Origin of the sequence: Scatolibacter rhodanostii (genome assembly GCF_900197595.1) — a bacterium.
In the GTDB taxonomy this organism is placed as follows: Bacteria; Bacillota; Clostridia; order Oscillospirales; family Acutalibacteraceae; genus Scatolibacter; species Scatolibacter rhodanostii.
In genome coordinates, this window is the sequence record NZ_FZLO01000003.1 from 1 (window position 1) to 115,343 (window position 115,343).

Genomic DNA, 115,343 nt, shown 5'->3' on the forward strand with positions numbered 1-115,343 from the left:
CTAATTCACTTTTTCCGTTTTTCTTTGGAACTTCTATGTAAGCTCTGCGAAATTGTCGGCACTGTGTATCTTTTCTGACAATGCCGAATAGGTCGCGGATAATGCGCTCCTGCCAATCCAGAAGCTGAAAAGGCATGCCACGCCATTTTCCCGTGCCATGCTTTAGGTGTTCGACAAACAGTACCGCTGAATCAGCAAAACTTTTCTTATATATCGAGCCGGGAGCCTTGAAGAGACTTGGCTTGTAGTTTTTTAATCTGCGAAATTCCTCCACATAGTCACCTCCGAACGAAAATATACCCATTCATAAATATATGCGTGATTATATGGTTATAGACATTGTCCGAAATAATAATCTGTATTTCAGTATTAGACTTGACTTACCATAATATTTATGGTAAGATAACTTTAAATTGAAAGGTAGGTGAGTGTTATTATGAAAATTTATTCGTTAATGAAAAATCGAAGTGATATTGCTCACAATGTAAACATTCAATAATTGTACTTATGTTTATTTTTTCAGCGATAAATTTTTTGCACTTCTGTTTTTCAGAAGTGCATTTTTATTTCTGAAAGGAAACATATGCTTAAATTAAGAAATCTAACCGAAAACTTCACGCTAGTAAAGGAAGTTCTACAAAAGTACTGGGATTATGATGAAGAAGGACTTGACGAAATGTTGGGTTATTATCGCATATCCTCCAACGGAATTTACCCCTATTATTATGAGAAAAACGTTCGTTTTCTACGCATTGCACCTGTTGATGAAAAGCTGGAGAAAAACCTTTATGGTGAAATTGCTTTTATCAAGAACTTAAATCAAAACAATTATCCTGCCTTAAAGCCAATCACGAGCAAGACTGGAGAAAGCGCAGTGCTCACTAATACGCCATGGGGAAAATATTACGTTACGTCATTTGAAGCTGTCAGCGGCATACAAATTTCTAAAACGAATATGTCGGCAGAAGTGATGTACGCTTATGGCAAAGCATTGGGCAAGCTCCATACTTTGTCGAGCGAATATACTCCAACGATTAAGAAGTGGGATTATAACGAGGTTTTGGATTGGATTGATACAGTACTTATCGAGTACAAAGCACCACAATTTGTTCACACCGAATTGGCATCAATTAAAGACTTACTTGCAAAATTACCAGCTAACACGTTAAGCTATGGCTTGGTTCATTATGACTTTGAGTTTGATAATGTGTTTTATGATGAGGGTACGCATTCTTGCTCAGTGATAGATTTTGACGACGGCATGTATCACTGGTACGCCCTTGACATTGTTCAAGTACTGGATTGTATTGAGGAAGAACTGGACAGTGGGAAATGGGAAATGGCAAAAGATGAGTTTATAAACGGATACCGCTCGGAGCATTTGCTTTCCAAAGAAATGGTGGACAGCTACCCACTAATGAGACGTTTTACCAATCTATACGGTTATGCACGGCTAATACGCTGTGTTGCTGAGACATTTGATGCTGAGCCTGACTGGATGTCTGAGCTCAGGATTGAGTTAAATACTGTGATTCGTGACAAAGAAAGTAAGATGAAATAATGATAACAGCAGGAACTTGAACATTCGAGTTCCTGCTGTTTACTTATTCAACTATCCTAAACCCATCAATCCCAACAATCAAGTTCAAACCTTCCCCGTTATCCCACCGACACAGTATATGCTCCTTGTCGTCAACGCCAATAACAGTCGCCTTGTCACCGACTTTTAGCTTTGTATAGGGGTCATCCATCGGTGCGGTTAGCTCAACACGAGTGCCAGCTGGGTAGTCCTTGCTAATACGCTCGACTTTTGCTTTTGTAGGAAAATTATTCATCACCCTGCACCTCATTTTCTGTGGTGTCAGGGTGTTCTTTTTGTGGTTTTCCATAGCGAAAAGCAGAATTTCCGCTCAAATTCTCACCCATGATTTTCCTCAGATATTTATACTCAACCCCTGTACACCCGAGAGAAATAAGCCAAACCCTCATGGTAAATTTCTCGTTGTCAACGCCATCCTGTTGTTTAGCATTCACACGCTTTTTCTCTTTTGCTGTGTTGCAAAGTGCGGTGACGAGTTGTGCGTATGCGTGAACACGCTCACTGTCCTCTGTAAACATGCACCATGGGAATTGAACTCTATCCTCCAAAAGCAGAATCGGTAATTCCTCAACTCCAAGTGCTGTCATGAGCAGATTTTCCTTTGATTTTACCATTTTGCGTAGATTTTCAAGGCTGTTTTCTGTGAAACCGTCAAGTGGTATTTCAATGGTAATGCTGTCTGGAATTGGCACACTTTCTGGGATAAAACCTTGTTTTTCAAGTTGTTCTAAAAGCTTGGCGGTTACTTCACCTGTTAGCGTTCCTTGCTTGTCAATGTGAATTTGACCCACTTCATATGCCGCCGAGGGCATACCCAAGTACTTGATTGGCTGATTCAATATTTCCGAAATAGCACCAACCAGTCTTTTTCGCTCTGCGCCCATCACGTTGAATTTGTATTCTTGCATTTTTGTACCTCCAAGAGTGTTTTTTACGTTTCCGTACACACATTAACGCTCTAAAAGCAAGTGAAGTCAAGGAACAAAACATAGATATTAGATGGTTTCACTTGTATAAAGTTCGAAATGGAGATGTTGACTTTATTATATACAAGTGTTATTATTAATTCTAAAAAGCCAATTATATTTTTGAAAGGGGCTGATCGTTATGAATTTCAATCAGAGAATTGCATGTAACAAAATATGGAGGGTGACAATATTTTAACCCTCCTACAAAATGGAGGAAATTATGTTTGAAAAATCAAGAGACTATTTGGCGAAACCAGAGCTATATATTCCAAGCACTGATCCCTTTTGGGATGATGAACATATATCAAAAGGAATGCTTGAAGCACATCTTAATCCACACTGGGATGCAGCAACTCGTAAAAGTGACTTCTTAGACATGTCGGTTAGTTGGATAGCCTCAATAGCTCCGCCAAAGCAATTTCATCAATTACTGGATTTGGGGTGCGGTCCTGGACTATATGCCGAACGGTTTAATAGTGTCGGATATTCGGTGATAGGGATTGACTTTTCCAGTCGCTCAATTGAATATGCGAAAGAACAAACACAGCATAATAAAAGTAATATCGAATACCATTATCAAAATTATTTAACAATTGATCATGTTGAGAAATTTGATGTAATAACGTTGATATACTGTGATTACGCCGCATTATCAATTACTGATCGGCTCATTCTATTAGAGAAAATTCATCGAGCGTTAAGACCAAATGGTAAATTTATCTTCGATGTATTCACTCCTAAAATGAGAAAAAAAGAAAGTCGAACTTGGTGTTATGAAGAGAAAGGCGGCTTCTTTTGCAAAGAACCATATATCTGTTTAGAATCCATTTATCAATACGACGACTATGATGAAACGGAATTAAGACAAAGTATTGTGCTTAACGAAACAGAGGTACATTGCTATAACATTTGGGATCATTTCTTCACTAAAGAAAAACTGTTATCAGAAGCTCAACCTATAGGATTTGGCGCGTATGATTTTTATGGTGATGTTTCAGGTAAAAAATACTCAGATGCGGAAGAGACAATTTGTTGTGTGTTTACTAAGTAGACACTATTAATATTATGAGTCTAATACGAAACTGAGAAACTCAACTTATTAATAAAAGGGCAACCAAGTAGCGATAACTTGGTTACCCTTTGTATTTTATGACAGTTCGTGATATGTCGTTTTCTCCCCATTCCTAAGCAAAAATATCCCCTCATCACTCTCTTTGAACGCAATAAATCGCTTCACAATCACATCGCAGTATTTTGGATCAAGCTCCATTAAGCGAGCAACACGGTCGCATTGCTCAGCCGCCAGAAGTGTCGTCCCCGAGCCACCGAATAAATCCAGCACTATATCGCCGTCACGAGAAGAGTTGTTGATGGTTTTCGCCACCAGTGCCACTGGCTTCATGGTGGGGTGTTCCTCTGACTTTTTCGGTCTGGGAATCTCCCAGACGTCCGATTGCCCACGGTCTTTCAGCTCCACCAGCCGTGCTTTACCCTCAAGCCAACCATACCAAATCGGCTCATATTGCGTATGTTAATCCTTGCGTGACAGCACGAGAGAATCCTTGTACCAGATAATCGTCGATGACCAGTGAAAGCCACTTTCTTGGAGTGCTTGCATACAAGAACCCCACTCCTGCGCACTCATAGCCAAATACAGGATAGCTCCCGGTTCGCAAGCTGTAGCTAAAGCTTTGCATGAATCTAGCAAAAAATCATAGAAATCAACAGCGGACATCTTGTCGTTCATGATTGTGCGTTTCTTCCACGAGGGGTGGGCAGAACCGCCGTAATCTACATTCCACGGTGGATCACAAAAGCTCATTTGCGCCTTTTTGCCGTCCATGAGTGTTGCGACTTGCTCTAAATCCGCGGAATTCCCACACATCAAGCGGTGTTTGCCAATCAGCCAAATATCACCAAGCTGGGTAATAGGTTCGGTTATCTTTTCAGCCTCTGTATCAGCATCAAAATCGTCTTCTTTGTACTCGCCAGACTCACGGCGAACCTCCTGATACAGCTTATCAAGCTCCTGCGTTTCAAAACCAAGCAGCGGAATTTCCATGCCAGCAGACTCAATATCCGTAATCACAGTGTACAATTTAGGTCTATCCCAATCGCCTTGAATGCGATTCAGTGCCACATTCAGCATTTTCTCACGCACTTCGTCCATGTCTACCACAACGCAGTCGATTTCCGTGTAGCCAAGATGCTGCAGAACCTTAAACCGCTGATGTCCACCCACAATATTGCCTGTGCGAGAATTCCAGATGACAGGCTCTACATACCCGAACTCCTCCACCGAACGAAGGAGTTTTTCATAGTCTTTATCGCCCGGTTGCAAATCAACACGAGGGTTGTATGTCGCCGGATTCAGCTTATCAGCAGAAACTTTTTGAATTTGCATATCACCCATAACTTTACTCCTGTTTCGATTTTTTACGCGTTCTGCCGCCAAACATCACTTTCATCAGGTCTTGCTCCGGGTTATCGACTGTGCGCTCACTGTTGCGAGAAATAATGTCCCAAATGGTCGCCCAAATTGCCAGCACAATTTTTTCCTGTTTCATGGCAAGCTCTGGATATTTTGAAATCTCCACATCACCGTTGTCAGTCTTGCCCACAATGGGGTAAAAACGTGACTCATACTGGGTTTGCAGCAGATTGTATTTCGCCAGAGCATACTCCGTGATGAGTTCACGTGGAATGAGGTATAAACAGCCGGAAGGCTCCATGTAACGAATTGCTTCCCGATAAATCTCAGATGGTTTTTGTGTGGGGCGGTCTTTGATTCTAATCATGTCATCGAGGTAACCAGGTGGCTCTGATGGGTCATAAGTATCGTCAAAAAACGCCACTTTCGTGAGCGGACGGTGACCAGGATTGCCAGCCGCAATCTTCTCTGCAAGGGGTTTAGGCTTGCGTCCTGCGCCTTTTCTTGCGCCGCCTCTGGGCATGGCTATCCCTCCTGTTTGAATCTCTCTTGTTTTATGATATGCTATCACTTTTCAAAACTTGCTTGTACGGGATTTATTTGTCAGAACCTGTCCTTTTGTGCCGAACCCTTGTCCGTGCCGAATTTTTCTTGTCCTGCCGCCGTTTTGCGTCTGCTCTGCGTTTTTCCCACCCCAAAATCCGTACATTTTTAGACTTTTGCGATACAAAATGATTGATTTATTCTGACTTTCTGAAAAACAAGGGAAATATCAGAGTTTTAGACATGACAAAGTCCCACAAACACTGGGTTTGTGGGACTTCTGAAATCTTTGAAATCGCGTAAGTTTAGCGCGAAACCCTGCGCCGATTGCGCAGCAAAGGGTGGTAGAGATAGATACCCCCTACCCCCGACGGTGGATTTTGTTGTGACAAGAATGGCATAGCGACATGAGATTGGAATCTTCATGTGTTCCACCGTTTTCGGTGGGAACAATGTGATGCACAAGGTTGGCAGGGGTGAGCTTATCAGACTTCAAACATTCTTCGCATAGAGGGTGCTTGGAAAAATAAAGGTCACGTAGGACACGCCAGCGGTGATCATAAGTGCTGGAATAATCAGCTCTACGAGCGGTAGCATTGTAGTCACGGTTCACAATGGTTTTATGTTTCGGACAGTATCGTCCCTCACGAATTACCTCGGGGCAGCCGGGGTAAGCACAGGGTTTAAATGGCTTTTGTGGCATAAGCAAGCTCCTTTCAAAAGGACTGGCATGAACGGCAAACAGGGAGAGAACACCAGCTCTACTATATCTTTTATATCTTTTTAGCGTTTTATTTTACGCTTCGCGTTATGCAATAACTTTGGAAAAAGCCTTTGTGCCGTTCCAAACCGCATGAACACGAGATAAATACCCTTCCGAATAGTGTTCCATACCATGTGAAAGCGTTCCCAAAAGGGCAAAAAAATAAAGGTTATTTGTCGGGGAGTTCTGCTTTTCAACGCAGTTTTAAGCCTTTGAAAATTGCTCTGCGAGTAATGGGTTCATCATGCAGTGTGACAACTCCACGCTGAGAATTTGTTACTTCTTTCAGAAAATTTGGAAAAGACACCTTGCCGCGATTGTTTGCGTTACAATACTCCACGAATGCACCGTAGACTTCTTTACGGTAACTGACAGCATCTGGTTCGAGCAAACACTGCTCCTGAATAAAAGCGAGAACCGTGTTATTTTCAATCTTATAGGCTTGCAGCTCTGCTTTGGTGCGCTTGGTTTCGGTAAACTGATAGTGGCTAGCAATTAGCCTTTTCAAGCCGTCTATTGCCTAGAGTAAAATGCCGTCACGTTCCAGAGACAGTTTATCCCCAAGCTGGAGGTCGTGCTTGTCGGGAGGCACAGGCTTACTGAATCGAATGATGATTAGACGGCGGTAAAAGGCTTCGCTTTTGTCACCATAGTTGCGTGGAATGTCGTTGCAAGAATACAAGAATCGGGCAAATGGTTTAAAACTGAATGGGTCTTTGTGTTTGCGCTCGCCTGTAATGTAATCTTCACCAGTGACAGCTTTGAACATACCCGCATCGTCAATCTTCTTTGAGGGTAGGTCGGCAAATATATTTGCCAGTTTTCCGAAGAGCTCTGCTGGCTGGAAACGGTCGGACAGGGATTGAAGCGGTATATTACTGACATTTTCAGCACCCAGCAGAAACTCTTGTAAACAGGTAAGAATCGTGGATTTACCCACATTCGGTAAACCGCAGAGTAAAAAGCTTTTCTGTGCCTTTGTGATGGGTACAAGAAAATATCCGAAAATCTCTTGTATTAAGTTGATTTCAGGCGGCTCAAGGGCACTGTTCAGAAATTCCATAAAGCGTGGACATTTTGCCTCAGGGTTATAGTTTGCTTTCATCTGAACGGTTGAATAATACGCTGGTTCGTGGTCACGAAAAGAATCATCAAGCACATTGTATAAGCCATTTTTGCAGTTGATAATAAAAGGGTTTGCATTGACTTCCCGAATAGCCTTTCGGATTGTCAGCTGCCATTGACCCTCAACATCGTTGATTTGGTTCATGGTGACATCACGCGGATTGAGGTAAGTGCGAACAGTGGCTTTTGCATCTTTTTCTGTTCGTGGCTGATAAACGCCAGTTTCATAGAAATAATATTGCTCCGTGCAGTAGAAAGCATGAAATGTTCCCATCAGATGATTGGCAAGGATACCAGGCATTAAGCGTGGAACACCATTTCTATTAACCTCGTACCACTCGTCTAAGCCTGACTTCCTCTTTTTCACTTCATTATGACTGACAAATTTGCTATAAATCTCACGATACAAGGCTATCAATCCACGCACATCACTGGATTTATATTCAAAATGCTTCTTCATGTCATATCGAATGAACGGCTCGGCAAGAGAAGGCTCTTGGTTGTAGAGATAATCAGCAATATAGCGATTAGCAAGCTGTAAATCGGCAACCGTATCACCTGACTTTTTGATGGAATCCAGCCATTTCTTGAGTTCCACCAGTGTTGCAGGAAAAAAGGCTAACCCGGCTGGAGATTTTGCTTTGCATTTATGTTCATGAGGGCATTTAAAGTCGCCCTCAAAGATTTTCTTGCAAGTAATCGGCTTTGTTCCAGAAGCGTGAAAATGCTCAATTTTGCTTTGGGTCTGACGAAACGAATACTTGGGGTACGGCTTTGAGAGCTTGTGAATGGCTTCTTCACCGCCCTCGAACACAGCCATGTTGGAAATCATAGCGTACCAATCCGGTTCTGGAAGCGTTTTAGCTTTTCTTTTACAATAGGTGAAAAAAGGGCATTTTCTTCCCATGAGAGATAGCCCTTTTTGCTGTCCACGCTCTTTTATAGCAGATGATTCAGTTCTATTCGAGAAGCTTTCTTCCTCTGGAATTTCAGGCAGTTCTGCCGAAATCTCTGCTTGTGTATAACGCAGTTCTGGGTTGAATTTGATGCACTGCACCAAAACAGGCTCGCCCTTGCAGTGATAGAAGCCTGGAATCCGCATAACTCGGCTCTCGTTGATACATTTGGGATCACCAGAAAATTGCTTCACCAATAGCCCTTGAATAGGTCGGAATTTCTCTACTTTGGCACTGCTTTTCATCAGCCAATAACAGTGGAGGGATTTCTGTGTTTTGACAATAATAGAGGGTTCGATTTTAAACACTTTGATTTTTTCAAGCTGTTCTTCAAAAGAGCAATTGTCCATTTCGACAAACTGCGCATTAACCCGGTTAATGGTTTCATCCTCGTGACCGCCGGAATTCACAACAAAGAAAACGCCTCTGTCAGCCTTGTTATGTCGTTCCAATGTTTCGGTTATATCGGAAAAAGCTTCAAGTAGGCATTCGAGCTTTTGCCCGGCAAAGCTGCCATCGCCCTTATCTTCAAAAACACGCAAACAAACGCGATCTTCCGGTTCAAAGAAAGCGTGCAGGAAATCTTCTGACGGCACATTGATTGGAGTTAGCGAATAGGCACTCATGTTACACCTCCCATTCGTGGAGTTCACCGAAACGTTTCCCTGCAGCAGCCTCAGCGATAATTGGCACAGAAAATGCTTCAAATGGCTGTTGTTCCATGCAATTTTTGATGAAATTCACGGTATTTTCAAGCTGTTTTTCAGGAATTTCAAAGACCAATTCATCATGTATTTGTAGAATCGGCATCAACCATGGGCGATCAGGCAAGCCTTTTAGAATCCTTGCCATAGAAAGTTTCAGAATATCTGCAGCTGTGCCTTGGATTGGAGTGTTCATCGCTACACGTTCGGCAAAGGATTTTTTCGCCCAATTTGAGGAGGCGATATCGGGTAGATTGCGCCGTCTGCCAAGCCAAGTTTCAGTGTATCGACGAAACCCAGCACGCTTCTTGACTTCTTCCTGCCAACGCTCAAGTCTAGGATAGCCGATTTTCAAGTTGCGAATAATGGTTTCACATTCTTCAAGGGAAACGGTCAGCCCTGCCTTGAATTTCAAAGTTTTCTGTAATCCCTTTGGGAACAAGCCGAAGAACGTACCGAAATTGCAGTTTTTAGCTATGGTACGGCGTTCCTTGTACTGTGGGTGATTTTTATCACTGGCTTCTTCAATGGGAATACGATAAATGACGGCGGTTGTGAGTGCGTGAATATCACCGCCGTTTTGGTAAGTTTCGAGCATCCGCTCATCTTTGCAGTAAAAAGTACCCACACGCAATTCTATTTGAGAAAAGTCTAGTGATAACAGCAACTTACCCTCGGAAGCAACCATGAAATTACGGACGCCGACATCATCAGCGCCACTTCTCGGCATATTCTGACAGTTAGGCGAGCGTGAAGCGAATCGTCCTGTTTCAGTTGCAAGAGGCAGTAGATCGGGATGAATCCGACCTGTGGCTGTGTTAATGTATTTCAAATAGCCGTCTATGTAGGTACTTTTGATTTTCGCCCAATGTCGGTATTCTTGTACATAATCGAATAAGGGTACGAGATTTGGTTTGTTTTCTGCACACCATTCTTTCAACAGAATAATCGCTTCGTCATCAAGTGCGTTGTTTTCTTTGGCGGTGAGCTTCATTCTGGGAAGTTTCAATGTGTCAAAAAGATACTTCTTGAAAGCAGCTGTACTGGCATTTGAGCCAATGTTAATATCACCGATAATGAACTGGATTTCATACTTGAGTTGCCCAAGTTTTAAATCACATTCCTTTCGCTTTGCAAGCATGAGATTCTTATCAAAGGGTAGTCCGTTGTATCGCATAATGCCAACATAGACGGCGGTTGGTGATTCGATTTTCTCCACAATATATCTGTGCTTAGGCAGGAAACGGTCAAACCAGTTGTTCAGCAGATGATACAACCGCAGAGCATAGTCTGCATCGGCACAGGCATAACAGACTGTTTTTTCATCTTGTGGGTTGAGTTCATCAAAGTGTTTGCTGCCAACGGTATCCTCATATGAGGGTAGTTGTTCGTTAAAAAACTCTTTTGCTAGAGTTTTTAGTCCACAGTCACCAAGGGTACGAAATTCTTTCTCATTCTTGTAAATGAGCTGCGCGGCTGCAATGGTATCATAGCACGGTTCTTGTACTACAATGCTGCCACCGGGGCTCCCGGCACGAGCGTAGAGAAACTGGCTCTCGAAAGCAAGGTTGTGGGAGATTTTGGTGATGCTAAAATCAGCGAAGAAGTCTGTAAGCCAAACCCATATCTCCGCTTGATTTTCTGCATTTTCACCTGTTTTATGAACTAGTGGCAGATATACGGCACTGTTTTCAGCAACGGAAAAGCTAATGCCAACGATATGCGACTTATGAGCATCGAGTGCTGATTTCTCTTCAACCCTGTATTTTTCATCTGGCGCGGTTTCAAAATCGAAGGCGACAATGGTTGCGCCAGAGAGGGAGTTCTGTAGGTCTAATAGAGATAGAATAGGTTTGTACATTGCATGAGTCCTCCTTGTCATTATGCTAACTATATCTATATGACAAAAAAGGATCAGTTAAATATTGTCCAGATAAAAAGATATGGAATACAGAAATATTTATGATACATTTGTAAACAATCAGCTTAATTCTTTTAAGATTTTATGCTATAATAACAAAAAAGACGACAAAAAGGTGGATGCAATCGTAGTAGTTTGCTATAAGAAATGATGGAAACAAGTGTATTTGTACGGATAATCTAGATGTGCTGAAAATGATAGCAAGTTGTATAAAGCTTGTCAAAGGAGTTTGTACAGCACACTATCCGTTAGCGATTAAGCAGCCATATTCCACTCAGAGTAGACTAAATCCAACAGGCTGTGGGTTGTACTCATTTATCAAAACAACTATAATAAAGATATAACAGACTGCAACTTGGAGGGTATATGGATACAGTTAAAATTGGTGCATACATAGCACTATGTAGAAAAACACACGGCATGACTCAACAACAATTAGCCGATGAACTTGGTATTACCAATAAAGCGGTATCAAAATGGGAAACCGGACAAGGGATGCCTGATGTCACAATACTGCCAGTATTGGCTAGTATATTGAGCACAAGCGTAGATGATTTGCTGTCCGGTGAAAAAACGATTAATGAAAAAACAATAGATAGCGAAATCATCAAAAATGTCAAGAACAATATTATCGACGGTGAAAATAGGCGATTTTATGTCGCAAAAACAATTGCAAAACTCAGTCTATTTTTTGCGATTCTGGGACTAGTGTTGCCCTATTTTATATGGCTTGAAACCGAAAATTATATGGGTATACTCTTTGGTAGTTGGTTAGAGATATGTAGTTGCGTTGTATTTTTTGCAGGATATGGTTATGCTAAAAATGGCATAAAACAAAATCAGTTAGTTGATGAATTAAAGCAATTCAAGATAAAGTGGTTACGCATTTCATTTGTGGGTTGGTTACCATTGCCATCATATTTAGTGATATCACTCATCTGCGATGTATTCAGTGCGCAATTTGCGTTAAAACTCACTTTATCGTTTGTGCTTACACTCAGCTTATACTTTGGGCTCATATACTGGAAAAGAGCGTCTAAATGACGATGATACAAGATTTTATTTCGGCTATTTTTTATGGTGTACTACAACTTCTCCTATTTGCCTTGATTCCATTGACATGGTGGTTGTTCACGGCGAGAAAAAACCACAGTTTTTTTGTCTGGATAGGGTTACATAAAACATCTGTGAAAAGCAAAGCCCGATTATTTATTGCCATCAGCATTTTTGTTATTATTATGAGCACTATGTTCTCGGTCATTATCCCGCTTTTATTGGGAAATGTGGAAAATGCAACGACTCAAAAAGTTGGAAAGGGTATAACGGCAATACCAAGCATAATAGTATACAGCTATATACAAACTGGGTTATCAGAGGAAGTGTTTTTCCGTGGCTTTATCGGTAAGCGTTTGATGAGTAAACTTGGCTTTATTTGGGGTAACACTTCACAAGCATTTATTTTTGGTGCAATCCATAGCTTATTTTACATAACACAGATAGCGCTTTGGCGGTGCTTAGGATTTGGTTTGCTGGTATTTATAATGGCATGGGTTCAAGGATATCTCAATGAAAAAGTTGGAAAAGGCTCTATTGTACCAAGCATACTTTGTCATGGAACAATGAATGCTTTAAGCGGCATCGTTGCAACTATAAACGCATAGATCTAACCTGTTCTGAGAAGAAAGCACGGAACAGCAGCAGTATCTATCCCCCTGTTATGTACCCTTATCGTCTTCTTGCACATTACGTCCTATGTGAGTATAACACTATTTGGTATGACTTGCATTTTTCGAATAGAATTGAGGGTAAAAAAACGAAAAGTTAGTAAAACCAAAACGGTTTATGAGACCATAATAGATGGCTATTACGGTCTTAATTGAATCAATATAGAAAATAACAAGTATCGGCGTTTTAAATAAATTATCAAAAAAACCATTGAATTCATTGACAAAAGTGTCCGAGTTTTGATATAATGAATATATATTCATTGAATAGAGGTTCAACAAATGGGAATAAGAAATGAACAAAGAGAAGCAAGGTACTGGGAGATTCTTTCTGTTGCGCTCGATTTATTTATAACAAAAGGATATTCGGGGACAAAAGTTGCGGACATTGCCACAGCGGTTGGCATGAGTACAGGACTTTTATTTCATTACTTTAGATCGAAAGAATCACTTTATGAGGAACTTATCAAGCTTGGAATTTCCAGTTCGACGAATACTTTTCCTAAAGAAAATGACGACCCCTTGCGTTATTTAGAAGAAACTGCCAAGCAAATATTTACTAGTTTGGAGGAACAACCTTTTGCAGCTAAAATGTTTGTGTTGATGGGGCAAGCGTACTATTCAGGGGTTTCCTCCTATGCCGATGAATTAAAATTAATGGAAGTGGATATGTACACTTCCACTGTTGCCCTAATGAAAAAGGGACAAGAACGAGGTGTCATTCGTGAGGGCGACCCATATGCCCTAAGCATTGCGTATTGGAGTTCGATTCAAGGCATTTGCGAACAAATGGCGGTATTGCCAGATGCCCCTTGCCCTAAAGGTAAATGGATTGCTGATATGTTTCACAAGTCGTAATCAAAATCGAATTTTACTGACTACTTTTAAGGATAAATAGCTATGTATAATAACATTTTTAAGCACTTGGAACGTCCAACGCTCTATAAGCAAAATGATGAGATCTTTTGGAATGATGAACATATTTCAAAACACATGCTTGCAGCCCACCTTAACCCTGATTTTGACGGTGCAAGCCGAAAATTATGCTTTATTGACCAGTCTGTAAAATGGATATCAGAAATTATACCGTTTTATGACTATCCCCGATTATTGGACATAGGTTGTGGTCCGGGGTTATACGCTGAGCGGTTTTGTAAAACCGGTTATAAAGTAACGGGAATTGATTTTTCAAAACGCTCAATTGAATATGCTAAGAATTCTGCGAATAAGCAAGGTTTAGATATTACTTATGTTTATCAAGACTATCTGAAAATGGATTACAGCAATGTTTTTGATTTAGCCACCTTTATTTATTGCGATTACGGTGCTCTGTCAACCGAAAACAGAGCAATTATTCTACGGAAAATATACCATAGTCTAAAAGTTGGCGGAAAACTCGTATTGGATGTATTTTCTATGGTGAAATACGACGATTTTGAAGAAATGAAAACTTGGAACATTCATGAGAATGGCGGATTTTGGAGCGCAAAAAGATATCTGTCATTAAAAGCACACTACAAGTATTCTGACAATGTGACACTGGAACAAACAGCTGTTATCACCGACAGTGAAATCAAAGAATACTGCATATGGAATTCTTGCTTTACGTTAAAAACCCTAATGAGAGAGGCAAATGAAGCAGGATTTCACAAATTTGCAGCATTCAGTGATGTAACCGGAAAAGCTTATACGGAAAACAGCCACACGATTGCAGTTGTTTTAGAGAAATAGTAATTAGGGATTTTCCATTGAGTCTAAAAAATAGAGTTGATGTGATGAATATTTATTCCAACATAAAGATTGCGTACTATTCCGGAACAGGCGGCACAGAATTAGCGGCGAAAACACTGCAAAATACAATTATAAAAGCAGGTTGCGTTTGTACATTAGAGCGTATTGCTTTTGATATGAAAACGAGCGACAGAAAGTTTGATTTACTCATTTTGCTTTTTCCAGTCCATGCATTTAATGCACCGCACGCTGTTTATCAGTGGCTTGACGGCTTGGAAACAATACGAAATGTCAATGCAGCCGTCATTTCTGTTTCAGGCGCAGGTGAAGTTTGCCCCAACACAGCTTGCCGTGTTGGAAGCATGAAACGACTTTGCAAAAAAGGCTATCATGTTGTATATGAACGTATGCTTGTCATGCCATCAAATTGGGTATCACTCCCGCCAAATCCCCTGCCATATTTACTGATTAAGGCACTGCCAATTGCTATTGAACAGATTTCACACGACATATTATCAGGCATTATAAAAAAATCCTCACCGCTATGGATAGATCGACTTTTTTCAAAGCTCGGAAAGCTTGAAACAGCAGGTGGGCATTATTTTGGGAAACGCATAAAGGTACTAGAAAACTGCACTAAATGTGGTTGGTGTGTCAAAAATTGTCCGTCTGGTAATATTGTTCTGCAAAACGGAATGCCGACTTTTAGCGATAAGTGCCATTTCTGCCTAAAATGCATCTACGGCTGCACAAGTAAAGCTTTACAGCCGGGAACCTGTAAATTTGTTGTCATTCCAGAGGGGTATTGTTTACAACACATCGCACAACGACCTCCGCAAAACTCTCAGTTACCTATGAAAGATTTAAAGGTTGGGTTCTTCTGGTCTGGGGTTAAGAAATATCTATTGTCACTGAACACTCATCAACATGATGGTTCAAAGTAACCTGTGTAGGAGAATTCAAAATGAAACCCTTTGAAATTGCGTAATTAATATGCGCTTTTATTAAATTATTGGAGGTATAGCTATGAATTTCCGAGTTATCTCACTGCCATCCTTTAAGGCTGTTTCGTCTGGATTGGACAAAAATTTTGACTTTTCAGAAAATGGTGTTTTAGGAAAGTTCAATGCATATTTCTCAAAAATTAAACCACAGCCAGCGGATAACTTTTCGCCAAGAGATTATCTATACTTTGACGAACAGCAAGGCGGTATGGTCTGGATTTATGCGCTGACGGATTATGTCGACACAGAGGATTTTGAAACCTTTGATTTTGACGGTGGCTTGTACATTACATATCACTACAAGGACGGCGATCACGAGGGAAATGACTGTTTATACAAAGAAGTGCTTAAATGGGTTGGAAAATCCGAACTATTTGAGCTAGACAAGCGAGAAAATCACTATTCTATGGGGCATATTATTACGCCGCAAGAAGTAATTAAGGCACAAGGTTTTGCACAAATGGAGGCATTTGTACCTGTGAGGCTAAAAACCGAATAATGAAACTATCAAAAGCTTGCAATTATTTAGGCACTACTCTTAAATCATAACACAGAAAATATATAGTTGGGGAGTATTACCATGAAACTAGGTGCTACATTATATATAGAAAATACAGTTGAAGCTGTCGAATTTTATAGGCAAGCTTTTGGATTAACTTTAGGATATCATGAGAAAAATTCAAACGGCACGTATATGCATGCAGAACTCCTAAAAAATGGAAACGAGATGTTTGCCGTAAGCGAATCATCAAATGTCAAATTTGTTTCAATGATGCTTGGCTCGTCGCTAAAACAATCACGTCCAACCATGAGTTATAGCCTCAATTTCGATACGGAAATTGAGGTTATGAATGCGTATGAATTATTATCAAAACAAGGCACGATAGTATTGGCGATAGGCAAATTGCCATGGAGTGACTGTTGTGCTGAAGTAGTGGATAAGTACGGTGTTTATTGGTATATCACGACTTGAAAAAAGGATCATTGTGCTTGAAAAAGTACCAACTAACGCAGATACTTGTTTAATGATATGGAAAAACTGTTAGCTATTAAGCGAAAACCGAATAAATAAAGGATATATTTATGAAGAAAAAGTGTTGTATGGTTGCAAATCTATTGCTGCTTGCGTGGTTCTTTCTAGACATGGCGGGTATATATTTTGAGGATACCTATTTAGTTACCCGTTCGTGGAAAGAGGACGGAATATTTATGGTTATCTTTGTTGTTGCACTGCTCTTTTTTATGTTAAGAGAAAAGATAGGTAAATATATCTTAATCGGTTGGCAATTGATGTGGCTCATTACGCAGTTTATCTCCCATGAGTATTACACCATTTTTGGTGGTGGAGAAGCTAAAATGCGCTATTTCACTGATTCTATAAAGTTGTTTTCTTCCGAAAATCGCTATATTCCTGACTTATATCATATTGTGCTTCATGTTTTTATTGTAATAGCATTGATAAGCACAATTTTGTATGTTAGTGGCAATAAAAAGAAACGCATTTCATGAAATACAAAGGATGATTCTATGAAAACAAAAGAACAGATATTAGAATTTATACATAAGCAAAAAGTGGCTTTCATTGCCTCAGTGGATGACGAGGGTTTTCCGAATATGAAAGCGATGCTCATGCCACGAAAAATAGAAGGTAATTTTTTCTATTTCACGACAAACACCTCATCACTAAGGGTAAAACAATACCAAGACAACGAAAAAGCAAGCATTTATTTCTTCAACAAAGGGCGCTTTCGCTATAAGGGCGTCATGCTTATTGGCACGATGGAAATTTTACAAGATACGGATATAAAGCAGGAAATTTGGCGAACTGGCGACACAATGTTTTATAAAAAAGGTATCACCGACCCTGATTATTGCGTGTTAAAGTTTACTGCAATAAAAGGACGGCATTATTGTGATTTGAAAACCGAGAATATTGATATACTAAGTTTGCACAATGAGGATGGTAGCGGTTGATGGGAAAAGCAAACACTAAGATTACGCTAACGGCTTTGAGTGTAATTTTTATAGGCTTTGTTGTGGCGATGGTGGCGAATATATATATTAATGAGTGGGCATTTATTCCATTAGCACTTGTATATTGGACGTCTATTTTCGTTATCGTTAAGCCTACAAAAAAGAAGTTGACGTTAATCTTATCTCAGAATACAAGATTAAAATATATTCTGATTTCCCTTATTCCTGTGCTGTTCGGCATCGCTTCGTTTGCATGGGGAATTCAATACATAAACGGGTTTGCTTTAATTTTGCTGTGGATCATATTTGCTGTATTCAACCCTATCGCAGAGGAACTTTTTTGGCGTAGTTATCTACTAGACAATTTATCTTGGAAACCGGTAGCAAAAATTCTTTTTTCGACAGGACTTTTTCTTTTAAGTCACATGATGTGGGGTGTGTTTTCTATCACAATCAGAAGCCACATAATGATTTTACCCTTAATTGTCATGGGTTTAATTTGGGGATATGTCTATCACAAGACAAAATCCTTAAAGTGGTGTATCATTGCACATTGTTTAGTAGACATTTTAAACTTATCGGTCTGGGTTTTCTTGAATATTTACATACCGCCCGTTATTCAATAGCAACGTATACAAACACTAGAAAAACAGGTTAATTTATTTTGAAAGGTAATTTTATGGTACATTTAGTTTATTGCGACAACGCAGGCAAAAAAGGTGAACATGTTTTAGACAAAATTATAACTGGTGAAAAAACCATGGTGGTGCGTGGGGCGGCTGGAAGGAAAATTCCTCATAGTCGTGTTTTCGAGGGCGAAATACTGTATTTTATGGAAAAAGGCACAGCTGACATTTCGGCAAAAGCTATTGTGAAATCCGTGCAAAATTACGTCAAGCTGACAGAAGATGAAATTAATCAAACCTTTGCTGACAATCAAGAAAAGTTGGCTTTAACAGACAAGCAGCGTACTCGTTGGCACAAAAAATGCTTGTGTTTGGTGGAATTTGCACAAGTGGAAAAAATTGAGCCCGCTCTTGCGTTTGACCACCAAGGCAATATGGACGATTGGCTAATTATTGAGAAAATTGAGGACATAGTTGTGGGAACAAGTATCCCATACAACTATGAAAAATCGAGGTTTTCGTAAATTGGAGAGTTTCAATTATGAAAATAATGCTAAACATGATGAAAAAGAAAAAAAGTGGTGTATCACCTGATATATTACCCTTGTTCGAGGATATCATTATTCAACACAGCGGTACAGATTGTGACAATTATTTTATGCAAGCAATGGGTGAATATTTGCCACAAAATCAACGCTATACGTTGTGGGAGATGCACGGCGGCTGCCAAGGAACTGGACAGGATAAAATCAGAAAAGCCTTTGCATTACAGCACGTGGGAAAGCCGCTGCGTACCAGATTTGAACGCTACATAACTGCCTTTATCGGTGATTTTACTGGGAAAACTTGTGATATCACACTTAATGAGGACGACAATACCATCACAGTGACATTCGCTTGCGAGGATTGTTATAAGCATACAGTCAGCGGTAAATACACAGCGCCCTTGTCATTGTATTATGAATCCTGTGCCGGCGGTCGTATGTACGGCTTGGAAAAGGCGTTGGGTATTAAGCTGAAAATTAAGTCAATGAAAATACCAGAATCTGATATAAGCAAAGAAAATCCATGTGTTTATATTTATGATATTGTTAGTGATGCTAAACTTTAGTGTATTGTATATTCACAATTATAAAAAATTAGGAGAAATTAAGCATGAGCAAATTTGAAGAAGGATTAAAAGCAATCGACAAACTATGCGGAAATAACAAAGATAATGTGATTTCGTTATCCACTATTTCTACAGATTTAAGTGCGAACGGACTGCCACAGCCTTGTACACGGGATGTTGATGCCTATTACGAAGACGGTGTATTTTACGTCGTAACGTGGGGCGAATCAAACAAAATACGGCAGATTGCTATGAACAATGCAGTGGCTTTTTCTGTGAACTTCGGCGGTATTTACGGTGTGGGTGTTGGGGAAAATTTAGGTTGGGTGCTTGACCCTAAAAACGCGGAATTAAGGGAAAAATTACGCACCGTTTTTGCCGCATGGTATGATATCGCCAATAACGAGGATAACGAAAACTGTGTCATTCTGGCTATTCGTATGACAAAAACAACGGTAAATATTGACCACGGTGCCGTTTATTACGCCTTGGATTTTGTGAACAAAAGCGAGGGGTAATTTTATATATGCCATTATTGACAAAAAACGTGCAATCGCAAAACACGCTGGAAAGCATGGTGAAACAAGCATTTCCTAATAAAAAGCTAACGCATATCCAAGAACTAACCGAGGGATTTTTCAACATTGCTTATGCTGTTGTTTTTGATGATGGTACAGAAAGTGTGTTAAAAATTGCTCCGCACCCAGACACAACTGTCATAGCTTATGAAAAAAACATCATGGCGACCGAGGTTGCGTGTATGAAAATTGTCGCTGAAAAGAGTGCTGTGCCTTTACCAAAAGTGCAGTTCAGCGATTTTTCATGCGCACTCTGCAATGCGCCGTACTTTTTCATGGAAAAGATTGAGGGAAAGAGCTTTTCCACGCAAAAAGATAGTTTTAGTGCAGAAGAAATCAGCTATATTTACCATGAAACTGGCAAGTTAAACAAGCAAATCAACGCGATAACAAACAACTTTTTCGGCTATCCAAGTCAAACTGAATTTCAGGGTGAACATTGGTATGATATTTTCGCAAAAATGATAAAAGCGATGGTGCAAAACGCTGAAAAAGCACAAATAAAGTTGCCTATTTCACTTGATGAACTGCTCTGTTTATTAGAAAAACACAAGCTGATTTTTGAGGAAGTGAAAATACCACAGCTTGTGCATTGGGACATTTGGGACGGAAACGTATTCGTGAAAGACGGCAAAATTACTGGTATCATCGACTGGGAACGTTGTTTGTGGGGTGATGTTTTAATGGAAGTCGGTTTTCGGTCGTACGCTCAAACAACCGAATTTCTAAGTGGTTATGGTATTGAAAAGTTTACAGTTTCAGAGCAAAAACGCATCCTTTGGTATGATATTTATCTGCTTTTGGTTGCTGTTCAAGAACATGTTTATCGGGGATATGATGCGGATAATGGCTGGGCAATTTCGCTGATGAATGAAAAATTTGATGAAATAAAAAGTTATTATTAAAGGAAATGATATGTTAATAATTACACCTAATCTTCATTTTAATGGACAGTGTAAAAAAGCCATCGAGATTTATAAGCAAGCTTTCGGTGCAAATGTAATGCAATTGATATACGACGATGAGGATTTGGTTTTTCATGCCGAACTCAACATTGATGGATGTCGCATTATACTGAGCGATTCCGAGGGAGAGTCATCATCTTTTGGAAATTCAATGTCACTCATTATTACTTTCGATACGGCTGATGAAGTGAAAAGGACATTTTCGTTATTTGAAGAAAGCTGTAAAATCATCCACCCTATACAAAAAACGGATTACAGCAGTTGCTTTGTGTCGTTCATTGATAAATTCGGAATTCGTTGGGAATTGATGACTGAACAGACTTTAAAATAGAAAGGAGAATGGTTATGCTGAATGAACTTATATATGTAAACGAAAAATTCACAAAAATCATGCAAGAACAGCAAGGCGTGTTTGGTGCATGGTACTTCGGCTCGTTTGCCCGTGGCATGACGGACGAGTTTTCTGATATTGATATTGTGTTTTTGATTAAAGAAAGCGATTTTGATAAGATTGATGAAAATTTGAATGTGTTGCTTTCAGGTGCGTGTGATGAGATTACATTGCGCTGGGCTGAGGGGTTTAACAGCCATGCAATAAAGAATTATGGCTATTTAATTCGCTATGGCGGAAAGCTTTTTCAGTATGATGTTTTCCTTTTAAATCAAGGGCAAATTGATGATTTTATGTGTCAAATCCACTATACAGAATTGAAAAAACCGGACGTCATTTTTGATAAGAATAACAACGTTCAAGCGTTGATTGATAAAGGGATTAAGGGCAGTTCATGGCGAGCAGATATTCGCTATTTAATCACAACATACTGGTTTCATGTGCAGATGTCGGCAAAGTATTTATTACGAAAGGATTACTTCAAATTAGAGGGAGTCTTGCGGATTCTGATGGATACACATATGTCGCTTTTGCTTACCGTCTACGACAAAACGACGTGGGGAGGCAGTGCTAATAAGCTGCATTTTATCCCTGAAGAAAAGCAAGAGCATCTGATGTGCTATGGCTGTAGCAAGGATTTTTCGATTGTCAGAACGAATCTGTTACAGGTGATGAAATGGTTTTGCGATGATGTTAGTTCATCTAAAGATATTGAGATTATTCAGTATAACGAACAGCTTAATACAAAAGTTTTAGATGATTGGGAAGATAAAACAAAGATACTGTAAATACGAGAATGCCCTCTTCCAGATATCTAGGAGAAGGCATTCATTGCTTATGTATTCACGCAAAGTATCGTTATCTGAAATTGAAAAAAACGATTTCAATTTGAATATATCAAGATATGTTAGCACGGCAGAAAAAGATGCTATCTTGGATCTTGCTGATGTTAAGAAAAATTTGCATAGTATCCGAAATGTTGATATAAATTAAGCTAAGACAAAACACAATCAATTTTTAAGTGAATTCGGATTGCCGAAGTTATTGTAAATCTTCGATTTAAATCCAATGAATACTCAGTAGGAGGCTAGGAGGTCTGTATAATGGCAAAAGAATTAGATGCAGACCGAATAGAAAAAGCAAGAAAAAAGGCAGAGACGGTAAATCGCAAAGAGCAAGAACGTCAGATATTACGAAATACAATTGAGCAAAACCGCAAAGGCGAGCGTAAAGTTACCTTAATCATGCCAGTTAAACAAAGCGATTCGGATGTAGACATAAAAAAGCTGCGTGTTGCCGCATATTGCAGAGTCAGCACTTTGGAAGAAGAGCAAATGGGCAGTTTTGAAATGCAGGTACAGCATTTTACTGAGGTGATTGAAAATAATCCAAGATATGATTTTGTGAAAATCTATAAAGATGAGGGTGTTTCCGGCACATCGGTGGCAAAGCGTAAAGAATTCCAAAATATGATTCGAGATGCACAGCATGGTAAAATTGATTTGATTTTAACAAAAAGCATCAGTCGGTTTGGTAGAAATATCGTAGATATATTGACATCTTTGCAATTATTGAGCGATTTAACCCCTCCTGTCGCAGTGAATTTTGAGGTTGAGGGTATTGATACATCTGACGGCAGAAATAAGTTGCTTATTTCTATTCTGTCAGCACTTGCCGAATTGGAATCACAGCAAAAAAGTGAAGCGGTGAAAGCTGGGATTCGTTATCGAATGCATGAAGGCGTATATAAATTTTCCGTTCAGAATACCCTTGGCTATTACCGAGATTATACTGGCACTTTAAAAATCGAGCCTGCTGAAGCTGAAATAGTCCGTTACATTTACGATAGCTTTTTAGAGGGAGCTTCGCCGCAAAACATTGCTGATGCTTTAACCAGACAAGGAATTGCGTCACCCAAAGGTATGATACATTGGAGAGGAGGTACAATTAAAGGTATATTGTCAAACGAAAAATATTGCGGTGATGTATTATATCAAAAAACATATACAAAAGACTTTTTGACACATAAGTCCGTGAAAAATGATAATGTTTTAATTCAATATCATTGGGAAAACTGCCATTCAGCTATCATTTCACGTACAAAATGGGATAAAGCTCAAGAATTTCTTCTGAAAAAGAAATGGGGTTCTCAGAAATCTCAGATTGACAATATACCGAAAAAGTTTGTTGTTGCGCGAGTAAAGTCGGGCAGTTTAAAGGGATTTTACTTGATAAATCCACTGTGGACAAAAGAAGAACGAGAACAATTTAAACGTATTTTAAAATCACTTAACGATTTATAGCTGAAATGAAAGGATTGTAATGATGAAAGACTTTAAAAATATTAGCTTTGATATTATTGACTTAACAGTCAATGCATCACCAGATATCTATATTAACAAGGGTGGTATTAGTTTTACAAAGAAAGTATTAGAAGATTTAGGTTATCCTGCAAATGTTCAATATTGCATTAGTGCCGAGAATAAGGTTTTTGCTATTCGTGTTTGCAGAAGTAACGATGCAAAAAGCACACCATTTTCAAAGCCAAGAGCAGAACAGACTACCACATTAAGTACGAATAATAAAAATTTTGTTGAGTCTGTTAAAGCGTTACTAAAAGATTCACAAGACCCAAATATACGTTATAAGGTTACAGGACATTTTGATTCGGAAAGTAAAACGATGTTTTTTGACATGGAAGAAGCTGTTGAGGAAGCTTTTCGCTAGTCAATGATATATTCACACGATACCTTTTGGGTGCAAAATCCCTTATGCCGAAAAACAAAAAATGTGATTATATGTTAATTGACGTGATTTGCCAATAAAGTTAAGGCGGATTGGATGTAAAAACATCTGTTCGCCTTAACTTTTTGTTTTTACTTTAATAATTTTTTACTATTTAGGAGGGCTATTGATGCAAAATAAAATTTCCAAATACCCTCTTAAACCATTACTGGTTTTTCTTTTGTTGGATATCTTACTTATCGCTTTGAGATGGTTTACATCACTGAATTTTGAAATTACTTCGCCTAATTTAATTATGCGCGTACTCGGCTTGTTAATGACTATCGCTTTACTTCCCATAAATTTTGTCGTGCTTCTAGCAATCGCCGGCATACTAATTGAGTGGTTACCCAAAACAGCATTTGAAAAGCCGATTAGTGATGGAACCCGTATTAAACTTGAAGGAATCGGTAATTTCTTTTATAGTAATTGCTGGATAAGTGGTTATTGCAAAGGCAAAACCTTTTCTCTGCTTGGGGAAAAATATAGGCTATATATCATCATGCTAGCCAGTTCAAAGTCCGCTTTCGTTACACAGGAACAAATACAGGCATACTATGAATTTACTGAAAATTATTCAGAGAATCTAGCTGAGCTTGAAAGTGTTCTTCTTGCAGAGAAATACGACAAAATTTTTGCACCGGCTGAACTTATCATAGACCGCAGTGGCAACTATGAGTTAAAGGCAATTGATACCGCTTCTGGTGTTGACTATCTTGAATTTATAGTAACCTTCAACCCCATAAACGTTGTACACCGACAAATGAGTTATAACGAGCGGCATAGCCGCTATCATTAAAATACCCCCTTCCAAATAGGGGGTATTTATTTTATAGTATGAATTTTTTGAAAATCTATCTTTTAAACTCTGTAGTGCGCTCATTTACGCCAAAACTTGATTTGGCAAAATAGATTACCACTGCTTATCTATTGCAATTGCAGGCTGAATCTTATTATCAATGATAAATTGCTAAATATAACTAAACTCTATTGGTGTTAATTAAAACCAAGTTGCAAGCGCTGTCTTATTTATGATAAAATGAGTACTGATAATTCTGTGCATAGATTGCATGGTAAAAAGCAAAAATCTCCTCTATGATAAAAACAGGAAGGAGAGATGAGATGGATTGGCTTGACAGTATGAATAATGCTCTTAGCTTTATGGAAGAAAATTTAGGCGAGGAAATCAATTTTGATGATGTGGCAAGCAAAGCTTGTTGCTCAACTTATCATTTTCAGCGTATGTTTTCATACATTACTGGGGTGTCGCTTTCAGAGTATATCAGAAGAAGACGGTTAACACTTGCCGCATTTGAGCTGCAAAATACTGATATAAAAATCATAGATATTGCTTTGCAGTATGGCTACGACTCACCAGAAGCCCTTGCCAGAGCCTTTAAAAAACTACATGGCGTAACGCCCACATTGGCGCGCGATAAAGGTATTACGCTAAAAGCATATCCTCAAATCTCTTTTCAAATTTCTATTAAAGGAGATATTGAAATGCAGTATCGTATTGAAACCAAAGAAGCTTTTAACTTATTCGGTGTTATCGGCAACATTCAATCTGATTCTATGGAGGGTGCATTTGTAGAAGTACCAAAATTTTGCGTAAAGTGTGATGAAGATGGCACGGTCACAAAAATGAACGAAATTCTTTTACGCTCACCAAATTCTATGTTGCATGCTGCGCTCTATGACCACACCGATACAGGGTTTAAGTACATGATTTGCTATCCTATACCGTGTGAAGTACCAATACCAAAAGAATTTGATACTCTGTCTGTTCCTGCTCTAACATGGGCAATTTTCCCCGCAGAAGGCTTACAAGTTCCTGATGTTTGGCGCAGAATTTATTCAGAGTGGTTTCCGACTTCAGATTTCGAGCAAGTGTTAGGCCCAAGTTTCGAAATGTACTATGGTGAATCAGATAAAAAGCCATATGGTGAAGTCTGGATTCCCGTGAAAAAGAAATAAGAACATATTCATGACAAAAGAGCTCTGCTGTGTTAGCAGAGCTCTTTTCTTTTATTTTCTTAAAGAATTGAACCTCACCTGTTTCCCTTGTTTGCTATATAATATTAATTTACACAAATCATTAAAGCTTCTTCTCCTTGACATTGACGTAAGGTCACATGATATAATACACAAAAGAGAGACAGGAGGGTTTATGGATTTAATCAAAATCACCCAAGTGACAGATGAATATGAGATTTCTTCACGCACACTGCGTTACTATGAACAAGTGGGCTTGATTGAAAGCACTCGTCCCGCATTTGAAAAATATCGCTATTACGACAGAAAAAATTTGAATCGGCTGCAACAAATTTTAGTTCTTCGTAAAATGCAGATGTCGATTAAAGACATCTTGCGCATTTATGAGAATGAAGATATGCAGACTCTTGTTAGAAGTTTTGTTTGCAAAATAACAGAACTTGATGAGGAAATACATACACTCTCTGAATTAAAAACATATATCAATGACTTTTTAAATGCCATGACAAATCATGGGGTTGTGCATATTTCTGCTTTGCCATTGCTCTATGAAAAGATGGAATTTGAGCTATCAGCGACACAAAATAAAAATCTGTCTTTAACAAAGCTTAACGAACTTTCGGACAAGCTAGCAAAGCCTTTGAACATGGATATCATTACTTTGCCACCGGTAATAATGCTAACTTCTCTCTGCAAAGACAGCCAAATCTCTGATATAGAGGGCTTCTGGAACTATTTATCAGAAAATCAAATTCCTTTTGGTAAGCCAGGCAGTCGAACACTATTTGAATGCCAAAAAGATAGAAACATTCTGCTTTTACAAGTCCTTTCACCAGAGCAAGTTGATGATTTAGCTAACTGCAACTTTGTATGTCAGCCATTTTCAGGTGGTCTTTTTGCAGTAGAATCGGCGTTTGTTGACGAAGACTTAGCAGCTTTACAAGAGCGTATGCTTCTTGGATTTGACGGCAACGCAAAGTATGAGGTAGATTTTTTACACAATGGTAATTTGCGTCACGAGACCTTAATCGAATCTATTTTTTCTCCGGAGAGTGATCGAGAACGCATACAGATTTACATACCCATCAGAAAACGCAAACCAAGTTTTCTTAATTATCCAGATTTTAATATAACTGAAGTCATGAAATTGAAAGAGATTGAACATATGAATCCAATATTGCGTTCATATGTTGTTGATTTCCATAAAATCAGTCCCCTATACAATCCACACTTTGAAATTTTAAAAAATGGCGATGCGGAATTCAATGCCTGGATTAGCCAACGTATGCTAGATACCAATGTCGCTGTAAGACTGCCCTTTCGAATTGATATCGAATTTCTTGCAGAAGAAAAGAGCGAAGAATATTTGTGGGGAACAAATGAAGGAAGCTTGTGGTTTTCCCACGGAAACTGCACCTACACCATAAATAGCGAAAATTATGCGGATACTGGGCAGAAAAAACATGGCATTTCTTTTGATCAGCCAATCTTAGAAAACCATATCAGTTATTCAAACATTGGCTATATTCCACACGACACATGGAACAGATTAACGTGGATTATCGGCACAAAACACTTTGCGGTAATTTTAAACGATAACGTTCGTTTTTGTGCCGAAAATCTCGCTTATATGCAGATGGATTTGCATTTATTAACACCACAGACTGTTCTCATTGGCAGTAACGGTCAAGGGAAAAAAGTATTTCGCTCAATTCGAATTTCACAGCTTAAAACTTATCCAAAAATAACTACTACACAAGGAGCGTTGTCAATGACTATCAAACAGAGCAACAACATGCTGCCAAATGTGAGGCAAATTGTGCACCCCGAATACGGAGAAAATTATTGGTTTAATGGCTGTGCAAGTTATGTGATGGAGTGCTTAGGTGAAAAAGACTATGACTATTGGTTTTTTGCAGGGCTTACAGGCGATAATTTCACACAGATTTATAGCAAAAATTCTTATCACGGAGATAGTTCAGTGGATTATCGCTTAAGTGAAGATGGCAACCATCAAATCATTGAAGATATCTTTGCAAAAATAGGTTATGCCAGCACATTTGTGCCGTTAAAACAAATTACTTCTAACCGTAAACTATATACTGAAATGCTTATTTCTAGTATTAATCTAGGCATACCTGTGATACTGAATGACTATGGCAATAACCCACACAACCGCTTGGGCTGGGGTGTTTTGGTAGGCTATGCTGATTATGGAAAAACTCTGCTCTACATGGGTGGTGACGCTACCCAACCCGACAGCATTTCTATAGATGACCTACTGCCAAAGCCAAGCAATAACGATACCCATACACATTCTATTGGCTGGATTTTTGTAGGTGAAAAGCAAACAGACAAACCTTTAGCCGAAATTTATCGTGAGCGAATTTTATCTTTGCCAGAGCTTTGGAAACAGGAAAATGAAAATTACTGCTTTGGTGCAAAAGCCTTTATAACATGGGCAGAAGATATTGAAAATGGCTATTTCGAAAAAATTCTGCCCGAGGCATTTGAGCATTGGCTAATGCACGGTGTATATGTCTGCTGTCTAGCAACAAATAGCGGAGGTTGTCAATCTTTTTTAGAAAAAACACTGAAGTTAAACCCGGACATGTCTTTTATCAAAAATATAATGGCTCAATATACGCAGACCGGCCAGTACTGGAATAATGACAACGGAAAAGATTTAGAAGCCATTGGCGGTGGATTTAATGCTACCCTAGACGTGTTACAGGACAAAGACAAACGTAACCAAGTGGCGAATAAGCTGAGGGATTTTTCCGCTTGTATGGATACGGTTACCCATTCTATCTTAACAAATAAACAATTATAGGAGGTATTGAGATGGATTTTCGACTTATTTCTATTCCGCCATTCAAAGCGGTATCATCAGGTGCAGACAAGGATTTTGATTTTTCAGAAAACGGAATTCTCGGCAAATTTAACACCTACTTTTCAAAGCTAACACCAGACCCAGCTGACAATTTCACACCGAGAGATTACCTTTACTTTGATGAACAAAAGGGAGGTATGGTGTGGATTTATGCACTGACTGACTATATTGAATCTGAGGATTTCGAAACATTTGACTTTGCAGGGGGATTATACCTCACCTATCATTACAAAGACGGCAATCATGCTACCAATGAGCGCCTATATCAAGAGGCCTTGTCTTGGATTTCAAAATCAGAACTATTTGAACTTGATAAGCGTGAAAACCATTACCCCATGGGGCATATTATTACACCACAAAATGTAATTAAAGTGCTGGGCTGGGCACAGATGGAAGCTTTTGTGCCCATAAAGTTGAAATAGAAAGGAACGGTAAATATGCTGCTCTCTCCACCCACAATAGAAGAGATGTGTGACCTAATAGGACAACATTTGTACGAAACATGGACAAACCTCACTGAACTTATTGAAGCAAACTATGATATGGACCACCTATGGAATAGTGGTGGAAAACGTTGGACATATGAATATAAGTATCGCCGCGGCGGTAAAACTCTTTGCGCTTTATATGCAAAGGAAAACATGTTTGGACTAATGATTATTTTTGGTAAGGCAGAGCGAGAGAAGGTCGAGGCAATTCGCGGCGAATTATTACCCCAAACACAACAAATTTATGATGAAGCCACCACTTTTCACGATGGAAAATGGGTGATGTTTGAGTTGACCGATGCTTCCCTATTTTCTGATCTAAAAAAATTGCTTTCTATAAAAAGAAAGCCTAATCGAAAGTATTTTGGTAATTCAAAAAAAGCCTTTCCCGCTGAAATGTGAATTGACTATCCAGAAAAAAGAGATAAAACCGACAAGTTTTTTAAATCAGAAATCTTGTTGATTTTATCTCTTTCATGCTTCCGTTGAAACCTGTTGCTTTTATAGTCAAAACAATTGATAAAAAAAGTCGGATTTCTTATACCATTTTCTGCTATAATGGTGGCAAAGCTTGGCTTGCCAAAACTACTTAAAGGAGAAATAAATGTTTTTTCATGGATTAGAATTCACAGAAATGCTTGTAGAAGACATCCCTACTTTATCCCCTATTATGAAACGTGCTTTTGATGATGATGCTCAGCTATTTTTCAATCAAGATGCCGGAGGCCCACCCGGATATGATGATGGCAGCTTTTTAAAACAGTGGGGTATCGAATCTGACGCGTTGTCTTACAAAATAAGCTTGAATGAAAAGGTGATTGGTGCCATTATGGTCTTTATTGACGGCGACAATCAACGAGGTTTTCTTGGTAATTTATTTATTGATAGTGACTTAATTGGGCATGGATATGGTTATACGGCCTGGTGCTTTATCGAAAATACATATCCTCAAATAAAAATATGGCAAACGGAAACACCTGCTGTTTCCTATCGCAATCATCGTTTTTATATCAATAAATGTGGTTTTCATGTCTTTGCTGTAGAAGGCGATGATAATCGCTTTGAAGCTATGTTCAAGCTAGAGAAAATAATACACTGAAAGAAAGGCACTCTGAAAATGAATTATTATGAATGTATTCAGACCTCTGTAGATTATATAGAAAATCATATTTATGAGGAAATCGACCTCAATCAAGCTGCGGATTCAGCCTATATGTCATTATCTAACTACTATAGATTGTTTTTTGCAATTGTTGGGTGCAGTGTGAAAGAATACATCCGTCTTAGGCGCATTCATCTGGCCGCACAAGACTTGAACTGCGATAAAGATACGATTCTCACCCTTGCAGTAAAATACGGTTTCAACAGTGCTGATTCTTTTTCTCGTGCCTTTAAAAAAGCAACAGGATTTCTTCCCAGTACCTTTAAAAAACAAAATAGACGTTATCTATTTGAAAAGGTGGAAATTATGGATAAATATTTTGAAACTGATGATTTAGCTTTGTTACAACAATATCCTGACATTAAGGTATTGAGAGAAAACGAGCCATTCTTTGCAGCCGCTTTTCGGGCAGAGAGCAAATCGCCAGAGCATGATGCTTTTATAGGTCTGAAAAAGTGGTTTGATCAAAATCACGTTGCAGAAATCATGCCCAACTATCGTGTGTATGGTTATGACATTCCCACTACAGTTAAAGAGGATGGAACATACGGTTATGAAGTCGTAGTCACAATTCCAGATGATTATGATGTGGTTGGTGAGGGCATCACAAAAAAGCATTTTGAGGGTGGGCTGTATGCCGTAACGCCTACTACAGTAGGAGGCATTGTTGGTGCGTGGAAAAGATTTATGTCTTGGTTGGACTTGAGCCGATATGAAATGGGCTCACACCAATGCCTAGAGGAGCATGATGTTGACAGCGGTTTTATCAATCGTGACATGAATCATCCAGAAAACATCAAGATTAATCTCTATATGCCAGTCACAAAAAGACGTGAAACACAGTACCATGAAAGGCAAGTCACACCAACACGTGTGGCATATTATCGAGCGTCGGGGAAAGATTCTGAGCAAATTGCTCACAAAGTCTGGTCTACTATGCTGTCTTGGGCACAGAAAAATAATCTCGACAGCGATCAGTGCAAAATCTATATGTTTAATCATGGATTTCAGCGTGTGGAAGAGTTTTGGCATGAGATTATGATTACACTTCCTAAAAATTTTGCATTTGAAGATAAGTTGGTTCAGGAGAAAATATTTGACGGCGGAAAGTATCTAACTTATTCTACAAAGCTCAACAGCCTTGTCGCTAACTGGCAAAAAATCAGCCAATATATTTCTGCCAATAAAATTGCTAGCGGAAACCATCATTGGGTTGAGGAATGGATATTAGAAAACTGGCAGTTCCCTGAAAAAGAAATTGTAATTCATTATCCCCTTAAATAATTTTTATAAAATTTGAGTTGTCGTTTGCTTGCACTAAATTTACTTCTAAAAGCGTTATAATTATAAGACCTAGCAGACTGCCTCAAATAGGTTTACGAGTACTATCTTCATTTTCTAATCTGATTTTGACTTTTAAAATAAAATATATTATTATGACTATAAATAATATATAGAGGAGTGATTGTGATGAAAAGCATTCTTTTTACAACTAAATTAACCAAAGACTTTATAAGGAGAAAAATTTATGCACACAATTACTTATTCAAAACTAACAAGAGAAAATTTCAACCTATATTCGTTAGATAATTTTATCCGCTATCAAATCACAAAAGAATCTTGGAGAAAAGTAGATTCTCAACTTGTCTTAGTGCCTAATGACTATATTGAAGATTGGGATTTAAACAAGCGAAGATATGTAGCTAAAAAAATTCTTGATGTCATAGACCAAAACGGCATTGCTTATGGTGCATTTAATCAAGGAGATATCATCGGTGATATTTGTCTCGGCAGCACTCGTTTTGGCAGCCATAACCAATATATTGAGTTGGCTATGTTTCACGTGTCTGAACCTTTTAGGAAACAAGGAGTGGGAAGAACTCTCTTCAAACTTGCTTGTGACGATATCAAAAATCTTGGTGTTGCAAAACTCTACCTATCAGCAAATTCAGCTAAGGAAAGTATCTTAGCTTATCGAAAATTAGGTTGTGTAGAAGCACTTGAAATCAATCATGAAATTGCTCAAAATGAACCTTTTGATATCCAAATGGAATACAAATTGTATTAGTATTTAATACCTTACTTCATATAAGTTGAGAACACCTGCCTGTATATTCGTATCCACGATAATATATAGGCAGGTGCTTTATTTTGTGTTTACTCTCCCTACTCCCACATTCCAATCCTTTTTTAGTCATACAACTTTAAAATTGTTCCTTCATGGTGAAAACAACCGATATACTTTTAAATTTGATTGGCTATAACAAATGTTTGTCTAAATTTTGCAGTGGTAAGCTCTATTTTTCACTCACAAAAAGAAAGGGCAAACCATACTATAAAAGTGACTCTGTATTTTATTTAAGCAATGCTGGAGGGTTGGATATGCCCATTAATTTTGGAATCATTGGCGGCGATGCGAGGCAACTTTATTTAGCAAAGTCGCTTGAAGAAGACGGTCATTCTGTCTATTTGAGTTGTTTGGAAAACGCAAAAGGTGCGGAAGTTTTTCCAAAAGTCCCATTGAAAAAGATTAGTACGCTTTGTGAAACAGTTATTCTGCCGCTTCCCGTTATAAAAGGCGAGGGGCTATTAAATGCTCCTTTTTCTGCCCACGCCATAAAAGCGGATGATGAGTTCGCCAAAATGCTAGAAGGTTGCACAGTCTTGGCTGGAATGACCTCAAAACTACCCCAAACAGAGGTTTGGCAAAAAACATCGCCAATCGACTACTATAGCCGAGAAGAACTCATATCCGGAAACGCAGTGCTAACCGCTGAAGCTGCTATTGCAATGGCTATTCAAGAATATCCCGGCGCTTTAAACGGTGCTTCTTGTCTGGTCACTGGTTTCGGTAGAATCGGCAAATCTCTTTGCGATATGCTGCATTCTCTTTATGCTAAAGTAGATTGCGCTGCACGTAAGAAGCTTGATTTCATGATGATTCAAAACATGGGATGTCAGCCGGTTCAGTATCAAGCTATATCACGGCGATATGACATCATATTTAATACAGTTCCTTCAGAGGTCTTGGGCGAAAAGCAATTGGCATCACAAGATAAAGATACCATTATTATTGAATTGGCATCTTTACCGGGAGGCGTTTGCCTTGAAACTGCCCAAAAAGCTGGAATTCGTGTGATAGATGGTCAATCATTGCCGGGCAGAGTTTCGCCGAAAACATCGGGCGAATATATTAAGCAAACGGTGTATAACATTCTGGAGGAGTAGTATGAAGAAAATTGGATTTGCCATGTGCGGTTCTTTCTGCACACATTCTATAGCTGTTGATATGATGAAAAAGCTGAGCGAAAAATATTCGATTGTGCCGGTCATGTCATCCATGACATACACAACCGACACACGATTCGGTCAGGCAAAAGATCTCATTCAACAGGTAGAAGAAATTAGCGGGAAAGAAATTCTGCATACCATTGTAGATACAGAACCAATTGGCCCAAAACAAATGGTTGATTTAATGGTAGTTTGCCCCTGTACCGGAAATACATTATCAAAACTTGCCAATGGCATCACAGACACCTCGGTTACAATGGCAGTGAAATCAGCCCTAAGAGGAGGAACGCCAGTTGTATTATGCCTTGCAACCAATGATGCTTTAGGTGGTTCAGGGCAAAACTTATTAAGACTAATGAACGCTAAAAATGTATACTTCGTACCATTATCACAAGACGATGCTCAAAAGAAACCTCTTTCGTTAGTGGCCGATTTCTCTTTGTTGCCAGAAACAATAGAAGCTGCTTTTGAACATAAACAGCTTCAGCCCATCTTAAAAGTATAATTATCCTCTTCAACCTCTCAAAATAAAAGACCCGTTTTCAGTCTATTAGCTGAAAACGGGTCTTTTATTAAGAACGCTTCTGAATGCGAGAAAGTACTTTCGTAATTGCCGTGCTAAGAATGGAACAGACAATAATTTCAACAACTGCGTTAATGCCCACAAAAGAGACAAAGAAAGCAAATACATTTTGAGAGGCTCTAAGGTCAACCATGAGAGGAATATTCCAAAAGAAAAGGAATAGCGAACCAACAAAAAGAACGGTATTCGCTATGGGTGCAATCAACGAAGGAAGAATAAAAGAGGACAGTTTGTTTTGATTCAATTTAGACGCTACAAAGCCAGTAATGAGCCCCACTAAAACACGAGGCACAAAGCAAACAATGAAAGTCATTGGCACACTGGCCGCTAACAGCGCTGCTCCTAGTACCCCACTAAATGCTTGGAAAAAGCTTGTCAGTCCAAATACAGCACCTAAAATGCCCCCTCCTAGCGGCCCAAGAGCAATTGCTCCGACGGCAACCGGAATAACCAAAAAAGTGATTTCTAATGCAAATATTCTTAGATACCCCAAAGGCGTAAAGCTCATTAGTAAAAGTATGGCAACAAGAATCGAGAGTTGTGCTAAAAACAGAGTCTTTTTATTTTTCATAATTTTACCTCTTATTATTTTATAGTTTTATTATACTAGACTTTACGAATCAAAATCAACCCCTACTTCAAGAGGTTTGCAGAAGTAAAGGTTATATGTTAAAATAGTTTCAAACAAGTTGAAACATTGCAAAATGAATTGTCGGCTTGAAAAGCCGTCCTATCGTGTACGACGCTATCTATGTTAAACAATATCTGGAACTTTAATATACTACAGATGAAAAAAGAATCGAGGGTGTCAAGTTGAAATTATTTGCATTTGATTTAGATGGAACGACCTTAAAAGAACATATACATATATCAGAAAAAAATCAGGCTGCACTGCAACTTCTCCATGAAAAAAATATCGTTTTAGTCCCATCAACGGGCAGAATTCTTAACTTTATTCCTGAGAGTATATTATCTCTCCCTGGCGTTCGATATTTGATTACGTCAAACGGGGCTGCTGTGTATGATTGTAAGGAGAAAAAACAGATTTATGACAATGCTATGCCCTCTCATAAAGCAGTGGAAATACAAAAAATATTAGACAAATACGACGTCTATATGGAATACTATCACGAAGGCAAAGTCAAGCTTGAGAAAAGATTTCAAATGCTTGATTATCAAGCTCTTGGTATTCCCAGCGACCGTATCATCTTCTTTCAAAAGCAATATGAGATGATTGATAGTTATTTAGAGGAGCTTACCGTTCATGGTATGAAACCTGAAAAAATAAATTTGCCTTTTATAAAAAGCGATATCTATGAAGCACTATGGCAAGACTTGCAAACTGTAGAAGGAATTCATTTAACCTCATCGGTGAAAGGCAATATTGAAATTAATGATATCTCTTGCCACAAGGGCAACGCTTTGAAATTTTTATCAGATTATCTGCACATGATACCCAAAGATGTTATGGCTATTGGTGATAACGGAAACGACATTGAAATGCTAGCCTTTGCAGGAATTTCAGTTGCAATGGGTAATGCTACCCCAGAAGCAAAACAAATCGCAAAGTATGAAACGGATAATTGTTCAGAGGATGGACTTGCGACAGCAATCACACGTTTTTCTGGCCTGTTTTAAAGCTTTCTATCTGTAAATCATTCTATAGACTGTTAGGTGTATCCTTATCCCTAACAGTCTATCTTTATGCTCTTTAAAGTTTAGCCCTGTACATTAAATATACGAAAAACTCATAGCACCTGTAAATTCATAAATGTCTTTATTTTTTATGAAAATAATGTTATAATATAGGCAATTCTTTCATATAAATTAATTTGAGATAAAACAAAGAGCGCCCCTTTAAATATAATTTTTTATTTCCTACAAAATTATCATAGAATTTATACTTTTGGTCATGATATAAATCAATGACCATACTTATTTTCTGAATAAAAACACGATTACACTTTCACCGTGTTGCAAATATTTGCTGATACAAATATTGCCCCACAACGATTGAATCTATGATACAGTGCAACTTTATATTATATTGAGAACGCCTAAAGGAGTCATTATGAAACATAGTATTTTAGATACTGCAAAAAAAGTACATTTTATTGGAATTGGCGGTTCGGGGATGTGCCCTATGGCCGAAATGTTATATAAAAGAGGCTACATCATCACAGGTTCAGACTTATATGAATCCGAAACGCTAGATCGTGTGCGAGCTCTTGGTATTCCAGTGACTGTTGGACACGCTGCTGAAAATGTTGGAGATGCTGAAATTGTAGTGTATACTGCTGCAGCTAGAAAAGATAACCCAGAGATTTTAGAGGGTAACCGTCGTGGATTAGCTGTTATGGAGCGTTCTGTTATGCTAGGTCTCATCACTGACCAATTTGCAAAATCAGTCGCAATATCCGGCACTCACGGCAAAACGACAACCACTGCTCTAATCACTCAAATTTTAGTCGAATCTGGTCTTGATCCCAATGCTATTATTGGTGGCAAACTGCCGCTTATCGGTGGTAATTGCCGTGTTGCTGACACTGATTACATGGTATGTGAAGCTTGCGAATATGTCGATACTTTCTTACAGCTCCATCCTCATATTTCTGTAATCACCAATATTGATGCGGATCATCTTGACTACTTTAAAACTTTAGATAATATCATCAAATCTTTTCACCAGTTTGCTTCTCAAACCTCAAATATTGTTGTTGTCAATGGCGATAATTTAAATTCTATGAAAAGCATTGAAAAAATAGAAAATGCTAAGATTGTCACTTTTGGTTTTAAGGATACAAATGACTACTATCCTTTAGACATGAACGAAGAACCAACTGCTTGCGAAGACTTCACCCTTATGCACCACGGCGAAAAATTAGGGCGTGTTGAGCTAAAAGTCCCTGGTGAACACAACTTGTTTAATGCTCTTGCAGCTGCAGCTGTTGGCGATATTCTTGGTGTTTCCGGTGAACAAATCTGCCGTTCTTTGGGTAATTTCACAGGTGTTCACCGTCGTTTTGAGATTCTAGGCGAATTTAACGGTGTCACCATTGCTGATGACTTTGCTCACCACCCCACAGAGTTAACGGCTGTATTGTCTTCTGCCATGAAAATGGGCTATCAAAAAGTTTGGGCAGTCTTTCAACCCCACACCTATTCTCGTACGTATGACCATTTAGATGAATTTGCAGAAGCACTGTCTATATCTGACCGTGTTGTAATGAGTGAAATCCTAGCTGTGCGTGAAGAAAATGTTTACGGCATTAAAACCGCTGATTTAGCTGAAAAAATATCTAACAGCGTGTGGTTTGATGGTTTTGATGAAATCTCGGATTATGTCATTGAACAAGCACAGCCAGGTGATTTAATTTTAACACTAGGCGGCGGCGATATTTACAAATGTGCAAATATGATTGTAGATAAATACAAGAAAAAATGAGGCTATCAATTTCTTCTAAGACAGCTTATATAAGAACTCTTAAAGTCAACCATCGTTTAATGGTTGACTTTTTTATATAGAAAAACCCACTTGTTTAATCACAAGTGGGTTTTCTATATAAAAAGACAGAATCAAAATTTGATTCTGTCTTTTAAAAACAAACTTATTTAACTTCGACTTCAGCGCCAACTTCTTTAAGTTTTGCAGCAAGAGCTTCTGCATCATCTTTAGAAATGCCTTCTTTAACAGCTTTAGGAGCAGAATCGACCAACTCTTTAGCTTCTTTCAAACCAAGGCCAACTACATCTTTAACAACTTTGATGACTTTGATTTTCTCGCCACCAGCAGCTTTAAGAATAACATCAAATTCTGTTTTCTCAGCAGCAGCTTCAGCAGCAGGAGCAGCGGCAACAGCAACAGCAGCAGGAGCTGAAGCAGATACGCCAAACTCTTCTTCAAGAGCTTTAACAAGTTCAGAAAGCTCCAAAACGGTGAGAGCCTTTACTTCTTCAATAAGGTTAGTTACTTTTTCTGACATAATGATTACCTCCAAATTTACGTTTTAAGCAGATTCTTTTTGTTCAGCAATAGCATTAAGAGCAATTGCAAGACCACGAATTGTGCCGTTAAGCACATTGGCAAAGCCTTGGATAGGGGCATTCAAGCCGTACAAAGCCTGTGCCACCAAAACTTCTTTTGACGGAAGCTTGGCTAGAGCAACAATACTTGCTTCATCTACGACAGAGCCATCGATGAAACCAGCTTTAACAGAAAATGTTTCTAAATCCTTAGCACATTCAGTTAGAATCTTAGGAGCTGAAACATAGTCGTCTTTCGCAATAGCGATAGCAGTTGTACCTTTAAAAGAGTCATCTAAACCATCAATCCCTACTTCTTTAAAAGCACGAGATAAGACAGAATTCTTTACTACCTTATAAGTACAGCCTGCCTCACGCAGTTGTTTTCTCAGTTTAGTATCTCTCTCAACAGTGATACCACTATAACTGACCAAAACACCCACATTAGCTTCTTTAAGCTGTGCAGAAAGTTCCGCTACTTGAACCTTCTTTTTTTCAAGAACTTTTTCGCTTGGCATTAGTTCACCTCCGAATAACGAATTACAATACAAAACGCCTTCCCTCTACACAAGGAAAGGCGCAAAAAGCTAAGCAATTTGCTTGTTTCTTTCCTCGGCAGGCACGGTTAGACCGTTTATGCAATTGCACCTGCTGTCTTTGGTAAAACAGCTTGTTTATTATATCATGCAAAAGAAAACTTGTCAATCTAAAATTATATTTTAGATATATTTACTTGTTGCAATTCGAACACCAGGACCCATCGTTGCGCTAACAACGCAAGATTTTACATACTGGCCTTTAGCAGCAGCCGGTTTTGCTTTCACAATGGCTTCCATTAAAGTTGAAAAGTTTTCTGCAAGCTTGTCGCCGCCAAAAGAAACTTTACCAATTGGGCAGTGAATGATGTTGGTTTTATCCAAACGATATTCAATCTTACCTGCTTTGGCTTCTTTAACAGCTCTAGCAATGTCAGGAGCAACTGTACCAGCCTTGGGGTTTGGCATCAAACCACGCGGGCCGAGAAGTTTACCCAAACGACCAACAAGACCCATCATATCAGGGGTTGTGATCAGCACATCAAAATCCAACCAGTTTTCAGATTGAATCTTCTGTACCATTTCTTCGCCGCCAACAAAGTCAGCGCCTGCTTCTTTTGCAGCATCAATGTTTGCATCTTTACAGATAGCTAAAACTTTGATATCTTTACCGGTTCCGTTTGGCAAAATGATAGCACCACGAACCTGTTGGTCAGCGTGACGTCCGTCAACACCAAGTTTAACATGCAGTTCAATAGTTTCATCAAATTTTGCAGTACCGGTTTTTACGCACAATTCAAGTGCTTCTTTTGCCTCATATAACTTGGCGCGGTCAAATAATTTGGCTGCGTCAACATATTTTTTTCCATGTTTCATAACGTTTCCTCCAGTGGTAAATATCGGATTTAGGATTCCTCCCACCCGGGAATTAATCCGCGACTTCGATGCCCATGCTTCTTGCTGTACCAGCGATCATGCTCATAGCAGTCTCGATAGTGGCAGCATTCAAGTCCGGCATTTTCTGTTCTGCAATCTTCTGCACTTGTTCGCGGGTTATTTTAGCTACCTTTTTCTTGTTAGGCTCACCAGATGCTTTATCCAGTCCGCAAGCTTTTTTGATTAAAATCGCAGCGGGTGGAGTCTTGGTGATAAAAGTGAAAGAACGATCGGCATAAACCGTGATGACTACCGGAATAATAAGTCCGATATCATTTTTAGTTCTTTCATTAAATTCCTTTGTAAATGCCATAATATTGACACCATGCTGACCCAGTGCAGGACCAACAGGCGGCGCCGGCGTTGCTTTTCCGGCAGGTATTTGAAGCTTAATAAAGCCCGTAACCTTTTGAGCCATTTTTTGCACCTCCAAAATTCGTGGTTAATGGCGATACGACAGTGTAAAAATTCAGCCGTATCTCCCACAGGGAAATTCCCCACATAAAAAGCGAATTCTCGCTAATTACCAATGCATGATTTAATATGAAATTGGTTCTGCTTGGTTCAGTTCAAGATCAGTCGGTGTTTCACGACCAAACATAGAGACCAGCACACGCAAACGATTATTTTCAAGATCGATTTCTTGCACAAGTCCTACATAACCGGCAAGAGGACCGTCAATAATATTGACAGAATCTCCTACTTCGTAGGAAACCTCTACCTGTTTCTTGTTGATGCCAAGGCTCTCCACTTCCGCATCTGTCAGCGGAATTGGTTTGGAAGAAGGTCCCACAAACCCGGTACAACCGCGAATATTTCGCACAGCATACCAAGATTCATCCGTCATAATCATTTTCACAATGACATAACTCGGAAAAACCTTACGTTCCACTTCTTTTCTTTTGCTGTCGCTTCCGACCTCAATGACTGTTTCAGTTGGAACTCGCACTTCATAAATTAAATCTTGAAGCTGGCGGTTTTCAACTGTTTTTTCAAGGTTAGATTTCACCTTATTCTCATATCCAGAATAAGTGTGAACAACATACCATTTTGCTTCTTCTGCCACTTGGGTTACCTCCGCTTCATTCAAACGAACAACAAGCTTATCCTGAAACTTTCATCACAAGACTAAGAAGATTCATAAACAGCAGGTCCATCCCGGAAACGAAAAGTCCCAGCAAAACAATTGCGACCAAAACCACACCTGTGCTTTTGAGCACAGCTTTCGGTACGGGCCAAACAATCTTCTTCACTTCAGCTTTTGTGTCACGGAAGAATTTTTTTACTTTGTTAATAAAAGAAAAAAATTTATTTGGTTTCTTGGATTTGCTCTTTTCGCTGGTAGATTGTTTCTTTTCTTTCTCAGCCATTTCAAATCCTCCGCTCTTATTTCGTTTCTTTATGCATGGTGTGTTTCTTGCAGAACTTGCAATATTTGTTCATTTCAAGTCTGTCTGGATCATTTTTCTTGTTCTTTTTGGTAACATAGTTTCTCTGTTTGCATTCAGAACAAGCCATTGTAACTCTAACTCTCATTTCGGCACCTCCCGGTTTACGGAAAAAATTTGGGGAACTTTACCCCGGCCTCCCTCAAAAGTGGCATAAAAAAATAACCTCTTTGAGGTATTAATAGTATATCATAGGTTGTCTTGCGCTGTCAACCAAAATTTTAGCGTTTATATCGCAAATTAATTTAAAAACTGCTGCAAACTTTTTTTCCTTTGCAGCAGTTTTTTGTCTTACAGACGGTCAGCAAATGAACTTTTTTTTATAAATTTTCTTGTTATTTTTGATATTATACCGCCAAATATTTCTTTTTCATACGAATTCATAATAAAGAACCACAATCCAAGCGCGTAAATTATCACATATATAATAATTTTGATTAATAAGCCAAAATAAGAATTTGGCAATGGAACTTGATTGAGCAGTACACCCCCAAAACCAGTCACCACGCTGAATAAGATAATAGGAGCAACTTCTTTCCAATATCGCCCAATCTCTAGCTTCATTTCTTTTTTATAATAGATATTCAAAATAATATTCGAAACTAGACAAGCAATGCCGGTTACTAACGCAGCACCAACCGCTCCAAATTCTCTTGCTACAGGAATGGCAATCAGAATACTAACAACAGCGATAACTAAAAATGAAATAGAACGAAAAGCAAGTTTATTAGAAGCCTGTAAGATGGTAATGCCTATATTTTGAATCAGGTCAATTGTAATTGGCGCAATTAAGAACAGTACAATCCAGTAAGCATCTGCATAACTTTTCTCCAACCAAAGACCAATAAATTGCTGACCAAAGACAGTAAACCCGCTCAGCACGCAAAACATCAATAACGCTTGTATACGGCCGATTCGAATCAACATATCCGAGAGTTCTTTCGGCGGTGCATTATGTGTCACACGTTCGGTTACATTCGGCAGAAAAACACTGGTAATGGCGGTAGAAAGTGATTGATAGTTGAGAAAAATAGTCAAGGCTGCTCCATACATACCGACTGCGGCAGTGCTCACCGCAACATTCATAATCACCTTATTGCTTTGCCAAAACACCTGATCCATAAGGGCTCCGATGAATGTATACATTGAAAATTGAAGCATACTTCTAAATAATCCGCTGTCAAAATGGTGAAAACGAATTTTCATATTCAGTTTACGCAGGCAATAATAAATTTGCGCTAAGATGATGGCAATGTTTAGACCGGTCTGCACAGCGACAATCCCCATGGCCGTTGGCATGTGCGAGAGAACCAAAATCAAAAAAACAGGTTGCGTCACAATCTGTATAAGCGTAATAAGTCTAAGAAAAATAAATTTCTCATACGAAATGATAACTGCGTTGAATATTTTGGTGGGAATCGTAATTGCCATATTAAAAATGACAACAATTAAAATTTGTCTGGCTCTTACAATCATTTCTTGAGACATATCTCCAGAAAGAACCGGGTCAAAGATATGATATAAAATCACGCCTGCTATGATAATCAAGACTGTGATTACACTATAAATCATGGTCGAGAGAGACAAGACATTTTCCATATTCTCTCGATTATTTTCCGCTTTATATTTGGAATAGTAGCGGATAATGGTTGCTGACAATCCAAAATCCATGATAGAAAGATAAGCTGTGAAACTCCCAATTAATTGATAAAGACCATATTCATCTTCGCCCAAAAAGTGGATAAACAAGGGAACATAAACAAATCCTAATACCAACTGAAATAGCAGGGTAATATAGGATAAGACAACCCCCACTTTTCTCTGACTTTTATCCATATGGCCACCTGACGAGTATTCTCGCTCTTCCTCTCTATGTCTTTTTACGTTCCCTTATCGGGGCAGTATCTTATCTTTTATGCTTTTCAAACAGCGAGATACCGTCAACGTTGCTTTAGAAACACCAAGCTCTTCTGCAATCTGTGCTGTTGTTTGACCAAGTTTTTTAGCCGTTCTTTCATATGCCGCATAACAGCCCAATCGGCGCAATCCTCTAATATCCAAATTCTCTAAGTCGCTTTTTAGCGCAAGTAAATAGCCTCTAGGATTTCGCTCTAGTAATTGGATTGATTGATATGTTAAGCCATCCTCTAGGTATTCCCCAATATAAATAATATCGTCATACCAGCGGATATGATAGCCAGCTTTGCCTAAAGCAAACCAGACAATCGATTCTGACACAAAGCGTTCTTCCGGAAAAACAGGAAAAGGAAATTGTCTTAAGATATCCGTATAAAAAGCTTCTGCCTTATCCCCGCTAATGCCATGCTCTGAACGTCGTTGTGAGGTTGCATCGGCATAAGCTTTGCCCGAGCCGGTACCAATCATTTTTTCAGATGTATACCCTCTAGCTCCTGCCACACCACAAAATTTGATAGAAAAATCGCTTGGTAAAGCTTTTTCCCATTGTAATATCTTTTCTATAGCATCCGGCAAAAGATAATCGTCACTATCTACAATAAAAAAGAGTTTACCGTTCGCTTTTTCAATTCCCAGATTAATAGCTGTATGTTTACCTCCATTTTCTTTTTGTATATAGCGAACAGCAAAGTCATTTTTGTCTTGTTCCCATTTGGTTAGCAAAGATTCTGTTTGATCAGATGAACCATCATCCACCACAAGCCACTCAAAGTCTTTATTTATTTGTTCTTGTAGGGAACGATATAATCTCTCAAGCGTCGCTGAACGATTATAGGTTGGCGTGAATACTGTGACTGCTGCCAAAACCGTCTCCCCTTTCCCTCTGTTTTATATTCTTCACTACAATCTTATAGTAACTCTTCTACCTTTTTTATCGTGTCCTCTAATGAAAAAATGTTGCCCCGTTGCTGTGCTTTCTGCTTCATTTCTTCTAAAAAATCTCTGTCCGTCAACATTTTTTTCATGCCTAAATAGATTCCATCTACCGAATTCTCGACCATCAGGCCATATTCCCCCTGATTTAGCAAATCTTTTGGCCCGCCACAATCGGTTGAAACAACCGGAAGCCCTAAAACCAAGGCTTCTGCCACTACAAGAGAATATCCCTCCATCCGAGACGAGCAAACGAAGACATCACATTGATTCATAACAGCATAAGGGTTATCTAAAAAACCTATAAAATGTACCTGTCCTTGCAGCTGCAAAGTTTCTGCTTGTTTTTGCAATGCTTCTTTTTCAGAACCTTCTCCTAGAATCAATAAATCGAAATCTGGAAATTCTTTCGCCAATCGAGCGGCGGCTTCAAGTAATCTGTCAATACCTTTAGGCGGTACCAACCTCCCCACTGTGCAAAAAGCAAATCGGTCTTTTTTTTCATATAGCGATGTATTTTCTGAAGCTTTGTGCAAAATAGTGTGCCTGTCAATTGGATTGTATAAAACCATCGGTTCTTTCTCTGGCGAAACTTTCTCTATAAAAGCGCTTTTGGCCTCTTGCGAAACACAAACAACATGATGGAAACGGTCGTAACAATCCTTCTCAGAATTTTTACTATAAAAGCCAGATTCCTTATCCGTCAAACCTAAAACATCGGTATGAATCCAAGCAATATTATTTACACCAGAAGAGGCCGCACTGGCAAGACGATTACAAGGGCCTTCTAGAAATCCGATTTCAACATCATAGCCGTCTTTCACCCACAACTCATGCACCCAGCTTGCAGGCAAATATTTGAGAAGGCGGTATACAATACTCTTTTTGATGCGGCTGGGTTTTTTGACAATGGTTTCGTATTGTATGCGCTTATCCAATTGGCTACGGTAAACACCTTCGTCAAAAATAGTCTGCACTGTGATTTCATGATGTTCACATAGGTGATTCACTAATGTCAGCAGAACTTTTTCCGCTCCTCCACCACCAAGATTATTGATGAGAAACAGTATCTTCTTCACTCGGCTCTGCCTCCTTATCTTGTCGAACCCAGGCAAGAAAATAGCCAAGATAAGTCCAGAATATAAATACAACAAATAGGAACATAAATCCAACTAAAAGGGAGTCAAATAGATTTTCTACCATTAAGCTCGCCAGCAGTGAAAACAAAATGCTGGGAAGTAGGAAATCTTGCTTTGTGGCTCGCTTTTTCCACAAAAACTGAAAACCAGTCAAGATAACCAAGAGAAAAAATCCTATGAAAGCCAATAGTGGCAAAATTCCCCCACTTACTAATATTTGCAAGTAAATATTGTGCATATTAGAAGCCATTTTTGGTGTTGCCCGCAAAAATTGTTTTGACAGATGCGGCTTTACTTCCTCTAAAACATTAGCATTACCGACACCAGTCATTATATTTTGAGAAGCAACCTTAAAGCCTGCTGTCCAGATCACAAAGCGGCCATTAGAGACGTCTTCGGTCAAATATTCGCGATCCGTTTCTACTGGTTTAAATTGTTTCTTTTCCTCTGGATCCAGTATATTAGTTAAACTTTTTAAATTTAAGCTCTCCTGCACATAAGCCAAGCCTGCTGGTAAATAACTGACACCCGTCTTGATGATTCTTTCTGAACCCACTACCGTAGAAGCACCCAAGAGCAGAATTAGCATCATGCTCAACACTTTGACTCTCTTTTTTTGAATTGTATGGACCAAATAGTGAATGCCATAGAAGAACAAAAACACTAAAACAAAAACAATTAAGGCCACCATAACTGAACGTGAGTTAGAAAGATAGAGAACGATAAACTGCAAAAGAATATTGAAAATTGTAAATTTTTCAAATGGAGATTTTTCTTTTGTCGCAGACAGCGACTTGTTTTTTTGTGATAAAGTCAAAATCACAAAAGAAGCAACAATAGACAGAAAGCTAATCAACGCTCCCGTATTTGGGTTACCAAAAATGCCGAATAAGCGGTTTTCAAATACCCCAATCCAATAATCTCGGCCATCAACTGTATACGTCATCTCGACATTCGTCATAAAAATAAGGAAAGATAAAAAAGAAAAGAGAAAAGACAGAAAAATAAAGACAGATGAAAGTACGCTTAACTCTTCTTTAATTTTTTCTTTACTTTGATCAGGAGACACATACATAAATAAAAACAAAAAAACAATTAGATAAAACCAGTCAATCAAATTCCTAGAAAAATTTTGAGAATAGTTCGCCACAACTCCGATGAGAGAAGCTCCTAAGAAGACAAATAACGAAAGATAAAACTTACTTTTATGAATGGTTCTATCTCGAAAAGCAGTGACAGCAGTGACAACCAACCCCCACAAAAGAAAGACTTTCAACAATTGCCCGCTAATTCCCATAGCAAATGGGAAGACATATAAAAAAGTAACCACTAAAAGAACAATTTTATAGTGATAAGAATCCGTAATCCATTTCCAAGCTTTTGACAAACTTTCACACCCTCTTATTCATTTGTTTTGTTTCTCTGTCATTCATCTCGCTATTTCATCAGCCTGAATGACTATTGAAACAATTCTTCAATCCCTCTTATTCTATCTTGCTGACCAAAAAAGGCACTGGCTCTCTTTTTGGCATTTTGAGTATACTTGTCCAAATTATTCCCTGTTAGTATTTGCACTAAGCCGTTATAAAAAGCGTCTTCAGAATTTTCTGTGATAATACCAGCTTCACTATCAGCGATTAATTCGGCCATGCCAAACACATCTGTTGTCACAATCGGTTTCTCAAGAAAAAGTGCCTCACTTGCTGCCACACTAAAACCTTCTATAAAAGAAGAACAAACAAAGCAATCTGCTCTCTTCAAAAATTTGTAGGGATTTTTTTGAAAACCCCAAAACTTTACAACGGACTGCAACTGATTCATTTCAACAAATTTCTCAAGTTCTTCTCGTTGGTACCCATCTCCCACCAACCAAAGACGAACCGGATAATGACTTTCACAAAGCTTTTTTACTGCTGATAAGAGCCTCAAAAATCCCTTTTCCTCGCTCAAACGGCCAACAGCACACAAGACAGGTACATCGGACGGTTTTTCTTCCACTGCTTCTTCAGAGAATTTTGTGATCTGGGTAAAATCCATCGGATTATACCGCACCAACAACTTGTCCTGATTGGCAAACAGGTGCTGATAATGTTCCTTAACGGCCTGTCCCACAAATATAATTTTGTCGTAGCAATCATTGGCTTCGGGATTTGTCATGTCCAACCCATGCACCCAACAATATTTAGGTGCTTCTTTGTTTTTGGAATGCGCCAAAAGGAGAGTCGGTTCTCCCGCTTGAAAAGCCACCTCATAATCATATTTTTCACGCACAATCCACTTGTAAAGCCATTTTTGTGGAAAATGTGATAACAAAGCAGAAAAGCCTTTAAAATAAAACCCAAATATTTTTTTGACTTTTACGTGTTCGGCAATCTCAAATTTTTGAGGCTCATATCGAAAAAGGCATATAAGCGTAATATCAAATTTTTCAGAATCCATGCCATTGACAATGTCAAGGATTACCCTCTCTACTCCACCCAAATCCAAATGATTGGTCATAAAAAGGATTTTCTTTTTTTCATTCATACTGATAAAGTTTCCTCTCCCAGTCCTTTAAATAAAGCTCTATACGTTCAGTATTTGTTTATTTCTATCCGTTATCCAGTTTGTTTATGACTACGAAATTTTGTCAGCAATCGGTTATAAAGACTACCAAAACGAAATTTCATCAAATACATGAATCTACTATAATGAGCCACAATCGTTATTTTATTGCCATAAATTGCCCTTGCTAACTTGCCAGAAAACCCATTTGAACGGATATGCGATTTCGCTGCGTTTTGCACGCCAGTAACCGCCAAGATATGGCCAATATATGCTTTTTTCTCTTTGTAACTAAACGGACACTCTGGTTTAAATAAATCAATAAAGCACGAATAAGTCCATTTTATATACAGAAATTCTGCTTCCTTTTTATATAAAGGCAATTGCGTTTGCACGTCTTGTGCCCCAATGTAATCAAGAACATGTTGATATAACGTAGTCATAATTTGATGTTTATCGGCTCGATAGGCAGATACCAAACCATCTGTTTGGCTTGCTCTATACAGGTATAATGGTTCCTCTAAAAAAGCAATACTCTGTACTGATTTTAAATATTCTAAGTTGAAAATCAAATCTTCGCCCAATGAAATATTGGGTAAAAAAGAAATGTCATGTCCGCGAATAATACTCATTTTATAAAGCTTATTAACCGGAGAGTGGATGAGTGAACTTCGCAGCAACGACAAGACTTTTTGCACGCAGGCATCTTTATTTGCAAGAACACTGTCTGCTTCTGTAATCACTTCTTCTCGCACCTTTTTGTCGTTGGCATCAAAAAGTATATTTGAAATCCCACACACAACCAAATCAGTTTGATTTTTTTGAGCAGAGGCGAGCATTTTTTCATACATATCCGGTTTTACCGCATCGTCAGAATCCATAAAGACGAGCCATTCTCCGGTTGCATAGGCAAGGCCAGCATTTCTTGCCATAGAAACACCGCCATTTTTTTGATAAATCACTTTTATTCGTTTATCTTTTTCTGCAAGCTGACCGCAAATTTCTGTTGAACCATCCGTAGATCCATCATCCACTAAAATCAGTTCAAAATCCTGTATTGTCTGCGCCAGAATGCAGTTCACTGCCTGTTCAATTTTATCTTTCCTGTTATATATAGGTACAACTACTGATATCACTTTAAATATCTGCCTTTCATGTATGGCTCATATATGGCGTGTAAATTTCTTCCATACGCACAAGCGCATTCTCAAGCGAATATCGCTGTACATCACGAATATTATTCTTAGCCATTCTTTGTCTTTCCGGCAAATTCTCATAAAGAGAAAAAATCTTATCTTGGCAGTCGTCTACGTCACCAGGCATATATAGCCTGCCGTTCTCGCCATCTTGAATTACATCTATTTGTCCTCTAATTTTTGTACAGGCAATCGGCAGCCCACAGGCCATTCCTTCTATCACGCCAATAGGCAGACCCTCTTGCCAACTGGTAGAAACCAAAACATCTGACATGGCACACAGTTCATCAACGTTTCTACAATAGCCGAGAAATCTTGTACAATCTGCAATGCCTAATGTATTGGCACGCTCTTTGCATAGCTCCCAATCTCTGCCCGTACCCACAAGCAGCAGCTTTAGATTTGGAATTCTCCCTTTCAATTTTGATACGGCATTTAATAATAGTTCGTGATTCTTTCTGGGAATAAACTCAGCAACATAAATAAGCACAAAATCGTTTGGTGACAAATTATTTTTTTCGCGAAGTAAATTCTTACGACTTTCATCTACCATAGAAAACCGCTTTAAATCAACGCCTACCCCATCAATTTTATATACACTACCAGCCTTAAAATGCTTGTCAAACGTCAACTGATAATCTTCTTGGTTCAGTGTAATTATACAATCGGTGTACCTTGACAAAAATTTTTCAACAGGATAGTAAAGCATCCAATTTTGTCTAGGTGCTCCTTGATAAAAATGAAATCCATGTGCCGTATATAAGACCTTAGTACCGCTTTTACGCATATTTCTTGCGGCCAGTCTTGTCACAACACCACCTACTGGCGTATGGCAATGCACAATTTCATACTTTTCGGTTTCTATAATTTTTTTTAATTGTTTATACGCCTTCACATTATCCATATGATAAGGAGAGCGATTAAAAGGAATCTTATATTCCTTATCACAGCAAATATTCTCTGGTAAAGGCTCTTCTCCGGCAGAAGCATAGTGAACTTCATATCCTTTGTCCCTAAACCATTTCATATAAGGTAAATTAAATTTTGCAAAGTTACTTGTGTGAGACACAAATAAAACTTTTTCCTTCATACTTTGCAATCCTTTCTTGTCGACAATCTATTTTCAATACAACAATATACAAACAAGCTCTATCTTCTCGTTTTATTTTACCCTATGGCTTTTAAAAATATGCCCGATATATGTAAATGTCTATATCTCAATAAAAGAAAACCATTCGATAACAATGTCTAAATTAGTATTATACAAGGAAATTATTACATTTATATAAATAAAAGGTTAATTATCTTGTGATATAATCCTAAATTGTCATTAAAATAGAAACTCACTGCCCTACTTGCACTTTCAACAAGCAGGGCAGCAAATTCTTAGCAGCAGAATCATTTGTCTAGTCGGTCAACAACCTTTTTTTCTTTTTTCTTTTTTTCAGGCTTAATATTTTTTCCTATCAATTTTCGAGTATATTTTAATTCTGTTTTTAGTTCTTCAGAAACTTTTTCAGAAACCTTTTCAATTGCCTCATTGCTCACAGCGTTTAAGATAGAAATTGTTAAAATGGAACGTACATCCATATCTCCATTCTCATACATATCAGAAAATAAATCGCACAATTTATCAAACAACGAGCTACCATTATATTTTATGACAAAAGCATCACACAACGGTGCCACTTTTTCTTTTGCAAATGTAGCAAAACGAATTTGCCCATAGGTAATGCGCTCGTTTCTAATATCTTCTTTTAGCTCTGGGAAAATATTAGCTAAGCGGTTAATAAAAAATAAAGGGTCAATGCTACGATCGTCTTTTGTTTTTTTCTTCTTTTGCTGAACGAGTTCCACTCGCTTTGGTCCGCTGACAACTTCTAAAAAGTCATTGGCAATGCTTTCAATATCGGCACGAGTTCCATCTGCCTCATCAAAAAGCCAAGTCGAAAGATTGCGCCAATCTCCTGGTTTTTTATCCGCATTCAAAGAAGTTGAACGCAAGAAAAACTGCTTGCCCTTTTGATTATATAAAAGACTATATGCCACATCTTCTGTAACAAAGATAACGGCTTTCCCTTTTTCATCTTCTAAAGGGGTTGGTTCGCTAAAACCTTGAGCTGTCAATACTTCTGCCAGTTTGTCCTTGACAATTTCAAATGCGTTAAAATCCAAACAAATCACTCCACAATGCTTATTATGCAGAATAGTATAGCATGTTTTTCTAGAAAAGTCTATATTTTTGTCATACTGCTCCTAATGCAAAAAAAGCAGGGCTCTTTTCAGAGCAACCTGCTTTTTTCAACTCAATAACTTTATAATTTATCCCAATGCCCAACTTCCAGTCTCACCAGATGCATTATAGGTGAAACCCTTTGGAATATCAAATCCTGGATTAAAAGCATTGTCATAGCTTGCATCGTATCCGCCATAGCAGAAAATTTTAGCTTCGGCTACTCTTCTCTTTACAAGACCAACAATTCTAGAACCGTTCGCTATATTCCACTGCAACAAATTGCTACCAAGCATTTGCTCATCTATATACTGCAAATCAATTGCTCCGCCGATGTTCACACCGCCAGCTTGTACCCAACCAACTTGATTGTTATACTTCACTTGATACCAACGCTGTGAAACACTAGAACTAGATGAAAGGCGAATATCCACTACCGCAGAGCCTTGCACTTCAACTTTTGTCCCATTGGGAACATTGGCAAGTTTCTTCGATGTTGTAGATGTCTCTGCATAGAGAGGCAAATCAATAACATTTAGGGTGCCTGTTGTTGCCCCGTTAAAGGCAGTTGCATTATTTATTACTCTAAAGGTTTCATAGTCTAGCTTAAATACACCGCCACCTAGATTATAAGCAAAACTAACCAAAGCATCAAACTGTTGTTGATTCATGGCGATATCATAGCGAGAGCGATAATTCTCAACGGCAGAAACATAGCCGCCATTATTGACTGAAGCTGTCAAAGAAGCTTTTAATTCTGTTTCTGTCAAATTATTATAGAAAGTCGATTTATCATTGACAACAATACCATAGCCAACTGTCAAAGGAGCACCTGTGCCAATTAAATCGATATACGCTTCTGAGCTTGCTCCCTCACGTGCTGCAATAAAATTAATTATCTTAGAACTAGCAGCGCGTGAATCACGTGAAGTAGTGGTTTCATCTGTCGTGCTGACGATCTTGAACGTATTTTGGGCAGAGGAAGCATTCCAACCGTTGCTGCCCACACGTGAAGAGACAACTACACTATAATTTCCGGCTGTATCAAAGGAGACCGGAATACTAAATACATTTACCGTATTTGGTCCTTGTGTTTCTGTTCTGCTCACACTTGAGGATTCATAAGAAGTGTTGCCATCAGGACCAGAAATGTCAAATTTAACTGCTGTTTTCCCAGTATCTGTCACGGCAATAAGATTAAATGTGCTTCCTGAAGACGGTGTGTTAGAATCTGCATAGGTGAAACGTACCGCTTCTGGATTTTGCACTTTGATGGCGACTGTTCCCACATTGCCTGCATCATCTTTCAAACGAATAGTCGTAGATCCTGTTGATTTCGCATAAATCAATGCTTTACCCGCATCTTGTGAAAATGCAGTAACGGTTGCAATCTCAGGGTTATCACTTACCCAGCTGATTCCCGTTGTAGAACCTTGGATATTTCCTGTTATGTAAAGAGTACGATATTGGCTTATTGTTGCACCAGAAGTTGAAATGGTGACTTTCTTTTGATTTGTTCCCCCATTAGAATTTCCCGGAGTTGGTTCTTGGGGCTGAGGCTGTTCTGTTTCAGGTGTTTTAGGAGTCTCTTCAGCAATATACTCTTTTGTATATTCTGCAGAAACATATCCCTCTTTGCCGCTCTCAGTTTTTACTTTATACCATTTCTTATCTGCTGAAAGTTCAGTTGCTGTCAATATTGCGCCTTGAGCCAGCGTCAGTATTTTTTCGTCAGAAGTAGATGGACCCTTCCTTAAATTTAAAGCATCTGTCGTCTTTAAAGTCAAATTTACGGTTGTTGGAGTTTCTTCCGAATTCTCTCCTGCATTTTCTTCAGGCTCTGATTCTATCGGAGGTGTTTCTTCTTCCAATTCATCGTTTAAATTAATTACAAACTCTGCACTGACATAGCCCACTGTGCCGTTACTCGTCTCAACTTTATACCAATTTCCACTCGTATCTAGCCCCAACGAAGTCAATAGAGTTCCGGTAGGCAACGAATCAATAACTAGGTCTGTGATAGAGGGACCTTCTCTTAAATTCAGAGTGTTTGTTACTTTATCACTCACACGCAAATCTGCTTTTTGTTCTGGAGCAGACGGTGTTGGAGAAGATACTTCGGGTTTGCTTTCAGGCTTAGATTCTGCCTGTGATTCCTCGGTTTCAGGTTCTTTTTCCGGTTCAGAAGCCACTGGTTGTTCTACTTCTTTGGGGGGATCTACCGATTCGCCCTCTGCCAATTCAGCTACACCGAGAGGCTCTCTAGCTTCTGTGTTAACATCTGCCACCTGAGTATCTGTTGCTTCTTGAAAGGTATACTCTTCAATGGTTTGCACCTGTTCTGCAACAGGGATAACCTCTGCCGTAGAAGCTTTCTCTTCTGCTTTAGATGTCTTAGCAGTGCTTTTTGATTTAGAAACCTTTTTTTCCGCTGAAGATGATGAACTGCTCTTTTTAGATTCCTTTTCGCGGTTATCAATTACAGTTGGCCCTGACGACTCTCCTGTAGATACGTCTTCCTTCTCTCCTACTGTACAGCCTGTAATTGTCGAAACAAGCAACAAAGACACAAGCATAATAGAAACCCGTGATAAAATTGTTTTCTTCATGTTTTTTACCGCCTCGCTTTTCATCTCAATTCTTATTTAAATGGATTATAACGGTCTCAGACTACAAATAAATTCATATTATATTTTCATTTTATGAGATAGCAGAAAATAAACTATTTCAAAAAGGACTGGTTCTGCTTTCTTTTTCTTCTTATTTTTCTGCTGTTTATTACTATTTTCAGGAGAAAAACCTGTATAGCCTAAAACTGTAACAATTTTGTTATCTCATTATATACTATAAATCTGACAAATACAACAGTCATTTTTCTAAATCCCAATTTATTCTATATTATTAGTTATATTTTTCACAGCGTTACAATTAATTACAATAAAAAAACTTGTTGTGCATGTTTCTATATTTTATCAACATTTAACAATAAATAGTAGATATGTTTAATCTAAATAAATTTTTCTTAAGATTTTCGTAATTTTTACACCAAAACTTCGTAATATATTTGTACTAAACTATCTCTCGTAGCAAAGAGTTATTGCTCTATTGCAAAATAAGTGATTATGGAAAGTATGAAAAGGAGTCTTAAAAATGAAAAAAATTCTTGTAACTATGATGGCAGCTATGATGGTTCTTTCTTTAGCATCTTGCGGCGGCGACAAAAAAGACGCTTCCTCCTCCACTGCTTCTACAGCTTCTACCAGCTCAGCTGTTTCTGAAGACGCTTCTGCTAAATCAGACACAAGCAAAGCAGATGATACTTCTAAAGCAGATGCAAGTTCTGAACTCGTTTCTTCTGAAGCTGCTAAATAATTTCAGCTTACTTAATTTGTTCCTAATAAAAGTGACTTCTTGTGAGGATATCTTACGAGAAGTCACTTTTATTATTTTATTTTTCATCTCTGTTATAAGTAAAAACTGAAAGGCAGAACCAAAATAAAAATTCCGGTTCTGCCTTTCAGTAGCTTTATATTAAAAAATAATGTTAAATTGTTTCAACAATACGCTTGGTATCTCTTGCAATAACCAATTCTTCGTTTGTTGGAATAACAAACACTTCAATAGAAGAATCTGGTGTGGAAATTTTACCTTCTCTACCGCCTACTGTCTGTTTGTTTAATTCCTTATCCAGCTTTAGACCCATAAATTTAAAGTCGTTACAAACAACTTCTCTATGGTGCGCTTGATTTTCTCCCAAACCAGCAGTAAACACAATTGCATCACAGCCGCCCAAGGCTACCATATAACCACCAACAAATTTAGTGATTTGATATTCTAAAATATCTTGTGCCAGCTGTGCTCTAGCATCCCCTGCTTTTGCAGCAGCAGTTACGTCTCTATCGTCACTTGAAATGCCTGAAATACCCAGCATACCAGACTTCTTGTTCATGACTATATCCATTTCTTTTGGAGACAGACCCTCTTTTTCCATAATAAAGGTAACAACAGAGGGATCCAGTGTTCCGGTACGACTTCCCATCATAAATCCATCAAGCGGTGTCAGACCCATGCTAGTATCAATGACTTTGCCGCCTTCGATAGCAGTAATAGAAGAACCATTACCCAAATGACAAGTGATTATTTTTAGGTCTTTGCTGTCTTTTCCCATAAGTTCTGCGCAACGCTGGCTTACATAGCGGTGAGAAGTTCCATGGAAGCCATAACGACGAATGCCATATTTTTCATAATATTCATAAGGAACATTAAACATATATGCTTTTGGGGGCATGGTAGCATGGAAAGAAGTATCAAAAACAACAACTTCAGGAACATCCTTGCCAAAGACTTCTATACAAGCTCTAATGCCTTGCACATGAGCTTGATTGTGCAGCGGTGCCAAAGGAATCAACTTTTCAATTCCCTCGATAACACTTTCATCTACCAAAACAGATTCACTGAACTGTGCGCCACCTTGCACAACACGATGGCCAACAGCCTTAACTTCAGACAGTGTTTTCACAACGCCATATTCAGCATCTACAAGCGCTTCTTTAACTTGCATGAAGGCATGCGTATGATCTGGCATATTCACGGTTTTCTTTAACTCTTTGCCGTCATCTGTTTTATGTGTAAAGATGCCGTCCTCCATGCCAATTCTTTCACAATTGCCTTTGGCGAGCACTCTTTCATTTTCCATATCAATTAATTGATACTTCAAAGAAGAACTGCCCGCATTGATAACCAAAATTTTCATTCTCAAAATCCCTTCATCCAGAACTGAAATTATTCGCAATAGACTTGCCAGAAAAGCAATCCTGCGTTAATATTAGAACATACGCATAAAAGCGCTTACAAACCTATACTATAATATTACATATCTCAAATAAATTCAAGGAGTTTCTAAGGGAAATGTCAGAACCAACAAATTTTTGCGGCATAATCTGTGAATTCAATCCCCTACACTTCGGTCATAGCGAAATTATTACCCGTGCTAAATCAATTGCTCCCGTCGTCTGTGTGATGAGCGGCAACTTTGTTCAACGAGGCGAACCAGCTATTTTAGACAAATGGAGTCGTACTCGTCTTGCTCTACAAAATGGGGCAGACTTAGTGTTAGAGCTTCCACTGCCTTGGGCTTGCTCCGGTGCAGAAAATTTTGCATATGGTGCGGTAAGCATCCTAAATTCACTTGGACTTTCGGGTACACTTTTATTTGGCAGTGAATGTGGTAACGCTGTTATTCTAGAGGAAACTGCTGGTATCTTGCTTTCCAAAAGATTTGCAGCTATGCTTACACAGGAGCTGGAGAGTCAGAAAAACAGTTTCGCTGCCACCCGCGAAAAGACCTTATTACTTCATTTTGGCAAGAAGTATGCCGAAATATTACAAAAGCCCAATAATATTTTGGGAATTGAATATATAAAAGCAATCAAAAACCTTTCTGCTGACTTAAAACCGCTTTCTATTGCAAGACTTGGCGCCGGTCACGATACGACCGCCCTCGCCGGAGAATTTTTATCAGCCAGCGAAATCCGCCAACATATATTAGAAGAAAAAGACATTTCTAATATTCTTCCCCAGAATACTGCTTCTCTTTTAACAGAGTTAATCTCCCGTGGTGAGGCCCCTCATACAATCGACTCTATTGAGCGTGCCATTTTAGCTTGTCTACGGCAAATGACTCGAAGTGACTTTGCCGCCTTACCTGATATAAGCGAAGGCCTAGAACACAAATTGTTTACTTCTATTCAAAAGGCAAAATCACTCGAAGAAGTGTATATTCTCACTAAATCAAAACGTTACTCTCATGCCCGAATCCGCCGACTTGTTATGTCAGCCTTTTTGGGTTTGCGGTCTAATTTACCGAAGAGACCACCCTACATCCGTGTTCTGGGTATGAATCAAACAGGTGAAACTCTGATTCGAAAAGCGAAACTGACATTACCTCTAGCGGTACGTCCCAGCGATTTCAAAAGACTTGGCGATGATGCACTCATGCTTTTTGAGCTAGAGGCAAACGCTGACAACCTTTATGCGCTCTCTTCTCCTACAATTAGCTCTTGTGGGAACGATTATACACAGCCAATTATTAAATTGTAGAATTCCGATTGTCTACATTCGAACTGCACAAAGATTCCCTAAATTTAATTTCGCTTTCTTATATTATTGTAATCTCATTTTTCTAAAACAGAGTTTTATTCTCTACTAATTCGTAATGATAATGATGTCTACAGCATAAAAACTCTTTGGTTTAATTGAAACCAAAGAGTTTTTTTAATTCACTCAGCTATTATCTATATCATGTTTAAATTTCTTTTTATAGCCTGTATTGTCTTTTGCATAACCGATATTTTCGTAGAAACGACAAGCATCTTCTCTTGATTTTTCTGTAACTAAAATAACTTGTCGGCATCCTTTTTCAACCGCTTGCCGTTCTAGTTCAGAAACCAACGATTTGCCAATTCCCATACGCTGTGCTTCTGTGTCTACTGCTAAGTTTTCAAGAAGCATAAAGGGTTTGCAATCGCCAAATAACTCACCGCAGACAATTCCCATAACCGAACCAAGCAATTGTCCACTTTCAGAAAAATATCCCAGAAAAAGATAAGCCGGGTTTTTATTTAGAACATCAAATTGCCGTTCCATCTCATCACAGTCAGAATCTGTTCCCCAAAAAACTCGATATAACTTTGACAAAGCCGGCATATCTGTACGCAGCAACTCTCTAATCATCTTTTTCTCCCAGCTTCAAACCATTTTAGATTTTTATCATCCAACCGAGTTTGTCTTCCACTTTTCCCCATTGAATTCCCGTCAATTCATCGTATAAACGCTGTGACAGCTCTCCTATTTTTCCGTCGTTGAATATGAGCTTATTCTCACCAATCATCAACTCTCCAACAGGCGAAATAACAGCTGCCGTTCCGCTGCCAAAACATTCTTTAAGGCGGCCATTCTGTGAACCTTCTATCACTTCATCAATAGAAATCTGTCTTTCAACAACAGGAAGCCCCCATTCTTTCAGCATATCAACACAAGACATTCTTGTAATGCCAGAAAGAATAGAACCATTAAGTGCCGGGGTGACAATTTCATCTTCAAAAACAAAGAAAATATTCATCGTGCCGACTTCTTCAATATATTTATGCTCGATCCCGTCTAGCCAAAGAACCTGAGAATAATTTTTTTCTTCTGCTTCTTGCTGTGCCTTTAAGGATTGAGCATAGTTAGCGGCTGTCTTGATATAGCCCGTGCCACCTTTAACTGCTCTAACATATTTGTCTTCCACAATGATTTTAACAGGATCAAGTCCGGTAGGATAATAAGCACCAACAGGTGAACAAATAATCATGAAATAAACTTCACTGGAAGGATGAACGCCTACGTATTGATCTGTACCAAACATAAACGGACGCAGATATAAAGAGGTACCTTCTGCATGAGGAATCCACTCTTGATCTAAATCCACAAGAGCTTTCAGTGCTTTTAACGCAAAGTCCTCATCAATTTGCGGCAAACACATTCTTTCAGCTGAATAATTTAATCTCGCAAAATTCTTCTCGGGACGAAATAGTCTAATCTCGTCATCTACGCCACGATAGGCTTTAAGCCCCTCAAAAATAGATTGACCATAGTGTAAACTCATCAAAGACGGGTCTAGCTCAATCGGGCCATACGGCACGATACTGGCATCATACCAACCCGCGCCGTCTTTATATTTTGCTATAAACATGTGGTCTGTAAAAATCTTGCCAAACCCCAATTTGCTCTCGTCGGCCGGTTTCGGCTTCGGATGAGTTGTCTTTTCAATTTTTATGTCCAACATTTCATTTCCTCCCTATCAAAATCACTTAGCAACCCAATATGAATCTTCTATTATTTAGTATATCACTCGCTTTAGTTGAATGCAAGAGCAACTCACTAAAACTGCAAAAGTAAGTATTATTTTAGCCTTAAACCCTTTGGATACTTGTTTTTAAGTCTGCCACAAGAAGCTTTGCCAAATCCAACCGTCACATTATTGACGCAAACAGCTGTATATCCCTTACTCTCTGATTCAATTTCTTCCCCTTTTAGAAAAGCTTGCAGAGACAAATCTTCTGCTGGAAAATTGAGTGAAACAAAGCAGTCCTCTTTTTTTCTACTCATAAAAAGAGCATGGGCAGGTTCGATTCTTTTCCCTTTCATTTCCCCCAACAAAACGCCTGCTCGCAAAATATTCAGTCCTTTTGTCTGTGGCATTTCGTTTGGAATGAGCAAAATTTTATCTCGCTGACAGAAAAATCTTTCGGTAGGTTGTGTCTTCAAAATATCATCACACAGTTGCTTTGCCAAAGCGAATTCTAGTCGACTTGGTGCAACTGAAAATCCAGATACACGAGTTAAGTTTTCTTCAACATGACGCATTTTGCAGACAAAATGTCCCTCGCCGCCGTCCATAGGGAAAACCCTAAGCGCAGGCATATCAAAAGCTTTTCTGCCAAACGGTACCGTAATTTCTTCTATTTCAAACGCTGGATTTTCTTGCAAAAAGGTTTCTATTGTCTGTTCGTTTTCTTCTTTTGAAAAGGTACAGGTCGAATAGACCAAAACCCCACCTGTTTTAACAGCTTTAGCGGCCGACTGCAAAATGGACTGCTGCCGAAGCGCACAAGCTTCCACTGCTTTTTGGCTCCAACCAGTTAAAGCGTCTGGTTCTTTTTTGAACATGCCCTCACCTGAACAAGGTGCATCTACTAACACCTTGTCAAAAAAACCATTTAGTTCTTCACACAATTTTTCAGGGTGAGCTGCTGAAACCACCGCATTACGAATTCCCATTCTTTCAATATTAGAGAGAAGAATATTCGCTCTTGATGTTACAATTTCATTAGACCACAAGAGTCCCTTACCTTGCAGGCAAGCCGCAATTTGAGTGGATTTTCCGCCAGGTGCAGCGCATAAATCCAATACCTTGTCACCGGGTTCGGGTGCGAGCACGGTCACCGCTGATGAAGCAGAAGGCTCTTGCGCGTAAAACATACCCGCGTGATGCGCGGCTAAATGTCCTACTTTTTCTTCTTTGGCATAAAATAAATTTTCAGCAAATGGTGACTTCTCTAAATGAAAAGGCAAACTTTTTTTCAGCGTATCTTCATCACACTTCAATGAATTTAAACGTACACCTTTATAACGAGGTTGTTCATAAGAGGACAAAAACTCCTCAAACTCATCTTGTAGCATTTCTTTCATTTTTAACAAAAAATCTTTTGGTAAATTCATGCTTTCACCTTTTATGAATATTTTAGGCTTATCCGTGCAAAAATAATAGATAGAAAGGGGTGATATTATGAACCAGAATAATCAAAACAATCAGAACAACAACAATTATAACAATCAGCAAAATCAGAACCAGAACCAAAATCAAAATCAAAACAAGAATAAAGCGCAAAACAAAAATCGCCAAAATTCACAAAATAACCAGAATCAAAACAAGTACAACAATAACAACAACAAACCTGGTGATTGCTAATTTTAACCAAAGCGAGCAGCAAGTAAGGGCGCCAAAAGGCGCCCTAATTTTTTGCCTCTTTCTTTTTTACTCGGTTTTGAATTAATTCCTTAAGCGATTTATCGTCTGATGAAGTCGGCTTAAATCCTTCTCCCGAAATCTCACCCGCTTCACCGACAATTACAAATGCATCTCGATCAATGCTACGGATAATTTCGTTGATTTTATAAACTTCATATCGCCTGACAGCACAAAAAAGCATTTCACCTTCTTGCTTATTATAACCGCCTCTCGATTGTAGATAAGTCACTCCACGATCCATTTCTTTCATAATACGGTCGCCAATTTCTTTTGTTTTGGGAGATAGGATATAGAAGGTTTTGCCGGCTCCGATGTCAGTTCCATACAGAATCGCATCGATTAAACTGGTACACACAAAAATAACTACGCCAGCATACATTGCACTTTCGATACTTTGAAAGACAAACCCTGAAATGGTGACCACACCTATATCAATGGCCAGCATTAGTTTTCCCATAGAAATGTGTCTTAAACGTCTTCCCAGCAGGCGTGCCACCAAATCGGTTCCGCCTGTTGTTGCACCACGCATAAAGACAATGCCCAATCCAATTCCTTCTAATACACCACCAAAAATAGCGGTCAAAAGCGAATCTCCAGAATAAGGCGGTATAAACATTCCTACCACATCAATCAACACAGAAGAAATGGCAATGGCCATCATACTTTTCATGACTAGCTTATATCCAATTTCTAAAATAGCCCACAAGACAATTGGTATATTTAAAACGATAACCATAATACCGATGGGAGTATCAAACAAATAATTCAACATCGTTGCAATACCGGTTACACCACCAGGTGCAATGTGGTTAGGTGCAGTAAAAACGCTAACGCCCAAAGCATAAACGGTAGAACCAGCCATGATATACAGCAAATCTAGCAAGAATTGTTTGACTTTTGACTTTTTCATTCTAATCCCCCACCTACACTCAAAGCTGCGCTGTAATTTTATTGAAAAATTCACGCAAGCGGTCGATATCTCCTTTTAAATACAAATAGCCAAAAAGAGATTCTAATCCGGTCGCATTGTGATAATCTTCAAGCTGTGCATTTTTAGGCACATGGTTCACCTTCGCATTGCGTCCGCGCCGATAAACATCTTGTTCTTCTTCTGTCATGATTGGCAGTAAAATTTCTTTGATAAACCGCGATTGGGCTTCGCATTTTACAACTTCTACAGCACGAGCATGCAATTTCTTGACTGGGCAATTTCCTTGCCCTACTAAAAACTCACGCACGAATAAATCAAAAACACCGTCGCCTAAAAAGGCAAGCGCTAACGGGCTCATTTCTTTTAAAGGAACAGACACATCCAGTAGTTTCTCCAAATTCTTGCCTCCTAGTCAACAAAATCAAATTCGATGTCATAGATATTGACCGTATCACCCTCTTGAATTCCTGCTTTTCGCAAAGATTCAATGACACCGGCATGCACTAAAACGTTTTGGAAATAGTTCAAGGAATCCATTTCGTCAAAGCGAATAGTAGGCATGAGTTTTAGCAGCCAATCTGCTTTTACAAAGTAAACACCGTCTTGTGATTCAATTTCAACAGGAGCTCTCTCAAAGGTTGATTCCGGTTTGAGAGGTTCCGGTTCAGTCTCATACACCTTAATTGGCGGTAGCTTCGAGAGTTTCTCCATAACACAATCGAGCATGGGGTCGACACCGTCTCGAATGGCTGCCATAATCGGGAAAAATTCGTATCCCTTTTCTTCAACATATCTTTTAAAGTCTTCTACTTGCTCATCTTCAGCTAAATCACATTTATTGCCAACGACAATCATCGGCCGGTCAGCAAGCTCCGTATTAAATTTGCGTAACTCATTATTGATAATATCAAAATCTTCTTTAGGATTTCTGCCCTCACTGCCTGCCACATCAACTACATGCACCAACATGCGGCAACGCTCAACGTGCCTGAGGAACTGATGTCCTAAGCCCACACCTTCCCATGCTCCTTCTACTAGACCGGGGATATCTGCCATAACAAAAGAAAAGCCACCTTTTAAACTGACAACACCTAAAACAGGTGTAATCGTGGTAAAATGGTAGTTAGCAATATTCGGCTTAGCTTCACTGACTACAGAAATCAGCGTTGATTTTCCTACATTCGGAAAACCAACCAGTCCGACGTCTGCCAAAAGCTTAAGTTCAAGCTGCACTTCCATTGCTTGTCCAGGTGTTCCCGGTTTTGCAAAACGCGGCGTTTGGCGAGTTGGTGTTGCAAAATGAGTGTTTCCCCAGCCACCGTTTCCGCCTTTGGCAATGATTTGATTTCCGTTTTCAGACATGTCTGCAAGAATTCTGCCTGTCTCCACATCTTTTACAATCGTGCCTCTGGGCACACGAATGACTAAATCAGGCGCACTTTTACCAAAACAGCGCTTCCCTCTACCGTTCTCGCCATTTTGCGCTTTATATTTTCTTTTGTAGCGGAAATCAGCCAGAGTAGATAGGTTGTCATCTACTTCAAGTACAATATTGCCGCCCTTGCCGCCATCGCCGCCATCAGGACCGCCAGACGGTATATATTTTTCTCGGTGAAACGCTACGGCACCGTCGCCGCCGTCACCGGCCTTAATTTGAATTTTGGCTATATCAATAAACATAAATTTCCTCCACCGACAGAAATACTGTCACCTTTTATATTTCCCATTTTTCTGCAATTTCTACAATCAACAGAACTTCTGCCTGCTAAATTACCGATAAATTGCAAAAAGACTCCCTCAAGAATGAAAGGAGTCCTGCAAACATCATCATGTATATGCTTATTGCTCGACAGAATAAACGCTGACTTTCTTGCGGTCTGCGCCCATACGCTCAAATTTCACTTTGCCATCAACTAAAGCGAAAAGAGAGTCATCTGAACCTCTGCCCACATTATTGCCTGGGTGAATTTTTGTGCCGCGTTGTTTAACAAGAATGTTCCCTGCCAAAACAAACTGACCGTCTGCTCTTTTCACGCCAAGTCTTTTAGATTCTGAATCACGGCCGTTTTTAGTAGAGCCGCCGCCCTTTTTGTGTGCAAAGAGCTGAATATTAATTTTTAACATAATTATTATACCTCCACATAGCTCACACGAATATAATCGTCATATTGTTCTTCTAATGATAGCAAATGGTTTTTTAGCCCTTCCATGACAATGCGGCACATTGGAATATCTTTAATTTCGATTCGAAAAAACATATCTCCATCTTGCGCCCGTAATTGTTTGGGTGTTGTCAAAAGCACATCGGTTATGGTATTCACTGCCATAAAAGCCGCCGAAGACACTGCCGCACAAACAATATCGCTGCCCTCTTCTGCATAATCAGAATGTCCTGTAATGCCAAAACCTTCGATTTTGCCGTCGGGAAGAACAAAAAAATTCACATCAATCATTATGCATTTACAGCTTCAATCTGCACTTTTGTATAGGGCTGTCTATGGCCCATTTTTCTCTTGGAATTTTTCTTTGCTTTATAAGTGAAAACGGTGATTTTCTTTGCTTTGCCGTTTTTCACAACTTTACCGGTAACAGTTGCACCCTCAACATAAGGAGTACCAAATTTCATACCGTTTTCATCGCCGATGGCAACCACTGAAAAATTTACTTCTGATTCTTCTTCAGCATTCAGTTTTTCAACATAAATAACATCGCCATACTGCACTTTATACTGTTTTCCGCCTGTTTCAATCACTGCAAACATGTTCTAGCCTGCTTTCTGCATTTAATCTCGCTATTCTTGGGTGAGAAAAATTCTTCTTAAAACCCAAAATATGCGGCTCTACTATGATAGCACAAGGCAGACGTGCTGTCAAGAAAAACCGCATATTCCCTTTGTTTATGCTCATAAAAAATATTATTTCAAAGAATTTTAACTTTTGTTTTTATTATACGCTTTTTAATTATTTTTTTCAATTCATTTTTTATTCTTCGCTCCACGGCTCATCTGCATATTCCACAGAAATGATAATACTATGCTCCCCGAGATTCGCAAGCTTTGTCACAGACATGCTCTCATTTAATTGCACCGCTTCGTAAATCGCTGATGTTTGTTTGCCCGGTTTTAACTTGTTTTCTGTTTTTTGATTTTTATAGTAGTAATAGTTCCCTGACTTCTCCCAATATTCTGCTTTATTATCAGGACTGACAATACTAGAATCCAAACTGACAAATCCATTATTTTCTGCCATGCCCAAACGGAAAATATTTTCTCCCTCCATTTGCGCAATTTGCAGCTCTACTCGTACAAAAACAGCTTCTTTTCCCTCATTGATAACAGCTGCAGATTCTTTATACCAATGTCCCGGTTTGACTTCTCCTTCATTTTCTGCCTTATTCTCCTCTTTATCTTGATAGACTACCTTTATTTTCGCACTTCCGCTTTCTGCCGAAGTATCTTGCTTGTTCTCAAGCTTAGACAATGTAATGCCCGACAGTGACAATACGGCAATAACAGCAAACAAAGAAATGGCAAAGATTCTAACATTGCGCCTCATATGTTTTCCTCCTTTTCCACAGCAAATAAATTTTTTGGCCGGCAAAAACAGACAGGAACAAGCCTGCTGCTAAAATCAAAATCCAGTAATTGATTTGATGTGCCCAGATGACAAAGTAGCCCAAAAACGGAAGACTAAACGGTGCTGTTTTTCCAATTAAATTTTCGAATTTGACGGGTATATCTTCATATTGGTTACGGTCGCCTTGTGTTATAAATATTTCAGATTGAAGATTGACCCGAATAACTCGGTGGGTGATGGTCTCAGTGCCAAATTGATAGGTAATGCAGTCATCTTTATCAATTGTATCTGGTGGTGTCGGTTTTGCAAAAACCAAACTGCCCACGGGATAAAGAGGCTCCATACTACCTGTTGCCACTGCAAAAACCTTAATACCAAATAAGCCCGGCACAATTAATACAGCAGACAAAATCCCCATGAAGATCAAAATAATGAGCATGCTGATGGCAGCCATTTTTTTTGCTTTTTTTGTTGTGATTCGTTCTCTTATTTTCTGCCATGTATTTGTCGCTATTTCTACCATATTTTATTTTTTATCAGAGATAACTCTGAACTTCCTTTCTGACACCGTCATATTGTCGTTCTTTTCTATGTCATTTCGATTGATGGAAACCACGCAATCCGCATTTTTTTTGCTGACAATATCGCTGTTTTCTTCAAAGCCAACAGCACAAATTCGCTCCCATTGTTTTTCGTTATTATCACTCACATTTTTAAGTGTATATCTTCCAAACGGTAGATTTTCAAATGTAACTTCCCAAACGATACTTTCTCCATCTTGGTTGCGATTTTCATTGCTAAGCGTTCGATACTGTGTGAAATTCTCTCCTTGTAGCGCAAATAGAAAAGTGCTTTCTTTATCCATTTCCGCTTCTTTTTCAAATAAGCTCATTGAAATTTGAACAGAACCCGTTGCCACTTTTACCTCATACTTGGATTTAGAAACACTCTCGGCACATGGCTCGCCCACAGAATTTTCACCAGATGTACTTGGCTTAAAAGATACATTCAGCACATATTTTTCATCTTTTGCCGGGCGAATATTTTGTAGCTGCTTTATCGTTCCAATTGAACCCCCTGACTCATACGTCCAAAGATAAGAAAGATTGCCTGTTTTGTCTTGGCCATACCATTCCGGTTCATTGCCTCCAAACGCTACCGACAAAAGGCTTTGCTTCTCAATAAGAGCCGGTACTGGCTGACCCAAACAAATTTCTGTCTTTAATATTTCTATTGGTTGTAAAACAGGGACATTCACAGCACTGACCGCTATTTGCTTTTTTTGTTCTCCATACCAATAAAGTCCGCTTTCTTTATCTAGCACAGTTACATCATTCCCACCAAAAAAGCTGTTTTTGGCTTGTATTGTTAATTCCGTCTGCCACGGTTTTTCCTTGGCTTTAGGGAGAACCGCTTTTAAACTTATGGCCTGCTTACCGTCACTGCCTTGTGTAACACTTCCACCTTGTTCGAGCACCTTTTTCTTCGCTGCTTCTGTCAGTTCAAATCGAGTGTTCAGTACAAAGCGAACTTCAATCGGCATTTTCTCGGCTATGCCTTCCAGAACGGTCTCAAGAATATCAGATAAATTTGTTGTATCTGCATTCCAACCATACTTTTCTTTTGGCTCTGAAGATATTAATTGCAGAAAATCTTGCTCCGCTTCTTCGTCTTTTTTGAAATCACCAATGCCATATATTTTGGCACCTAAGGTTTTAATGGAGCGAATCGAACTTTCCATTTCTTCTTTACTCTCATCTGATTCTTCCCATACACTGTCTGAATAGTGCAGCATGTTTAGGTTTTCAATTTCCGCCTCTTGCATTTCAATCAGTTCTGCATACGCTTCCTCTATGACTTCTGCATTTTCATATCCTACACTTAAATATTGTTCACAACCATTTAATTCACTTAACAATTTTTTCAAACCATCTACTGTTAAGCTTTGCCGTTCTCCTACAGTAGCGCTACCACTATAATAAACAAAAGTTATCTGATTTTTTTCAGAAACAGCCGCCATATCCTTTAAAAATTCGCTTAACTCCTGTTTCGCTTTTTCAAGCTTGGTTTGGCTACTTCCTTTTTGATAAACGGTTTGCGTAAAAACTGCTTTTCCTAAATCAAAATCCCCAATTTTCTTTTCTCCTGCTGTCATCTTGCCGTCATCAGAGCATATAGCTATATAGTATTGATTATCTTTTAAAATAACCGGCTTATATTCTTCGTCTTCCAAGGTATAAAGTAAGGCTTTTCTATCCATACTTTCGTGGGAGACTGCCGGAGCATAGGCAAGGCTTTGTTGAGGGGAATCTGCCAAATTCATCATACTTTCTGACACTTCTAAGAAAATCACAGTGCCCGCTGCAGATATTTCTTTAATAGCCTGCTCGTTTGACCAAACTTGTGTATGGATTGTAAACGTTCTGTCTTGTATTGATTGCTGCCTAATCTCTATCTGAAAATCTGCTTGTATATCTTCTGCATAAACTGTAAACGGGATTGTCCAGCCAACGATTGCCAGAACCAAAAGCAAAATCCACCCTTGTTTTTTTTGCACATCATCACGCTCCTTTTGTATCAGAATACCCGATAATAACAAAATAACATTCGATTCTTAAAAAAGCTGTCTGATTCTATCTGTCGCTTCTTGAATCAAAAATAGATTTGTGGTATAATGCAGTGTATTTTTCTAGTATTATCCGATTAAGAAGGGAATTTTCATGGCTGATTATCAACAAGAAATTAAACGCAGGCGAACTTTTGCCATTATTTCACACCCTGACGCCGGTAAAACCACGCTGACAGAAAAATTTCTGTTATACGGAGGCGCTATCACGCAGGCGGGTTCTGTTAAAGGGAAAAAGAATTCTCGTCATGCTGTTTCAGACTGGATGGAAATTGAAAAACAAAGAGGGATTTCTGTCACTTCTTCTGCAATGCAGTTTGAGTATGAGAACTTTTGCATTAACATTCTCGATACCCCCGGTCACCAAGATTTCTCTGAAGATACTTACCGAACTCTAATGGCTGCCGATTCAGCTGTCATGGTCATTGATGCTTCAAAAGGTGTTGAGGCACAAACCAGAAAGCTGTTTAAAGTATGTGTCATGCGTGATATTCCCATTTTTACATTCATTAATAAGATGGACAGAGATGCCCAAAGTCCGTATGACCTACTGGACGAAATCGAGAAAGAACTGGGAATCGGTACTTACCCCATGAACTGGCCGATTGGTTCAGGCATTGACTTTAAAGGCGTATATGACCGCGAAAATCAGCAGATTATCACTTTTTCGGGGCATGGCAATAAGCACGAAGCCGACTCGACCTATCTGCCCATTGACACGCCTGACCTAGAAACCCGTTTGGGCGAAAATCTTCACGCAACTCTCAAAGATGATATCAATCTGCTTGATGTGGCCGGCTATGACTTTGATTTAGACAAAGTACGCCACGGCAAGCTTTCACCTGTCTTCTTCGGTTCTGCTTTGACAAATTTCGGCGTAGAGCCCTTTCTAGAAAACTTTTTGCAGCTGACTTCTTCTCCTTTAGCGAGAAAAACAGCTGATGATATAGTAGATCCCTTTGATTCAGCTTTCTCAGCCTTTGTATTTAAAATTCAGGCAAATATGAATAAAGCGCATCGTGACCGCATTGCTTTCATTCGCATTTGCAGCGGTAAATTTGAAAAAGGCATGGATGTTGACCATGTGCAAAGCGGACGAAAAGTAAAACTATCGCAACCGCAGCAGCTAATGGCCGAAAGCCGTGAAATGATTGAAGAGGCTTATGCCGGCGATATTATCGGTATTTTTGATCCCGGTATTTTTTCAATTGGCGATACGCTTTGTTCCCCTGGTAAAAAAGTCCTGTTTGAGGGCATTCCGACCTTTGCCCCTGAAATTTTCAGTCTTGTTCGTCAAAAAGACACCATGAAAAGAAAACAGTTTGTCAAAGGCGCTACGCAAATTGCACAAGAAGGTGCGATTCAGATTTTCCAAGAAATCAACTCTGGTATGGAAGAAATCATTGTGGGCGTTGTGGGCGTTTTACAGTTTGATGTATTTAAGCACCGAATGGAAAACGAATATAATGTTGAGATTATTATGAATACCCTGCCTTTTCAATTCATTCGTTGGATTGATAACCCAGAAATCGATTTAAAGAAATTAAGTCTGACTTCTGATACAAAAAAAGTGCAGGACACAAAAGGACGCTATCTTCTTTTATTCTCCAATGAATGGAGTATTCGCTGGGCATTAGAACACAATGAAGGCCTGCTCTTATCTGAATTTAGCCGTGGCTGATGAATCAATAAGAAAGAAACCACTATACTCAAAAAGACTTTTAAAGGTAGACTAAAAATCTACTTTTAGAAGTCTTTCTTTTTATACAGTGGGTCGTTTTTGTCTATTTCATCAAAAAAATATTAAATACTACTTTATGTGACACTTTTTCTTGCCTGTCCGCATAGAATGTCCCAGAAGCGCTTCTTTTATATAGATAACCAAGATGGAAAAACAACAAAGAACAATCTCCTACTATGAATGCTTGCTATTTGAATTTTGTACCAAAGATTATTTGTGCTCTACTTTTTCCCATATCCTCCTTTTGCACCATGCCCGCCTCCTCCTTCCTTTAACTATGTTTTTGTGGCTATTGCCGAGTAAACATTAATTTCAGGATTTACCTGCGCTATTCTGCTAACATTCCAATTGTCGCTATATAGTTCGCTATGGGGAGCTTACTCTATAGCCAATAAGAATGACAGTAATAGTTTTAGCTGTATTCATCAGCAATCTGCCATAAATACTCAAATTATAATATAACCTTAAAGGGGGTACCCGATTTCATTATTCGGATACTCCCTTTTTTCTAGCCACATCCCAAAGAAAAAATGAAAAGGAATCAAAGCAAAGGACTAAATAAATATATAAAAAGGGGAAGTCGAACATCAAGAGAAAGAATGCCATAGAATGTACTGTGCTACACACGTCCAAATTCCCACAATGGAGGTTTTAATATGAATATTTACCGCTGCGGTGACAACGAGGCGGGCGTTCCAAAGCGTCCCTCCTCTTCTTGTCCTCACCCGGATTGTCCTACCCCTTCTCCATGTCCTTCGCCCTACCCTCCACCTTGTCCGCCTCCCGTTCCCTGCTTCATACCCGGCCCTACCGGTGCTACTGGATTGACCGGTGCAACAGGTGCTACCGGACCTGCCGGTCTTGCTGGTGCAATTGGTCCGACCGGACCTACGGGTTCTACCGGAGCTACCGGTATTGGTGCTACTGGACCTGCTGGCTCAATCGGTCCGACCGGACCCACTGGTTCTACCGGAGCTACCGGTGTCGGTGATACTGGACCTGCCGGTCCTGCCGGCGCAATCGGTCCAACCGGACCCACTGGTTCTACTGGAGCTACCGGTGTCGGTGATACCGGACCAGCCGGACCTGTTGGTGCAATCGGTGCAACCGGGCCCACTGGTTCTACCGGAGCTACCGGTGTTGGTGATACCGGGCCTACCGGTGCCACTGGTGCTACCGGACCTTCTGACGGACCTCCCGGTCCTACCGGTCCCACTGGACCTACCGGACCTTCTGATGGTCCTCCCGGTCCTACTGGACCTACTGGACCTACTGGACCTACTGGACCTACTGGCGCTACCGGCATAGGTGAAACCGGGCCTGCTGGCGCCGATGGTGCTACTGGTCCTACCGGCCCTACTGGTATTGGTTTAACAGGTCCCACTGGTGCTACCGGTGCCACCGGTGCTGACGGTACTCCTGGTGGTCCTACTGGTCCTACTGGTCCCGCTGGTCCTACCGGACCTTCTGGTGCCCCTACTGGTGAAACCGGCGCCACTGGCCCTACAGGTCCTACCGGCGCCACTGGTGCTGATGGCCTTACCGGCCCTACTGGTGATACTGGCCCTGCCGGCCTTGTCGGTGCCACTGGACCCACTGGTCCTACCGGCGTCACTGGTGTTGGTGATACCGGACCTGCCGGTCCCGCTGGTGCCATTGGCCCTACTGGAGCTACTGGTTCTACCGGTGCCACTGGTATTGGCGAAATGGGATCTACCGGGCCCACTGGCGCCACCGGTGCCACTGGACCTTCTGACGGACCTCCCGGCCCTACTGGTCCCACTGGGCCTACCGGTCCTTCTGATGGTCCTCCCGGTCCTACTGGTCCCACTGGTATTGATGGTGTCACCGGTCCCACTGGACCTACTGGCCCAACTGGCATAACAGGCACTGAGGGTGTCACTGGACCTACTGGCCCTACCGGACCTGCTGGAGACACTGGTCCCACCGGTTCTACTGGTATTGGTGAGATCGGACCTACCGGACCCACTGGTGCCACAGGCGCCACTGGACCTTCCGACGGTCCTCCAGGACCTACTGGCCCCACCGGGCCTACTGGGCCTTCTGATGGTCCTCCCGGTCCTACTGGTGCTACCGGGCCTACCGGTGCTGATGGTGCTACCGGGCCCACTGGGCCTACCGGCGCTACCGGTGCGACTGGTTCTCTTGCACAAGGCGATGCTCTATTTACCGTTAGCGGCACTTCTGGTGCTGCCACCATGGGCTTTGGTGATGGCCTAATTTTCACATCCGATACCCTTGACATCAACGTTTCTCCCGGCTCTGTCGTTGTTGCCATCGAAAGTCCTAATATTACAGGAACTACCGGCCCTACTGGTGCCGATGGTGCAACTGGTGCTACCGGGCCCACTGGCGCTACTGGTGCTGACGGTACTCCTGGTGGCCCTCCTGGTCCTACCGGCGCTACCGGACCCACGGGACCCTCCGGTGCTCCCACCGGTGAAACCGGGCCTACCGGTCCCACTGGCGCCGATGGTGCTACCGGGCCGACCGGTGACACTGGCCCTGCTGGTATTACCGGCGCTACCGGTTCGACTGGCTCTACAGGAATAGGCCAAACCGGACCGACCGGTCCCACTGGTGCTACTGGTGCTGACGGTACTCCCGGTGGTCCTCCCGGTCCTACTGGTGCTACCGGACCCACTGGACCCTCCGGTGCTCCCACGGGTGAAACCGGACCAACCGGACCTACTGGTGCTGATGGTTCTACCGGACCCACTGGTGCTACCGGAGCCACTGGTGACACCGGTCCTGCCGGCCTTGTCGGCGCTACCGGGTCTACTGGTGCAACGGGTGCAACTGGTGCTACTGGCGTTACTGGAACTACCGGATCCACCGGTTCTACTGGGCCTACTGGTACAGACGGATCAACTGGGGCTACCGGACCTACCGGTGCTGATGGTGCTACTGGTGTTGGTGACACCGGACCTACCGGGCCCACTGGTCCTACCGGACCTTCTGACGGGCCTCCTGGTCCGACTGGTCCCACAGGACCCACCGGACCTTCTGACGGACCTACCGGTGACACCGGACCGACTGGTGCTGACGGTGCTACCGGACCTACCGGCGACACTGGACCTACTGGTGCCGACGGTGCTACCGGTCCTACCGGCATAACAGGTGTTGATGGTGTTACTGGTCCTACCGGACCCACTGGTATCACTGGTATTGGTGACACTGGACCTACCGGACCTACTGGCCCTACCGGGCCTTCTGACGGACCTCCCGGACCGACTGGTCCTACCGGACCCACAGGACCTTCTGACGGTCCTACCGGCGACACCGGACCCACTGGTGCTGATGGTGCCACTGGTCCCACCGGTGCTGATGGTGCTACCGGTCCTACTGGCGCTGATGGCGCTACCGGACCTACCGGTGCTGACGGTGCTACCGGGCCTACCGGCGCTAACGGTGCTACCGGGCCTACTGGCGCTGATGGCGCTACCGGGCCTACTGGTGTCACTGGTATTGGTGACACTGGACCTACCGGACCTACTGGCCCTACAGGGCCTTCTGACGGACCTCCCGGACCGACTGGTCCTACCGGACCCACCGGACCTTCTGATGGCCCCACCGGCGACACAGGACCTACTGGTGCCGATGGTCCTACCGGTGATACTGGCCCTACTGGTGTTGACGGCGCTACCGGGCCAACTGGTCCCACTGGACCCTCTGGTCCTACCGGCACCGGTGATACCGGTCCCACTGGCCCTACCGGCCCTACCGGCCCATCTGATGGTCCTACCGGACCGACTGGTCCCACCGGTCCCACCGGACCTTCCGACGGACCTACCGGTCCTACCGGCGAAGTTGGTCCTACCGGACCTTCTGGTACTGATGGCATCACTGGCCCTACTGGGCCTACCGGTGCCGGCGAAACCGGGCCTACTGGCCCTACCGGGCCTTCTGGCACTGACGGCGTTACTGGCCCTACCGGGCCCACTGGCCCTACCGGACCTGCTCCTACGGGGGAAGGTGCAATTGTAACCTTCAACTCAAGTGGAGGCGGCAATGTGGCATCAACCGCCAACGGTTTAGCTGGTGTTCCTGTTGTTATCGGAACGGCATACCATGGATATGCCACCAATCCCCTTGGAACTGATACTCAAATTGATCTAAGTGCAGCACAGTCAGCATACACCCAGGCTATAGCAATGCCGCGTAATGGCACTATTACTTCGTTCTCAGCATTATTTGGTGCTACTAATCAAGTTACTGTTGGCAACGACTCTCATGTAATCATGGAAATATATGTTGCACCAGATAACACCTCTCTTTTCACAGCCACTGGAATCAGAATTAGTATTGCTATTCCTCCCACCACTTCTGAGACTGGCATCTTTTCAGCTGTCAATAATACGTTCCCACCTTTTGCTGTATCTGAGGGTGAACTTCTAATTTTAGTAGGAACTCTGACAACAGGTGTTGGAGCATCAAGTGTTACTATCAATGTAACTGGAGCAATTACTATCGTTTGACCTTAAAAGTAAACTACAGAGCATAGCAACATCAATATTAACTTTTTTATAGGCTATGCTTCATAAGCTTTTCAATTATTCTTTTTGTGAATTCAGCCAACTCATCTTCCACATTCAGAATGTCCTAATCGTATCAGGTAAATTGAGTCAATAACTGTTAAAGCTATGGGAAGCCCTCTGAATTTTCTGATTTGGAGGGCTTCGTCATTTAATATTTATTCTATCATAACCTTATTGATTTTTTATTTTAAATATTTTCTTCAATAAGAAAGATATCAAAAGAGGTAAAGATAAAAAAGGAAGTCGAACATCAAGAGAAAGAATGCCATAGAATGTACTGTGCTACACACGTCCAAAATTCCCACAATGGAGGTTTTAATATGAATATTTACCGCTGCGGTGATAACGAGGCGGGCGTTCCAAAACGTCCCTCCTCCTCTTGTCCCCGCCCGGATTCCTGTCCTACCCCTTCTCCATGCCCTTCGCCCTACCCTCCACCTTGTCCTCCTCCCGTCCCCTGCTTCATACCCGGTCCTACCGGCGCTACCGGTGCTACTGGATTGCCCGGTGTAACAGGCGCTACCGGACCTGCCGGTCTTGCTGGTGCAATTGGTCCGACCGGACCTACGGGTTCTACCGGAGCTACCGGTATTGGTGCTACTGGACCTGCTGGCTCAATCGGTCCGACCGGACCCACTGGTTCTACCGGAGCTACCGGTGTCGGTGATACTGGACCTGCCGGTCCTGCCGGCGCAATCGGTCCAACCGGACCCACTGGTTCTACTGGAGCTACCGGTGTCGGTGATACCGGACCAGCCGGACCTGTTGGTGCAATCGGTGCAACCGGGCCCACTGGTTCTACCGGAGCTACCGGTGTTGGTGATACCGGGCCTACCGGTGCCACTGGTGCTACCGGACCTTCTGACGGACCTCCCGGTCCTACCGGTCCCACTGGACCTACCGGACCTTCTGATGGTCCTCCCGGTCCTACTGGACCTACTGGACCTACTGGACCTACTGGACCTACTGGCGCTACCGGCATAGGTGAAACCGGGCCTGCTGGCGCCGATGGTGCTACTGGTCCTACCGGCCCTACTGGTATTGGTTTAACAGGTCCCACTGGTGCTACCGGTGCCACCGGTGCTGACGGTACTCCTGGTGGTCCTCCTGGTCCTACTGGTCCCGCTGGTCCTACCGGACCTTCTGGTGCCCCTACTGGTGAAACCGGCGCCACTGGCCCTACAGGTCCTACCGGCGCCACTGGTGCTGATGGCCTTACCGGCCCTACTGGTGATACTGGCCCTGCCGGCCTTGTCGGTGCCACTGGACCCACTGGTCCTACCGGCGTCACTGGTGTTGGTGATACCGGACCTGCCGGTCCCGCTGGTGCCATTGGCCCTACTGGAGCTACTGGTTCTACCGGTGCCACTGGTATTGGCGAAATGGGATCTACCGGGCCCACTGGCGCCACCGGTGCCACTGGACCTTCTGACGGACCTCCCGGCCCTACTGGTCCCACTGGGCCTACCGGTCCTTCTGATGGTCCTCCCGGTCCTACTGGTCCCACTGGTATTGATGGTGTCACCGGTCCCACTGGACCTACTGGCCCAACTGGCATAACAGGCACTGAGGGTGTCACTGGACCTACTGGCCCTACCGGACCTGCTGGAGACACTGGTCCCACCGGTTCTACTGGTATTGGTGAGATCGGACCTACCGGACCCACTGGTGCCACAGGCGCCACTGGACCTTCCGACGGTCCTCCAGGACCTACTGGCCCCACCGGGCCTACTGGGCCTTCTGATGGTCCTCCCGGTCCTACTGGTGCTACCGGGCCTACCGGTGCTGATGGTGCTACCGGGCCCACTGGGCCTACCGGCGCTACCGGTGCGACTGGTTCTCTTGCACAAGGCGATGCTCTATTTACCGTTAGCGGCACTTCTGGTGCTGCCACCATGGGCTTTGGTGATGGCCTAATTTTCACATCCGATACCCTTGACATCAACGTTTCTCCCGGCTCTGTCGTTGTTGCCATCGAAAGTCCTAATATTACAGGAACTACCGGCCCTACTGGTGCCGATGGTGCAACTGGTGCTACCGGGCCCACTGGCGCTACTGGTGCTGACGGTACTCCTGGTGGCCCTCCTGGTCCTACCGGCGCTACCGGACCCACGGGACCCTCCGGTGCTCCCACCGGTGAAACCGGGCCTACCGGTCCCACTGGCGCCGATGGTGCTACCGGGCCGACCGGTGACACTGGCCCTGCTGGTATTACCGGCGCTACCGGTTCGACTGGCTCTACAGGAATAGGCCAAACCGGACCGACCGGTCCCACTGGTGCTACTGGTGCTGACGGTACTCCCGGTGGTCCTCCCGGTCCTACTGGTGCTACCGGACCCACTGGACCCTCCGGTGCTCCCACGGGTGAAACCGGACCAACCGGACCTACTGGTGCTGATGGTTCTACCGGACCCACTGGTGCTACCGGAGCCACTGGTGACACCGGTCCTGCCGGCCTTGTCGGCGCTACCGGGTCTACTGGTGCAACGGGTGCAACTGGTGCTACTGGCGTTACTGGAACTACCGGATCCACCGGTTCTACTGGGCCTACTGGTACAGACGGATCAACTGGGGCTACCGGACCTACCGGTGCTGATGGTGCTACTGGTGTTGGTGACACCGGACCTACCGGGCCCACTGGTCCTACCGGACCTTCTGACGGGCCTCCTGGTCCGACTGGTCCCACAGGACCCACCGGACCTTCTGACGGACCTACCGGTGACACCGGACCGACTGGTGCTGACGGTGCTACCGGACCTACCGGCGACACTGGACCTACTGGTGCCGACGGTGCTACCGGTCCTACCGGCATAACAGGTGTTGATGGTGTTACTGGTCCTACCGGACCCACTGGTATCACTGGTATTGGTGACACTGGACCTACCGGACCTACTGGCCCTACCGGGCCTTCTGACGGACCTCCCGGACCGACTGGTCCTACCGGACCCACAGGACCTTCTGACGGTCCTACCGGTGACACCGGACCCACCGGTGCCGATGGTGCTACCGGACCTACCGGCGACACTGGACCTACTGGTGCCGACGGTGCTACCGGACCTACCGGGCCTACCGGTGCTGATGGCGCTACTGGCCCTACCGGTGACACTGGACCTACCGGTACTGACGGTGCCACTGGACCTACCGGTACTGACGGTGCCACTGGACCTACTGGTACTGACGGTGCCACTGGACCTACTGGCGCTGACGGTGCTACCGGACCTGCTGGTGTCGATGGTGCTACCGGACCTACCGGTCCCACTGGGCCTACCGGGCCTTCTGACGGTCCTCCCGGACCAACTGGTCCCACAGGACCCACCGGACCTTCTGATGGGCCTACTGGTGATACCGGGCCTACTGGTGACACCGGACCCACTGGTGACACTGGGCCTACTGGTGTTGACGGTGCTACTGGTCCTACCGGACCGACTGGTGCCGATGGCGCCACTGGTGTTGGTGATACGGGTCCTACCGGACCCACTGGACCTACCGGACCTTCTGACGGCCCTACCGGGCCTACTGGTCCCACTGGTCCTACCGGCCCTTCTGACGGACCTACCGGACCTACTGGCGAAGTTGGTCCCACCGGACCTTCTGGTGCTGACGGCGTCACTGGTCCTACCGGACCCACTGGTGTTGGCGAAACTGGCTCTACCGGACCTACCGGTATTGACGGCTCTACCGGTCCTACCGGGCCCACTGGCCCTACTGGGCCTGCTCCTACGGGCGCTGCTGAATCATTACTAGCTTATTCAAGCAATGGCCCCCTAACTACTCAAACCCTGGCCTCTGGTCAACCAGGGACGGCCATAGTAGTCGGCGTTGGTGGATGTGCGGTTCCTGCTGAGAATATCACCCCTCCAACCTTAACCATAGATTCAACAAACACTAGTAACGCATTGACACTTCGACTACCAATTCCAATATTGCGTGATGCAACTATTAATGCAATATCCGTATTTTATAAAGCTGGTGGTTCGGGTTCTCAGACCGTTGGGTCTAATGCCGTTTTACGTGTTGAAGCATATGTATCTGATCCTCCAAGTGATTTATATGAGGCGTCTGGCATATTTGTCGAATTTGAACTTCCAAATACAGTGCCCCTTAGTCAAACGGGCGTGCAAACTTCTTCCTCTTCCCTTACGCCTCACTCTATAAGTGAGTCAGCACTTGTGGTATTGGTAGCATACTTGACTTCGGGTGCACCTACCATTTCTTTTGAAGTCGGCCTTAACGCAACAATATCTATCACTTGATTCTAATATTCAATCTCTTAAGATGTACACTAATTTTTGTGTTCTTTATTGTCTAATTTGATGCTATAAAAATAGGGCACATCAGTTATGTAATCAACAAATGCAACAATTTTATAGCCCTCAGAGCTTAAAGGTTCTGAGGGCTATGCCTTTTATATTTCATTTCAAGGTAGCAACTTGTACTTTATCTGTTACTTTAAGCCCACTCTTTTCAGAGCTATTATAACACGCATGATAATTGCAGCAACAAAAAAGGCTATGAGCAAACAAAACAGTTTCTCATAGCCTTTTCCATATTTATTTTAAATTAGTCTCTACCGTTAACAGGAAAGAATTTATCATGAATGGCAGCCACAGCGCGGTCACTGTCTGTCTTAGAAATCAGCACAGATATTTTGATTTCGCTGGTAGAAATCATCTGAATATTGACATTATTGCCGTACAAGCATTCAAACATAGCCGATGCCACACCTGGGTTTGTTTCCATACCGGCACCGACAATGGACACTTTGGCAACTTCGTCATCTGCCACTAAACCAGTAGCACCTAATTTTTCGGTATATTCTTTTAGAATATCAATTGTTTCTTGCATTTTAGATTTTTCAACTGTGAAACTAATATCTTTTGTTCCATTTCTACCGATAGATTGAAGAATAATATCAATGTTGATGCCTTTTGCTGAAACTTTCGAGAAGATTTTAAAAGCTAAGCCAGGCTTATCAGGAACACCAATGACGGAAATTCTGGCAATATTTTCATCTTTAGCGACACCGCTGATTAACATTTTCTCCATATTTTTTTCCTCCTTGACAATTGTGCCTTTCTTGCGTGTTAAGCTTGAAAGCACTTCTAATTCGATATTATATTTTTTTGCCATTTCTACTGAACGGTTATGAAGAACTTGTGCGCCTAAAGTTGCCAGTTCTAACATTTCATCATAGGAAATACTGTCAAGCTTAACTGCTCCGGAAATCTTTCTTGGGTCTGCTGTGTAAACACCGTCGACATCTGTATAAATCTGACATAAGTCTGCGTGCATGCTCGCCGCAATGGCAACTGCACTCGTGTCAGAACCGCCACGACCTAAAGTGGTCATATCGTCATATTTGTTGACGCCCTGAAAACCGGTTACCACAACAATATTCTTCTTGTCAAGCTCTTTGCGAATTCTCGAACCATCGAGTCTTTTAATTCTGGCATTGCCATAACTTGACGTGGTATGAAAACCTGCCTGCCAACCTAGCAGTGAAACAACGGGAAAACCCAGCTTTTCAATCGCCATTGCCAACAAAGAAGCTGAAATCTGTTCGCCTGCCGAAAGCAGCATATCCATCTCACGTTTCGATGGACTTTTATTGATTTCTGCAGCTTTTTCAATGAAGTCGTCTGTTGTATCTCCCTGTGCAGAAACGACAACAACAACATCATTGCCCTCTTTATATTTAGACGTGACAATATCTGCCACATTAAAAATTCTCTCTGCATCTCTGACTGAAGTACCACCAAATTTTTGCACAATCAGTGACATAATTTTTTCCTCCAAGCTTATTCAATCACAATTTTAGCACCATTTTCGTCAGCAGCTAAAACTTCTACCTGCCAGCCGTCAACACCTTTTTCCTGCAAATGAGCACGGCAGTTTTCGCCAAAGCCATCAGCTTGGCTGGTTTCTACCATCGAAATAATCGTTGGCCCTGCCCCGCTAATATAGGTACCAAGCGAGCCGAGCTCATAGCTCATTCGAAACACGGTATCGCAGTTATCAATCAACCCAGAACGATAAGGCTGGTGAATCCTATCCTGTACAGCAACACGCAAGTTTTGCAGTTCCCCTGAAAATAAAGAAGCTGTCATCAGCCCTGAACGAGAAAGGTTATATACCGCATCCCCTCTCGAGTATTGGTCAGGCAAAGCTTTTCTGGCTTTCTCCGTCTTGAGTTCAAACGGCGGAATCATCACCACAAAGCGAATTTTATCCGATACAGGAACACTGACACTGTAGACTCTTTCACCCTCCATCGCCGAAGCAACCAACCCGCCTGAAATCGCAGGCGTTGTGTTATCAGGATGACCCTCCATCTTCGCCGCCATATTAATTAGATCTGACTGCGAAAGAGGGTTTCCCATAAAACGGTTGGCACCCATAATGCCAGCTACAATACAAGAGGAACTGCTGCCCAATCCTCTGGCAAGCGGAATGTTGTTCTCCTGAACGATTTTGAGGCCCGGTAATGTTTTTCCGCATTCCCGATATAAATATTCAGCAGCCCAAAAAATTAGATTTTCTCTTGTCTTGGGCACTTCAATAGAATCTTTACAGCTAATCTCCACTTCATCAGATTCTTCCATCCATATACGATTTTTAAGTGTGAGCGCAATACCAAGAGAGTCGAATCCTGCTCCTAAATTGGCACTGGTCGCCGGCACGTCAATTCTTATCATGAATCTTCCCCCTAAAAACTAGACAGACGAATTTTCCCTTTGACTATTATATCCGTCAAGGCCGCCAGTTTTTCTTCTAACACTGGTTCGGTGATTTCATTCACGATAAAACCGGCCTCACCTATTTGCTCGCTCTTGCGAATAATGCGAGTAATGCTCCCAAACGAATTTTCAGCATTTTTCAGCGCAGCATCAACATCTTCGGCATTGATATGCACAAAGAAAGACTCAAGCTGTGTTTTGTAATCCACTAGCATACCTTCTTTGCTGTCTTCCCAATATAGATATTTTCTGGCTTTAAAGTGTTTGATACAATCAATCACATCTGCCACTACTGCACTGGCCGTTGGCAGCTTGCCGGCACCCTTACCATAGAAAACCACATCGCCTGTAGCATCCCCACGTACCATGATACCATTAAAGACATCATCTACGTGAGCCAGCTGGCTGTCATTGCTGACAAACATCGGTCCTACTAGTATATGTAATCTACCGTCGGGGAGTTTTTTTACTTTGCCAATTAATTTAATTACGCCGCCCCACGCCTTGGCATAGCCGACATCCTCCAAAGTAATTTTGGTAATCCCTTCTGCGTGAACAGTTTCAGGATAGACGTGATGACCAAAAGCGAGAGAAGACAATATACAAATCTTACGCTGAGCATCATAGCCCTCAACATCGGCTGCCGGATCACGTTCTGCATAACCAAGCTCTTGTGCTAATTGTAACGCCTCATCAAAGCCCATTTTGTCGGTAATCATCTTTGTCAAGATAAAATTAGTCGTACCGTTAAGAATACCAGCAATTTCCGTCACATCATTAGCCGCCAAACATTGGCTAATCGGGCGAATAATCGGAATTCCCCCGCCGACACTTGCTTCAAATAAGAAATTTAGATTATTTTTCTGTGCAATGGCAAGCAGTTCGGCACCTTTTGCTGCCACCAATTCTTTATTGGAGGTCACAACACTTTTGCCGTTTTCTAAACAAGCTTTTGCAAAGTCATAGGCAGGATGTACCCCACCCAATACTTCAACCACAATTTTTACTTCGTCATCATGCAAAATTACATCAAAATCTTTTGTAAACAAATTGTGGTAAGACAACTCCGGAAATTCTCTCAAATCCAGAATATGCTTCACCACAATTTCTTCTTTTGCTCTTTCTTGCAGGCTTTCAGCATGTGATAAGATAACTTCTACCACGCCTGAACCTACTACACCATGCCCTAAAACCGCTATTTTAGCCATATTCCTATCCAATCCTTTCACAGGTAATGTACTTTTAGTCAAACTGGGCATTCAACCCAAATATTGAATTCTCCCAGCCTGTTTTTATCTTAATCAGAAATACTGTCAATTTTTATAACACCATGAACGCTTGCCAATCCTTTGAGAAAAGAATCTGAATCTTCTTCCATTTGATTAATTCTAGCAGAAATTGAAACAAATGCTTTGCCTTTCACCGGAATATTCTGATTTACTGTCAGAATGTTTGCATTTGCTTTGTAAAAATAAGAAAGCAGATTCATTAAAACGCCGGGTCTGTCATTGAGTACAAGCTGAACTGTCAAAATCCCGCCTGTTTCTTTTTTTATGTAAGGATAAACCGCGTCACGATATTTATAATATACACTGCGAGAAATCCCTACTATTTTTACGGCCTCTGATGTACTGGCCGCCTTACCGTTTCTAAGAAGTTCAGTTGCCTGAAGTACTTTTTGAAATACCTCTGGCAAAACTCTTTCATCTATTACCAAGTACGAATTTTCATTATTCATTATTGATTGTCCACCACCAAAACACTGTTGTATTCCGATAATGTACAGTTTAACATAGTACTCCTAAAAAATCAACCTGTTTTTTCTCCTAACACTTTACCTACATTCCTATGAATTTTGTGTGTTTTTTCATGATAAAGATTACTGCGCCTTTTATAATAATTTTTTAGATGTACTTCAGAGCATCTAAATTTAATTTGAAAATAATATTGACAAGTTTACTTGTCAATGATAAGATAATGACAATAAAACTTGTCAAGGAGAAAAAACTGCAATGAACAAAGAAGAAATTTTGGCGCAAAGTAGGAAAGAAAACGAAGACGAAGGCTTTGATTACGCACAGAATAAAGGGAATTATTTTGGCCTTAAAGCTATCTGCGCTTTAGTCATTCTCTTCATCATCACAAACATGGTAAACAGGCACAAGACCTTAACCTATGCAGATGCTAACTACTCTGTCCTCAGTCTATTTTGGGGCTACTTAGGTTTTCAACAGATGGGAATCTATCAATTTACCAAGAAAAAATCAACACTAGTTACAGCGATACTAGCCATATTAGCTAGCGTTATTGGCTTATTCGGTTATATGATTGAAGGATTTTTTTAATATGGATGATTCACTCATTTTACACAACAATATTAAAGATACACGCAAAGAGCAAAACCTTTCTCAAACCCAATTGGCCGAAATAGTGGGCGTTTCGCGTAACACCATCAGTTCCATAGAAACAGGACAATTCAACCCTACTGCCAAGCTCGCTTTGCTGCTTTGCCTAGCTCTAGACAAAAAATTTGAAGAACTGTTTTATTTTGATTAATCTTATAGGAAAAGGAGGCAGACATCTGCCTCCTTTTACGGTATATAACAGAAATAAGTGGTGGTTCCCAAATATTTATCATAATATTCTTCATGAACCTCCCCTTGAATGAATTCACTTTGACCCACCACACCAACAGGTAAAATAGAGCCATGTTCTAAAATATATTGGGCATTTTCAATTGCCTTTTCGCTAGGTTCTTCATAGATACTGCCATTTGTCACACAAGAATATTGTCCCTCATCAAAAATGACATCCTCAATTGTGTCTGGATATTGGTCGCTACTCACACGGTTCAATACTACGCTGCCCACGGCTTGCTGCAACCAATCTGGCATCCATGAACTGCCTGCTTCAGCTTGAATAACTCGTGATAACCAATATAAATCATCTGTTTTTGCGGGTTCTTCTTCAATGGGCGCTTCCACGGCTACGGCTTCTACTTCTATATCCAATGGCTCTTCACCCAATGCCATATTTTTGAATTCTTCTGTCGGCGTAAATGCCAGAATGTCAAGAAGCTTTTCAGCAGCTTTTGCAATTTCTTCTTGCCTAACATCTGCCTGTTTGCCCTTTGTTTTCAACTCCTCTGTTTTTATTTCAGCGGCAATAATTTTAGGTGCCATAATGATATAAACAATCATAAAACCTATAAGCGTCAGAATTGAAAATTTCTTCTTCATAAAACACCTCTTTTTATCGGCTCAAAACCGCAAATAGCCCTGTTCTTTAAATTAGGAACTATCTTCCATTTTGTGCAAAAAATTATATTTTATACTAAATTGGTGAAAGTATGAAGCATATAAAAAAACTTTGCTCCATAGTTGAAGCAAAGTTTTTAGGTAATCTTTTTAAACTGGCTATGTAGTTTACGCTTGCTCTTCTTTAATGCGAGCAAAGCATTCGCTGCAATACACTGGTCTATCTTCTCTTGGCTTGAAAGGCACTACTGCCTCTTTTCCACAAGAAGCACAAACGGCTGTGAATGTTTCACGTTCTGCTTTAACTGCATTTTTACGTGTTACACGGCAATCTTTACATCTCTGGGGTTCGTTCACAAAACCCTTAGAATCATAAAATTCTTGCTCGCCCGCTGTGAAAACGAATTCCTGTCCACAATCTTTACAAGTTAATGTTTTGTCTTCATACATTTTAATTTACCTCGCTTTGAGTTATATAGATTGCCCTTTGCGGAATTGCACCGCAACACTTGATATCAGCGTTACTAAACTACGGGCACATTGAAGCCATATTTTCGCTTTTAAAAATTTAAGTGAACAAACCGTTTGTTAATCTGTTAACAACCTCTATTTTCAGAAGTCTGTCCCTTATCTTTTCCTAATAATATACCAAAAATATTAAATAGTCAATATAAATTTACTTACTATGTCTAAAATTTTGAGTTGTATTTCACAATAACAATTGAATTTAGTCTAATTTCGTCGTATAATGTATAAAAAAGTAGGAGTGAACCAAATGGTTGCAAAAACATATAGTATGGGTCTTTTTGGCATGGAAGCATTCCCGGTAGAGGTCGAAACCGATTTATCTCCGGGTCTCCCTGCCTTTGAACTGGTTGGTTTACCTGACGCCTCTGTCCGTGAATCTCGTGATCGAGTACGCTCTGCTCTCAAGAACTGTGGCTTTTCCTTTCCGGTTAGCCGCATTACCATTAATTTGGCACCGGCCGATAAAAGAAAAGAGGGGCCAATTTATGACCTCCCCATTTTTATTTCACTATTGCAGGCAAATCGTCAACTCACTTTTGCCGTAACAGATTCTGTATTTATCGGCGAATTGTCTCTTTCCGGAGATTTGCGTCCTGCTAGAGGGGTACTCTCCATGATTTTAAAAGCCAAAGAACTCGGTTTTACTAGCGTATTCATTCCATGGGAAAATGCTACTGAAGCATCTATTGTAAAAGATATTCAAGTCTTTGCTTTTAAGCACATAACAGAATTATTGCAGCATCTTACCGGAGAAAAAATGGTTGCCCCCTATCCTTTCTCTCCCCCCAAACCTGCTAACTTAACAACCGACTTAGATTTTGCTGATGTAAAAGGACAATCTGAAGCTAAAAGAGCTTTAGAAATTGCTGCTGCCGGAGGACACAATATTTTACTTATTGGACCTCCAGGATCTGGAAAGAGCATGCTCGCTAAGCGTTTGCCCTCTATCCTGCCCACCATGACCTTTGATGAGGCAATTGAGACCACAAAAATCCACTCCATTGCTGGTTTTATGGATAAAGAACACGCCTTGGTGCAAACTAGACCCTTTCGCTCTCCTCATCATACCGTTTCTACTGCAGGCCTTTCGGGTGGTGGAACCGTTCCGCGACCAGGCGAAATTTCTATGGCGCACAACGGTGTCCTTTTTCTAGATGAATTGCCGGAATTTTCACGCAGCGCTATGGAAATACTGCGTCAGCCCTTAGAGGACAATATGGTTACAATCTCTCGAGTCAGCGGGAGTATCAGTTATCCTTGCAACGTTATGCTGGTAGCTGCCATGAATCCATGTCCCTGCGGCTATTTCGGGCACAGCAGCCGACCCTGTATTTGCTCTTTGCGAGCTGTTAACCAATATTTAGGTAAAATTTCCGGCCCGCTCCTTGATCGCCTTGATTTACACATTGAAGTTCCTCCTGTTGAATTTCAAGATTTATCTAATGCAGAAAAATCAGAATCCTCTGCGCAAATTCGTTTGAGAGTAGAACAAGCACGTACCCTTCAACAAAAACGTTTTGCGGGAACTGATATCCATGCCAATGCCAATATTCCGTCAGCCGGACTTCGCGAAATGTGTGAAATGACGTCCTCTGCTGTTGGCATATTAGAGCGTGCTTTTGAACAGTTCTCTTTTTCTGCCAGAACATACGACCGTGTTTTAAAAGTTTCACGCACGATAGCCGATTTAGACGGTAGCGTTTTGATTGATTTACCTCATGTGGCAGAAGCTGTGCAATACCGAAGCTTAGACCGAAAATATTGGCTTAATGAACTCTAATAGCAAACTACAAACAGCCGCTATCCTGTACGGATGACGGCTATATCTTGTTTCTAAAACTAAAAATCCAGTTTATTCTAGATTTTATCTATAAAATTGTACTTTCACATATAGATTCTGAATTGAGAAAAAGGCATGAGAATGTTAATGATTGATATCTCAATAGATAATTATATGGTTTTTAGACAATCCAATATAATTTATCTACTCTCCGCTTAGTGGATAAATTAGCAAAGATGAGTGAAACTCCTGTGCTCTATCCACTTGAGAAAATTAAACTTGAAACAAAATAAATAAGAGAGCCTCTCGCAAACTTGCGAGAAGCTCTCTTTATAGGTTACCCTATCAAAATTTAAATCTTAGTTAATACCAGAAACAACGCCGGAACCAACTGTACGTCCGCCTTCACGAATAGCAAAACGTAGACCTTCTTCGATAGCAATAGGAGTAATCAGCTCAACGTTCATGTCAACGTTATCGCCAGGCATACACATTTCTGTGCCTTCTGGCAGAGAGATGATACCAGTAACGTCTGTTGTTCTGAAATAGAACTGAGGACGATAGTTGTTGAAGAAAGGAGTATGACGTCCGCCTTCATCTTTATTCAGGATATAAACCTGGCCTTTGAATTTGGTGTGAGGATTGATTGAACCGGGTTTAGCCAAAACTTGGCCACGCTCGATTTCACTTCTCTGAACACCACGTAGCAAAGCACCAACGTTATCGCCAGCTTCGGCATAATCCAAAGTCTTGCGGAACATTTCCATGCTTGTTACAACAACTTTTCTTCTCTCATCAGTCATACCAACGATTTCAACTTCATCGCCAGAATTGACCTTTCCTCTTTCAACTCTACCAGTAGCAACGGTGCCACGACCAGAAATAGTCATAACATCTTCAACAGGCATCAAGAAAGGAAGCTCTGATTTACGTTCTGGAGTTGGGATGAATGAATCAACAGCAGCCATCAGCTCGTTAATGCAAGCATATTCAGGAGCAGTTGGGTCTGTAGAAGTAGATTCAAGAACGTTCAAGCCTGAACCACGGATGATTGGCGTATCATCGCCTGGGAATTCATATTCATTCAGCAAATCACGAATTTCCATCTCAACAAGGTCAAGAAGCTCTTCGTCATCAACTTGGTCAACTTTGTTCATGAACACAACGATATAAGGCACGCCAACCTGACGAGCAAGAAGAATGTGCTCTCTTGTCTGAGGCATAGGGCCATCAGCAGCAGAAACAACCAGAATAGCACCGTCCATCTGAGCAGCACCAGTGATCATGTTCTTAACATAGTCAGCATGTCCAGGGCAGTCAACGTGAGCATAGTGACGAGCATCTGTCTGATATTCAACGTGAGCTGTATTAATAGTAATACCACGCTCTCTCTCTTCAGGAGCCTTGTCAATGTTTGCATAATCTGCAAAGTCTGCGTTACCTTCAAGATTTAGAACCTTTGTGATAGCGGCAGTAAGAGTTGTTTTACCGTGGTCAACGTGACCGATTGTACCAATGTTAACGTGTGGCTTATTACGTTCAAATTTTGCTTTTGCCATTGGAATTTTCCCCCTTTTATCTAATTAAAATATTCTCATCTGTTACAACGTCCATTTTAGCAACAAAGAACAAAAAAATCAAGTAGATTTTATGGCTTAGTCAGCCTTTTTTGTTCTTGAAGAAATGATATCTTCTGAAACAGATTTTGGAACTTCACTGTAGTGAGCTGGTTCCATTGTATATTGAGCACGTCCCTGTGTTTTAGAACGCATATCAGTTGCATATCCAAACATCTCAGAGAGCGGCACTTCACTGTTTACCTGCTGAGCACCCGGCAACGCATCCATACCGAGAATCATTCCACGACGTGAGTTAAGGTCGCCGATAACGTCGCCCATATACTCTTCTGGAGTAATAACAGTAACTTTCATAATCGGCTCAAGCAGTACAGGACTTGCTTTTCTTGCAGCTTCTTTAAAAGCCATAGAGCCGGCAATTTTAAATGCCATTTCAGATGAGTCAACTTCGTGGTATGAACCATCATACAAGGTAACTTTTACGTCAACCATGTTATATCCGGCCAAAATACCTGACATCATGGCACCCTGAATGCCTTGGTCAACAGCAGGAATATACTCTTTCGGAATAGATCCGCCAACAACACCATTTACAAATTCATAGCCTTTTTCTGGGTTCGGCTCAATACGAATCTTAACGTGACCATATTGACCTTTACCACCAGACTGTCTGGCGTATTTTGTATCTGCTGCTGCTTCCATGCGAATGGTTTCTTTATAAGCAACCTGCGGCTTACCTACGTTAGCTTCAACCTTAAATTCTCTCATCAAACGGTCAACGATGATTTCAAGATGAAGCTCACCCATACCAGCGATGATGGTCTGTCCTGTTTCTTCATCAGTATAAGCTTTAAATGTTGGATCTTCTTCAGCAAGCTTTGCCAAAGCAATACCCATTTTTTCCTGACCTGCTTTTGTTTTCGGTTCAATAGCAACACGAATAACAGGCTCTGGGAATTCCATGGATTCCAGAATAATCGGATGCTTTTCATCACAAAGTGTATCACCGGTTGTGGTATTTTTCAAACCAACAGCAGCAGCAATATCTCCTGCATACACGGTTTCAATGTCTTGACGATGGTTAGCATGCATCTGCACGATACGACCGATACGTTCTGTGTTATCTTTTACTGAGTTATATACGCTAGAACCAGCATTAATGGTTCCGGAATATACACGGAAGAAGCAAAGTTTTCCAACAAAGGGATCAGTTGCAATCTTGAAAGCCAATGCAGCGAAAGGCTCTTCATCAGAAGAATGACGTACATCCTCTTCTTCAGTATCAGGATTAACACCTTTGATTGATTCAACATCAGTTGGAGCCGGCATATAATCAATAACAGCATCCAAAAGCTTTTGAACGCCCTTGTTACGGTAAGAAGTACCGCAAGTGACAGGAACCATTTCATTAGCCAGTGTTGATTTACGGATTACTTTCTTCATTTCTTCAATGGTCATTTCTTCTCCAGAGAGATATTTATCCATCAAAGCTTCGTCTTGCTCAGCAATATGCTCCAGCAGTTCTGTGTGATACTTGTCTGCTGTTTCTTTTAAATCTTCTGGAATATCTTCTACACGAATGTCATTGCCAACATCATCATAATAGACATAGGCTTTCATTTCGAGCAAGTCAATAATTCCTTTGAATGTTTCTTCAGAGCCGATGGGCAGCTGAATCGGAACAGCATTACATTTTAATCTGTCCTTCATCATCTGAACAACGCGATAGAAATCGGCGCCCATGACGTCCATTTTGTTGATATACGCCATACGAGGGACTTTATATTCCTCAGCTTGACGCCAAACTGTTTCTGATTGGGGCTCAACGCCGCCTTTAGCACAAAAAACAGTAACTGAACCATCCAGGACTCTCAATGAGCGTTCAACTTCAACGGTGAAGTCAACGTGTCCGGGAGTATCAATAATGTTAATTCTGTGATTTTTCCAGAAACAGGTAGTAGCAGCAGAAGTAATTGTAATACCTCTTTCCTGCTCCTGCGCCATCCAGTCCATCGTGGCATTACCGTCATGAGTTTCACCGATTTTATGGTTGATACCGGTGTAGTATAAAATACGCTCTGTTGTCGTAGTTTTACCTGCATCGATATGCGCCATGATACCGATATTTCTCGTCAGCTCAAGTGATACCTGTCTGGCCATAGATTCCTCCTTAATTTACATTACCATCTGTAATGTGCGAATGCTCTGTTGGCATCTGCCATTTTGTGTGTGTCTTCGCGCTTCTTAGCAGCGCCGCCTGTACCGTTCACAGCATCCAGGATTTCTCCAGCCAGTCTTTCTTTCATTGTTCTTTCAGAACGAAGTCTAGAATAGTTCGTCATCCAACGAAGACCGAGTGTCTGACGTCTCTCAGGACGTACTTCAAGCGGTACTTGATAGGTAGAACCACCAACACGACGTGCTTTAACTTCAAGGCTTGGCATAACATTCTCCATAGCCTGCTCAAACACCTCAAGTGCTTCTTTACCTGTTTTTTCTGCAACAATATCAAATGCACCATAAACGATTTTCTGGGCTACACCCTTCTTGCCGTCATACATAATACTGTTTACTAAACGTGTAACTAATTTTGAACCATACATAGGGTCTGGTAAAACATCGCGTTTTACTACATTGCCTCTTCTTGGCATAATCTTCCCTCCTTCATAAAATGATATCATCGGTACTCGAAAGCGACAACCTTCCGTGTGGCAAGAAAGGCACATTTTTACACTTTATCTTTTAGCAATTAACTCACCAAATATAAATATAAGAAAATGCCCGTCCGCATTCTGCGGCCGCCATAAGAATTCTGTCATGATTGAAAGAAATCTTTCTCAATCAGCTTTACTTAGCGCCTGCTTTTGGTCTCTTTGCGCCGTACTTGGAACGACTCTGCATACGTTTTGCAACGCCTTGAGCATCCAAAGTACCACGGATGATGTGATAACGTGTACCAGGAAGGTCACGAACTCTTCCTCCACGAATCATAACAACACTGTGTTCCTGCAGATTGTGTCCGATTCCGGGGATATAAGCAGTAACTTCCATACCATTGGAAAGTCTAACTCTGGCAACTTTACGAAGAGCAGAGTTCGGTTTTTTCGGTGTCACAGTCTTAACAGTTGTACAAACACCACGTTTTTGCGGAGAGTTTTTATCAAAAGAAACTCTTTTCTTTGAATTCCATCCCTTGAGCAAAGCCGGGGTCTTGTGTCTGTTTTCAGCAACGCTGCGTCCATGGTGAACAAGCTGGTTAAAGGTTGGCATAAGGCACCTCCTTACAATAATAATTATGATTTATTAAAAATGCTGACAGTCATACAAAAACCATTTTCAGCATGAAATACCGAAAACGGCATAAAATCAACATCCCAATCATCGTCAAATTATACCACTGTCATTTCTAAATGTCAAGATGGCTATGTATTGATTTGAATTGCATCATTTTTTGAGTTCTTTTCTTACTTTTAAGAAAAATCGCTTTCAAACACAATTTGCAGTTCTGCGCGTGCTTCTTGCATAAAATGGCTGACATTCACACTCATCATCTGGCAAACTTGATAATCTTTTTCATACTGCTCGGGCTCTGTAATATAGTGATAAAAATCAGCAGCTTCATATCCCATTAATTTAAATTTTTCTTCATCAGCAAAAATTTCTTTTTTCTCGCCATGAGAAGTAATCAAAACCATATCAGCTAAACGAGATATTGAATCAATGTAAATTGTGCCATTTTGCCCTTGAATTTCACTGCCGGCATTGGATTCTCCAATTTTCGAATAAGTTAATGTCACTAATTCATCCGGATATTGAAGTGTTAAAATACCGCTTGCGTCTGCGCCGCCTCTTAGAAGTTTGGAAGCAGCCGTAAAACTATCGGGTTTCCCAAAATAATAGAGAGCCGGATAAACGCAGTAAACACCTAAATCCATGAGTGCACCTGTTTCCATTTTTCGATTAAATATATTCGGCAGATTGCCCGCTAGATAATCATCAAATTTAGAAGACCGCTGACAAAAATCAAATTTAGCAAATGAAATTTTGCCGATTTGTGTCAAAGCTTCTTCTAATAACTTTCTTTGCGGCAAATGCATAAACATAATAGCCTCCAGAAAAACCAATCCTTTTTCCTGAGCCAATTTTTGAAGCTCAAGGACTTTGTCTGCTTGTGCACTTACTGGTTTTTCACAGATAACATGCTTACCGTTTAAAAGAAACAGTTTGCTATACTCATAATGAAGTACATTGGGGCTGGCAATATATACAGCATCAATCGCTTTCGATTTTGCCATTTCTTCCAAATCGCTAAATGCATATTCCGCGCCATGTTTTTGAGCATATTCATCCGCACGCTCCTGCTGACGGGAATAAACAGCTGTCAGCTGCCAAAGGCCTGTGTCTTTGGCTCCCTTTATATATTCATCGGCAATCCAACCTGAGCCGATTGTTCCAAAATTAAGCATCATTTTCTCCTTTTATCCTTTAACATCCTATTTTAAACTACTGCACATAAAATAGCAAAACTTTTAAATTCACTTGAAAAAATCTTACTTTTGCGGTAATGCTTTTCAACAATATTTGATTTCTTAATAGATGCAGTGCAATCAATAAAACAAAAACCTCTCTTTATACTAGAAAATATCCATACACGAAAACATGAATAATCTTATACAAACTTGTATAAAAAGAATCGAATATTTTACTTACTATCTTAGTCCCCGAAGCTGATTCCTATTTGTCTGGCAGCTTGAATTTCATCGCAATTTACAGGCACGCTTTTCAGTTTGCCTGCTACTTCACTCAAAGGCACAGGGATAGTTTGTCCGTTTACAACACCCACCATAACACCAAACTTCTCCTCTGCTATCAATTCGGCCGCTTTCGCACCAAGCTTTGTGCAAAGTACCCTGTCATAAGCACAAGGAGAACCACCACGCTGGAAATGTCCTGGCACACAAACTCTAATTTCATTGCTAATTCTCTGCTGTAATTCTGCATTGATTTTGTAAACCACAGAAGGGTATGGTGATGCCGCCCTTGCCTTTTTCAGCTCTTTTTTGCTCATTTGAGATTCTTCTACAGAAATGGCTCCTTCGGCTACGGCCAAAATAGAAAAACGTTTACCTGCTTTTTGTCTTTCTTGCAATACTTCTGCAATTTTATCAATATTGTAAGGAATCTCCGGCAAGAGAATCACATCTGCGCCACCGGCAATACCGGCGGAAAGCGTCAGCCAACCTACTTTATGACCCATTACCTCAATTAGAAAATTACGCCCATGAGAGGTCGCCGTAGTATGAATACCGTCTACTACAGCTGTTGCGATTTCTACTGCACTATGAAAACCAAAGGTGACGTCTGTTCCTGTAATATCGTTGTCAATCGTTTTGGGCAGATGAATAATATTAAGCCCGTTTTCACTCAATAAATTAGCCGTTTTTTGCGTACCGTTGCCTCCGAGAACCACCAATGCATTTAGCTTTAGCTTTTGGTAAGTTCCCTTCATGTTTTTGACTTTATCTACATTATCTTCGCCAATCACACTCATTTGTTTAAACGGCTGGCGGGAGGTTCCTAAAATCGTTCCCCCAAGAGTAAGAATACCTGAAAAATCGTCGGGCCGCATCAAACGGTAATTTCCTTGAATTAATCCTCTATAGCCATCTTGTATGCCGTAAATTTCAACTTTGTCTCCAAAGTTTTCATACAAAGCCTTCGCCACTCCCCGAATGGCTGCATTTAAACCTTGGCAGTCGCCGCCACTTGTCAAAATTCCTACTCTTTTCATATCATTCTCCTATCTTTTATCTACGTCGGACAAATGAAGTGGTATAAACCTTTCATTTTTCCCTTTTACATGTATAGCGTTGCTCCTCTTTTGCGCTTCTTCATATTGTATCATCTGGCTGTGTATTCTCTTCTTCCCCCTGCGGCTAACTGCTTTATATTTTCCGTCAGCACCCAGTTCTCTGGCATTGAAATTATCCATCAATTGCATTTCCAAAAGAGAGGTTAATCGTTCTTTAAGCTCCTCTTCTACTATAGGGAAAACTAATTCTACCCGTCTATCTAAATTTCGTTGCATCCAGTCGGCGCTGCCAATATAGACAAGTGGTTCTCCGCCATTCTCAAACTTAAAAATGCGGCTGTGCTCTAAAAATTGTCCGACAATGCTGATCACACGAATGTTTTCGCTCACGCCTTCTACGCCGGGCAGCAAACAGCAAATCCCTCTGACAATTAAATTGATTTTCACACCCGCCTGCGATGCCTTATATAAAGAAGAAATTAGTTTTGGATCGACCAGCGAGTTTACTTTCACTGTAATGCCGCTTGGTTCTCCTGCCTGCGCATGCTGAATTTCAGTTTCTATTTTCTTTTCAAAAAAGTCTCTCATATATTGCGGTGCTACCACAAAATGAGTATACTGCGGCGATGCAGAATAACCGGTGATTACATTAAATAATAAAGAGGCATCTTCACCAAAAGCCTGTCGAGCTGTAAAAAGCCCAAAATCAGTATAGACTCTTGCCGTAGAATCATTGTAGTTGCCTGTACCCAAATGCAGATATCGCCTAATTTCTTCTCCCTCACGGCGCACTACTAAAGCTATTTTACAATGGGTTTTTAATCCTTGCAAGCCATAAATAACATGGCAACCCGATTTTTCCAATTTCTTTGCCCAATTAATGTTATTTTCTTCATCAAAGCGTGCTTTTAGTTCTACTAGCACCGTTACTTGCTTTCCGTTTTCAGCTGCTTTTATCAGGGCAGCGATAATAGGAGAATGACCGCTTACACGGTAAAGGGTTTGCTTAATGGCCAACACGTTAGCATCTTCCGCTGCGGTGGTAATAAACTTTGTGACAATATCAAAGCTTTCATAGGGGTGATAGACCAGACGATCTTTCTCTCGAATGACTTCAAAAATATCTTTTTCTTCAGCAAAATCCGCACTCTCTACGGGAATAATCGGAGCAAAGCAAAGGTGAGAAAATTCAGGTTCAGAAGCAAACTTAGAAAAGAATGTCAAATCAAGTGGTCCGGCTAGTTCATAAATATCCGGTGTTTTAATTCTTAGCATGGAAATCAAAAATTCACGGATTGGACGATCGCATTTCTTTAAAATCTCCAATCGAACCGGCCGACCTCTTTTTCGCTTTTTAATGGATTTCTGAATCTCTGTTAGAAAATCCTGAGCTTCTTCATCGATTTCCAAATCAGAATCTCTTGTAAGCCGGAAAGGGCTTGCTGCCTTAATGTCATGAAGCTCAAATAAGTCACCAAGCTTATGGATAATAATATCCTCTAAAAGAGTGAAAACTCTTTCACTCCCTGTAGAAGGAAGCTCTAAATAGCGAGGGAGAATAGACGGCACCTGCACAACGGCAAAACAGGTTTCCTCCCCTTTTTCTTTTCTTTTTAACCGCACCGCAATATTTAGCGATTGATTGGCAAGCATCGGAAAAGGTCTGCTGCCATCTACTGCCAAAGGCGTGAGCACTGGAAATAACATCGTATCAAAATAGTTTTCTGCAAACTTTCTTTGTTCCTGTGTCATTTCACTGATTGGTGCAAATGTTATCTTTTCTTTTAACAAAGCCGGCATAATAGAACGCAGTAAACACGAATATTGTCTTTGCATAAAATGCTGCGATTTTTCATGCAATTCGTCCATAAGTTGCTGTGGGGTTCGTCCTGAATCATCAATCTTTTGATATTTTGACTTTACCTGCGCTTTAACGCCTGCCACACGCACCATAAAAAACTCATCTAAATTTGAAGAAGTAATCGCTAAAAAGCGAAGTCTTTCCATAATCGGATTCGTTCTCTTGAACGCCTCTTCGAGCACTCTTTTATTAAAAGCCAGCCAGCTTAATTCGCGATTCAAATAGGGCGTTTTGATTTTCGCTTTTTCTCTTTTATCTTTATTCATATCAGCATTACTCTCCGCTCTTAAAATTATCATGCGAAACTCTCCAGAATTTATTCAGTCTTTTCTTTTTATTATACTAACGCACCTGTTTTTTTTCAATTGTTGCTCCAAAATTTTACATAAGTTTTGCTTAAAATTGACGTTATTCTAATAAATATATTTTTGATTTAGAATATCTCTAAATTCATGTCCCTAAAATAGCAATATTCGACAAAATAAGACATAGAATCACTTTTTTCTGTTTTACAATACTCATATATTTTACTTTAAAAGAGGTGTTCTCCTTGACTGTTTATTCCAGAAAGACAACTCTTTGCTTTGTTGCTTTTTTTCTTATTCTCTCCGTTTTGTTTTTGACAGGATTACGCAAAGAATATGAAAACCCAAACTATGTCTCCTTCTATCAGCTTTCTGACGGTAATTTGGAGAATTCACTTCTTTATGAAGAAGCAGAAAATGGTATCTTATATTGCTTTAATGATAACCTCAAAGGGGTTGCCCTTCTCTTAAACACAGAGGGACAAGTCTTATATGAGCGTCATTTTGACACTCCGCTTTACAAAGCTGTTTTGAGAGATAACAAGCTCTTTCTTCTTACAGAAAACGAAGCCCAAAAAATGAGTCTTTATCAGCTGGATGCTTCTACCTTAAACGAAAGCAACTCTTCAACAATTGACAGCTATTACAGTGATATTAGTCAAATTGATTTTGATTACGACGGCAATTTTTATGTTGTCACTTGGCTCGATTTAACTACAGTTCTCTCTTTTTCCTTTGACGGAACTTACCGTAATCAATTTGTTTCTTCTTCACCCATCGAATTTTTACAGTTCTTCTCCGATACGCTTTATCTCTATACGGATAACCAAAGCTGGCTATCTCTTTCAACAGACGATTTGGCTATTCAAAGTAATTTGCCGCTACCTAGTAAGCCCGCAAAAATCATGAATGAATATCTGCTCTTGGATATAGATGGGAACTTTTTGGATTACTCGCAAGACAACTTCCCACTTATATTTTCTTCTCCCCTTCCGTTTACAGAATTTCTTTTTCATGCATGGAATAATGAAAACCAAATTCTTTGGGCAAACGAGCAGAATGAAATTGTTCGCTATAGCTTAGAAAGCAACCAACAAGATTCTTTTAGAACCGACGGCTCTATTTATGCAATAGCGGGTCACTCTGCTATCGCATCAGAAAACGGCACTTTATATTATGTATCTTTAAACTCTTTTCAAGAAAAAACACCTGAACCCACTGTCACTCCCTCACCTATCCCAACCGATATTCCATCAAAACCCACAAAATCCCCCAAACCTTCTGCAACTCCTACTGAAAAGCCTGACATTTCTGAATTTATCCTACCTAACTGGGCAGAAGAAAACGGTGACTATCTCTATATAAAAGACAGCAAAACAATTGCCCTTTTGAAAGAAACGCTTTCTCCTTTCACTGTTATGATACAAGATAAAAACAGAAACACAGTTAGCTCGGGTAATTTACGTACAGGGTTTGCTATATCTGTAGAAAACCAACTCCATTTCGAACTTGTCCTTATTGGTGATTGTAATGCTTCTGGCACTGTTAACACAGCGGATATAAAAGAAATGCAAAGAGCCGTATTGGGTTCAAACCTGCTGGAGGGAGCCTCTTTTGCCGCTGCAGATTTGAACCGTGACAATCGAATTACCACTGCTGACCTGATTCTATTAAGTGAAATGATTCAAAACTTAAAATGAAAAGAAGTGAGCATGCCAATATTCACTTCTTTTTTTGAACCCAAATAGTAAATAAGATTAACCCCAGTGTAATAAAAAGCAGCACCCCATAAAGAATGCCAAATGGCAAAAGTAGACTTTTCGCTGTTAGCATAATCAGACATTTTTGAGTGAACATGCTCTCTCCCCTTTGTCTACCGTTTTTAATGTATGATTGACTATTTTATTTGTATGCTGACAGCATAGAAAATGATACTCTTAAAATTCAGTTTGGTTATTTTTTTTAAAGCTAAGTCATAGATTTAGATACAAGCCTAACGCATAGCGGCAATTAACATGAGGTAGACTAAAATTTCTCATTTCTACGAGGAAGGAAGAAAATCAAATGATGAATTTTAAAAAACACAGCTATCTGATTCTTTGGGGTGCTTTCATTCTTGCCATCGGCATTGTTTGGCTATTTGGACAAACAGAACCAGAACCTGTACCGCCCATACAGAGCACTGCTACACCAATACCCGGCAAGCAGACACCAGAACATATTCCCGAGCTATTTAACCGAAGTTCCCCCTCCCCTGATACTCCTTCAGCTTCACCGACAGTAGAAAATATCGATAGCAATATGGTCGGGCTTTGGGTTCCGTTTATGTCACTCAGCACAGTAGAAAAAACAGAAGCTGCCTTTAAAGAAAATTTCCAAAACATTGCTGATTCTGCCAAAGAAAAAGGCATTAATGCGCTTTTTGTCCATGTTCGTCCCTATTCTGACGCGCTTTATCCTTCTTCCCTTTTCCCGTGGTCACATATTGTTACCGGCACACAAGGAACCGATCCTGGCTATGACCCTTTAGCCTTTATGATTGACTATACACATCAATTGGGCATGGAATTCCACGCTTGGATTAATCCACTGCGAGTGAAAAGTCCTGATTCAAGCTTTGAACTGTCAGCTGATAATCCTTATTCCAAGCTAAAAGCTGACAACCCTTCCTATTTCATGGAATATGACGGCGGCATTTATCTTAATCCGGCCGCTCCGTATATTCGTCATCTTATCGCAGACGGTGCCGCCGAAATTGCTCAAAACTATGCTGTTGACGGCATTCATTTTGACGATTATTTTTATCCTACCGATGATGCTTCTCTTGACAGCGATATCTATACAGCCTATACCTCTACTGTCGAAGAACCCATTGCATTATCTGCCTGGCGCACGGGAAATATCAATGCCATGATTGCAGAAGTATATCAAAAAATTAAAGCTGCGAAAAGCGATGTTGTATTTGGTATTTCTCCCACCGGCAACATTGGCAATAATAAAAGTATGAACGCTGATGTAAAAACTTGGTGCGCTATCCCTGGCTACATCGATTACATCTGCCCTCAAATTTATTATAGCTATGAACATCCTACTCTAGGCTACAGCGAAGCGCTAAACGAATGGTCTGCTTTGCCAAAGCACGAAAATCTGAATATCTATATCGGTTTGGCACTCTATAAAGCTGGAACCGATGCAGATGAAAACACATGGCTTGGCGGAAACATGATTGCCAGGCAAATTGAGGACGCTGAAGCCATCGGGACTAATGGCATTATTCTTTATTCTTCTGATTACCTCACAATACCCGAAACAGAAGAAGAAGTAAACAATGCGGTTGCCGCTATTCAAAATATACAATAATTATTCTTCATGTTCGAAATAGCGACAAAAGCCGAACCAATCTCTGCAATGAGATGGCTCGGCTTTTTATTTTATCTTATCTTTAATTTTTTACTCTGATAGTTTTTTTATAAATTTTTCTGCCTGTTTTCTATTTTTAAAAACAATAACTTGCTTATTCTTTTCAGCATTTAATAGTTCATAATACTTTTGTCTATGCGTTTTATTAAATTGCCATACAAACTTTAGCAGCTTTATATCAAATTTTTCAGGACAATTTTGACCCATATCCGCACGCGTTTTTCCGTATCCTGTAATGACTCTTTTTAAGACTCCATAAAGACTGATAAAGCGAGAATAATCCATAAAAATTATGGTATCACAATATTTTAATCGCATAGGCAATGTTCTGTCAAAATTACCGTCCAAAATCCATTGTGACTTTGCTAACTCTTCCTTTAAAAGAGCATCAAACTTTTCTCTTGGCATAGCTTGCCAATTGTTTAACCAATATAATTTATCAAGATGGACAAGCGGTAATTCTAATTCTTTTGCTAATGCTCTTGATAAAGTTGTTTTTCCACAGCCAGAGCACCCAATAATTAATATTTTCTGCACCTATCTTCACCTCACCATCAACATATTTTCCATAAATTGATTCTACCATATTTTTGAATTAAAAAACAAACAAATTATCTCATAATCTATTTTTCTTATAAATTTCTTCTATAGACAAGCTATTGACTTGATACAACTGATGTGTTTAAATCGTATTATAGATTTCATTTTCAGACAATCCTATTTTGACATTCCAGTAAAACACATAAATAGCAAGAAACCCAGAAAGGTCTGTTTACTCATGAATCCAAATGTTACAATCAGAATGGCAACAGAAGAAGATGCACAGGAGCTTTTATCCATTTATTCGCCGTATGTCACGCAAACTGCCATCAGTTTTGAATATGACGTACCTTCTATAAATGAATTTGCAGAGCGCATTCGCAATACGCTAAAAAAATATCCTTATCTTGTCGCAGTAGAAGATAACTGTATCATTGGTTATGCCTATGCCTCAGCTTTTAAACCGCGCCCCGCTTATGATTGGTCGGTTGAACTAACGGTTTACTTAAAACAAGATTGCCGTGCCAAAGGAGTGGGTAAGAAACTATATCTTGCCATGGAAAATATTCTTGAACATCAGAATATCCTAAATGCAAACGCCTGCATCGCTTATTCAGCCAACAATGATGATTATCTGGATAATGTCAGTGCTGGTTTTCACCAGCATTTAGGCTATGTAAAAGTAGCCCATTTCACAAAAAGCGGCTATAAATTTGGTACTTGGTATGATATGATTTGGATGGAAAAAATATTGAGAAAGCATCCTGACACGCCCTCTCCTTTTATTCCAATTACTGCAGTAGCTGTTGAACGCTTACTAAAACAATCAATATGAGTTTGAATGGTAAAAAGATGATAGAATTTCTTTTCCAACTTACACCAATCAAAAAGGAGAAATTATCTTGAATGGACAAAATCGTGCCGACATAAAAATCGGTGCAAAAGTAAATATCGTACTCAAAGCTGACCAACGTACCAATAAGCTAACAGAGGGTGTCGTAGCTAAATTACTAACAAAGAGTAGCTTTCATCCTCATGGTATTAAAGTTATGCTAACGGATGGGCAAGTCGGCAGAGTTCAAGAGATATTATAGTAGCATAGCTACTTTATGGATCATTCTTAATTATAACAACGTTTTAAGAAAAACCATTCTCGATCCGGTCAGCACCTAATTTTTTATAACATAAAATTGTTGGAGGTAAATAATATGTCAAAACAAATGCCAGCCCTATTTATCGGTCACGGATCTCCTATGAACGCAATTGAAGATAATGAATATTCAAATATTTGGTCTGAAATCAGCAAACAAATTGCAAAACCTGAGGCTATTTTATCTGTATCGGCTCATTGGTTCACGAGAGGAAGCAAAATCACAGATTCTCCCAAACCAAATGTTGTTTATGATATGTATGGATTTCCCGACGCTCTATATAATGTCATCTATCAGCCCGATGGTGCACCAAATTTGGCACATGAAGCCATATCACTCATTGGCAGTAAAGTGGACGTAGACAACAGTTGGGGCATTGACCACGGCACATGGTCTGTTCTATGCAGAATGTACCCAGAGGCCGATGTTCCAGTCTTTCAGCTTAGTGTTGACGCCAACGCCAGTGCTGAAACTCATTTTAGAATTGGTCAAGAAATTGCTTCTTTACGCAATAAAGGTGTCATGATTTTCGGAAGCGGCAACGTAGTGCACAACCTCTCAAGAGTCAGCTGGGATATGGATGGAGGTTACCCATGGGCGACTGAATTCGACAACTATATCAAAGAAAAGATTCTTAGCGGTGAATATGATGACGTCATAAATTATGACAGAGCCGGTCCATCAAGAAAGCTAGCTTTTCACACACCAGATCACTTCAATCCTCTTTTATACGTATTGGGAGCTTCTAATAAAAATGATAAACTTACTGTATTCAATGACTCCTGCACGCTTGGTTCTTTGTCTATGACTTCTTACTTGTTTGAGTAAGCTATAGACACAAACTAGCACATAATATCTGCGAGACGAGTTACAAACTAGAAAAAACAATCTTTACAATACCATGTTCAATCCCAGTTAATAAAGTTCGAGGGTTTGCACGAACAGCAAGCCCTCGAACTTTATTTTCCTGAATTAATTTTATCTTAGCGAAAAACAGTTTAGTTAGAATAAGACCTTGTTATTATTTAAAAATCATAGCAGAATCATGAGTGTTTCAATTTTTTCATCGTAGTAATGCTATGATGGTATGATAATTCCTCTTATAGTAACTGATTAAACTCTATTCAGTATTATCGTGCCGCTTTCTTATCTTTTGAATATAACACAAAAACTAGGTTAGATAGATGCAATTTTACATCTATCTAACCTAGTAGTTTTTGTATCATCCGATCAAAATAGATACAGACCTGCAATCTCCTATCAGCCACTTATCGGTGTTCCACAATACTCGCATTCCGAAACGCTGCCAACGGCAACAACATTATTTGCACCACAACCGGAGCATTTGACTGCAATCCTTCGCATGCGTGCCCGATCCTGGACTGATGTTTGAGTATCTGATATAACTGATGTTGGAGTATCTGATATAGGTGTACTCCATGCTAAAACAATTTCACGCTTCTCTTGATTCAGATAAGCATCCTCTAAACAACTGGTGTTTATCATATTCTGTAGATCTTTTACTACGGTATTATATCGAAACCCAACCGAATTAACAATACTATCTATACTGCGAACATTCTGATTTACTACCAACTGTGTGTACAGATTATATCTGACAGCGGCTCGTTTTATCTTCGATGCTTTACGCAACACCATAATACCGGCAATAAACATGGCAAGTGCGATTAGTACTAAAGATGGGTACTTCTCACTTAAATTTTCAGATTTCATGATTATATATCCTCCAGCAATCACGAAAAACCACCCCACAGCTGAAATCGCACCGGTTTTCCCGCTCATCAATATGGACTTATCCGTTGATGCTTTCTTAAATAACAAAAAAATACCCACCGGCCATAACAATAGCAACCAAAAGATAACCCGGCCCCAGCTAATTTGTTTTTTTTGCATTATTAAAATTCTCCTCTTTTGGGTTTGTTATATTCTCCGCTTTGCAAGTCTTCATAAGTCTTTGCGTTATTGTCATGCACTCGAGCGGATATGTTAATAGTAACCACAGCAATAATCAAGAATACTGCGTTTATTGCAATTTGAAGGAAGACAAATCTATACATATGCGCCGCAAACCACTGGGTGAAGAAGATGCTGATAATAACCACAATCTCGTAAATTAAAATTAAACTGCCTAATCCAGTGGAATAATAAACACCATCTTTATTTTTCTTTGGAGCAGCCAGCGTAAGGGTTGCAAACAAGGAAACTACAAGGGACAGCAGTAATGAGCCAAATGCCCAAAAGTTCAGTGGAACCTTGTCGATGTCCAACAGGAAAAATCCTGCAATGACGACCAAGATTCCGATAGTATAAATAATAATAGTTGTCAAAACACCTCTACTCATTGCTGTCACCATCTGCTTTCTTTCCACATTCCGGACAGAATTTTAAGTTATTTTCCAATTCACTGCCACAAGAGGAACACCTTTTAACCATAGAATTGCCGCAATGAGGGCAGAATTTTTGCATGTCGTCAACTGCTTCTCCGCATTTGATACAGGTTTTTATCAGACTGCTGCCGCATTGTCCACAAAACTTTAATCCACTATGATTGCTAGCTCCGCATTTCGGGCAAACTTTTTGATTTGCAATAAGATTGGTGTCTTTACCGCAAAACGGGCAAAAATTATATTCAGAACCGATTTGCTTACGACAATGAGGACATTCCTTAGGCGAGTTCGTATGTATGTTTTTGCTCATTTCGCTAAATGCTCCGGCAAAGTCACCGCCTAATCCTAATCCCATTCCAAGGCCTAATCCTGCCCCCATAACAGGCGTTGAACCTGAGCCCGAATTTTTTGCGGCACCTTCCAATGTATTAAAGGAACGCTCTTGTGTATAAGAATATCCAAGAATATGCATTTCGGCCTTCTTTGCAAGGGCCTCTTTCAGCTTCATCACAGCCGAATCATCTTCTGGAACGCTAATATCGTTTACGTAGAAATTCAGTAGCTCAATTCCAAAATCAGAAAAATCTGGCAAAATGCTTTCCTTCAATGATTCTGATATTTCACTGATGTATGCGTTTATTTCTAGTATTGATATTTTTTTCTTAATGATGTATTCGGATATATCATCTTTAACTTTTGCTAAGTATGTACCCCTAAAATATTTTGCAATATCACTAGATGAGAATGCCGATAGTGTTCCCACAAGTTTTGTCAGGAACATCTTGGAATCTGAAATTTTAATTCCAAATTGCCCAAACGCTCTAATTGGCATAAACACATTGTATTTGGGATCTTGCAGCTGAATTGGCGTTGGAGTTCCCCATTTAACATCAAGAGAATTAATTTTATTTACAAACCAGACCTCTGCAGTAAAAGGTGAACGCCCACCAAAAGGCAAGTTTACAAAATTGTTCAAGATGGGAATATTCGCTGTTTCCAAGGTGTGGCGACCGGGACCAAACCAATCCAGTGCCTGCCCACCCTTATACAGTACCGCCTCTTGGGATTCATTAACGATTAATTGCGTCCAAGTACCAAGTTCTGAATTTGGAAATTTCCATGCAAACACATCGGGCGAACCATTATATTTTACTACCTCAACAATTGCCATTATTTCACCGTCCTCATATTTTTTGCTGGTTTTTATGCTTACCGCTCTGCATATAGGGCATCTCGACCAACCTTTTCACTCAAAGTAATATTAATACTATTTATTAGTGTCTATTTTTAGACCGAGGTTACATCATTCAACAGATAAATAAATATTATAACTATTTATAGTTTACAATAAATCTCAAAAAACTTCAATCTTAATTATTAATATTCTCCTTATAAACTTGTAAGAAACCCTGGGAAGCGGCACTTGTTGACCTGTGTTGCCAAAGGCTTAGCAGTTACTGTGACTTGAAATCTTCTATTGAAATCCCTGTAATTATATATTTTGATGTGAAATGTGGAGTGGTTCTCACGCTGACTTAATTAATACATTAGCCAACGCAAAAATCATAAACTAGCCGAATGGAATTTCTTTGTTGACTATTGTTTGAGCGAATTGCCGTACTTGGCAAAGTTTTATTCTGCATTGAATAAGGATGATCTTCAATTAAACGATTGTATTAGAAGGAGAATTGGCTTTAAACAAGCCTAACATTGAAAAATAATTGTTTTATTAAAATTTTCCAGTGTGGTAACAACATTGAGGTTTCTTATGGAAGAAACCTTTGAGATGAATGAGTTACTTAGCTTATTGGGAAACCCCAACCTGCTGGTGCTAAGTTTCTAAAATTTAATTATAGATACGGGAATCCCCTAGCAGGTTTTAACACCGACTAGGGGATTTTTAGTTTTAATTTGTGTCATTAGGTCAAAATAGATGCATCCGTTTTAGCCGAGAGGGTAATGAAGTATTTATTCCTTATGCCTTTTTCTTTACCGCATACCACAGTTCAACATAGCCCATATTAGAGTCTCCGCCATACACCTCGAAATTCATGCCGTTCGCCTGTTCGTATTCGGCAGTAGGAAGCCATTCTGAATAAAAGCGCTTGTTGAGACGGTTGACGACTTCGACAACTTTATCCCATTTGAATTTTTCAGATGGGAATATGGCCCATGTATGCGCTGGGATATTCGCGACAGTATACCCATCAACCTTGCTGCTTTTACCCTTAAAAGCGCATTGCATGTATGCAAATGTACCAGGTTCCGTTTGCTTGTAATCACATACACCGTGTACTTTACATAAGCCGGGATTGACAAATGTCGGCAAATCCCCGGCGTCCGCCACAAGTTTTTCATATGCACCGTTTGCATGATTTTGATTCCACAACTCATGCGGATTATTTAGATGTATAACATTGTCATGGAGAATATCTGCATTCATACTGCTTCCGTCTGTTCTAAAAATACCTTCGTAGCCAAAAACCTGAAACGCCTCTTTGTTTTCAATTCGATAATCCATTTCTTTCTCTCCTTTGATTGAAATTTGGAAAGAAATTCTTGGGTATGCTTTAAGCGTTACACCATCGGTGCGCGCTTCCGTCGGTGTAACTCCGTGGAGTGTCTGGAACGCGCGTGAAAATGAAACAGGCGAATCGTAACCATACTTTAAGGCTAAGTCAATAACCTTGACATCACTGCTTTGCAGTTCGATTGCCGCCAGCGTCAGCCTTCTTCTGCGAATGTATTCCGTGAGCGAAATATCGGTCACGAATGAAAACATCCGGTAAAAGTTGTACGCCGAACAGCAAGCGATCCGCGCCAGTGTACCTTGACAAATCTCGCCCGTAAGGTTATCTTCCACATACGCGAGTGCCAAACTCATGCGGGTTATTAAGTCCAAGAATCTCCCCCCTTTCAACCAAAGTATAGATGATAGATTGAGTGTTGTCGCAACATTTTTAGCCGAGTTTTGTTTGGTATATTGTATAAATTATCTGCTTCACAGATTCCTATGCGTCTAAATTAGGCAGATCCAAGACTCTGTACCTATACTATCATAATTTTGGATGTATAAAAAGACATAGCCCTCCCTTGACGGGAAGCTATGTCTTTTTGGTGCACCCAAGAGGACTTGAACCTCCATGAAGTTGCCTTCATATGGACCTGAACCATACGCGTCTGCCAATTCCGCCATGGGTGCATATTTTTTATTGCTTTGATATTATATCATTCGACATTATTATTGTCAACATCTTTTTCCCTTCATGCCATCTACCGATTCAGTATTGCCTGCTGTTATAAATGTATTCATAGCTCAATTTTATTAGTCTCTTTTTATTCCTTTGTATAAAAAAGCGGCAACCAAAGGAATCCCTTTATTTGCCGCTTTCCTATTTAAGCTAAATTTCAGTCAACAAGCATTGATAAAAGATAAAACGGTGCTTTATCTTCTTCTGTAGCTTCTATAATTTCAATTTCAATCGTATGATGCTTTCTTTCTTCATGATGTAAAACAGATTGCAGATATAAGCAGTTGCCCCATGTCTCTTCAAAATTGCCATCTAAAATGACAGCAGTTGTTTCGTCGCCATCTATCACAAGCTTGGCAACAGGCGATGGTTTCCAAATTGTCTTGCGATACTGCACCGCTAAACACGAACATTCTACTTCAAAAGCAATTTTATCTCCTACTTTAGAACCTGTCCAACCGTTTTTAAAGAAATCTCTGTACCCTTTCTTTTCTTCTGTGTCAACCCTGAATCCTTTTAACACAGGAGAAGAATTTAAGATATTCCACCTTTGAATCTGTTCATATGCATTAGCTGTAAGAGGCTTAGGCAATTCGCTTGGACATACTGTTTCTATTTGTGAAGACTTCGCATGATCCAACAGTTTTATGATTTCTCCTGCTACTAGTGCATGACCTTTGTCATTTGGGTGCAATCCGTCTGCTGTCAATTCATTGCGCGTATAGGTACCATCTTGTATAGCCTGATACAGTGTACTTTTCATGCTAACACAAGGAATGTTATAATTTGCGGCAACCGCATTATGATAGACTTCTGCATTTTCTCCTGTATCATAAAACACATTATTTAGTACCACAACAGCTGCTTCCGGATTCCAGCGCAAAATTCTGCGCAGTACAGCTTCGAATGTTTCTTGAAAAAACTCATCGGCTCCGTCATTGACACTGAAATCCACCACTACAAAATCGGGTTGATAAATTAGCAAATCTTGTGTCATTCTAGCTGCTCCAAATAAAGAAGATGTTCCTCCCACACCAGCATTGACAAAGTCAAATTTTGTTTGGGGATAATTTTTTTGCCACCATTCATAGACCTGATAGGCATAATTGAGTTTATCGGAAGTAGCCGCACTACCCTGTGTAATAGAGCCTCCTAAAAAACCAATTGTCAAAGGCGTGCCGCTTTCAGCTTTTTCCATCATGTTCTTTAATCGCGATAAAACTGGTTTTTCCATTGACGTTCATCCTCCCTTGCGTTTACCATTATATTTTGATTAAACCATTAATCTTCCCAAACAGGAATATCTAGTCCGTTAAGATAGGCTGCTAATTCGTCTGCCATTTCTTCAGCTTCAGGGATTCTCAAATGACCTGGTGTGCCACATCCATTTCTTTTAAATAAGAAATGTTGCACTCTCTCGTCATCCAATCCCTGACAAACTTCTTCAATGGCTTTGTCCCAATTTGCGTCATGATTCAAAAGAGTTGTGGTCAGCAAAATCAGAGCTTTAGGATATTTCTCTCTGATATTCAAAACCAGTTCTCTATATTTGTTTCTCCAAATAACAGCTTTTTCTCCTGTGTAATCTTCTTTCATATAGTTTTCTGGATTGCTGTCGTTCTGGGCAACCGCAATAATAACTACATGTGGTGTATAACGGCTAAAATCCCAATCTGTTAATCGGTTCAGCTGGGGGATATAGTGCAATTTATTCCATACGGAATCCATACCAGGATAGTGAGGCGGTGACACCCAACCCGTCCCTGTGACCAAAGGAATTCCGCCTTGCGCTACATCATGCAGTTCTGCATTCAGTTTTCTGGCTGTCAACCACGCATATGAATAATAACTATTGGAGTATTGTCCATGGTGCTCAGGGTCTGATTGAGCTATGTAATCCAATGCTTCAGAGACTTCTCCTGCTGAAACGGAATCTCCATAGACTTCGATTCTTCTCACCGGTTTTGCCGGAGCAGCCAACAGCTGTCCTCCTTCTGACAAAACAAGGCTTTCTAACATAATAACATGACAGCTATCCTGTCTTTTAAAGAACAATACATCATGTTCTTTATCTACATCTTCATCTACTAAAGCAACAATTGTTTGTCCGCTTTCAGCAATTTCCCATTTTTTCTCTTCACCATCTATGATAGCACCTACATAATTTGTCCAATATACTTTTTGATTGCTTAAAGTCAGCTCTGCCTTTCTGCCACGAAATTTGAAATGTAGACTCGATGCCGGATAAATCATTTCTGGCTTTTGGGGATTCGTCACGTCAATTCTGCCGCTGTACACAAGTTCTTGATTGTCTAGTGAAATAACCATATTAACTCTCCTGTTTTCTACCCATATTTTATCCGCTTCTTCCTTATTTTCAAAAAAGTAAGCGGGTATTTTCATTCAACAAATGAAAATGAAGGTACTTTTCCTATCTTATCGTACAATAGCGTGATTTAATTTGCAGTCATCAATAGATTTCAGATTTTCTGCATTCTATTGATGACTTCGATGCACATTCTGCCATTATGATAAGGACATTTCCAAGGTTCCACAATCGGTTTCTCAAGTGGTTCTCTATTTTTGTCCAAGCCCCAAAACCACTCTCCGCTGCGTTCATCTACCAAATCATTGCGAATATATCTCCAAATATCTTTGGCAGCCTGCAAATATTTTACTTGCTCGGGTTCTTTTTGATATGCATTTAGAAAACCGACTACAGCTTCTGCCTGCACCCACCAAACTCTGGTTGTGTCTACTTTTCCGCTTTCTGCTTCATTGCAAAGAGAATTATCAATGTAAGCACGCTCATAGATGTTTTGGGCAATTTCAGATGTAACTCCTAAAAGTTTTACTGAATAGCTTTCATCTCCCAAAACCTCCAAAGCACGGTCTACAAGCCATGAAGTTTCAATATCATGCCCATAGGAGTACAAATCGATTAAACTATTCCAATATTTATCAAAGAAAACCTCTTGTCTCCCCAATTCTTTGTTATAAACCTTTTCAGCGATTATATCAAGCATCGTACGCAGTTTGTCAGCTACTTCTTCATGGTGGCTAACACGATATAGCTCGGTATAGGCCTCTAAAACATGCAATAGCGTGTTCATGGTCTTCTCAGCCATCACCCCATTTTCAGACAGTTTATCGTTATCTGCCGGCAAAAAAGAGCGGTCGAATGCTTCAAGATAGCCATATTCATCTGTACATTTTTCTTCTATCACATGATAGAGTTCTTCGGCCAGCTTAAGTGCTTCTTTGTCGCCAAACGCATCATAGTAAGAAGATAACGCATAAATAGCAAAAGCCTGATTATAGGTATGTTTTGTGCTGTCAGAGATTTTTCCATCATAGGTCACTGACCAGAAGACACCGCCGTACTCTTCATCAAGGCAATGTTCTTTTAAAAAAACATAAGCTTGTCTTGCATCTTCGCGCAAATTTTCTTCCTGCAAAAGTAGGTAAGCATTGGAGAAAAACCATAAAATGCGGCTATTGAGAATACAGCCTTTTTCATATTTTTCATCTACCGAGAGATCAAAATCCATATAGCCGTAGTATCCGCCATTCTTTTCATCCTTGAGTTTTTCCCAAAAAGGAATAATTTCTTTTGTTAAATGCTGTTTGATTTCTTGCTCAAACGTACCCATAACATTCTCCTTTTTAATGACCATCATTTCATTCTGCACCATTATTTTTTCAATTTCATGTGCAAATGTCAACATTCATGCATAGCTTAATTAAATTTATCATACCATTATCAGACCTGACAATCAATCATTTTCTCTCTGTTTTTACTCTTTTTTTACCTTACATATTCATAAAAAACAGATAATCTTCTAACTATGATGAATTTTACCTTTAAAAGCATACAAAAAAGCTGTCGGACAATATCCAACAGCTTTTTTGTAGTATATTTTTATTTTATTGAGCAATTTTAGTGCCGAACTCTTTGCACTCATCGCCAGTAGGTGCATCATTAACAATAAGCGCCTCTGTCACAAGTTGTGCGCCGGCATTCTGCATACGTTCTGACCAATCTCTCATCCACTGACCGTCGCCCCAGCCATAAGAACCGAAGAGAGCTACTTTTTTACCAGACACTGAAGCTTCGATAGAAGAAATGAATGGTTCAAATTCAGATTCTTCCAACACCTCATCGCCCATAGAGGGACATCCCAGTGCCAAAACATCGCAGTTTACATCGTCAGCACTTGCCTCTGCAACATTTTTGACAGCAACAGTTGCACCTGCCGATTCAGCACCCTCTTTGATGTAATTAGCCATAGCTTCTGTATTGCCGGATCCAGTCCAAAAAATAATATTAATTTGCATCTCAACTTCTCCTTTTATGTTCTTCGTTCTTATATGAACTTCACTTTATTACATGGCTTTAAGCCTATTTGCTGCCACATGGATAGGAAGCGGTTTATGTAATAAGTGAAGGGCATAGCTTTGTGCTTCATCAATTTGTCTAAAAATCTCTTGTGCTCTTTCAACATCGTGATATACTTTCCAATAGCGGCACAAAAGACAATTTTTTCCCCCATTGATGATAAATGCCTCTACATCTTCAGGCGGATAACCCAAAAACAGACCAATTTCATGTGGAAAATCCTCTGTTTGCAGTCGTTTTTTTAGACGTGCAAGCATTGTTCGAAACTCTTGTGCAGATGAATCATAGCCATAATGTTCAAGAATAGACAAACTCAACGGCTGAACTAAAGCCTCTTCTATTCTTTGTTGGTCATAAATGAAAACCAAAACTGATTTAGAAGAAACCTGCATTTCTTCTACCTTCAAATTTGTCGCTTTACATAGAGCTCGCTGCCTTTGACGAAAAACAGACATATAGTTGGTGCTGATACGAAATAGAACAGCAGGTTTAGCCCCTCTAATTACCGGTGCAGTTGAATAAAGAAAAAGATTCTCAATATACTGGCGGTCATCATTTATCTGTAGATCTCGTGTCGATTCTAACTGCTTTTCTGTTGCATACGGTAATGGATACGACAAAATCACACCTCGCCCCTACATAGGTTAGTTTATTCTAACTTTGTGACAAATAAAAAATCTCTTCTTCGTGACAATTCTTGCGGTAAAATGTCTACACAATATTAGTTTGCCCATATCATCGATTAGTCTTGGCTAACACAATATAGATTATCAAACTATCCTACTTTTGTCAAGTGGTTTTCCTACGGTTCATCTATAATATTTTTTATTTGAACCGTCCTCATTCTGTCTCTGCTGAATCATAACTTTTGTTAATTATCTCCTTGATACAAACAAAAATCATCTCGCTTGGCACCTAGCCAGCAAGATGATTTTCGTCGCATCATTTTTATTGCTTACACTCGCAGGTAGTTATTACGGTTTATATGAAATCCCCATTGATTTTAGTGCTTCTCCTAAAGTAAGCAAAGTGCTCGGCACTTGTATTTTATAATTCCACAAAACAGCTAACACTAAAGCTGGAATGAAGAAAAATAGTAGCGCAGCAATCCCTTTCCACGAACGCTTCCGAATGAGCGGGAGCAAATCAATCCAAGCAATAATAGCAAATACAATTACAATGGCTAAAATACCCATATTAAGCCTCCTGCTTTTTAGGATTTTTTTTGAATTTGGCAACAATTATCGTCACCAAAGGAATTATAAACTCATAAACTGTCCACAAAAAAGGTATAGTTTCTTGCCCTGAAGTTGAATGCGCAATTCCAGAAGGATATAACGTCATACTATAAAACACTATAAATGCACCAGCTGACAATACTAATCGTTTATAAGCTTTTGTTTTGAAAAGGTGCGCCATTGCTATGACAGAAACATAGTATAAAATTACAATTTTGAAAAATAAAAGAATAATTAAGATGATGGCAAACAAAATTTCAATTCTACTCATTGAGACTCCAAAATTGGCAAGATGAAGGGTCACTAAAGAAGGAACCGTAAAAACGTCCATAATATTTCCCAATACCGCAATATCTCTCAAAACAACCATAAACACGGTGATAGCTCCCAAAATAAATCCAATAAACAGATTTTTGGTAATCTCTTTGTTAGATTGCTTGACGTTGGGATGAATCATCAAAAACACGACCAATTCCCCAAAAGGAATGGCAGTGACAATATGTGTTCCTTGGATATATTTAATGATAGGCAACCGGAAAGACGGTAGAAAATTCTCAAAATCCATTTGATAGACGACCAAAAGCGTTGAGATAATGACAATAACAACCGCAACAACTGAAAAAGCAGTGCTATATTTTCCCACAAGATCAATTCCGCCTCTGACTGCAATGGCTGCTACAACAATACACATGAGTATTAACACCACCATAGGCGTTTCTCTCGTAGCCGTTAATTTTGTAAAATTACCTAGGTCTATTAAATTTAAAGCGGACAAAGTAAAAAAGAAAAAAAGATAGAGTACACCCAAAATTTTTCCTATCACTTTACCATACGTTTCTTCAAATATCTCTAGCAGATTTTTATCAGGAAAAACGATCATCAACCTTCGGTAAACCCATAACATTAAAAGGCTGAAAATAGAACCAAGCAAAATAACAAGCCATGAATCTTGCTTTGTCACTCCAGAAACAAATGAAGTCAGCAACCCTGACGATTGGATAAAACAGGCAATTGCAAACATAAATTGTTTGCCAGAAATTCTGCCCTTATCAATTCTCATCATTTCCCTCCCCAATCTCTAGCGGTTCTACAATTTTTCCTGTAGTCGGCAATTTTACTTTCACTTGAATATCAAGCTCAATATGAGAAAAGACTTCGTCCCAGTTCTCTTTCATTTTTTCCCATTCATCTGGATGTCTTCGCTTCATGGATACTCCAAACTCATAGATATCTGCATTTAAACTCTGTGCTTTTTTAAAAGTATCTTGCATTCTTTGTTGAATGCTGTCTTCTGCTACTTGTGATAAAGTTGCCGCTAGTTCTTGCCCTTGCAATCCATCAAAACCGCTTAACTCACCAATTTCAACGTTAGCATCTACCTCAAAAACAACTTTCAAATTACCGTCAGATTTGATTTCCATTTTCCTTTTTGTATTAAGCTTTTCGATGTTAAATACAGCACTTCCTTTTTCATGCTCTGATGTTATATTACATCGCTTGACGCTTCCCATTGACCATATATAACTAATCATTTCATCCGCCGTCAATTGACCTATCATTTTATCATTTTTAAACACAGCCAAGCCGTCTATTTTAAGCCCTTTTTTATCGTCTTCTCCCGTTACAGATATAATAGGCGCCATTGGCGACGAGGTTTCGTCACGCAACCGAGACATGAAATCAAACATGCGAAACTCGTAATTGTCTGAAATCCTACTTAAGTCCTGCATCATCCTTGAAATATACATGCCTGAAATTTGATCTTGCTGTAATTGCGCACTCAGCACTTCTTTTGCTTCTCCCTCAGCCACCATGATTAGCACTTCTAAACGTGCCTCTTGCGAACGAAGAAACCAATCAATCCTAGATTCTATTCCCTCTTTTGCTAAATCTTCTCCCAAAATCAGCACCTGATTATGAGGCAAAAGCATGGTTCTACTGCTGTTGCGATTAAGTTCGTTTAATCCCTCTAGCATTGTTTTTGCTTTTGTCTCCATAATAATGGTCGCACTGGACGCACCTGACTCTTCTGAACCGCCTGATTCAGAATGTGGTTTTCCAATTTGTAAGGCTATATTCATATCTTCGTTGTTTTCTTCTGATTTGTCGAGTCCAATCCCTGTGACAATAAACAAAGTATCTAACTCGTGATTATCCCAACAACCTGACAATAACAGCAAAAACGGAAAACAACCCAGCAACAATACTATTTTCACTAATTTTTTCATAAGTCCTCATCTTCCCCTTCTTCCTTTTTATGAGGTCTGAGAGGAGGGTCAATTTTGCCAATGCGCGTAATATTCCCTTCTGCAATATATTTAGGCCGTTTGACCATCGTCCAAAGTGGCATACGTACAAGTGAATCTTGTAAATTATGATTCCAAGAAAATCCATCAAAATAAGGTACACCAAAAGACGTCAGCGAACCCAAATAAAGCAGAATAGCCAGTGAACCCATTGCTAAGCCATACCACCCCGTAAAAGAGGCTAATGCCATCATGGCTACTCTAAGCATAGAAACCGAGTCACTTTGCGAGGGAACCAAAAAGGCACTAACGGCCGTAATCGCAACCACAATAACCACCGGGGCACCAACTAATCCTGCTGAAACAGCCGCATCTCCCATGACAAGTGCTCCTACAATGCTGATTGCCTGCCCGACAGGTCTAGGCAACCGAATACCTGCTTCTCTAATAATTTCAAAGGCAAACACCATAATCAGTGTTTCCACAAAGACGGGAAAAGGCGTTCCTTCTCTTGCGTTTGCAATGGTAAATAATAAAGTAGTAGGAATAATTTCTTGATGAAAATCACTTAAAGAAATATAAATACCGGGAGCAAATATAGTGATAAGATACCC

113 protein-coding genes, 1 tRNA gene, 1 pseudogene and 2 other annotated features (1 of these 117 running past the window's edge) are annotated in these 115,343 nt (G+C 40.4%); of the genes and pseudogenes, 47 read left to right on the forward strand and 68 right to left on the reverse strand.

Going from position 1 to position 115,343, the window contains the following annotated elements; all coding sequences use genetic code 11:
* A pseudogene (locus CS931_RS07445) lies at positions 1–274 on the reverse strand (terminase large subunit); the annotation flags it as partial.
* A gap of 309 nt (positions 275–583) precedes the next feature.
* Here CS931_RS07445 and CS931_RS07450 point away from each other — a divergent pair.
* Positions 584–1,561, forward strand: a complete 978-nt coding sequence (locus CS931_RS07450; protein WP_099205157.1) for a phosphotransferase enzyme family protein — start codon at positions 584–586, stop codon at positions 1,559–1,561.
* A gap of 43 nt (positions 1,562–1,604) precedes the next feature.
* Here CS931_RS07450 and CS931_RS07455 read toward each other — a convergent pair whose 3' ends face one another.
* Positions 1,605–1,835, reverse strand: a complete 231-nt coding sequence (locus tag CS931_RS07455) for a DUF4314 domain-containing protein (protein WP_099205158.1) — start codon at positions 1,833–1,835, stop codon at positions 1,605–1,607.
* Positions 1,828–2,508 (reverse strand): virulence protein, encoded by a 681-nt coding sequence (locus tag CS931_RS07460; protein WP_099205159.1) that lies wholly within the window; start codon positions 2,506–2,508, stop codon positions 1,828–1,830. The genes CS931_RS07455 and CS931_RS07460 overlap by 8 nt, the downstream gene beginning before the upstream one ends.
* 280 nt (positions 2,509–2,788) lie before the next feature.
* On the opposite strand from CS931_RS07460, the gene CS931_RS07465 reads away from it, so the two are divergent.
* Positions 2,789–3,619 carry a class I SAM-dependent methyltransferase gene (locus tag CS931_RS07465; RefSeq protein WP_099205160.1) on the forward strand — a complete coding sequence of 277 codons (831 nt, stop codon included), beginning with the start codon at positions 2,789–2,791 and terminating at the stop codon, positions 3,617–3,619.
* A gap of 96 nt (positions 3,620–3,715) precedes the next feature.
* Here CS931_RS07465 and CS931_RS13150 read toward each other — a convergent pair whose 3' ends face one another.
* The 7 genes from CS931_RS13150 to CS931_RS07495 form a co-directional block, all read right to left on the reverse strand.
* Positions 3,716–4,045, reverse strand: coding sequence for a DNA-methyltransferase (locus CS931_RS13150; RefSeq protein WP_503167622.1), 330 nt, complete (start codon positions 4,043–4,045; stop codon positions 3,716–3,718).
* Positions 4,046–4,099: 54 nt separating this feature from the next.
* A complete protein-coding gene (locus CS931_RS07470) occupies positions 4,100–4,981 on the reverse strand; it encodes a ParB N-terminal domain-containing protein (RefSeq protein ID WP_503167623.1) in 882 nt (293 codons plus the stop codon).
* Between the two features lie 4 nt (positions 4,982–4,985).
* On the reverse strand, positions 4,986–5,522 hold the full coding sequence (locus tag CS931_RS07475) for a hypothetical protein (protein WP_099205161.1): 537 nt from the start codon (positions 5,520–5,522) through the stop codon (positions 4,986–4,988).
* 381 nt (positions 5,523–5,903) lie between these two features.
* Positions 5,904–6,245, reverse strand: coding sequence for an HNH endonuclease (locus CS931_RS07480; protein WP_099205162.1), 342 nt, complete (start codon positions 6,243–6,245; stop codon positions 5,904–5,906).
* 253 nt (positions 6,246–6,498) lie between these two features.
* Positions 6,499–6,813 carry a hypothetical protein gene (locus CS931_RS07485; RefSeq protein ID WP_099205163.1) on the reverse strand — a complete coding sequence of 105 codons (315 nt, stop codon included), beginning with the start codon at positions 6,811–6,813 and terminating at the stop codon, positions 6,499–6,501.
* Between the two features lie 12 nt (positions 6,814–6,825).
* Positions 6,826–9,012 (reverse strand): phage/plasmid primase, P4 family, encoded by a 2,187-nt coding sequence (locus CS931_RS07490; RefSeq protein WP_099205164.1) that lies wholly within the window; start codon positions 9,010–9,012, stop codon positions 6,826–6,828.
* Between the two features lies 1 nt (position 9,013).
* Positions 9,014–10,951: a bifunctional 3'-5' exonuclease/DNA polymerase gene (locus tag CS931_RS07495; RefSeq protein WP_099205165.1), complete on the reverse strand. Its 1,938-nt coding sequence runs from the start codon at positions 10,949–10,951 to the stop codon at positions 9,014–9,016.
* Between the two features lie 426 nt (positions 10,952–11,377).
* On the opposite strand from CS931_RS07495, the gene CS931_RS07500 reads away from it, so the two are divergent.
* From CS931_RS07500 to CS931_RS07635, 29 genes are all read left to right on the forward strand, one after another.
* The gene (locus CS931_RS07500) at positions 11,378–12,055 is read left to right on the forward strand and encodes a helix-turn-helix domain-containing protein (protein ID WP_099205166.1); all 678 of its coding nucleotides are present in this window, start codon (positions 11,378–11,380) and stop codon (positions 12,053–12,055) included.
* Positions 12,052–12,672 (forward strand): CPBP family intramembrane glutamic endopeptidase, encoded by a 621-nt coding sequence (locus CS931_RS07505; protein WP_099205167.1) that lies wholly within the window; start codon positions 12,052–12,054, stop codon positions 12,670–12,672. The genes CS931_RS07500 and CS931_RS07505 overlap by 4 nt, the downstream gene beginning before the upstream one ends.
* Positions 12,673–13,017: 345 nt before the next feature.
* A complete protein-coding gene (locus tag CS931_RS07510; protein ID WP_099205168.1) occupies positions 13,018–13,593 on the forward strand; it encodes a TetR/AcrR family transcriptional regulator in 576 nt (191 codons plus the stop codon).
* A gap of 42 nt (positions 13,594–13,635) precedes the next feature.
* The gene (locus tag CS931_RS07515; RefSeq protein WP_099205169.1) at positions 13,636–14,466 is read left to right on the forward strand and encodes a class I SAM-dependent methyltransferase; all 831 of its coding nucleotides are present in this window, start codon (positions 13,636–13,638) and stop codon (positions 14,464–14,466) included.
* Positions 14,467–14,510: 44 nt separating this feature from the next.
* The gene (locus CS931_RS07520; protein ID WP_099205170.1) at positions 14,511–15,410 is read left to right on the forward strand and encodes an EFR1 family ferrodoxin; all 900 of its coding nucleotides are present in this window, start codon (positions 14,511–14,513) and stop codon (positions 15,408–15,410) included.
* A gap of 82 nt (positions 15,411–15,492) precedes the next feature.
* The gene (locus CS931_RS07525; RefSeq protein ID WP_099205171.1) at positions 15,493–15,969 is read left to right on the forward strand and encodes a hypothetical protein; all 477 of its coding nucleotides are present in this window, start codon (positions 15,493–15,495) and stop codon (positions 15,967–15,969) included.
* Between the two features lie 81 nt (positions 15,970–16,050).
* Positions 16,051–16,443, forward strand: a complete 393-nt coding sequence (locus CS931_RS07530) for a VOC family protein (protein ID WP_099205172.1) — start codon at positions 16,051–16,053, stop codon at positions 16,441–16,443.
* A 110-nt stretch (positions 16,444–16,553) separates the two neighbouring features.
* On the forward strand, positions 16,554–16,979 hold the full coding sequence (locus CS931_RS07535; protein WP_099205173.1) for a hypothetical protein: 426 nt from the start codon (positions 16,554–16,556) through the stop codon (positions 16,977–16,979).
* Positions 16,980–16,997: 18 nt separating this feature from the next.
* Complete coding sequence (locus CS931_RS07540) at positions 16,998–17,444, forward strand: pyridoxamine 5'-phosphate oxidase family protein (RefSeq protein ID WP_099205174.1); 447 nt, start codon at positions 16,998–17,000, stop codon at positions 17,442–17,444.
* Complete coding sequence (locus CS931_RS07545) at positions 17,444–18,070, forward strand: CPBP family intramembrane glutamic endopeptidase (protein WP_099205175.1); 627 nt, start codon at positions 17,444–17,446, stop codon at positions 18,068–18,070. The genes CS931_RS07540 and CS931_RS07545 overlap by 1 nt, the downstream gene beginning before the upstream one ends.
* Before the next feature lie 53 nt (positions 18,071–18,123).
* Positions 18,124–18,594 carry a hypothetical protein gene (locus tag CS931_RS07550; RefSeq protein WP_099205176.1) on the forward strand — a complete coding sequence of 157 codons (471 nt, stop codon included), beginning with the start codon at positions 18,124–18,126 and terminating at the stop codon, positions 18,592–18,594.
* A 17-nt stretch (positions 18,595–18,611) separates the two neighbouring features.
* Entirely contained in the window at positions 18,612–19,181 is a 570-nt protein-coding gene (locus CS931_RS07555; protein ID WP_099205177.1) for a hypothetical protein, read from the forward strand.
* A gap of 44 nt (positions 19,182–19,225) precedes the next feature.
* The gene (locus CS931_RS07560) at positions 19,226–19,699 is read left to right on the forward strand and encodes a pyridoxamine 5'-phosphate oxidase family protein (protein ID WP_099205178.1); all 474 of its coding nucleotides are present in this window, start codon (positions 19,226–19,228) and stop codon (positions 19,697–19,699) included.
* An 8-nt stretch (positions 19,700–19,707) separates the two neighbouring features.
* Entirely contained in the window at positions 19,708–20,664 is a 957-nt protein-coding gene (locus tag CS931_RS07565; protein WP_099205179.1) for a phosphotransferase family protein, read from the forward strand.
* 10 nt (positions 20,665–20,674) lie between these two features.
* Positions 20,675–21,055: a VOC family protein gene (locus CS931_RS07570; RefSeq protein WP_099205180.1), complete on the forward strand. Its 381-nt coding sequence runs from the start codon at positions 20,675–20,677 to the stop codon at positions 21,053–21,055.
* A gap of 14 nt (positions 21,056–21,069) precedes the next feature.
* Positions 21,070–21,903: a nucleotidyltransferase domain-containing protein gene (locus CS931_RS07575; protein WP_159459765.1), complete on the forward strand. Its 834-nt coding sequence runs from the start codon at positions 21,070–21,072 to the stop codon at positions 21,901–21,903.
* Positions 21,872–22,108 carry an N-6 DNA methylase gene (locus tag CS931_RS12565; RefSeq protein WP_143826239.1) on the forward strand — a complete coding sequence of 79 codons (237 nt, stop codon included), beginning with the start codon at positions 21,872–21,874 and terminating at the stop codon, positions 22,106–22,108. The genes CS931_RS07575 and CS931_RS12565 overlap by 32 nt, the downstream gene beginning before the upstream one ends.
* Before the next feature lie 110 nt (positions 22,109–22,218).
* Positions 22,219–23,418: a recombinase family protein gene (locus CS931_RS07580; protein ID WP_099205182.1), complete on the forward strand. Its 1,200-nt coding sequence runs from the start codon at positions 22,219–22,221 to the stop codon at positions 23,416–23,418.
* Positions 23,419–23,437: 19 nt separating this feature from the next.
* Complete coding sequence (locus CS931_RS07585; protein WP_099205183.1) at positions 23,438–23,842, forward strand: hypothetical protein; 405 nt, start codon at positions 23,438–23,440, stop codon at positions 23,840–23,842.
* A gap of 187 nt (positions 23,843–24,029) precedes the next feature.
* Entirely contained in the window at positions 24,030–24,698 is a 669-nt protein-coding gene (locus CS931_RS07590) for a hypothetical protein (protein ID WP_099205184.1), read from the forward strand.
* Between the two features lie 323 nt (positions 24,699–25,021).
* On the forward strand, positions 25,022–25,876 hold the full coding sequence (locus CS931_RS07595; RefSeq protein ID WP_099205185.1) for an AraC family transcriptional regulator: 855 nt from the start codon (positions 25,022–25,024) through the stop codon (positions 25,874–25,876).
* 193 nt (positions 25,877–26,069) lie between these two features.
* Positions 26,070–28,727: a MerR family transcriptional regulator gene (locus CS931_RS07600; protein ID WP_159459766.1), complete on the forward strand. Its 2,658-nt coding sequence runs from the start codon at positions 26,070–26,072 to the stop codon at positions 28,725–28,727.
* 11 nt (positions 28,728–28,738) lie between these two features.
* The gene (locus CS931_RS07605; protein WP_099205187.1) at positions 28,739–29,209 is read left to right on the forward strand and encodes a hypothetical protein; all 471 of its coding nucleotides are present in this window, start codon (positions 28,739–28,741) and stop codon (positions 29,207–29,209) included.
* 15 nt (positions 29,210–29,224) lie between these two features.
* A complete protein-coding gene (locus CS931_RS07610) occupies positions 29,225–29,677 on the forward strand; it encodes a DUF3788 domain-containing protein (RefSeq protein ID WP_099205188.1) in 453 nt (150 codons plus the stop codon).
* Positions 29,678–29,879: 202 nt separating this feature from the next.
* On the forward strand, positions 29,880–30,374 hold the full coding sequence (locus tag CS931_RS07615) for a GNAT family N-acetyltransferase (protein ID WP_099205189.1): 495 nt from the start codon (positions 29,880–29,882) through the stop codon (positions 30,372–30,374).
* A gap of 18 nt (positions 30,375–30,392) precedes the next feature.
* Positions 30,393–31,721 (forward strand): effector binding domain-containing protein, encoded by a 1,329-nt coding sequence (locus CS931_RS07620; RefSeq protein WP_099205190.1) that lies wholly within the window; start codon positions 30,393–30,395, stop codon positions 31,719–31,721.
* A gap of 244 nt (positions 31,722–31,965) precedes the next feature.
* Entirely contained in the window at positions 31,966–32,505 is a 540-nt protein-coding gene (locus CS931_RS07625) for a GNAT family N-acetyltransferase (protein ID WP_099205191.1), read from the forward strand.
* Between the two features lie 314 nt (positions 32,506–32,819).
* Positions 32,820–33,665 carry a dipicolinate synthase subunit DpsA gene (locus CS931_RS07630; RefSeq protein WP_159459767.1) on the forward strand — a complete coding sequence of 282 codons (846 nt, stop codon included), beginning with the start codon at positions 32,820–32,822 and terminating at the stop codon, positions 33,663–33,665.
* A 1-nt stretch (position 33,666) separates the two neighbouring features.
* Positions 33,667–34,233 (forward strand): dipicolinate synthase subunit B, encoded by a 567-nt coding sequence (locus CS931_RS07635; RefSeq protein ID WP_099205193.1) that lies wholly within the window; start codon positions 33,667–33,669, stop codon positions 34,231–34,233.
* Positions 34,234–34,300: 67 nt separating this feature from the next.
* Here the strand turns inward: CS931_RS07635 and CS931_RS07640 are convergent, their stop codons facing one another.
* Positions 34,301–34,882 (reverse strand): ECF transporter S component, encoded by a 582-nt coding sequence (locus CS931_RS07640; RefSeq protein ID WP_099205194.1) that lies wholly within the window; start codon positions 34,880–34,882, stop codon positions 34,301–34,303.
* A 242-nt stretch (positions 34,883–35,124) separates the two neighbouring features.
* On the opposite strand from CS931_RS07640, the gene CS931_RS07645 reads away from it, so the two are divergent.
* On the forward strand, positions 35,125–35,949 hold the full coding sequence (locus tag CS931_RS07645) for an HAD family hydrolase (protein WP_159459768.1): 825 nt from the start codon (positions 35,125–35,127) through the stop codon (positions 35,947–35,949).
* A gap of 433 nt (positions 35,950–36,382) precedes the next feature.
* Positions 36,383–37,756 (forward strand): UDP-N-acetylmuramate--L-alanine ligase, encoded by a 1,374-nt coding sequence (gene murC, locus CS931_RS07650; RefSeq protein WP_099205196.1) that lies wholly within the window; start codon positions 36,383–36,385, stop codon positions 37,754–37,756.
* A 163-nt stretch (positions 37,757–37,919) separates the two neighbouring features.
* Here murC and rplL read toward each other — a convergent pair whose 3' ends face one another.
* The 16 genes from rplL to CS931_RS07730 form a co-directional block, all read right to left on the reverse strand.
* Entirely contained in the window at positions 37,920–38,294 is a 375-nt protein-coding gene (gene rplL, locus CS931_RS07655) for a 50S ribosomal protein L7/L12 (protein ID WP_099205197.1), read from the reverse strand.
* 24 nt (positions 38,295–38,318) lie between these two features.
* On the reverse strand, positions 38,319–38,852 hold the full coding sequence (rplJ, locus tag CS931_RS07660) for a 50S ribosomal protein L10 (RefSeq protein ID WP_099205198.1): 534 nt from the start codon (positions 38,850–38,852) through the stop codon (positions 38,319–38,321).
* Between the two features lie 20 nt (positions 38,853–38,872).
* Positions 38,873–39,013: a sequence feature (ribosomal protein L10 leader region), on the reverse strand.
* 40 nt (positions 39,014–39,053) lie between these two features.
* Positions 39,054–39,746, reverse strand: coding sequence for a 50S ribosomal protein L1 (gene rplA / locus CS931_RS07665; protein ID WP_099205199.1), 693 nt, complete (start codon positions 39,744–39,746; stop codon positions 39,054–39,056).
* A 52-nt stretch (positions 39,747–39,798) separates the two neighbouring features.
* Entirely contained in the window at positions 39,799–40,224 is a 426-nt protein-coding gene (rplK, locus tag CS931_RS07670; protein ID WP_099205200.1) for a 50S ribosomal protein L11, read from the reverse strand.
* Between the two features lie 120 nt (positions 40,225–40,344).
* Entirely contained in the window at positions 40,345–40,872 is a 528-nt protein-coding gene (gene nusG, locus CS931_RS07675) for a transcription termination/antitermination protein NusG (RefSeq protein WP_099205201.1), read from the reverse strand.
* A gap of 37 nt (positions 40,873–40,909) precedes the next feature.
* Positions 40,910–41,176, reverse strand: coding sequence for a preprotein translocase subunit SecE (secE, locus tag CS931_RS07680; RefSeq protein WP_099205202.1), 267 nt, complete (start codon positions 41,174–41,176; stop codon positions 40,910–40,912).
* A gap of 16 nt (positions 41,177–41,192) precedes the next feature.
* Positions 41,193–41,342: a 50S ribosomal protein L33 gene (gene rpmG / locus CS931_RS07685; protein ID WP_099205203.1), complete on the reverse strand. Its 150-nt coding sequence runs from the start codon at positions 41,340–41,342 to the stop codon at positions 41,193–41,195.
* 203 nt (positions 41,343–41,545) lie between these two features.
* Complete coding sequence (locus CS931_RS07690) at positions 41,546–43,090, reverse strand: lipopolysaccharide biosynthesis protein (RefSeq protein ID WP_099205204.1); 1,545 nt, start codon at positions 43,088–43,090, stop codon at positions 41,546–41,548.
* A 54-nt stretch (positions 43,091–43,144) separates the two neighbouring features.
* Positions 43,145–44,035, reverse strand: coding sequence for a glycosyltransferase family 2 protein (locus CS931_RS07695; RefSeq protein ID WP_099205205.1), 891 nt, complete (start codon positions 44,033–44,035; stop codon positions 43,145–43,147).
* Between the two features lie 44 nt (positions 44,036–44,079).
* The gene (locus CS931_RS07700) at positions 44,080–45,183 is read right to left on the reverse strand and encodes a glycosyltransferase (RefSeq protein WP_159459769.1); all 1,104 of its coding nucleotides are present in this window, start codon (positions 45,181–45,183) and stop codon (positions 44,080–44,082) included.
* Complete coding sequence (locus tag CS931_RS07705; RefSeq protein ID WP_099205207.1) at positions 45,155–46,630, reverse strand: O-antigen ligase family protein; 1,476 nt, start codon at positions 46,628–46,630, stop codon at positions 45,155–45,157. Before CS931_RS07705 ends, CS931_RS07700 begins: the two co-directional genes overlap by 29 nt.
* Before the next feature lie 71 nt (positions 46,631–46,701).
* Entirely contained in the window at positions 46,702–47,769 is a 1,068-nt protein-coding gene (locus CS931_RS07710; RefSeq protein ID WP_099205208.1) for a glycosyltransferase, read from the reverse strand.
* 71 nt (positions 47,770–47,840) lie between these two features.
* Positions 47,841–48,923, reverse strand: coding sequence for a glycosyltransferase family 2 protein (locus tag CS931_RS07715; RefSeq protein ID WP_159459770.1), 1,083 nt, complete (start codon positions 48,921–48,923; stop codon positions 47,841–47,843).
* 16 nt (positions 48,924–48,939) lie between these two features.
* On the reverse strand, positions 48,940–50,073 hold the full coding sequence (locus CS931_RS07720; protein WP_099205210.1) for a glycosyltransferase family 4 protein: 1,134 nt from the start codon (positions 50,071–50,073) through the stop codon (positions 48,940–48,942).
* A gap of 308 nt (positions 50,074–50,381) precedes the next feature.
* Entirely contained in the window at positions 50,382–51,158 is a 777-nt protein-coding gene (locus CS931_RS07725) for a DUF7674 family protein (protein WP_099205211.1), read from the reverse strand.
* A gap of 147 nt (positions 51,159–51,305) precedes the next feature.
* A complete protein-coding gene (locus tag CS931_RS07730; RefSeq protein WP_159459771.1) occupies positions 51,306–53,825 on the reverse strand; it encodes an SH3 domain-containing protein in 2,520 nt (839 codons plus the stop codon).
* Between the two features lie 541 nt (positions 53,826–54,366).
* Here CS931_RS07730 and CS931_RS07735 point away from each other — a divergent pair.
* Positions 54,367–54,588 (forward strand): hypothetical protein, encoded by a 222-nt coding sequence (locus tag CS931_RS07735; protein WP_099205213.1) that lies wholly within the window; start codon positions 54,367–54,369, stop codon positions 54,586–54,588.
* A 172-nt stretch (positions 54,589–54,760) separates the two neighbouring features.
* Here the strand turns inward: CS931_RS07735 and CS931_RS07740 are convergent, their stop codons facing one another.
* Positions 54,761–55,969, reverse strand: coding sequence for an acetate/propionate family kinase (locus CS931_RS07740; protein ID WP_099205214.1), 1,209 nt, complete (start codon positions 55,967–55,969; stop codon positions 54,761–54,763).
* A 155-nt stretch (positions 55,970–56,124) separates the two neighbouring features.
* Between CS931_RS07740 and CS931_RS07745 the strand changes: the two genes are divergently transcribed.
* The gene (locus CS931_RS07745; protein WP_099205215.1) at positions 56,125–57,315 is read left to right on the forward strand and encodes a tRNA(Met) cytidine acetate ligase; all 1,191 of its coding nucleotides are present in this window, start codon (positions 56,125–56,127) and stop codon (positions 57,313–57,315) included.
* Between the two features lie 183 nt (positions 57,316–57,498).
* Here the strand turns inward: CS931_RS07745 and CS931_RS07750 are convergent, their stop codons facing one another.
* The 3 genes from CS931_RS07750 to CS931_RS07760 all read right to left on the reverse strand — a co-directional run bounded on the left by CS931_RS07750 (position 57,499) and on the right by CS931_RS07760 (position 60,477).
* Positions 57,499–57,948 (reverse strand): GNAT family N-acetyltransferase, encoded by a 450-nt coding sequence (locus CS931_RS07750; RefSeq protein WP_242964936.1) that lies wholly within the window; start codon positions 57,946–57,948, stop codon positions 57,499–57,501.
* A 25-nt stretch (positions 57,949–57,973) separates the two neighbouring features.
* Complete coding sequence (locus CS931_RS07755; protein ID WP_099205428.1) at positions 57,974–59,038, reverse strand: branched-chain amino acid aminotransferase; 1,065 nt, start codon at positions 59,036–59,038, stop codon at positions 57,974–57,976.
* 119 nt (positions 59,039–59,157) lie between these two features.
* The gene (locus CS931_RS07760; RefSeq protein ID WP_099205216.1) at positions 59,158–60,477 is read right to left on the reverse strand and encodes an RsmB/NOP family class I SAM-dependent RNA methyltransferase; all 1,320 of its coding nucleotides are present in this window, start codon (positions 60,475–60,477) and stop codon (positions 59,158–59,160) included.
* Positions 60,478–60,544: 67 nt separating this feature from the next.
* Between CS931_RS07760 and CS931_RS07765 the strand changes: the two genes are divergently transcribed.
* Positions 60,545–60,727, forward strand: coding sequence for a hypothetical protein (locus CS931_RS07765; protein ID WP_099205217.1), 183 nt, complete (start codon positions 60,545–60,547; stop codon positions 60,725–60,727).
* A 43-nt stretch (positions 60,728–60,770) separates the two neighbouring features.
* Here CS931_RS07765 and CS931_RS07770 read toward each other — a convergent pair whose 3' ends face one another.
* The 9 genes from CS931_RS07770 to CS931_RS07810 form a co-directional block, all read right to left on the reverse strand.
* Complete coding sequence (locus tag CS931_RS07770; protein WP_099205218.1) at positions 60,771–61,697, reverse strand: YitT family protein; 927 nt, start codon at positions 61,695–61,697, stop codon at positions 60,771–60,773.
* A 19-nt stretch (positions 61,698–61,716) separates the two neighbouring features.
* The gene (locus tag CS931_RS07775; RefSeq protein ID WP_306341534.1) at positions 61,717–62,115 is read right to left on the reverse strand and encodes a Mini-ribonuclease 3; all 399 of its coding nucleotides are present in this window, start codon (positions 62,113–62,115) and stop codon (positions 61,717–61,719) included.
* An 11-nt stretch (positions 62,116–62,126) separates the two neighbouring features.
* Positions 62,127–63,398 carry a GTPase ObgE gene (gene obgE / locus CS931_RS07780; protein WP_099205219.1) on the reverse strand — a complete coding sequence of 424 codons (1,272 nt, stop codon included), beginning with the start codon at positions 63,396–63,398 and terminating at the stop codon, positions 62,127–62,129.
* Positions 63,399–63,557: 159 nt separating this feature from the next.
* Complete coding sequence (gene rpmA, locus CS931_RS07785) at positions 63,558–63,842, reverse strand: 50S ribosomal protein L27 (RefSeq protein WP_099205220.1); 285 nt, start codon at positions 63,840–63,842, stop codon at positions 63,558–63,560.
* Between the two features lie 5 nt (positions 63,843–63,847).
* Positions 63,848–64,171 carry a ribosomal-processing cysteine protease Prp gene (locus CS931_RS07790; RefSeq protein WP_099205221.1) on the reverse strand — a complete coding sequence of 108 codons (324 nt, stop codon included), beginning with the start codon at positions 64,169–64,171 and terminating at the stop codon, positions 63,848–63,850.
* Positions 64,171–64,479, reverse strand: a complete 309-nt coding sequence (rplU, locus tag CS931_RS07795; RefSeq protein ID WP_099205222.1) for a 50S ribosomal protein L21 — start codon at positions 64,477–64,479, stop codon at positions 64,171–64,173. The genes CS931_RS07790 and rplU overlap by 1 nt, the downstream gene beginning before the upstream one ends.
* 13 nt (positions 64,480–64,492) lie before the next feature.
* Positions 64,493–64,567, reverse strand: a sequence feature (ribosomal protein L21 leader region).
* A gap of 132 nt (positions 64,568–64,699) precedes the next feature.
* Positions 64,700–65,272, reverse strand: a complete 573-nt coding sequence (locus CS931_RS07800) for a hypothetical protein (protein ID WP_099205223.1) — start codon at positions 65,270–65,272, stop codon at positions 64,700–64,702.
* Entirely contained in the window at positions 65,256–65,816 is a 561-nt protein-coding gene (locus tag CS931_RS07805) for a signal peptidase I (RefSeq protein WP_099205224.1), read from the reverse strand. Before CS931_RS07805 ends, CS931_RS07800 begins: the two co-directional genes overlap by 17 nt.
* A 3-nt stretch (positions 65,817–65,819) precedes the next feature.
* A complete protein-coding gene (locus tag CS931_RS07810; protein ID WP_099205225.1) occupies positions 65,820–67,850 on the reverse strand; it encodes a vWA domain-containing protein in 2,031 nt (676 codons plus the stop codon).
* A gap of 163 nt (positions 67,851–68,013) precedes the next feature.
* Between CS931_RS07810 and CS931_RS07815 the strand changes: the two genes are divergently transcribed.
* The 3 genes from CS931_RS07815 to CS931_RS12940 all read left to right on the forward strand — a co-directional run bounded on the left by CS931_RS07815 (position 68,014) and on the right by CS931_RS12940 (position 78,472).
* Positions 68,014–69,600 carry a peptide chain release factor 3 gene (locus tag CS931_RS07815; protein ID WP_099205226.1) on the forward strand — a complete coding sequence of 529 codons (1,587 nt, stop codon included), beginning with the start codon at positions 68,014–68,016 and terminating at the stop codon, positions 69,598–69,600.
* A gap of 716 nt (positions 69,601–70,316) precedes the next feature.
* Positions 70,317–74,159 (forward strand): beta strand repeat-containing protein, encoded by a 3,843-nt coding sequence (locus CS931_RS12935; protein ID WP_242964937.1) that lies wholly within the window; start codon positions 70,317–70,319, stop codon positions 74,157–74,159.
* A 380-nt stretch (positions 74,160–74,539) separates the two neighbouring features.
* Positions 74,540–78,472, forward strand: coding sequence for a beta strand repeat-containing protein (locus tag CS931_RS12940; RefSeq protein ID WP_242964938.1), 3,933 nt, complete (start codon positions 74,540–74,542; stop codon positions 78,470–78,472).
* Between the two features lie 307 nt (positions 78,473–78,779).
* Here CS931_RS12940 and CS931_RS07830 read toward each other — a convergent pair whose 3' ends face one another.
* The 4 genes from CS931_RS07830 to CS931_RS07845 all read right to left on the reverse strand — a co-directional run bounded on the left by CS931_RS07830 (position 78,780) and on the right by CS931_RS07845 (position 82,694).
* Positions 78,780–80,000 (reverse strand): aspartate kinase, encoded by a 1,221-nt coding sequence (locus tag CS931_RS07830; protein ID WP_099205227.1) that lies wholly within the window; start codon positions 79,998–80,000, stop codon positions 78,780–78,782.
* A 17-nt stretch (positions 80,001–80,017) separates the two neighbouring features.
* Positions 80,018–80,914, reverse strand: a complete 897-nt coding sequence (thrB, locus tag CS931_RS07835) for a homoserine kinase (RefSeq protein WP_099205228.1) — start codon at positions 80,912–80,914, stop codon at positions 80,018–80,020.
* Positions 80,915–80,925: 11 nt separating this feature from the next.
* Positions 80,926–82,164 carry a homoserine dehydrogenase gene (locus tag CS931_RS07840; RefSeq protein ID WP_099205229.1) on the reverse strand — a complete coding sequence of 413 codons (1,239 nt, stop codon included), beginning with the start codon at positions 82,162–82,164 and terminating at the stop codon, positions 80,926–80,928.
* An 89-nt stretch (positions 82,165–82,253) separates the two neighbouring features.
* The gene (locus tag CS931_RS07845; RefSeq protein WP_099205230.1) at positions 82,254–82,694 is read right to left on the reverse strand and encodes an ACT domain-containing protein; all 441 of its coding nucleotides are present in this window, start codon (positions 82,692–82,694) and stop codon (positions 82,254–82,256) included.
* Positions 82,695–82,968: 274 nt separating this feature from the next.
* Here CS931_RS07845 and CS931_RS07850 point away from each other — a divergent pair, with 274 nt between their 5' ends.
* Entirely contained in the window at positions 82,969–83,301 is a 333-nt protein-coding gene (locus CS931_RS07850; protein ID WP_099205231.1) for a DUF6442 family protein, read from the forward strand.
* A gap of 1 nt (position 83,302) precedes the next feature.
* Positions 83,303–83,512, forward strand: a complete 210-nt coding sequence (locus CS931_RS07855) for a helix-turn-helix transcriptional regulator (protein WP_099205232.1) — start codon at positions 83,303–83,305, stop codon at positions 83,510–83,512.
* 35 nt (positions 83,513–83,547) lie between these two features.
* Here CS931_RS07855 and CS931_RS07860 read toward each other — a convergent pair whose 3' ends face one another.
* Positions 83,548–84,195: a cell wall hydrolase gene (locus CS931_RS07860; protein ID WP_099205233.1), complete on the reverse strand. Its 648-nt coding sequence runs from the start codon at positions 84,193–84,195 to the stop codon at positions 83,548–83,550.
* 186 nt (positions 84,196–84,381) lie between these two features.
* Positions 84,382–84,663: a zinc-ribbon domain containing protein gene (locus tag CS931_RS07865; protein WP_099205234.1), complete on the reverse strand. Its 282-nt coding sequence runs from the start codon at positions 84,661–84,663 to the stop codon at positions 84,382–84,384.
* Between the two features lie 325 nt (positions 84,664–84,988).
* Here CS931_RS07865 and CS931_RS07870 point away from each other — a divergent pair, with 325 nt between their 5' ends.
* Complete coding sequence (locus CS931_RS07870; RefSeq protein ID WP_099205235.1) at positions 84,989–86,521, forward strand: YifB family Mg chelatase-like AAA ATPase; 1,533 nt, start codon at positions 84,989–84,991, stop codon at positions 86,519–86,521.
* Between the two features lie 359 nt (positions 86,522–86,880).
* Here the strand turns inward: CS931_RS07870 and tuf are convergent, their stop codons facing one another.
* The 7 genes from tuf to CS931_RS07905 all read right to left on the reverse strand — a co-directional run bounded on the left by tuf (position 86,881) and on the right by CS931_RS07905 (position 96,070).
* Positions 86,881–88,080 (reverse strand): elongation factor Tu, encoded by a 1,200-nt coding sequence (gene tuf, locus CS931_RS07875; protein ID WP_099205236.1) that lies wholly within the window; start codon positions 88,078–88,080, stop codon positions 86,881–86,883.
* A 96-nt stretch (positions 88,081–88,176) separates the two neighbouring features.
* Positions 88,177–90,258 (reverse strand): elongation factor G, encoded by a 2,082-nt coding sequence (fusA, locus tag CS931_RS07880; RefSeq protein WP_099205237.1) that lies wholly within the window; start codon positions 90,256–90,258, stop codon positions 88,177–88,179.
* Between the two features lie 20 nt (positions 90,259–90,278).
* Positions 90,279–90,749 (reverse strand): 30S ribosomal protein S7, encoded by a 471-nt coding sequence (rpsG, locus tag CS931_RS07885; RefSeq protein ID WP_099205238.1) that lies wholly within the window; start codon positions 90,747–90,749, stop codon positions 90,279–90,281.
* A 196-nt stretch (positions 90,750–90,945) separates the two neighbouring features.
* Positions 90,946–91,368, reverse strand: a complete 423-nt coding sequence (gene rpsL, locus CS931_RS07890) for a 30S ribosomal protein S12 (RefSeq protein ID WP_099205239.1) — start codon at positions 91,366–91,368, stop codon at positions 90,946–90,948.
* A gap of 200 nt (positions 91,369–91,568) precedes the next feature.
* Positions 91,569–92,567: a Gfo/Idh/MocA family protein gene (locus CS931_RS07895; RefSeq protein WP_099205240.1), complete on the reverse strand. Its 999-nt coding sequence runs from the start codon at positions 92,565–92,567 to the stop codon at positions 91,569–91,571.
* Between the two features lie 245 nt (positions 92,568–92,812).
* Positions 92,813–93,889 carry a 6-phosphofructokinase gene (locus tag CS931_RS07900; protein WP_099205241.1) on the reverse strand — a complete coding sequence of 359 codons (1,077 nt, stop codon included), beginning with the start codon at positions 93,887–93,889 and terminating at the stop codon, positions 92,813–92,815.
* A 9-nt stretch (positions 93,890–93,898) separates the two neighbouring features.
* Entirely contained in the window at positions 93,899–96,070 is a 2,172-nt protein-coding gene (locus CS931_RS07905; protein ID WP_242964939.1) for an RNA degradosome polyphosphate kinase, read from the reverse strand.
* Between the two features lie 251 nt (positions 96,071–96,321).
* Between CS931_RS07905 and CS931_RS07910 the strand changes: the two genes are divergently transcribed.
* Together CS931_RS07910 and CS931_RS07915 are read left to right on the forward strand one after the other, a co-directional pair.
* On the forward strand, positions 96,322–97,776 hold the full coding sequence (locus CS931_RS07910) for a dockerin type I repeat-containing protein (RefSeq protein WP_099205242.1): 1,455 nt from the start codon (positions 96,322–96,324) through the stop codon (positions 97,774–97,776).
* Positions 97,777–98,140: 364 nt separating this feature from the next.
* Positions 98,141–99,436, forward strand: a complete 1,296-nt coding sequence (locus CS931_RS07915; protein ID WP_099205243.1) for a glycoside hydrolase family 10-like protein — start codon at positions 98,141–98,143, stop codon at positions 99,434–99,436.
* A gap of 90 nt (positions 99,437–99,526) precedes the next feature.
* Here the strand turns inward: CS931_RS07915 and CS931_RS07920 are convergent, their stop codons facing one another.
* A complete protein-coding gene (locus tag CS931_RS07920) occupies positions 99,527–100,033 on the reverse strand; it encodes an AAA family ATPase (protein ID WP_099205244.1) in 507 nt (168 codons plus the stop codon).
* Positions 100,034–100,274: 241 nt separating this feature from the next.
* On the opposite strand from CS931_RS07920, the gene CS931_RS07925 reads away from it, so the two are divergent.
* From CS931_RS07925 to ygiD, 3 genes are all read left to right on the forward strand, one after another.
* Positions 100,275–100,871, forward strand: a complete 597-nt coding sequence (locus CS931_RS07925; RefSeq protein ID WP_099205245.1) for a GNAT family N-acetyltransferase — start codon at positions 100,275–100,277, stop codon at positions 100,869–100,871.
* Between the two features lie 67 nt (positions 100,872–100,938).
* Positions 100,939–101,130 carry a YwbE family protein gene (locus CS931_RS07930; protein ID WP_099205246.1) on the forward strand — a complete coding sequence of 64 codons (192 nt, stop codon included), beginning with the start codon at positions 100,939–100,941 and terminating at the stop codon, positions 101,128–101,130.
* Positions 101,131–101,244: 114 nt separating this feature from the next.
* Entirely contained in the window at positions 101,245–102,015 is a 771-nt protein-coding gene (ygiD, locus tag CS931_RS07935) for a 4,5-DOPA-extradiol-dioxygenase (protein ID WP_099205247.1), read from the forward strand.
* A gap of 432 nt (positions 102,016–102,447) precedes the next feature.
* Here the strand turns inward: ygiD and CS931_RS07940 are convergent, their stop codons facing one another.
* From CS931_RS07940 to CS931_RS08005, 14 genes are all read right to left on the reverse strand, one after another.
* On the reverse strand, positions 102,448–103,101 hold the full coding sequence (locus CS931_RS07940; RefSeq protein ID WP_099205248.1) for a hypothetical protein: 654 nt from the start codon (positions 103,099–103,101) through the stop codon (positions 102,448–102,450).
* Positions 103,102–103,103: 2 nt separating this feature from the next.
* The gene (locus CS931_RS07945; RefSeq protein WP_099205249.1) at positions 103,104–103,562 is read right to left on the reverse strand and encodes a hypothetical protein; all 459 of its coding nucleotides are present in this window, start codon (positions 103,560–103,562) and stop codon (positions 103,104–103,106) included.
* Positions 103,543–104,766, reverse strand: coding sequence for an SPFH domain-containing protein (locus tag CS931_RS07950; protein WP_099205250.1), 1,224 nt, complete (start codon positions 104,764–104,766; stop codon positions 103,543–103,545). The genes CS931_RS07945 and CS931_RS07950 overlap by 20 nt, the downstream gene beginning before the upstream one ends.
* A gap of 804 nt (positions 104,767–105,570) precedes the next feature.
* A complete protein-coding gene (locus CS931_RS07955) occupies positions 105,571–106,497 on the reverse strand; it encodes an AraC family transcriptional regulator (RefSeq protein ID WP_099205251.1) in 927 nt (308 codons plus the stop codon).
* A 213-nt stretch (positions 106,498–106,710) separates the two neighbouring features.
* A tRNA-Leu gene (locus CS931_RS07960) sits at positions 106,711–106,797 on the reverse strand.
* A 206-nt stretch (positions 106,798–107,003) separates the two neighbouring features.
* Complete coding sequence (locus CS931_RS07965) at positions 107,004–108,080, reverse strand: SGNH/GDSL hydrolase family protein (protein ID WP_099205252.1); 1,077 nt, start codon at positions 108,078–108,080, stop codon at positions 107,004–107,006.
* Positions 108,081–108,127: 47 nt separating this feature from the next.
* Positions 108,128–109,174: an SGNH/GDSL hydrolase family protein gene (locus tag CS931_RS07970; RefSeq protein WP_099205253.1), complete on the reverse strand. Its 1,047-nt coding sequence runs from the start codon at positions 109,172–109,174 to the stop codon at positions 108,128–108,130.
* Between the two features lie 152 nt (positions 109,175–109,326).
* Positions 109,327–110,499: an AGE family epimerase/isomerase gene (locus CS931_RS07975; protein ID WP_099205431.1), complete on the reverse strand. Its 1,173-nt coding sequence runs from the start codon at positions 110,497–110,499 to the stop codon at positions 109,327–109,329.
* A gap of 274 nt (positions 110,500–110,773) precedes the next feature.
* Positions 110,774–111,184 carry a flavodoxin gene (locus CS931_RS07980; RefSeq protein WP_099205254.1) on the reverse strand — a complete coding sequence of 137 codons (411 nt, stop codon included), beginning with the start codon at positions 111,182–111,184 and terminating at the stop codon, positions 110,774–110,776.
* A gap of 48 nt (positions 111,185–111,232) precedes the next feature.
* On the reverse strand, positions 111,233–111,865 hold the full coding sequence (locus CS931_RS07985) for a DUF3793 family protein (protein ID WP_159459772.1): 633 nt from the start codon (positions 111,863–111,865) through the stop codon (positions 111,233–111,235).
* Between the two features lie 354 nt (positions 111,866–112,219).
* A complete protein-coding gene (locus CS931_RS07990) occupies positions 112,220–112,441 on the reverse strand; it encodes a hypothetical protein (protein ID WP_099205256.1) in 222 nt (73 codons plus the stop codon).
* Between the two features lies 1 nt (position 112,442).
* On the reverse strand, positions 112,443–113,546 hold the full coding sequence (locus CS931_RS07995; RefSeq protein ID WP_099205257.1) for a GerAB/ArcD/ProY family transporter: 1,104 nt from the start codon (positions 113,544–113,546) through the stop codon (positions 112,443–112,445).
* Complete coding sequence (locus CS931_RS08000; protein ID WP_099205258.1) at positions 113,533–114,711, reverse strand: Ger(x)C family spore germination protein; 1,179 nt, start codon at positions 114,709–114,711, stop codon at positions 113,533–113,535. The genes CS931_RS07995 and CS931_RS08000 overlap by 14 nt, the downstream gene beginning before the upstream one ends.
* A protein-coding gene (locus CS931_RS08005) for a spore germination protein (protein ID WP_099205259.1) crosses the window boundary here: on the reverse strand, positions 114,708–115,343 show its 3' end. Its footprint extends 990 nt past the window's final position; 636 of the gene's 1,626 nt are visible here — the last part of the coding sequence; its start codon lies off the right edge, out of view; its stop codon occupies positions 114,708–114,710. Before CS931_RS08005 ends, CS931_RS08000 begins: the two co-directional genes overlap by 4 nt.

What these genes read in the sequence shown, in the direction of transcription:
- CS931_RS07450 (WP_099205157.1), top strand. Translation starts at nt 584, where the DNA reads ATGCTTAAATTAAGAAATCTAACCGAAAACTTCACGCTAGTAAAGGAA.
- CS931_RS07455 (WP_099205158.1), bottom strand. Translation starts at nt 1,835, where the DNA reads ATGAATAATTTTCCTACAAAAGCAAAAGTCGAGCGTATTAGCAAGGAC.
- CS931_RS07460 (WP_099205159.1), bottom strand. Translation starts at nt 2,508, where the DNA reads ATGCAAGAATACAAATTCAACGTGATGGGCGCAGAGCGAAAAAGACTG.
- CS931_RS07465 (WP_099205160.1), top strand. Translation starts at nt 2,789, where the DNA reads ATGTTTGAAAAATCAAGAGACTATTTGGCGAAACCAGAGCTATATATT.
- CS931_RS07470 (WP_503167623.1), bottom strand. Translation starts at nt 4,981, where the DNA reads ATGGGTGATATGCAAATTCAAAAAGTTTCTGCTGATAAGCTGAATCCG.
- CS931_RS07475 (WP_099205161.1), bottom strand. Translation starts at nt 5,522, where the DNA reads ATGCCCAGAGGCGGCGCAAGAAAAGGCGCAGGACGCAAGCCTAAACCC.
- CS931_RS07480 (WP_099205162.1), bottom strand. Translation starts at nt 6,245, where the DNA reads ATGCCACAAAAGCCATTTAAACCCTGTGCTTACCCCGGCTGCCCCGAG.
- CS931_RS07490 (WP_099205164.1), bottom strand. Translation starts at nt 9,012, where the DNA reads ATGAGTGCCTATTCGCTAACTCCAATCAATGTGCCGTCAGAAGATTTC.
- CS931_RS07495 (WP_099205165.1), bottom strand. Translation starts at nt 10,951, where the DNA reads ATGTACAAACCTATTCTATCTCTATTAGACCTACAGAACTCCCTCTCT.
- CS931_RS07500 (WP_099205166.1), top strand. Translation starts at nt 11,378, where the DNA reads ATGGATACAGTTAAAATTGGTGCATACATAGCACTATGTAGAAAAACA.
- CS931_RS07505 (WP_099205167.1), top strand. Translation starts at nt 12,052, where the DNA reads ATGACGATGATACAAGATTTTATTTCGGCTATTTTTTATGGTGTACTA.
- CS931_RS07510 (WP_099205168.1), top strand. Translation starts at nt 13,018, where the DNA reads ATGGGAATAAGAAATGAACAAAGAGAAGCAAGGTACTGGGAGATTCTT.
- CS931_RS07515 (WP_099205169.1), top strand. Translation starts at nt 13,636, where the DNA reads ATGTATAATAACATTTTTAAGCACTTGGAACGTCCAACGCTCTATAAG.
- CS931_RS07520 (WP_099205170.1), top strand. Translation starts at nt 14,511, where the DNA reads ATGAATATTTATTCCAACATAAAGATTGCGTACTATTCCGGAACAGGC.
- CS931_RS07525 (WP_099205171.1), top strand. Translation starts at nt 15,493, where the DNA reads ATGAATTTCCGAGTTATCTCACTGCCATCCTTTAAGGCTGTTTCGTCT.
- CS931_RS07530 (WP_099205172.1), top strand. Translation starts at nt 16,051, where the DNA reads ATGAAACTAGGTGCTACATTATATATAGAAAATACAGTTGAAGCTGTC.
- CS931_RS07535 (WP_099205173.1), top strand. Translation starts at nt 16,554, where the DNA reads ATGAAGAAAAAGTGTTGTATGGTTGCAAATCTATTGCTGCTTGCGTGG.
- CS931_RS07540 (WP_099205174.1), top strand. Translation starts at nt 16,998, where the DNA reads ATGAAAACAAAAGAACAGATATTAGAATTTATACATAAGCAAAAAGTG.
- CS931_RS07545 (WP_099205175.1), top strand. Translation starts at nt 17,444, where the DNA reads ATGGGAAAAGCAAACACTAAGATTACGCTAACGGCTTTGAGTGTAATT.
- CS931_RS07550 (WP_099205176.1), top strand. Translation starts at nt 18,124, where the DNA reads ATGGTACATTTAGTTTATTGCGACAACGCAGGCAAAAAAGGTGAACAT.
- CS931_RS07555 (WP_099205177.1), top strand. Translation starts at nt 18,612, where the DNA reads ATGAAAATAATGCTAAACATGATGAAAAAGAAAAAAAGTGGTGTATCA.
- CS931_RS07560 (WP_099205178.1), top strand. Translation starts at nt 19,226, where the DNA reads ATGAGCAAATTTGAAGAAGGATTAAAAGCAATCGACAAACTATGCGGA.
- CS931_RS07565 (WP_099205179.1), top strand. Translation starts at nt 19,708, where the DNA reads ATGCCATTATTGACAAAAAACGTGCAATCGCAAAACACGCTGGAAAGC.
- CS931_RS07570 (WP_099205180.1), top strand. Translation starts at nt 20,675, where the DNA reads ATGTTAATAATTACACCTAATCTTCATTTTAATGGACAGTGTAAAAAA.
- CS931_RS07575 (WP_159459765.1), top strand. Translation starts at nt 21,070, where the DNA reads ATGCTGAATGAACTTATATATGTAAACGAAAAATTCACAAAAATCATG.
- CS931_RS12565 (WP_143826239.1), top strand. Translation starts at nt 21,872, where the DNA reads ATGATTGGGAAGATAAAACAAAGATACTGTAAATACGAGAATGCCCTC.
- CS931_RS07580 (WP_099205182.1), top strand. Translation starts at nt 22,219, where the DNA reads ATGGCAAAAGAATTAGATGCAGACCGAATAGAAAAAGCAAGAAAAAAG.
- CS931_RS07585 (WP_099205183.1), top strand. Translation starts at nt 23,438, where the DNA reads ATGATGAAAGACTTTAAAAATATTAGCTTTGATATTATTGACTTAACA.
- CS931_RS07590 (WP_099205184.1), top strand. Translation starts at nt 24,030, where the DNA reads ATGCAAAATAAAATTTCCAAATACCCTCTTAAACCATTACTGGTTTTT.
- CS931_RS07595 (WP_099205185.1), top strand. Translation starts at nt 25,022, where the DNA reads ATGGATTGGCTTGACAGTATGAATAATGCTCTTAGCTTTATGGAAGAA.
- CS931_RS07600 (WP_159459766.1), top strand. Translation starts at nt 26,070, where the DNA reads ATGGATTTAATCAAAATCACCCAAGTGACAGATGAATATGAGATTTCT.
- CS931_RS07605 (WP_099205187.1), top strand. Translation starts at nt 28,739, where the DNA reads ATGGATTTTCGACTTATTTCTATTCCGCCATTCAAAGCGGTATCATCA.
- CS931_RS07610 (WP_099205188.1), top strand. Translation starts at nt 29,225, where the DNA reads ATGCTGCTCTCTCCACCCACAATAGAAGAGATGTGTGACCTAATAGGA.
- CS931_RS07615 (WP_099205189.1), top strand. Translation starts at nt 29,880, where the DNA reads ATGTTTTTTCATGGATTAGAATTCACAGAAATGCTTGTAGAAGACATC.
- CS931_RS07620 (WP_099205190.1), top strand. Translation starts at nt 30,393, where the DNA reads ATGAATTATTATGAATGTATTCAGACCTCTGTAGATTATATAGAAAAT.
- CS931_RS07625 (WP_099205191.1), top strand. Translation starts at nt 31,966, where the DNA reads ATGCACACAATTACTTATTCAAAACTAACAAGAGAAAATTTCAACCTA.
- CS931_RS07630 (WP_159459767.1), top strand. Translation starts at nt 32,820, where the DNA reads ATGCCCATTAATTTTGGAATCATTGGCGGCGATGCGAGGCAACTTTAT.
- CS931_RS07635 (WP_099205193.1), top strand. Translation starts at nt 33,667, where the DNA reads ATGAAGAAAATTGGATTTGCCATGTGCGGTTCTTTCTGCACACATTCT.
- CS931_RS07640 (WP_099205194.1), bottom strand. Translation starts at nt 34,882, where the DNA reads ATGAAAAATAAAAAGACTCTGTTTTTAGCACAACTCTCGATTCTTGTT.
- murC (WP_099205196.1), top strand. Translation starts at nt 36,383, where the DNA reads ATGAAACATAGTATTTTAGATACTGCAAAAAAAGTACATTTTATTGGA.
- rplL (WP_099205197.1), bottom strand. Translation starts at nt 38,294, where the DNA reads ATGTCAGAAAAAGTAACTAACCTTATTGAAGAAGTAAAGGCTCTCACC.
- rplJ (WP_099205198.1), bottom strand. Translation starts at nt 38,852, where the DNA reads ATGCCAAGCGAAAAAGTTCTTGAAAAAAAGAAGGTTCAAGTAGCGGAA.
- rplA (WP_099205199.1), bottom strand. Translation starts at nt 39,746, where the DNA reads ATGAAACATGGAAAAAAATATGTTGACGCAGCCAAATTATTTGACCGC.
- rplK (WP_099205200.1), bottom strand. Translation starts at nt 40,224, where the DNA reads ATGGCTCAAAAGGTTACGGGCTTTATTAAGCTTCAAATACCTGCCGGA.
- secE (WP_099205202.1), bottom strand. Translation starts at nt 41,176, where the DNA reads ATGGCTGAGAAAGAAAAGAAACAATCTACCAGCGAAAAGAGCAAATCC.
- rpmG (WP_099205203.1), bottom strand. Translation starts at nt 41,342, where the DNA reads ATGAGAGTTAGAGTTACAATGGCTTGTTCTGAATGCAAACAGAGAAAC.
- CS931_RS07690 (WP_099205204.1), bottom strand. Translation starts at nt 43,090, where the DNA reads ATGGATAAAAGTCAGAGAAAAGTGGGGGTTGTCTTATCCTATATTACC.
- CS931_RS07710 (WP_099205208.1), bottom strand. Translation starts at nt 47,769, where the DNA reads ATGAATGAAAAAAAGAAAATCCTTTTTATGACCAATCATTTGGATTTG.
- CS931_RS07720 (WP_099205210.1), bottom strand. Translation starts at nt 50,073, where the DNA reads ATGAAGGAAAAAGTTTTATTTGTGTCTCACACAAGTAACTTTGCAAAA.
- CS931_RS07730 (WP_159459771.1), bottom strand. Translation starts at nt 53,825, where the DNA reads ATGAAGAAAACAATTTTATCACGGGTTTCTATTATGCTTGTGTCTTTG.
- CS931_RS07735 (WP_099205213.1), top strand. Translation starts at nt 54,367, where the DNA reads ATGAAAAAAATTCTTGTAACTATGATGGCAGCTATGATGGTTCTTTCT.
- CS931_RS07740 (WP_099205214.1), bottom strand. Translation starts at nt 55,969, where the DNA reads ATGAAAATTTTGGTTATCAATGCGGGCAGTTCTTCTTTGAAGTATCAA.
- CS931_RS07745 (WP_099205215.1), top strand. Translation starts at nt 56,125, where the DNA reads ATGTCAGAACCAACAAATTTTTGCGGCATAATCTGTGAATTCAATCCC.
- CS931_RS07750 (WP_242964936.1), bottom strand. Translation starts at nt 57,948, where the DNA reads ATGATTAGAGAGTTGCTGCGTACAGATATGCCGGCTTTGTCAAAGTTA.
- CS931_RS07760 (WP_099205216.1), bottom strand. Translation starts at nt 60,477, where the DNA reads ATGAATTTACCAAAAGATTTTTTGTTAAAAATGAAAGAAATGCTACAA.
- CS931_RS07765 (WP_099205217.1), top strand. Translation starts at nt 60,545, where the DNA reads ATGAACCAGAATAATCAAAACAATCAGAACAACAACAATTATAACAAT.
- CS931_RS07770 (WP_099205218.1), bottom strand. Translation starts at nt 61,697, where the DNA reads ATGAAAAAGTCAAAAGTCAAACAATTCTTGCTAGATTTGCTGTATATC.
- obgE (WP_099205219.1), bottom strand. Translation starts at nt 63,398, where the DNA reads ATGTTTATTGATATAGCCAAAATTCAAATTAAGGCCGGTGACGGCGGC.
- rpmA (WP_099205220.1), bottom strand. Translation starts at nt 63,842, where the DNA reads ATGTTAAAAATTAATATTCAGCTCTTTGCACACAAAAAGGGCGGCGGC.
- CS931_RS07790 (WP_099205221.1), bottom strand. Translation starts at nt 64,171, where the DNA reads ATGATTGATGTGAATTTTTTTGTTCTTCCCGACGGCAAAATCGAAGGT.
- rplU (WP_099205222.1), bottom strand. Translation starts at nt 64,479, where the DNA reads ATGTTTGCAGTGATTGAAACAGGCGGAAAACAGTATAAAGTGCAGTAT.
- CS931_RS07800 (WP_099205223.1), bottom strand. Translation starts at nt 65,272, where the DNA reads ATGAGGCGCAATGTTAGAATCTTTGCCATTTCTTTGTTTGCTGTTATT.
- CS931_RS07805 (WP_099205224.1), bottom strand. Translation starts at nt 65,816, where the DNA reads ATGGTAGAAATAGCGACAAATACATGGCAGAAAATAAGAGAACGAATC.
- CS931_RS07815 (WP_099205226.1), top strand. Translation starts at nt 68,014, where the DNA reads ATGGCTGATTATCAACAAGAAATTAAACGCAGGCGAACTTTTGCCATT.
- CS931_RS12935 (WP_242964937.1), top strand. Translation starts at nt 70,317, where the DNA reads ATGAATATTTACCGCTGCGGTGACAACGAGGCGGGCGTTCCAAAGCGT.
- CS931_RS12940 (WP_242964938.1), top strand. Translation starts at nt 74,540, where the DNA reads ATGAATATTTACCGCTGCGGTGATAACGAGGCGGGCGTTCCAAAACGT.
- CS931_RS07830 (WP_099205227.1), bottom strand. Translation starts at nt 80,000, where the DNA reads ATGTCACTGATTGTGCAAAAATTTGGTGGTACTTCAGTCAGAGATGCA.
- thrB (WP_099205228.1), bottom strand. Translation starts at nt 80,914, where the DNA reads ATGATAAGAATTGACGTGCCGGCGACCAGTGCCAATTTAGGAGCAGGA.
- CS931_RS07840 (WP_099205229.1), bottom strand. Translation starts at nt 82,164, where the DNA reads ATGGCTAAAATAGCGGTTTTAGGGCATGGTGTAGTAGGTTCAGGCGTG.
- CS931_RS07845 (WP_099205230.1), bottom strand. Translation starts at nt 82,694, where the DNA reads ATGAATAATGAAAATTCGTACTTGGTAATAGATGAAAGAGTTTTGCCA.
- CS931_RS07850 (WP_099205231.1), top strand. Translation starts at nt 82,969, where the DNA reads ATGAACAAAGAAGAAATTTTGGCGCAAAGTAGGAAAGAAAACGAAGAC.
- CS931_RS07855 (WP_099205232.1), top strand. Translation starts at nt 83,303, where the DNA reads ATGGATGATTCACTCATTTTACACAACAATATTAAAGATACACGCAAA.
- CS931_RS07860 (WP_099205233.1), bottom strand. Translation starts at nt 84,195, where the DNA reads ATGAAGAAGAAATTTTCAATTCTGACGCTTATAGGTTTTATGATTGTT.
- CS931_RS07865 (WP_099205234.1), bottom strand. Translation starts at nt 84,663, where the DNA reads ATGTATGAAGACAAAACATTAACTTGTAAAGATTGTGGACAGGAATTC.
- CS931_RS07870 (WP_099205235.1), top strand. Translation starts at nt 84,989, where the DNA reads ATGGTTGCAAAAACATATAGTATGGGTCTTTTTGGCATGGAAGCATTC.
- tuf (WP_099205236.1), bottom strand. Translation starts at nt 88,080, where the DNA reads ATGGCAAAAGCAAAATTTGAACGTAATAAGCCACACGTTAACATTGGT.
- fusA (WP_099205237.1), bottom strand. Translation starts at nt 90,258, where the DNA reads ATGGCCAGACAGGTATCACTTGAGCTGACGAGAAATATCGGTATCATG.
- rpsG (WP_099205238.1), bottom strand. Translation starts at nt 90,749, where the DNA reads ATGCCAAGAAGAGGCAATGTAGTAAAACGCGATGTTTTACCAGACCCT.
- rpsL (WP_099205239.1), bottom strand. Translation starts at nt 91,368, where the DNA reads ATGCCAACCTTTAACCAGCTTGTTCACCATGGACGCAGCGTTGCTGAA.
- CS931_RS07895 (WP_099205240.1), bottom strand. Translation starts at nt 92,567, where the DNA reads ATGATGCTTAATTTTGGAACAATCGGCTCAGGTTGGATTGCCGATGAA.
- CS931_RS07900 (WP_099205241.1), bottom strand. Translation starts at nt 93,889, where the DNA reads ATGAAAAGAGTAGGAATTTTGACAAGTGGCGGCGACTGCCAAGGTTTA.
- CS931_RS07905 (WP_242964939.1), bottom strand. Translation starts at nt 96,070, where the DNA reads ATGATAATTTTAAGAGCGGAGAGTAATGCTGATATGAATAAAGATAAA.
- CS931_RS07915 (WP_099205243.1), top strand. Translation starts at nt 98,141, where the DNA reads ATGATGAATTTTAAAAAACACAGCTATCTGATTCTTTGGGGTGCTTTC.
- CS931_RS07925 (WP_099205245.1), top strand. Translation starts at nt 100,275, where the DNA reads ATGAATCCAAATGTTACAATCAGAATGGCAACAGAAGAAGATGCACAG.
- ygiD (WP_099205247.1), top strand. Translation starts at nt 101,245, where the DNA reads ATGTCAAAACAAATGCCAGCCCTATTTATCGGTCACGGATCTCCTATG.
- CS931_RS07940 (WP_099205248.1), bottom strand. Translation starts at nt 103,101, where the DNA reads ATGCAAAAAAAACAAATTAGCTGGGGCCGGGTTATCTTTTGGTTGCTA.
- CS931_RS07945 (WP_099205249.1), bottom strand. Translation starts at nt 103,562, where the DNA reads ATGGTGACAGCAATGAGTAGAGGTGTTTTGACAACTATTATTATTTAT.
- CS931_RS07950 (WP_099205250.1), bottom strand. Translation starts at nt 104,766, where the DNA reads ATGGCAATTGTTGAGGTAGTAAAATATAATGGTTCGCCCGATGTGTTT.
- CS931_RS07965 (WP_099205252.1), bottom strand. Translation starts at nt 108,080, where the DNA reads ATGGAAAAACCAGTTTTATCGCGATTAAAGAACATGATGGAAAAAGCT.
- CS931_RS07970 (WP_099205253.1), bottom strand. Translation starts at nt 109,174, where the DNA reads ATGGTTATTTCACTAGACAATCAAGAACTTGTGTACAGCGGCAGAATT.
- CS931_RS07975 (WP_099205431.1), bottom strand. Translation starts at nt 110,499, where the DNA reads ATGGGTACGTTTGAGCAAGAAATCAAACAGCATTTAACAAAAGAAATT.
- CS931_RS07980 (WP_099205254.1), bottom strand. Translation starts at nt 111,184, where the DNA reads ATGCAAATTAATATTATTTTTTGGACTGGATCCGGCAATACAGAAGCT.
- CS931_RS07990 (WP_099205256.1), bottom strand. Translation starts at nt 112,441, where the DNA reads ATGGGTATTTTAGCCATTGTAATTGTATTTGCTATTATTGCTTGGATT.
- CS931_RS07995 (WP_099205257.1), bottom strand. Translation starts at nt 113,546, where the DNA reads ATGATGAGAATTGATAAGGGCAGAATTTCTGGCAAACAATTTATGTTT.
- CS931_RS08000 (WP_099205258.1), bottom strand. Translation starts at nt 114,711, where the DNA reads ATGAAAAAATTAGTGAAAATAGTATTGTTGCTGGGTTGTTTTCCGTTT.